Source organism: Dyadobacter sp. NIV53 (assembly GCF_019711195.1).
Lineage (GTDB): Bacteria > Bacteroidota > Bacteroidia > Cytophagales > Spirosomataceae > Dyadobacter.
Genome location: NZ_CP081299.1, coordinates 1,960,831 through 2,076,173 on the forward strand (window position 1 = coordinate 1,960,831; position 115,343 = coordinate 2,076,173).

Here is a 115,343-nt window from a genome sequence, read left to right on the forward strand (position 1 = left end):
CCAGGGATACCAAATATCTTAATTTTCCAAAGGAATTTAAATGTGATGGAAAGGAAGCTATGGTACCATGCTTTACAGATCGTCTGGAAGTCAGATATAACAATAAGTATAAAATATCCATAAATGATGATTGCTGCTCTAAAATTGAAAAAGGACGGCCAGAGCAATTTGATCATTTGGTACGGAAAATTACTGAAATTTTAGATGCCAGGGAACAGGTCAGGAATTTGCCGAAATATCATACCAAATATATGTAAGAACATAGCAATTTATCGGAACAAGAAATAATGTAGGTAATCAGCCACACATTACTCGAGTATTATTTAGATTATTACATATCCATATAACCCTAAGATATTGATCCAGTTACTACATTAGTGTTCTTCTTAAAACCACCGTTTTTGCTGACATAGTTTGAACCGAGATCAATAGCATCAAATGAGCCATGTATATTATCTATTTATAATGAAATTATTATATACAATCATTCCAACCAAAAGGGATTAATTGGCATCCTTATAAAAAAAGCCTAGCCTTATGAAAAAGCTCTTATTTGCGCTGATGATCTCACTTGTTTTAGTTGCCTGCAAAAATGATGATCCTGAACCAGAGCCGGAAATTGCAGCCATTGTGCATAAGTGGAAACTCACTGCTTACGAAAATACAGTAGACGGTAAAAAAATCTGGGTTCCTGTTAATGGGGAACCCAATTATATCAGTTTCAGGTTCGATGGTTTGATACTTGATTCAAATGGTTTGCCTCCATGCTGCTCACCAAAGGCGTATTATTTGAATGGGGTGCTATTTGAAGTAAAACCGAAGGCAGAAGTACCAACGAATAATTTTTGTATAAGTGTTGATTGTATCGGATGTGACACATGGGATATTCAACAAATTGACAATGAGCTCATTATATCTCTCTGCGAGCCCTTCGCTGACAGAAGGTCAAAGTACATTATGGAATAATTTGAAGCATCTTAAAGTTTTAAATTGGCTGCAGAAGGCAAATTCAGTGTCTTACAGTGTAGAATTCGGAGTCAATGACCACCGCAATTCGGAAGTTAAGTGCATGCCGTTTTGGTTATCATTGACCAGTTTAAATAAACGATTAACAGGTATTTAATTGGTCGGTGTAAAAATATGCTGATGTTCAACCTGCAACGGAATTGGATGGTCAGGCAATCATGAGACTATTAATATTGCTGTCACTTTGTTTTATTTCATTGTTTGTGAGTGCTCAGCGGATAGTGACCGGAAAGGTGGTCGACGAGTTTGAATTGCTTCCAATGCCCGGAGTTAGAATATTAAGCCGTGATACTTTGGAATTGGGAACAACTGATCTAAACGGTGATTTCAAAGTTGAACTCCCTCAAGAAACTCATGCTCTACTGGTAAGTTCGGTCGGAATGGAGTGGGCGTCAATAAAAGTTCCGGCCAACTGCAATAGATTAGAAATAATAATGCTGGCTGACGTTATCTATGATTTTGTGACAGTCCGGTCAATAAATAGAAGACGCTATAAGAGATTCAAAAGTCTGATTGTCAAGCATAAGAAAGCATTTGCTAAAGGCTTTTTCACTTCTACTAGTCCTTGCAGTACGTATACATTCGAAAATACAAAATAACACCAGTCGCTTCAAAATAGCATGGCTGATAAATGGCCAGCCGAAACAAAAATTAAAATAATAGCAATCTCATTGAGAACTTCTTCATTCTGGTTGTCTCACATAAAACCTCGTTTTTAGATACTCCGATAATAAATACAACAACTATCAAGTAACGACCTGCTTCCGTAGTTATCGAAGTCAAGATAGTAAGTTGAGCGGTTAAGACCGACCGTTCATTCTACTGTTAAGTAAATATCCATTGCAACATGCTTTTTTTGATTACTAAAAAAATCCAGAGGGCACTCGGCTATGAAACAGGGCTTCTACACCTTTGCCAATTTCTTCCTGGGCCTATCGATCCTGATGGCTGTATTTAACAGTATCCTCTATTATTTTCTCGATAATAGCTTTTTCCTTCTGAACGCATTCAAAAACTGGCATCTTGCTGAAAACGTTGTAGGGGTGGCAGTTATCCTGTTTATGCTGCGCTATTATCATTTCAAAAAATACTATGTTTCTTTATAGGCTGCGAGCGTAGCGGGAGTAGTAGCTTTATGTTATGCCATCTTGGTTTATTCTTTAATATTGATGTACCGGGAACTGCATATTTATTATATTCCCATGGTTTTGGCCACGATCAGCACCGGAATGCTGTATGCACTGAGTCTGATCTTTTCTGAATCAGGAAAGAGGATGTGGCTTAAATGGGCAGGCATTACATCGGGTCTTTTGGGTTGCCTGCTGCTTGCAATAAGTATTTACCACTTCTTTTTTCTTAGAAATCCGTTATCCGCTCCGAGCTCACTTACCAAAATTTACCTCTTGACTTTGAGGGTTGTAAACCTGATTCCTATTTTATTTATTCTGAATTTTTCAGACGAATCGAAACTTGCTGCAACAGAAAAACTGAGCCGAACAGATCAGATTTCTGAGACCTGGCTGGGATTGGCATGTCTATTGTGTCTCGTATTTGCCCTGTTTGCCGGAGTAATGTTAGCATCTCAGGGCTATGATGTAATGCATGTACCGAAAAGAGTTAAAGCACTGGCGATGCCTTTTGAAGCCAGGTTTTATGTAAGCAGTAGCGGAGATACGCTGATGTACAGGATCATGAAGCCGCTGAATTATAATTCCCAGAAGAGGTACCCGCTCATAGTAGGCCTTCCCTATACCTGTGCCGATGACAATGAACGGAAGATTGCGGTGTGCGATCCTGCGCAGTGGTTGTCAGAGGAAAAGAACAGAGCAAGATATCCAGCATTTACATTTGTTCCAAGATGTCCCAAAGGAGCAGGCTGGGGTGGCGTTCCCAATAATCCTTCGGTAGAAAAATTGGCTCTGGAAGCAATCACTGCACTGATAAAACAGCCCGTAATCGATAAAAAAACGGTGTATGTTACAGGTATTTCAAGAGGCGGATATGGATCTTGGCATTTCATTGGCACCCGGCCTGACCTCTTTGCGGCGGCAATACCGATCTGTGGGGGTGATGACCCTCTATTAGGTAAAAATATGGTTGATGTGGCTGTATGGGCATTTCATGGCGCAAAGGATAGAAATGTACCTGTCGCAGGTTCACGCGATCTTATAGCTTCTATCCAGAAAGCGGGCGGGCATCCCCGATATACTGAATTCTCCGATCGCGAACATGGCATTTGGGATTTGGTAAAGACTACTCCTGGGTTGTTGGACTGGCTTTTTGCTCAAAAACAGAAGTAGAAATGAAAACCAGTTGTAAGCGTTCCTAAATCTCAGACAGTCCGAAAGCACATAAAATTTAATTCTCTTGACGCTTCAAACCCTTTGACCAGTCTCTCTAAAACGACCGTTTTATGAAATACCACTTATATTTTTCGAACCTGTAGCCCTAAATCAATATCTACCCGGTAGAAGTACCCTTTTCCAATTTCATTATCAAACGATAATTTATCTTCATTAAAAGTTGCTTTCAGTTGGGGCTCAACCTAGGCAAACCAGCTATCATCATAAAATTGCACCATTAAGGTGGGGCTTACAGGATACAACCCATTTGATATTTACGATCGAAGATTTATGAACCCTTACGAACTAGGCTGAATCCAGTTTTTCTTCCAATAACGTTAAGGTTTCCGTATACAAAAATTTACCCTGGCCAGTATGAATTCAGTAGTATGGACTGGACGCAGTAATGAAAATGATATCACTGGCCTGGATCAGGATATTGCTTGTGCCGTTTATAATACTGATCCTGGTTAGGCCAACTCTCTCTTCCTTTAATGGTATTTCAGGCTCAGAAGGTATGAACCTAAGGGATACGATAAAGACTGCTGGATATATCAGCAGACAGATGTAAAGATCTTCTGCAAGACTGTGCCGCAGTACATCCACGAAGTAAAAAACATGCCCTCCGGCCAAAGAAGAAACTGCAAAGGCGATGATGGAATACAATGAAAAGTGCAAAGCGGAAACGACCAGGTTTACAGCTATGGTAAAAGTCAGCTTGTACTCAAATATCTGATCCCGGTAAATCGACTTAAAATTAATTCAATTTAGTCAAAAATATGACCACAAACATATATAACTATTTGTATATGAAATATTTAACAAAAATAAATGCTCATTTTGATCTCTTTTATGATTAAAAAACTGATTATATTTATAGAATTAATTAAAGTTTAAATATACTTAAACTCTTCTCATATGATCAGAGCCTTACTTTTAACTGCATTCTGTATAATTATGAATACAGCTGTGCAGGCGCAGCAGATCCAGCTTGTTAAAGATATCAATACGACACCAGGTTCTTACAGTCCCAACCTTAGAAATAACATAGTAGTCAATGGAAAAATTTTTTTCCTGTCTTATCAGCCAGGATCTGACATCCAGCTTTTTGTGACCGATGGGACAGAGGCCGGAACAGTGCGTCTGACAGATAACGATTCTGGAGCAGATCAACCCTATGGACTGACCAGCGCCAATGGTTACGTTTTTTACAAGGCCCGGTTCGAGCGAAGCTGGTGGCTTTTCCGAAGTGATGGCACAAAAGATGGAACTATCCCCATTCATAAACTTGCCCAAACCTATGAAAACTCCAACGACATCGAGGAAGTCAATGGCACGGTTTACTTTTCCGGTTCACAGGATTACAGCCGCAACCAGCTTTGGAAAACGGATGGTACCATTGCCGGGACAACGCTTGTCAGGGATATGGGGTCAACAGAAAACGGTTACGGTATATATGATTTTTATAACTTTAAAGGTAAACTCCATTTCATAAATACATTAGAGAGCAATGGAGAATATATTGCCACAATATGGAGCAGTGATGGTACGGCGGCAGGTACCAAAGCCGGCGCAAGCTACACAGGAACTTCTTTTAAACCGGCTGTGGCAGGAAACTATATGTATTTCTCCCCGACTTATTACTCCCAGACTAATGTGCTTTACAAAACAGATGGAAAAAGCATTACTGCGCTTACAAACGGCCAGACCGAAATAAGGGATCCATTCGCCATAGGTACGAAGGTCTACTTTGCCACGAATGATGCACTTTGGATAACGGACGGGACGGTTGCAGGAACTATGCTGTTAAAGAATATTCATGTGAATGACGGCAGAGACGATCCGCAACGCGCCGGTTTTACTAACCTGAATGGCACACTATTTTTTTCCGCCAGTACCGGTATCCAATCTGAAATCTGGAAGAGTGACGGAACAGCGGCAGGAACTGTGCAGGTCACCAACCTGAATGCAACCAGTCGGGTTGATCAAATCGAAAGTATTATCGTTGCCGGTAATCATCTCGTATTTGGGAGCAGCGACCCGGGTGGGAAACTCTGGAAATCGGACGGTACAGCAACTGGTACAGTAGTACTGGCTGATTTTCCGGGCTTCAATCCCGTTCTGTTGGGAAGTAATGTAATCTTTAATGGAACACCTGCTACAGGCAACGGACTTTTTCGTACTGATCTGACTTCGGCAGCCCCGCAGCGAATTACCAAAGTAACTACCGAGCAATCACTTCCATACAACTTTACAGATGTAAACGGAACACTGTACTTCACAGCAAAGTCATCATCTGATTCTTTTGGATTGTGGAAATCAGATGGTACGCAGACAGGAACCGTACAGGTACAAAAATTGAATTACGTTTCATACCAGATCACTACTGCCAATGGGATTGTCTATTATACGGAAAAAGATTATCTTGGCGTAGACAGGATATGGAGAACAAACGGTACAACTGGTGACGCTGTTCTGGTGGCAGATTTATCCGACCCCAAATTTGGTGTCAAGCAGATCTCTTCACTGACCGCCATAGGCAACACCTTGTATTTCATACTTTTTGATTCCAGTGGCCGTATGGAATTATGGAAAAGCGGGGGAACACCTGTCGTAACCAGTTTTATCAGGGCATTTGAGAGTACCAGCCGCCCGGACTTTGAACCCATCGCATTCAAAGGACAACTGTATTTTGGTATTGTCGATCAAACCAGCCACACTCAAATCTGGAAAACCAATGGTACCGGAGCCGGTACACAATTAGCACCGGAATTCGCATCGAGCGGCAGACTGGTTACAAATGATGGCCGTTTTGATACATTCAGCGTTATAGGTGACAATCTTTATGGACTTTTTTACAACAATTCCAGCTATAAACTCATCAAAACGGATGGTACGCCGACAGCTGCAACCACCGTGGCCAGCCTGCCATTTATTCCGGCGAGCCTCTTTGGGGCAGGCGGCCTGATTTACATCTCATCAGTCGCATCCGATGCCGGTAAAAAATCACTCTGGAGAACAGACGGAACGGTCAGCGGAACTTTTGAACTGGCAGTACTCGATGTTAATCTGTATGCCGATCCTGAACTAGGCCCGAACGACCCTTTTCGCCTGCAGACAGACGTAAACGGCAAACTGTTTTTCATGAATACTGAACCTGCACTTGGTGACCACCTGTGGGTCAGCGACGGGACCGTTGCCGGAACGCGCAGGCTTACGCAGGTACCACAAAACAGGATCAGTTTTTTTACACAGCATACAGAAAGCCTGAACGGGGTGCTTTACTTTGATTATTATGAACCTGCCACCGGACGCGAAATCTGGCGGAGCGACGGCACACCCGAAGGTACCCACGTACTGGAAGATTTTACCCCAAACGGAAATACAGCCGTTGGATCCATGAAAACGGTGAATAATACTTTACTGATCACTGCCGATACAGGGGAATATGGCGGCGAACTTTACAAGATCGTACCTGCTGCCGGGCAGCCTTCCCTTCGTATCAATGCCGGTGGCACAACTTTCACCGCGTCAGGCGACCGCATGTTCAGCGCCGACCAGTTTTATAACGGCACCACACAAATTTCCAATGCGGCAGACGGTGATATTGCAGGCACGACCGACGACCAGCTTTACAAAGAACAGCGCTTCGGATCTTCGTTCAGCTACAATATTCCTGTTACCAATGGCACATACAATGTGGTACTTCATTTCGCAGAAATTTACTGGGGTGTTCCTTCCAGAAGCGGGACAACCGGCCCGAATAAAAGGCGGTTCCATGTCGATATGGAAGGCACCAGAAAACTCACTGATTACGATATCTTTGTCAAAGCCGGTGGCGTCATGCGGGCCAAAACAGAAACTTTCACCGTGATTGTAACCGATAACACTTTGAATATCGACTTTCTGAAAGGTGCAGCCGATAAACCCATCATTGCGGCCATTGAAGTGCTGCCAACCCAGGTAATTTTAAACCCCCTTGCTGATGCTTACATCCGCAATACGCCTAACGAAGAAACCAATTACGGAACGGAGCGTACGCTCGAAGTAAAAACGGGAAGCCTTCCCAGCTATCAGCGCGGTACTTACCTGAAATTCCCTTTGACTGGTGTAAGTAACGTCGGTTCCGCCAAACTGCGCCTGTATGGTTCCAACGAACAGACCAGTGCAAATACCAGTGCTGCTGTTTACGGCGTCAGTGATGATACTTGGACAGAAACCGGCATCAAATGGTCAAATGCACCGGTGGCATCCGCAGCTGCACTGGGCTCGGTGAATGTTCACAGCACAGTTCGGTACTATGAAATCGATGTGACAGCTTTTGTCAGGTCCGAGCTGGCGGGTGATAAAACGATCAGTCTTTTTGTGACCAATCCTGCTGGCCAGAACGCCCGGCTTGTCTTCAACAGCCGGGAAAATGCAGCGTACCCACCTCAGCTGGTCATTGAAAAAGCAGTTTCACCTGCTGCAAGAACGAGTGCAGAAGAAATTATAACCCGGACAGAAAAAGAGGCAGAAACTTCAGGCATTTATCCCAATCCAGCCGGAAAAAGCTTTACGGTGCATATTGCAAAAGCACATCAGGGAAAAGTGGATTTACAACTGATCAGTCTATCAGGTACTACCTATCAAATCAGTCATCAGAAAAAGGCGGCATCGGCTTCAAAAGTGGAAATGGATGTTTCTTCCATGCAGCTGCCGCAGGGAATTTATATTTTGAAAATCCAGTCGGCGGCTTTGGTCGAGACGGTTAGGATATTACTGACAGAATAAACAGTCAGAGAAATGGAGCCATTTGGTTTTGGAAAATGATGGGTTCTGAAATCAAATGGCTTCTGCTAAAATCAAATTTATTTATAGCTAATAATAGTAAGCAGTTTCTAACCAGTTTAACAAAAATGGCGTTTTGGTATAATTGAATGCATAAAAAAATAGAAATAGAATATCTACAAATTAAATTCACATAAAAACCACCGTTTTCTGCATCGACATCATCTACCCGAAACTCCATTATTATTGAGTGGTTCGTTTGGGGTGTGGCCAGATGAGTTCCTCCAAAATGTTGTAAAGTCTGTATACTGCCAATCGCTAATGCACTGAACTGAGTGCGTAGTTCTGCAAAATCCTCTGTGTATTAAATGGTGGATAATCCTGTAATTTTTTATAAAAATGATTTAGTGTCCTAATTAGAGAATTCGGATAGCAGGACCACCTGATTCCGTAGCAGATTGACCCCAGTCTGTGTCTCGTCTTTCTTACAATATCCTGTTCTCTATCAATTAATTAAACTGGTCATTCCTAACTGAAACAAGATGTCCCTCGTTTACGAAATACAATGGTCACGACTCGAATTCTCCAAAACTTTACACTCCAGCCTGCTTAGAATAAAACACTGTCATAATTAACATCCTTGTTATTCATACAATCATCCGATTTGAGGACAGTTCATAAAATTTCTGTTAAGACTGTAACAGAAAAATGAAGGGTTTTATCAAATCGTAAGTCTTGCTCTTAACTGAGGGGCATCTATGTCATAACGGCTGATGAACATTTCATATTCCCATTTGTGAAATCAAATTGTATGGTTCGGAATGCTTGTCAGGTTAAATGAAATTAAAAATACCATATGGTTAGTCAACCCGGGCAGTGACCTGCCGGCTGGCGGCTACATTCACATCCAGATACGAAACCATCCTCGCCCCCTTGACAGTCATTTGTGCGGCTTTTCGTTTAACACCGTCCACTGTAATGAACGGGTGCTTTCCTGTAAACATTGCACGCCATTGAACCGCCGAAGATCCTGTATTTTGAAACGAGGTTTTGCTCCGGCTTTCTGTCACCGATATCTTCCTTTGCAAAACAGGCAGATTTTCCAAGGTATGGGTATCATCTGCTCTGCCATTGAACAAAGTAGTGATCCGGTTGACACGCGCATCCGCATCGATACCCATTACGCCCTGCACAATTCCCTGGATTACGCCATAAGACACTTCCGGGTATTCCCGGCGCTTGGTTTTCAGGTCGGTCAGATGGAGAATGTAGTCACGGACCTGACGGGTATAACCATATTGACCCAGCAAATAGGGAAAATAGGACTCGTTTTCAATGTTCCACTCCCGCGACAGTATTTCGTCAATCACTTTCCGCGTTCTGGTGGAATCATTCAGCACATCAAACCAGAGCAGGAACGTTTCTCCCTCCGTGTGGCCGAATGACCCGGCCGAGGAATAATAGGTAAAGTACTTCCCGTTTTTCTCGCTCCACCACTGCTTTTCGATGTGCTGCCGGTATTGTTCAGCCTTTGCGTCGTAAAGTTTGGCTTCCGCTGCCAGCCCGTTTAAACGCAGCATATCCGCATATGTTTTCATGCCCCGGCAGAGGGATGCAATCAGGTCGACCCCCATTTTCAAATCGTGCACGCCTTCCGAATAGGATGCCAGTCCGCGGCAGCGCTGAAAGGAATCTTCATCATCATAGGAAGCACCGGCGTTGGGGTGCAGCGGCCGCGACAACAACGAATCGGGTTGCAATACCCAGCGCCGGATATAATCATTGACTGATTTTTTGTGAAAATTTGCGAGTTTAGGACCGTTGACGTAGCTCCTGTCACCCGTCCAGAGATAGAGCTTCCAGGCCGAGTTCAGGATATCAAAATTTGCATTCAGGTTATACCAGAATTCCTCGTCACTGCGGTAGTCGGCTGGTGCCGGTTTTCCTTCCTTGTTGATCTCCCAATAGGAACACCAGTCCCTGCTATCCGAAATATTTCCGGCAAACTGCAAAAACATATTTTTGTTGGCCTTCCCAAGCCCGATCATTTCGGCGGCCATGCTCTGGTGGGAAACATCCCGCATACAAAATGCCGAACGCTCAGGCAGAGCGGCTTCATACCATTCACCAACAAGATCGCCGGACTTGCCACGATAGCTGAGCGCCATTTCCTTTGCCCTTTCAAATGCGGTTTGCAATGCGGCATCCGTAGACCTGAACTGCAATGTTTTGCTTTGTGCAAAACAATCCTGATTAAAAATGAACCACATTAGGGCAATTGCGACGTATCTGATCATCCGTTTCATTTATAATTAAAAGACAATCTCTCCGAAAATCTCCTTCTTAATACCTTGGCTACCCCGTCAATTGTAGCCAAGGATCCGGGCCACAGCAGGATTTCGCTATAGCCCGGTTCTGGGTATCGGGTAAAAATAAAGCACTGGGTGCCATATTCTTTCCCGGACTTTTGTTTACTTACAGAAATACGTACCTCCGACCAGTAATGACCCTCACATTAGTCATTATATTGCTTTTGTACCAGCTTAAGTAAAAGCTCTTGCAGTCATTTTTATATTGATACTATCTGAAAAATAGTGCAGCTAAATTAGCTTCGTAAGGAGCGACTAATTAGTAATGCCGAGTGATAATCTGGTATGTTCCTTTTTGACAGAAATTTTTTCATATGAAGGCTTTTTAGCATTTTCAACAGGATCATCTGGTACAGCTCAAATCTGTTTTGTCACCGCTTTTAAGTCAGTTCCATCCGGATTTTTGTCAAAATCTTCATCTTCTTTTTTTGTATTCTGTCTCTTATTTTATAGTATTCAGATAGCATGACCACCTGATTCTGTGGCAGATTGACCATCGACTGTAATAAGCCTTTACAAGGTTATGCGGCTTTCAGTTAATCCGTCAAACCTACCATTTTGACCGAAACAATATGCGCCTTATTTCCGAATTACAATGTCAGCGGCTCCGAATTTTTCATATTAATCATGTGATAAAAAAATATTGTATTATTCATGGTTGATATGAAAGGAAACACCCCACAGTCAATGGAACCAGGCTTTTTTACACCTGATATTGGTACTTTGCTTACATATGACCATTTGCTAAAATGGCACCAATGTTTATAGCTGCCGCTACCAGTTAGTTAATATGTTATAAAAGGATTGCCAGGCTGATTGTTTTTTTACTTGTGGCTGACCGACTGACTTACGCTTTTTGTGTTCGTTAAAATTGAAAAATACTCTAAATATTACCGTATTAAATGATAAAGAATATTTAAAATATATTATTTTTAAATTACAAATTTACTCAACTTAAAACTGATTGAAAAATGGATAAAATTTTTACTTCCGTACTGCAACGAGCAAAGATATTATCTTATAAACGGTGGGGGCTACTGATAATTAGTTTCTTAATCATTGGTCCTGGGCAAGCTTTAAATCTCGTTTCAGAAAACGCAAAACCTGCTCATAGAAGCGTAGTCTCCAAAATCAATTCAAATAACGTTTTGACAGGTGAACAAATAACGTGCTTTACCTTAATAAACTCAGCTACAAAAGCCAACATACAAACATTTACCAATGGCAACAGCCTTAATTTGGCTGCCTTGCCCACTAAAAATATTAACATCGGGGCAAATACCAGCCCTGGTACTGTCAAAACTGTCGTATTTGCCATAAGTGGGACGCAAAGCCGAACACAAACTGAATCACAGTGGTCCTACAATTTGTTGGGCGAAAGCCTGGCCTGGACCCCGCCGGTAGAAAGTTATAGCATAAAAGCTACCCCTTATCCGACGGCTAAAGGTGAAGGCACGGCTGGCCTAACCACAGCCATCCCGTTCCTTGTTGCAAATCCGCAAACAATCCAGGTAAACTTTCAGGATCCGGCTACAGTTCCGCCTATAGGCTGGGTGCGGGATTATGGCCAGGCTTTTGGCCTGCGGACCGGCACTTACCAGGGAACTAACCTCCGTTATGGCTGGAAAAAGCGTTCGGATGGCAGCTTGCTTAATATTGCGGTTGGTGGCAACACACCTGGCAACGGCAGAAACCGGAATTTGCCAGCCAATGTACTGCAATCCACTTTAATGCATATGCAATCTGATGACATTGCCGGTAATTTTAATGGAACCAAAGCAGAAGGCTACTGGGAAATAGAATTACCCAAGGGCATTTACGATGTGGATGTTTCAGTGGGTGACCCGGATATTTTTCCTTTCCCCGAAAAACATAGCCTGAATGTAGAAGGCGCTCAGGCAATTGATCAATTTATACCTACCGGATCTGTTAATTCTGCTACACGCTTTAAATCTGCTAAAGTAAGGGTAATGGTTTCTGATGGTAAGCTGACCATTAACGCGGATGGCGGAGTTAATACGAAAATTAATTATGCCCGCATTGTGCCGGTCGCCAATGCATCTTATGTATATTGGTCTGTAAATGAGCAGCAGCTAGCCATTGAGAAAGGCAGCTCCACCGCCAATAAAACCTTTTCTCTGGAACTTAGCAACTCTGACAGCAGAAATGTTCAATACAACTTATCGGCGATATACGAAGCCGGCGGTAGTGGTTGGCTAAGCTTTAATTCTACCCATAACGGCACAGAGCCAAATGTTACTTTTAATTATGCTGCTGCCGAAAAGTTGCCAGTAGGTACTTATAAAGCCAAGATTAGCGCAGGGGCTGCCGGTTACACCAGTGGGGCCTTTAGCATACAGGTAAAAGTAAGTGCCCCCCATCCTTACGTAGTTTCCTCTACACCTGCTGCTTCAGCTACCAATGTAAGCGTAAATACTTCCAGTATTGCCGCTAATAATCTTTATGTGCCGCAGGTGGCGGGATATAAAGGTGGCGTAGATAATAGCACTATTACAAGTAATACGGTAAAATTATTAAAAGTATCTGGCAGCACGACCACCCAGATTCAGGGAGTGGTGCAAGGCACCGGGGGCGGAGATGCGATCAGCTTCTCGCCTACTTTTGCACTGGAAGCCAATACGACTTATAAATTTATGGTAACTGAGGGTGTAAAATCGTATAGCCAGGCTACTTTTATTCCGTATACTGCCACTTTTACCACAGGTGCCGCCCTTGAGCCAACCGATCCTTTATCCGTTGAATTTAACAAGGTGGCCATTGTCGGAACTCAATATAAAAAATATGCCTCTTTGGTTATTGGTCCGGACGACAAGTTTTACGCCCTGCGTTTAGATGGTGTGATTGAAAGATTTACAATTAATCGCCCCAGTGGCATGCTTGGCAAAAAGGATTCAATTACCACACTGGTAAATAAATACGGAACCCGTGAAGCAATAGGACTGGTTTTCGATCCGGTCTCTACTGCCACCAGCCTTATAGCTTATGTTTCCCATTGCTCCTCCGGACTGACAAATGCGCCCGAATTTGATGGTAAAATCTCCAGACTGACGGGAGCGGGTCTGGCTACCGAGCAGTTACTGGTCACCAATCTGCCCCGCTCGAGTAAAGACCACCTGGTGAATAGTCTGGCATTTGGTCCTGATAAAGCTTTATATTTTGGTCAGGGAAGCAACAGTTCTATGGGGGCTTATGATGGTTCATGGCAGCGTGCTGAAAGTTTACTGTCTGCGGCAATAATCCGTTTGGATTTAACGAAATTAAATGGTACTACCCTTAATGCTAAAACAACGTCTGATCAGAGTTTAATCAATCAGGCTGCTGCAAACCAGTTGCGTCTCTCCGATAACACTTATAACCCATATGCTACGAATGCTCCGCTTAAAATTTATGCTTCCGGTATCAGAAACGCCTACGACCTGGTATGGCACACTAACGGGCAGTTATATGCTCCGGCCAATGGCTCTGCGGCTGGGGGTAACACGCCAGCTTCCGTAGCCGGAACCAGGAGGCCGGATGGTACTTTTTATAATGGTCCGTCAATTCCGGCTACAACGGGGGTACAGGTCCAAAAGGATTGGTTATTCCGTATCAAGTCAAATCGTTATTATGGCCACCCTAATCCTTTGCGAGGCGAATATATTGTTAACCGGGGTAATAAAGACAACGTTAAATACCCCACTACTGTGAGCGCTGATCAGAATTATCAGGGAGCAGCCTTTGACTTCGACTTAAACCGGTCGCCTAACGGCGCTATTGAATACAAGAGTAACACCTTTAACGGAGCGTTGAAAGGTAAATTACTGGTGTGCCGCTTTAGCGGCGGGGGCGATATAATTGTTTTGGAACCAGGGTCACTCGTAAAAGGCAGCAACGAAAGCCTTTACGACATTAAAAAATCCTATACCGGAGCCGGCACCAACGGTTTAGTGGGTATGTCTGGTTTTATTAATCCGCTGGATGTGGTCGAAGATGTGAAAACAGGAAACTTGTATGTGATTGAGCTTAACTGGAATAATATACCCGATAGAACTTCCCAGATTACTTTATTACAGGTGAGCAGTTTATCTGATGAAGAAGGGTTTGCCAGCGCTTTTCCCGCGAAAATCTCTGCTGTAGAAGTAGTAGGAGTCACCACCACGGATACTTCTCCGGCCAATACTGTTTCCACAGCTAACTTTGGCGCCATTTCTTCTCAATCCTCTGGCTCGGGTAAAGATGATGATGATGAGGACAAACGTGATTTCTCCAAAGTAGCGCTGCATTCAGTTACGATCTCCAATACCGGCCGGGGTAAACTGAAATTAAAAAAACTGGCTATTACCGGTGCAAATGCAGGTGAATTTAAAATGTTGGGTCAGCCAGATGTTAACCCAAATAAGCCCATAAAAATCCGCAAGAACAGTTCAGTTACCTTTAACATTGCTTTTTATCCTAATTCCGCAGGAGAGAAACAGGCAAAACTGGAGGCTGTCGGCAAAAAAAGAAACAGGATCAGGTTATTTCCGTCGAGTTATCTGGCTTCGGGATTTCGTACGAAGCTGATTCTTCAGCTACCAGTGCCTCCCAGGCAAATTCACGAATGCAGGTTACCGCCCAGACCGCCAGTCAGGAAACGGCCAATGCGCCTGTTCTTAAGATTTATCCTAATCCAATCAGGAATGGGGAAAAAATATATATTGACCTGACTAACTTTGCAAAACAGGAACCGGTAACCATTACCATGTACGATCGCAACGGGCAGCTATATCAGGCGAAAACAGTTAACACCGATGCGAAAGGAGGCATTTCTGTGGAGATGTCTGTCAATAAGGCGATGACGCCTGGTTTGTACATTATTAAAGCGCAGACCGCCTCTGGGGTAAAGCAGTCTAAAATTATTATGGAGTAGTTCGCTCAATGGCTGCATAGTATAAATGGAATGCCTCATAACCAAAATGAGACATTCCATTTATATTTCTAAACTAGAAAAAACCTGGTTTGAACTTGTACAATAAAATCTCAGCCACCTGAATTTGTAAGCTGGACGAAGGATTCCGTCCTAAGCAGCCTTTTTCCTAATATTTTGTGCTATTGCCAGTAATCCAAACTCTATTTCGACTTTTTCTTTGCTTCTAAGCATAAAGCGTTTAAATCCGTGATTGGTTTTGATATTTACAAAAACGGGTTCAACATCAAAACATCTTTTCTTTCGCCTCTCAATCCCCTCCGGACTATTGAGCAGTTTATGGGCTTTTTTCTTCTGTCGCTCCAATTCCACATTCACCTGGATGATCCTGTTCCCTTTGGAGCACTTTTAAAGCTTTCTTCGTGCTGGGCAATGTGATCGGTTAATGTAGTCGTACCAGTTGGGTTTTGGTGTATGGTGTAATTTACGATGTACTGATTTGAACTGGATATTTGAACATTATATGCCGGTTTTAACTGTCCGTTCCGCATGTGATCTTCCTTCAACCTCATAAATCCGGGCCGCCGGTTACAATTTACTTCATACTCCGCAAAAACCTGATTGGGTGTGTCTATATGGTAAACGATATGGATGAATTCCCAATTTGGAGACGTTAGAAGCATGCCCGAAGCCATTTTCTCAATATTTTCAGGTCCTATAGTTTGCCATTTTTTTGCGAGAAATGCTAGGTAGGGTAATTCTATCGCTCCATCTTCCGCAAACAAGCCTGAAATATATTTGGGATTTTGAAAATTTTCCAGATATTCTTTAAGCAGTGTTTTGGCGTCTTTCATGTTTGGTTAAATTAGGGTTTTAATTCCATCCGGCAAAAAAGCTTTTGCCGCCACAACCGTATTTAAAAATTCTTTAAATAATTTTATCTTACCATTTTCAGTTATAAAAATACCAATTAGATGCTGTTTGTAGGGTTGGCCGTTATCCAATATAAAATCTGTTTCATATTCGACAACTGCTGTTGTTTCATTTCCCAAAACAATGCGGATATTGATGAAATGAAATTTTGATGCACCTGAAAAAACACCTCTGCTATACTCTGCTATCTCATCCGGTCCTTGTTTCCTAATATCTATACCAAGCGATTTAGCATAAGGTATTTCAAAAACCCCATCGTACGCAAAGAATGATGCCAGTATTTTAACGTCCTCAGTGCCTGCACCTTTCAAATACTGAGTGGCGATTTGGCCAGCACTTTTAATTATATTTTCAGGCATAAGTTTGTTTTAAAAAGGTGGCTACTGAATGAGGTTTTCTGCCTAAAATATTTTCAAGCTCAGGATGTACTTCTTCAAACACATTATTCTTTATGCCATCTGTCCATACCGCAAAAAAGGCAGCGTGTGCTTCCGGTAACCCACTTTCTACTCGTTCCTGGATGAATTGTTCGGGTGTAATATCTTTATAGGTGATGGTGTTGCCTGTTGCTTCAGAAAGGATGGCGGCAATATTACCGTACGAAAGTGATTCAGAACCGGTAAGAGTTATATGCATGCCTTCGTACTTATCAGAATGAAGTATGATTTTTGCATTTGCCTCTCCTAAATCTTCCCTGTCTGCATAGGCAGATTTACCCTCGCCACCTGGCATCCTTAATTCATTATCTGGAAAAGTGCTGCCAATAAAATAAGGAATGTACTCTGTGTAGGACGGATTATATACAATTGTGTACTTAAGACCCGATGCTTTTATGGCAGAAATGGTTTTTTCATCAGGCTCTGTAGAATAAGCAAGTTTATAGTCACTATTTGGAACCTGCATCGCTGTAAAAACGATGTGCTTTATCCCAGCTTCTTTCGCGGCATCAATCGCATTTTGGTGATGCTCTATTCTATTTACTGCATCCGGCGAAGAAATCAGAAAAAGTTTCTCAGCACTTTTAAATGCGGCCAATAATGAAGAATAGTCAGAATATTCTCCTGATTTAGTAGCTACACCTTTATCTGCTAAATTGGATATTTTCTCTACGTTTCTGCCGAAAGCGACTATTTGGCTTGGCTCAATTTCTGTGAGCAGATATTTGATGGTATTTTGCCCTAATACGCCTGTGGCACCTGTAACTACTATCATTTTATAAAGATCAAATTTTCATGTCAAAATTGACAATGCAAAATTCCCGTAGTTTCATTCATAAACCAATGAAGTATTTCACCAAATCTATGTGAATTAATTCACATCGCGGACCCTGTTTATGGGTATCGATAGTTTTGATTTGCATTAGAACCCTAACATATGGGCAAATCTAATAAAGTTGGGTTAACCTTATTAGTTCTCACAGCACAGGATGGCTGATAAGTTATGTAAAAAGGAAGAAAATGGATTTGCACTGCAAATGCGAAATCACGCATCATTTTTGTGTGCTTTGTTGTTCCTGATTTTAGAAAGAAATTCTCTTGTCATTCCTAAATAAGATGCGATGATGTACAAAGGAAAACGCTGTAAAAACTGTGGATACCTTTCAGCAAACTGGTAGTATCGCTGTTCGGCAGATTGGCTTATGTTGGAAAGAATCTGCTTCTGCATATTTGCTGCAATCTGATGTCCTCTGACCAATAGATAATTTTGAAACTTTGGCAGGTTTTTTAATAATAACTGTTCGCCTTCATAGCTCAATTGAATCAACACACAATCTTCCATTGCCTCGGTGAACAAAGTACCGGGTTCTTGTAATATGAAACTTCCAAGGTCGCAAATATACCAATCTTCTATTGCAAGAGAGATAGTATGCTCTTGCCCATCATCGCCTATTACATAGGCCCGCATTGCACCTTTTACTATATAATTTCTGTAATTTGAAACAAAGCCGGGCTGTTCAACAAATTGTTTTTTCTTAACTTTAATAATGCGTAATTGGGAGATAAAAAATCCCTTTTCTTCCTCTGTAAAATCTATATATCGTGATACATTTTTAATTATCGATGCAAAATCTTCCATAATAAGATAGAAATATTGATAGTGTCTTTAAAACGTTAATGTTAAAAAAGAAGTAATTGATAAAAAGGCCGTGCGAAGCCATTGCAAACTTGCTTGGTTTCTAGCGTGACGATTGAGAGCACTCTTTTTAACTCCGTACATCAGATCCGCCATCGTGATCTCGGATAGACAACAGAAACTTATGCCAACAGAATCTATCCAGCGTTCCAAACTATCATGACCTTTAAGTGAATGCAAATATTAGTAACAAATAGACAGGTCATAATTTAATGTGGCTCGGCTGGTCGTTACGGCTTTGATAAATCATAGCCTCTGGTTCTTCTGCGGTTTCATCCCCTTGCTAGCTACCAATAAATTTCCGCAACGCTGCTTCCTGATCTATTTCGTTTGGCTCGCCCTCCGTGGGATTCTTTTCTGGAAAGGCCTAGACGTTGTATTAATCCCTTAAGCAAAGCTAAATCATAGCCGCTTGTGTTTCGATAGTAATCGTACTAGTTATAAATACACCCGCTTTCGCTAAACTAAAACCCTGGTCATTCGACCAGGGTTCCAATTTATTGTACTTCTATGTCGTTCTGAACTTCGAACAGGTGTTGATATTCCCGCACCTGCTTGTTATTACGAGTATAAGTTAATTGGTTGAGTAAGAACATCATTTTCAGTTTATGGTCAGAAAAGCGTCTTTCATCCTGCTGCTATGCAAACTGTGCTGACAATCGTACAGGCAAAAACCACTGAAATACACAGATTAATTATGGAAACAATTTGTGCTTTATGAAATCCGGAACTATATCGGAAAGGTGTCAGCTCTATAAAAACGGTAATCAGGGAAAAAATCAGGTAAGTAGTGACCATCAGACGAATATCTCCCCAAATCAGACTTTTATGAATTACTACTGTATCCATTCCGGCAAGGCCCTTAGTCACTTGCAGCACATCGGGTTGTAAGTGAAGCATGTACCAGGTATAAAAAATCGTCATTAAAATCACCATTAAAGAAAGCAGGTTGAGGATCTTGAGGTATGCAAGGTGTCTCTTGTAAATTTTCATGGCTGATCAGGATCAATAGTGATGTTCTGTTTCACATTCATTTTCTTCTTCCTGTGGCTCTTCCTGTTCCGGAACACATAGCATAGCTGTACAAAAACAGTTTTTACAATCTTTGCTTAGCAGTGTCTGGTAGTTTACACAGCTCTTACAGCCCTGCCAGAACTGCTTTTCCCTGGTAATTTCACCGTAGGTTACCGGCTCAAACCCTAATCTGGTATTCATTTTCATCACAGCGGCACCTGTGGTAATACTGAATATTTTCGCATTCGGATAGAGTGTTCTTGATAATTCAAAGATGTGCTGCTTGACCGCTTTGGCCACCCCGCATTGCCGGTAAGCAGGTGCCACGATCAGACCCGAATTGGACACAAATTCATTGTTTTCATAGGTTTCAATGTACGAGAAGCCTGCCCATTTGTTATCAGGTGTTACAGCAATAATCGCTTTACCTTCCAGCATTTTACGAATTACGGACAAGGGGCTTCGTTTTGAAATCCCACAACCGCGGTTTATGGCAGAACTTTGCATTTCACCGGTGATCTGTTTGGCGAAAATCCAGTCTTCCCTATTTGCTAAACGAAGCGTTATATCGTCAATACTTATATTAAGCATTGAGAGTGCCGGTTCTTTTGACAATTCCGGCTTTTCAATTTTATGAAGAAAAATAGTATAGAAATCGTCAGGCATAAAAAACTTCAGCCTTTTTCTTTCAGTTTCATCCCTTTTGGCAAAAAGAGAAAATGAATAAATAAAGCTTTTTTCAATGGCTGTTTTGATGATGGCATCTCCCTGGCTTAGCAATGTTTTGGCCAGGGCAAAGCATTTACGGGATAAATTCAGGTTGTAGTCTAAAACGGCTTCTAACTGAGAAATCATGGTTTAAATATTTTTTTATCTGAACGGATATATGCCAAACCTGTTCCCAAACTGCACCTTTCGAAAGATAAAATTATAACCAGCTGACTATGTGATAATTAAACAGATAAAATTTTTTTTAGGGATTACCCTACTACAAAAATCGCCTATCAAATTGATAGGCGTTATCATTATGGAAGGTGGTAAGATTATGATTTTGCGAGCTCAAAAAAGAAAGTACTTCCCATACCAATCTCACTGTTGACTCCAATGTGCCCACCCTGGGCTTCAATAAATTCCTTGCTGATTGCCAGTCCAAGTCCGGTACCACTTTTTGCGCTTCCAGGTACCTGAAAATACCGGTTAAAGATCTTGGCCCGGTACCGGCTGTCAATTCCCTGGCCATCGTCTTTTACAGAAAACTGCACCCCGTTTTCATGTTGTTTTATCCGGATTTGGATCTGTCCTGACGGCTGTGAATACCGGATTGCATTGGTGAGAAAATTAATGAGAACCCAGGCTGTTTTTTCCGTATCTGCTTTCACGTCCGGAAGATCCTCTGCTTTATCGATATAGAGCCCGATCTGTTTTTGTTCGGCCTGGACTTTCACCGCTTCCAGTGCATATTCAAGGATCTGCTCAGGTCTCGACAGTTGAATATTGAGCTGGATATTGCCTGTTTCCACTTGTGACATATTAAGCAGTTCGCCCGTTATTTTCAAAAGGCGGTCGCTGTCTTCCCTGATGCTTTCAATCAGCTGCTGCTGCTCTGTGTTGATATGCCCCGTATTCTGGTTTTCCAGCAGCAGAAGACTCATTTTGATCGACGATATCGGTGTTTTAAGCTCATGGGAAACCGTGGCAATAAAATTGGTTTTAGCAAAATCCAGTTCTTTGAACGGCGTAATATTTTTAAGTATGATCACATGGCCGATCAGTCTTTGTTCCCGCTCTCCGGTCGGCTTAATGGTGATACTGACTACTTCTTTCTCAAAATAACTTTCCTTGTTGTCGGCATAAATTTTAAGCGGGACTGGCGGCAAGCTGTCTGCTTTTTCAGTTTGGGCCAGATCATTGACCAGGGAACGCAGCAAATCATTATTCAAGGCAACTTCTGCAGCAGACTTGCCGATGATTTCGTCAGGTCCGAGCCCGGAAATTTTTAGCGCCTCGTTGTTAATAAAAAGGACAATCTTGTTTTCATCCAGGCCAATCACGGGCTCGTGCATGTTGTTGATCAGTGTTTCCGTCCGCATTTTCTCAACGAGTATTTTGGAAAGATTGCTGCTGTTGTATTCCTCTAACTTTTCGGCCATGGTATTAAAGGAATTGGCAAGTTCTCCAAACTCATTTTTGCCGCGGTAATAAACCCGCTGCGAATAGTTTTTGGCTGCAATTTCCCTGATGCTGTCGGTAAGCTCCCTGACTGGATTGGCGATGTTGCCCGGCAGATTGACAAACAGTGTCATTCCTAACAGAAAACAAAGAGTACTGGCTATCACGATCCACTGGTTCGCTGTTTCAGCAGTGTTTTCTGCAATACGACTTTTACGCTGGATGGCCGTCATATTCAGCTCCATGATCCGGGAAATATCCTTAATAATTATCAGGTGCAGGTTTACATCCTTGGGATTTTCTTTTAGCCGGGCCAGTTGCCTGCTGATCTGCCCGGTCGCCTCGCCTTCACCGGGCTCTGTAATATTCTTTTTTTGCAGGTCCAAATTCTTTTCAAAATCATCAAAACCTGACTGTTTTTGTCGTATAACATCCAGGGCGGCAATCATGTTTTTACAATATTGCAGTGTGTTATAATTATCGGTCAGAATGTTTTTGGTGTCATTCCTGAGTGCATTGATACTGCTGACCCCCACCGCTGAAAGTATCAGGATCATCAGAAATAAAAGGCCAATGCCCAGTCTTAGTTTGGTTTTAATTTTCATCAGGATAGAATTACCAGAAATTGGAATTTCAGAAACAAAAAGTTTTGCAAGAAGCTGGTTAAATACGTTTAATGCTGGAAGGATCCCGGACAGGTTCAGGTACAATATTACCCGGCAAGTTGATAAACAATGTCATTCCCAAAAGAAGGCATAGCGTACTGGCAATTACGATCCACTGGTTGGCTTTTTCTGCGGTACTTCTTGCAATATCACTTTTGTGCTTAATCGCAGCCATATTCAGCTCCATAATCTTTGAAATGTCTTTCCGGATTAAAAGATGCTGATTTATATCATGCTGATTTATTTTTAAAGCAGGCACCAGGCTGCTGATATGTTCAGTAGCCAGTCCTTCACCAGGCTCTGTAATATTCTTTTTTTGCAGGTCCAGGTTCTTTTCTAAATCATCAAAACCGCTTTGTTTTTGCTGTATAGCATCCAAAGCAGCAATCATGTTTTTGCAGTATTCGAGTGTATTATAGTTGTCAGCCAGAATATTTTCGGTATCACTGCTGAGTGCATTCATATTACAGACACCCACCGCTGAAAGCACCAGGATCATGATAAATAAAAGGCCGATGCCGAGTCTTAGTTTGGTTTTAATTTTCATCAGGATAGGATGACTAAGTCAATTTCAGAAATAGAAAGTTTTTTAAGCAATTGGTTAAATACGTTGGTAGCAAGTATGACCCTGAACAAGTTCATGTGCGGCTTTCCAATGCAAATTGTAGTAATATGCCTTTGCTCTGCCACCTCCATTATCACCTTTGAAACATGCGGGCTTTCTACCCGGATGATCTCACCACCCAGTTCAGTCGCCAGCTTGAAGTTATTGATCAGATGCCGCTGTTTGTCCAGGGCAATTTTATCTTTGTTCTCGCTGGGTGTCTGCACATACAAAAGGATCCAGGGACTGTTATAGTAACTGGCCAGACGTGCTGTTTTACGGATCACATTTTTAGCCGTTACTGCATTACTGCTGATGCAGGCCATAAACCGGTTAGGTTTCAAAGCCGTAAGCCCACGCGACGATATCTGGGTTTCCACCTTCCGCACCACCTGGCTGGCCACTTCTTTTAGAGCCAGTTCGCGCAGCTGCAGTATATTATTGGATGTAAAAAAATTGCCAAGTGCGGTCGGTACTTTTTCCGGCGCATAAATTTTGCCATCTTTCAGACGGGTGATCAGCTCGTCTGCTGTCAGGTCAATATTTACTACTTCGTCAGCAGCTGCCAGTACACTGTCCGGTATCCGCTCCTTGACTTCAACACCGGTGATATCCTTTACTTCTTCATTCAGACTTTCAATATGCTGGATATTTACAGCGCTGATCACATTGATACCTGCATCCAGGATTTCCATTACATCCTGCCAGCGTTTGTCATTTTTGCTTCCTTCAATGTTGGTGTGCGCCAGTTCGTCAATAATGACAATTTCAGGCCGTAAACTGATCACGGCCTGAATATCAAGTTCTTCCAACTCCTTTCCTTTGTAAAACAGTTTCCTGCGGGGTATCACCGGCAGGCCTTCCAGCAGATCGTGCGTTTCCTTTCTGTTATGGGTCTCAATGTAGCCGATCTTGACATCAATACCATTCCGCATCAGTGTATGCGCTTCCTGCAGCATCCGGTAAGTTTTGCCCACACCAGCGCTCATACCGATGTAGATTTTAAACTTGCCCCTGCGGGACTGCTGGATCAGATCCAGAAAATGTTTTACGTGGTTTTCCTTTTCAGTCATCTAAAATGATAATGCAATGGATGTGGTTAAAAAGTAATTCTGGCTTTTGGCCGAATCGTCATGGGTGAAAATTGCGTCTTTACTGTGGAAGCCTTTTGCTTCAACACGCCAAACGACATTCTCTACGGGCAGGTAATCAAAATTCAGCGAGTATCCAAACGTTTTAAAACCGTTAGGCGTACCCGTGCTGATGACTACACCGCTTTTATCTGCATAATATTCTCCTCTTGCTGCAATACGGATTTTTTCAGTTGGTGCAAAACTGGCAATCAGCACAGGTGTATACCAGGTATTGCTACCGCTGCTGCCTTCGGCTTTCTTTTCAGATCCAAAATCAAATCCGGCTGTCAGGCCAAATTTTTGCGTTAACTGGAATATGCCATAGACATTATGAAAATAACGCATTTGTTTTAAACTATCCGGTTTGTCGTTACCGATAAATGTGCTGTAATTTAAGGTTGTTGTGCCAGTTGGTTTATAGGTAATCTGCGTACCAAAACCAGGAGTTGAATTGCCATCCACTCTCTGGATTCTTTGCCAGCCATTCAGATACATGGCTGAAAGATATAGCTTCTCGTCTTTGCTTGTAAAGCCCAGTTTGACGCCCGATTCAAAGTAAGGTGAATTCTCTGCCAAAAGGCTCCGGCTTAATGTCCAGTTGTCTTTTCCAATGGCACTTTCAAAACCAATATGCGAAGGCATGATCCCGGCATCAAGCCAAATATTGGTTTTTTGTGAGAGTTTCACACCGATATTAGCTTCATAAATATTCTTTAAAACACCAGGCTCTGCACTGTAATTGGCATTCATGTAGGTTCCTGCTGCAAGAGACACGTTAGCCCTGACGCGGTCTGCGGAATAATTGGCCCTGATAAAAGCCAGGTTCAGATTCACTTCATTTGCCCGGTTGAAATTGTACAAAAAACCAGGTATTGTATTGCTTCCGGGCCGGTTAAAATCATGGTTATAATACGCTTCTACATAACCGCTGATGGCCAATGGATTTTTTGTTTGTGTTGAGTCCTGTGCAAATGTGGGTTGCAGAACTGCAAAACCTAACGCACTTAAAAGAAAATTTTTCATTCGTACTGTACTGGAAAATAAAATGTAACGACGCTGTTAAAGTCGCCGGCCACCGCGTCGTTACAGGTGATGGCCGGTCTCTTTCTTTATTTCAACTCGTCAAGGGCAATATTGAGTTTTAATACATTGATTTTCTCCGGCCCGAACATACCCAGCAGTGGCCCTTCGGTGTTTTTCGCGATCAGTTGTTCAACTGTTTGCGGAGACACTTTCCGGATTGAGGCAATTCTTTTTACTTGTACCAAAGCTGATTTAGAAGTAATGTCCGGATCAAGCCCGCTGCCACTGGCAGTAACGAGCTCAACTGGAATATCCTTTTTCTCAACACCGGGGTTATGCAGCAAAAAGGTATCGATCCTTGCCTGAACTGTCGCCAGATAATCCGGGTTGGATGGCCCTTTGTTACTGCCACCGCTACCGGCCGAATTATAACCAACTGCAGACGGACGGGAATAGAAATATTTGTCCTGGGTAAAGGTCTGGCCGATATTGGTATAATACTTTTTATCACCGACTGTTACCACATCGCCCTTACCTCCGTTTGGAGCAAGCTGGGCCACTCCCCAGATGATGGCCGTGTAAACCCCTGCAAAGAAAACAAGGGTAATGATCGTTAATTTAATTGCGGGAAAGATGTTCGTTTTCATTGCTTTTGACTTTCGTCCTATTTGTATTTAAAATGAATGCGGTTAAGAAAATGGGCCTATATCCAGAAACTGACCACGATGTCTATGATTTTGATCCCGATAAAAGGAACGATTACTCCGCCCAGACCATAAATAAAAAGGTTTCTTCTCAGCAGTGCACTCGCACCGATCGGTTTGTAGGTAACTCCTTTCAAGGCAAGCGGTATCAGGATCGGGATGATGATCGCATTAAAGATCACAGCAGACAGGATCGCACTTTCCGGGCTGTTCAGATTCATGATATTCAAGCCTTTCAAAGCAGGGATTGATGCGATAAACAGGGCTGGAATAATGGCAAAGTACTTGGCCACGTCATTGGCAATTGAGAAAGTTGTCAGTGTTCCGCGTGTCATCAAAAGCTGTTTGCCGATCTCCACAATTTCAATCAGTTTGGTCGGATCATTATCCAGATCCACCATGTTACCGGCTTCTTTGGCTGCCTGCGTTCCGCTGTTCATGGCTACGCCAACGTCAGCTTGTGCCAAAGCAGGTGCGTCATTGGTACCATCCCCCATCATCGCCACCAGCTTACCGCTTTCCTGTTCACGTTTGATGTAGTTCATTTTATCTTCCGGTTTGGCTTCGGCAATAAAATCATCAACGCCAGCTTTTTCAGCGATAAACTTAGCTGTCAATGGATTGTCCCCGGTTACCATCACCGTTTTTACACCCATCTTGCGTAGACGTTCGAAACGTTCACTGATACCCGTTTTGATAATATCCTGCAATTCGATCACACCCAGGACTTTTTCATTTTCCGAAACCACCAGCGGTGTTCCTCCATTGCTGGATATATCCTTTACTGATTGCTCAATATCTGACGGGAATTTATTGCCCGCATCGACTGCCAGGTTTTTGATCGAATCGAAAGCACCTTTACGTATACGGGTCTGGTCGAAATCAACGCCCGAGCTTCTGGTCTCAGCGGTAAATTTTATAAATACCGGGTTATTAAGATTATTGTAGCTTGACGGGTTCAGGTTTGCCAGTTCCAGGATTGATTTACCTTCCGGTGTTTCATCTGCAATCGAGCTTAAAACCGCGCATTTAATAAAGTGGTTATCCGTCACTCCTTTGGCAGCATAAAAATGGGTTGCCTTTCTGTTACCGATCGTAATTGTGCCCGTTTTATCCAAAAGAAGCACATCTATATCACCTGCCGTTTCAACCGCTTTCCCTGATTTGGTAATCACGTTCGCACGCAGCGCCCTGTCCATGCCCGCAATCCCGATCGCAGACAGCAGACCGCCAATGGTAGTCGGGATCAGACAAACAAAAAGGGAAATAAAAGCAGCAATGGTAATAGGCGTATTGGCAAAGTCTGCAAAGGGTTTAAGCGTTATACAAACGATGATAAAGACCAGCGTAAAACCTGCCAAAAGGATCGTAAGGGCAATTTCATTGGGTGTTTTCTGGCGGCTTGCCCCTTCTACCAATGCGATCATTTTATCCAGAAAACTCTCGCCCGGTGCTGTTGTCACCATGACTTTGATCCGGTCTGACAGCACCTTGGTTCCGCCAGTCACACTGCTTTTGTCTCCACCTGCTTCACGTATGACCGGGGCAGATTCACCTGTGATTGCACTTTCATCAATGGTCGCAAGCCCTTCGATGATCTCGCCGTCCGTTGGGATATTATCTCCCGCTTCACAAATAAAAATATCCCCTTTTTTCATCGAGGCTGACATCACACTTTTTGTTTCTACACTGAAACCCTGTTTGTTGTCGATCACCAGTTTGGCAGGAGTTTCTTCCCTGGTTTTGCGAAGACTGTCTGCCTGGGCTTTTCCCCTTGCCTCTGCAATGCCTTCCGCAAAATTGGCAAAAAGCAAAGTCAGCAAAAGCACAAGAAAAACGACAAAGTTATAAGCGAAACTGCCCTGTGATTTTTCTCCGGTAAGCACCCATAAGCTTACGATCAGCATGACGAACGTTCCAATCTCCACGGTGAACATCACCGGGTTACGAAACATGATTTTGGGGTTCAATTTGATAAATGACTGCTTTAAAGCCTCATTGACCAGTTCCTTTTGAAATAAGGAAGCATTTTGATTTTTCATTGTTTTGGTATTATCTATTGGCTGTTAGCTGCGGTCCGTCGTACGGTCATCTGCTGACTGCCGTTTATATGAAATATTGTGACACAGATTCCTTTATCGCTGTTAACGCATGCTGAAATATTCGGCAATTGGACCCAGTGTAAGAGCAGGGAAGAATGACAGCGCGGTAATGATCACAATCACTGCCAGTACCATGATCCCGAATGTGCCTGAATCCGTGCGCAGCGTACCTGCACTTTCAGGGATGAATTTCTTGTTGGCCATCAGGCCTGCAATCGCAACGGGACCTATGATTGGAAGGAAACGGGAAAGAATAAGAACAAAACCCGTTGTAATATTCCACCAGGGATTATTATCGCCTAAGCCTTCAAAACCACTTCCATTATTGGCTGACGATGAGGTATATTCGTAGAGCATTTCGCTGAAACCGTGGAAGCCCGGATTATTTAAGTTAGGTGATGTAATTTCCGGAAAGGATGCTGCCAATGCGGTTCCTGCCAGAATCAACAACGGATGAAACAGCGCAACGATCATTGCAATCTTCATTTCTCTGGCTTCTATCTTCTTACCTAAAAACTCCGGAGTCCTTCCCACCATCAGCCCGCTAATAAATACAGCGAGGATAATAAAGACAAAGAAGTTAAGAATTCCGGCACCACATCCTCCGTAAAAGGCGTTGGTCATCATGGAGAGCAGCTGCATCATGCCAGAAAGTGGCATTGTACTATCATGCATAGCATTGACAGATCCAGTTGAAATAACTGTGGTCGCTATACTCCAGAATGCAGATGCGGTACTGCCGAAGCGGACTTCCTTGCCTTCCATTGCCCCTGAACTGTTGTCAATTCCCATGGCCGTGATAGCAGGGTTACCACCATTTTCCCAGATAATGGTCGGTACCGTAAGTACTAAAAAGCCGATGGTCATGACCCCAAAGATCATCCATGCCATTTTTTTCTTCTTAAAAAGTAACCAAATGCAAAAACCATAGCCAGGGGAATGATCATCTGCGCAAACATTTCAGTCATGTTGGTCAGGTAATTGGGATTTTCCAGCGGATGGGCTGAGTTAGCACCAAAGAATCCGCCCCCATTTGTTCCCACATGTTTAATTGCCACAAAAGCCGCAACCGGCCCTGTGGAAACGCCGACTGTATCACCCTGCATGCTGACGATGGTATCTTTGCCATCAAAAGTCATTGGTGTTCCGTTAAACATCAAAATTACCGCGATCAGTACAGAAATCGGAAACAATATACGTGTACAGGATTTCAGGAAAAGATCATAAAAATTACCCAGCTTATCAGTCGTACGGTCTTTAAGTGCGATAAACAGTACTGCGGCTGCTGCCAGACCAACGGCCGCTGTTACAAACTGCAAAAACATCAGAAACAGCTGCGAAAGATAACTTACACCGGACTCCCCAGAATAATGCTGTAAATTACAGTTCACTACAAAAGATATACTGGTGTTAAAGGCCAGATCCGCAGTTTGATTAGGATTTCCATCCGGGTTAAGTGGTAACCAGCTTTGATTCATCAGCACGAGCATGCCGAGCAAAAACCATACAAAGTTAATGGTTAACAGCGCATACATATGCTGTTTCCAGTTCATTTCCGCTTTCGCATCAATTCCGCTTAACCAGTAAAACATTTTTTCAATGGGATTGAAAACGGGGTCAAGAAATGTCTTCTCTCCTGCATAAACTTTTGCGATGTACTTACCGAACGGGATTGCGAGGGCAACCGTCAGGGCAAACATGGCAATGATTCCTAATAATTCAGTGTTCATTTTTTTAGTTTTTTAATTCGATCGGGATAAATCGAAAATTTATTCGGATTAAAATTTTTCAGGTTTGATCAGCACATAACAGATGTAGCCAAAAACACCGATTGCAATAATGAATAGAGCTGCCATGGTGTTAGATTTTTTCGAAGAATTGAACGGTTTTGTAAAAAAGCAGGAAGCACAAACTGCCGGCTGCCACTAAGAGGATTGTCATCATTGGATATGGTGTTAAATTGATTATTAAAACGCATTGATTTGTTTGATATATTCTTTTTGAAGGCCGATGGGAAGAAGCGTATGAACATTATAATGATGCAGCTCTAAAAGCGTCGAAACATCGTATACATACACATTGGACACCGCATTCCTGGATCGGTAGTCGCCATTTAAAAATAGCTTTTCTGCTGACTCAAGAAGTCTTTTGGCACGGACCATCTTGCCAGCTAAAACCATCGTTACAGTAAGCTCAGCCATCCGCTGCATTTGATTGTAAACACTATCGTTATTACCCTTTTTCATTGTTTGCTCATTTATATCTGTCAGGGTTTATACCAAACGTGTTCCTCGTTAGCCAGATAATTTATAATGTGCTGATTAATAGATAATTACTTATTTTAATGTTGTTTTTTAAATAAAAAAGACCCTATCAATATGATAGGGTCTTATCAAAATGGATGGATGTCAGAAGGTTTATGTTCTTTAAAATCTGATCCCGTACTCTTCAATCTTTCGGTATAATGTAGCAATCCCGATTTCAAGCAGCCTGGCGGTTTCGGCTTTGTTTCCTTTGCTATAATTGAGCACTTTCTGGATATGCAGCTTTTCAACACTTTCCAAAGAGAACGCTGACAGTTGCGGGCTTTTAACAGGTACAGACTGCTGCACTTCAAAAGGAAGGCTTTCAGGTTCCAATATTCCGTCACTGATAATAACGGCTCTTTCAATCACATTTTTGAGCTCGCGGATATTTCCCCGCCATTCGTAGGTTTCAAGCCTTTTTAGAAATTCCCTGGAGTATTTCAGATCCTTTTTATTGGTTTGCTCCGCAAAATGACTGGCAAAATACGTGGCCAGGACAGAGATATCCTTTACCCTTTCCCGCAGCGGAGGAATCTGCACCTGAAAAACGTTTAACCGGAAATACAGGTCTGACCGGAACCGCTTCTGTTCCGATTCCATTTTTAAATCCCTGTTTGTGGCCGCGATCAGCCGGAAATTGGATCTGACTGGTTTGGTATCACCCAGTTTAATGAATTCATGCGTTTCGAGTACCCTGAGCAGTTTGGCCTGGAGTTCCAGTGGCAGCTCCCCGATCTCATCCAGAAACAATGTGCCGTTATGCGCTTCCTCCAGCAGTCCTTTTTTGTCTTTGGCAGCACCCGTAAAAGCACCTTGTTTGTATCCAAACAACTCACTTTCCAGAATTTCCCGGCTGAAAGTACTGCAATTCAGCGCTACCAGGTTTTTATCCGCCCTGCCGCTGCCGTAATGGATCGCCTGTGCAAAAACTTCTTTTCCGGTGCCTGTTTCACCGGTTAACAGTACGGGTGCCTCAGTGGGTGCTACCTTTTTTGCCAGTTCTACCGCTTTTAAAAAAGACGCCGATTTACCTATAATGGCATCAAAAGAGAACCTTTTAGATACAATACTCTCAAGCCTGTGCAATTTCTTTTGCAGATGTGCCTTTTCTACGGCCCTGTTAAGCAACGGGATAATTTTATCATTATCGTTTCCTTTTACGATATAATCCATGGCACCATTTTTAATGGCCTGCACACCATCTGCAATATTGCCGTATGCGGTCAAAAGAATGATTTCAGCCAGCGGGTTTTTGGCCCTTAGAAGCGGGATCATCTCCACACCGTTGCCATCCGGCAGTTTTACGTCGCAGAGAACTGCATCGATTTCCTGGTTTTCGATCAGTTTCATGGCAGACCTGTTATCGGCCGCTTCCAGGACCTCATAGCTTTCTGCCTTAATTATTCTGGATAATAAACTGCGAAGTTTATCTTCATCGTCAATGATCAATACTGTTTTCAATTCTGGTGTGTTTTCTGATTAAGATACTTCTCTACTTTTCATTCAGGATCAAGGGAACACTTCCTTTGCCACCCAGTACTACGATTTTGGCATTCGAAGATGCGGCCAGTTCTTTCTGGGCTTTGATGCTTTCGTATTGCAGCTGACGGTCTGTCAGGCTAAGGGCAATGATGGTCTGATAATCAGCAATACCCCTTGCTTCAACGCGCTTACGTTCGGCTTCCTGTTTTTCCTTTTGCAGTACAAACTCCATTTTCTGTGCATCCTGCTCAGCGTTAATCTTGGATTCAATGGTCTTCTTGACCGATTCAGGCAAGTTGATATTGCGGATCAGGAGCTGTTCGAGGATCAGCCCGCGGCTTTTAAAATCTTTGTCAATGGTCTGATAGATCCGGCTTTGAAACTCGTCTCTTTTCCTGGAATACAGTGCGACTGCATCATAGTAGACGGCGTTGTCGCGGATGCGGGTCCGGGTGACCGGTCTGACAATTTTATCCTTATAATCCGCCCCAATACCTTTGTAGATGGCAGGCGCCTTATCAGGCATGATCTTGTACAAAACAGTCAGGTCGATCACAACTTCCAGCCCGTCAGCTGATAGCACCCGGATCGCATCATCGCCCTTGATCTCACCTTCACTATGCTGGGCAGACATGGTGTAATTCTGGGTCTTGGTATCAAATATGGTAACTTCGGCGAGCGGGTTTACAAAGTGGAGCCCGTTTTCAAGTACATCCGGGCTTACCTTTCCAAAAAGTGACTGGACACCAATCGTGCCAGCATCAATCTGCCGGATGCCAGAAGAAAGAATGCCAAGAATAGCGAAAGCAGCGCCTGTAATTGTTAACACAGGGGCATAACGCGATATATTGAACGGAGATTTAGAGAAAGCAAAACCAGCAAAGGCTATCAGGATTCCAATTGTAATAAAAAACATGGCTCATTAAGTTAAAATTTACTTTGAGTTGAAAGACTAACTCGATGCGACTAAACCTGTGCCCTGAATTTAATCAACAATCCATGATTTTATAAACTTATATCATTCAATTACTTATAAGTTTTTTTACGGATGTTCTGAAAGTATAGATAAAAATCTGGCCTATCATATTGATAAGGATTTATCATTATGATAGGCCAGAAAAATGTTGGATAAAAGCTATATATACACCCTGCTCATTCTGATCTGATCGTTTGCCTTGATGACCAGAGGCACTTTTTCGGCCTTCACAGAACTGTTGTCCAAACCAAAACCCTGAGATTCAGAATTGGTAACACTTTTGGCGGCAAAATAGAATTTCATGATAAACTCTTCATGCCATGGATGATTGTTGTAAACAGACAGGTAACGTTCCGGTACCACAAAAGGACATGCTTTTGGACAATCAACAGTGGCTATTTTCAGCGCCAGTATCCGGTAGCGACCCAATTTCTAATGCAAAATTGGTGGAACCATCAATACATAATTAGAGCCCAATAAAGAACAGCCGCTAAAAGTTTTTGTCCGCTTATTTAGTTTTGCTTTCGAAGACATATCAACATTTACATACAACACCGCTGGGGCTTGCCACTCAAAAAATTTATCCTCAGATACAAAACGGACCTGTTTAAATCCCGGTTGCTAAAAATGGATATTCTGATACTGGTACCTTAACCTCACTGCACCGAAAAATCATTAAATTAGAAGAGGTTCTTCGATCGGCAATATTATATATTTTATTCAGGCACCTCTTAAAATTAAAAACAAAGGTAACGAAAGTAATAACATGTTATTTAATATAAAATCTTGTCAATTACTTCAATTTTAGTAAATTTTCTCAATAAAGATAGCTTTTTGAAAGAAATTTTAAAGATAAACACAAGAAAACGAAAGTTTTCGGATTTTTTGAACATATTTGTCCCATGAAGGTTTAACAAAGCTATTACCAGCCCCTTACACAGGCTGACGGGTGAAAAACCTGATGATAATTCAAACCAGAAATTCCCTATGCCAATTTTACCAGACCCTAAAAAACTGGCCTGCCTGCTCGCCATTTGCCTTGTTTCTGCATTCACATTGAAAGCGCAGGAAAAAGGTGCATTGAAACTGATCGACTGGAAGCCTAAATCACAACTGGTTGTTGCACGGCATGAAGTCCTTAAACCCAGGTTTGCAGTGATCGACTTTCACAACCATCTTGGAAAACTGGACGATACTGAAAAATATATCGAAGAAATGGACAAAGCGAATGTAAGAATGGCCGTGAGCCTGGACGGGCATTCGAAGGATTTTTTCTACCGCGAGCATTTGAAAAAATCACAAAGCGTTCCCGGTGACCGGTTTATGGTATTTTTTGCACCGGAATGGGACCGCATTGACGAAGCGAATTTTGGCATTAATGAAGCAAAACGGCTCGAAGAAGCAGTAAAATTGGGTGCCAGAGGGGTCAAGGTTTTTAAACAGCTGGGTCTGACCGTAAAAGACAGATCCGGAAAAGTAGTGCCGGTTGATGATCCGAGACTGGATCCGATCTGGGCGAAATGCGGCGAGCTGGGCATCCCTGTACTGATCCACGTCTCTGATCCGAAGGCTTTTTTCACCCCGCTGGACGAGCATAACGAAAGGTACGATGAGCTGGGCGTGCATCCGGATTGGTCCTTCTATGGAGATCAGTATCCTGACAAAGAAGTCATTATCCAGCAAAGAAACCGCGTTTTGGAAAAACATTCGAAAACAATCTTCGTTGGCGCACACGTTTCCAATATGCCTGAAGAACTTGGTCGCGTAGCATTGTGGCTCGACCAGTATCCAAATTTTTACACCGAGATAGGAGCCCGGATCAGCGAGTTGGGCCGGCAGCCTTATACGGCCCGGAAGTTCATGATCAAATACCAGGACCGCATTCTATTTGGTACAGACCTGACCCCAAGTTACAGTGTGTACAAAATGTACTACCGCTTTTTAGAAACGGAAGACGAATACATCGACCCTTGGGAAACCGGCCATATGCAGGGCCGCTGGATGATCTACGGGCTGCATCTTCCCGATGAAGTTTTGGAAAAAATCTATAACAAGAATGCGATGAAGTTGCTGAACCTGCCAAACAACAAACCGAAATAAACAAAGCTTATTCCAAAACAGGGTTTTACTTTTATTCCAAAATCAGGTTTGGTTTACACCTTCACTGGTGTACTTACTGAATAATGTATCGATTTTAGTCAGTTTGCCGGTAATATTTCACCGTAAAATACAACAGGATTTAGGCAGTGAAAAGAAGACCTGGCTGGCGGCACAGTTTAAGCTTCGATTGTTGTAAACCCATCCAGGTTTACCTGATAATTTGCCGGCCAGGTAAAGAAAACAGGTTTTGACCCGCATTTTTATAAAAAGCCGGGATAAGCAGGTTGGTAAAACCCATTTCACAAACTCAGTCATCACTGCCTGGTGCAAGTTTTAAAACTATACGCTATCAGCAGTTTGCTGATCTTTTTTGAGCCGGCTGACTTCTGATTCTAATTCCCTGACATGTTCCTGAAGTGGTGCCAGCATCTCGTTGATTTCTTCCGTGGTGTAACGAGGTGTGATGTACTTTGGACAGTTCCAGTCAAAGGCTATTATATGAAGCAGAACAATACGTTCCGCAATGCCTTCATAGCCCTGCGGGATGACTAAATCTGCTAAATCCGGACGTCCGGCAATTTCTACCGTTTCTGCTTCGGCATAAATCTTTAAACGTGCCTGATGCGCATAATCCATCAGGATAAGGGAAACTTTGGGATTGGTGACCGTATTGCCCACCGAAATGTATTGCCTGTTGCCACGCAAGTCCGCAAAGCCTAACGTAACCAGATCAATCGTACGAAGAAACCCCTTCTCTCCTCCTCTATGCTGGATATAGGGAAATCCATTTTCGCCGGTACTTGCAATATAACAGCTGTCGCGATTTTGAATGAAATGCTTTTCAAAGTCCGTTAGTTCGGTTTTTGAAACTTTCTCTTCGAGGTGGGCATAGGCCTTGCGGCTCCCGTATCTTTCCTGCAGCGCTTTCACTTCCGTAGTGAATGCCACAGATGCATAGTTCCGTGCCATAATGAAGTTAGTTTTAATATTTTATTTAAAATCCAATAAAACCGGCTGATGCTTTCACCTGCTGCCGGAAGCCGAAGAATCCTGTTCGGCTTCTGATTTTATACCTTCCTCCGGCAGACTCTTCCCGCTGTCACTTTTTGGTGGATTCAAATTTTCATCATTCCACATGGTATCGCCACACTCCTCATTAACAAATGGAGCTTCATCAAACAATTCATTCATTTTCATTTTTTTTAAAGTTTAATGCAGGTACCGTTTAATTCGGCCTGCTGTTATGTAAGAAAATCTGTTTTAATATCGTTTAATGCCTTCTGGAATAACTCCGGTTTCCGCATGCTCCGGGCAAGTATCAATGAACCCTGTATTTTAATGAGGGCAGACTCGCCGAGCCTTTCTGCTTCATGGGAGTCGTGGCCCAGGTCTGTTGCAAGATGGGTAAAAGCTGTTATCCACCTTTGAAACATATCATCAATTTTGTCCCTGAAAATCTCCTCAGCTGTCCCGTTTCCCATAGCACGAAGGATGCAAGCCAACCGACCGCCTTCATAAAGGATATTAATTGAATTTAGTACCGCATCCATGCGTTCAGGTGCCGGATCTGATGAAAAAAGAACTCCGGAGATTTGGCTATCACTCCATCCGCCTACATAATCAAGGACTGCATTTGCCATTCCAACCTTGCCTTCCGGGAACCGATGATACAAACTTGCCTTCTTCAGGCCTGTTGAAGCTGAAAGCTCAGCCAGGCTCGCACCATCATACCCAACCGACCGGAATACGTGCATCAGCCTTTCTATAACAATATCCGGATCAACTTTTGGGAGCGCCATATAAATCTATTTACTTACCGAACGATCGGTAAAACAATTAAGTTCCTTGGTCCGGATAGAATCTTGCTATGGTATCATTCCTCAGCAAATACAATAAAAAAGATTTTGAAAATTCGGGGCGATAATTTTATATAACTATATGAATATAAAGTTTTTATAAGATAAAATCTCGCAATAAGGACATACTGCATGATAATTTAGCCTGGCTCATTCGATGAGGAAATGCTTTGCCAGTGCAGACGGATTTACTGAGAATTGTTTTTTAAACACATAAGAAAAGTGTGAAAGGTCTTCAAAACCAAGCTCTATGTATACCTCAGATGGTGAGCGATTCTTTTCCTTAATCAAAAAATACGCTGCTTCCAGTCGTTTCTTCTGCAGCCATTTTGCAGGCGTATTTTGGTAAATCTTCCGAAAGTCGCGTTTAAATGACGACAAGCTGCGACCGGTAAGATATGCAAACTGAGACATGGGCAGATTGAATTTATAATTCTCTTCCATAAAAGCAGCAAGACCAATTTTGTGTGGCTCTTCAAAATCGAAAAGGATTTCTTTTAGCTCGGGCTGTACTTTTAAAAGTACTACCAACGCTTCAATGAGTTTACGTTCCACCGCCGGTTTTGTATCGGTGTATGTAAAACCGTCAAATGCTTCTAACGACTTGAAAAAGTGGTTGTAGAGATTGTCTTCTTTCAGAATAATTATAGGCGGAGCATCTATTTTTGTAGCTGAAACCTTGTCCTGATTTTTACTGAACTGACGCAAAGTTTCATCATTAAAAGTAATGGAGACCGATTTGAATTCACCATTTGCAGGCGGCGTTTTTGTGAACCGGGCAACCCTGTTTTTTACAGCAAGCCAAAAAGATCCCTCTCCAAAAGAGATGGTCTTTTTACCGTCATAAACCTGGAGAGAACCAGCCTGCTGGTAGCCAAAAACGAACTGACGCAACAGGTTCTCTCCATCCGTTTTAATACAGTCGTAGCAGCTTCTTTTTATGACTTGTTCTATCAAAATATCAGTTAGTTGATTTTGATTTTTCCAGTTCTGATATACTGTCAACGGAAGCCAGGATCGCTTCTTCTTTTGTTCGAGGAAACCAGTTCAAAACTTTTCCTGCCTTTTCGTTAGACAAATTTACATATAAATCAGGGGAAGTCCGGATCATTTCAGCAACAGATACGGCGATTTCACTGCGCTGCTTCTTGATTATTTGTGCTATATCATAAAAACTCATTGCACCATCCGAAGTGGCCAAAAAACGTTCGCCGGCAGCACCCGGGTGTTTCATGGCAGTGATGTGAATATCAGCAACGTCACGCACATCCACCACACCAAATGTAAACAGTGAATTTTCTTTAATATCTCCTTTCATAATCCCTTTTACCAATTCTATTGAAGCAGAGTAACTGTGTCCGAGTACAGGCCCGAATATGCCGACAGGATTGATTACGGAGAGCTCCAGATCGCCACCTTCGCTCCTGACAAAATCCCAGGCAGCAAGTTCGGCAACCGTCTTGGACCTGATGTAGGGTGCAATGGGTGCCAGCGGGTCGGTCCAGTCTGTTTCTGTAAATATATGGTTTGTTTTGTCGATACTATATCCAATCGCAGCAAATGACGAGGTCAGCACAACCCTTTTTACTCCGGCGTTTCTTGCTGCTTTCAATACCCGCAGCGCCCCGTCTCTCGCTGGAATAATCAGTTCATTTTCGTCTTTGGGGGTACTTGCAGGAAACGGTGAGGCAACATGGAGCACATAGACGCAATTTTTGACAGCGTCTGCCCAGCCTCTGTCGTCGTTGAGATCCGCTTCAAAAAAAGTGAGATTCTCCGTATTCACTGCCCCTGCTGCCCGAATTTTTTTCAGTAGTTCGCCCTTTTTATGCATAGAGCGGATGGTTGTCTTCACGTTATAACCCGCCCTTAATAATTGTAGTATGCAGTAACTTCCTACATATCCTGAGCCGCCTGTTACCAGCACGGTCTCCTTTTCTGTTTGCTTCATCTTTTGCTTTATAATATGAGAATACAAATTTCCTGAAATTTGTATTACAGGACTTTGTTGTAAAGCCCAAACACCGTTTAATTAAAGTGCATGTATTACACGTTCTGCCCTTGCATTTCCCATTCATTAATATTGGGGTAAACTAAAAAAATGGAGACTTTATCCTGTAATATAAACAACTTTAAAGAGGAACATTCTTCTGCCCGGAGCGACCTGATGTACCGGTGTAGGTTCATCCAACAGCATGTTTATGAAGCAACATCTTCATTTTGCCTACATAAAACCTCAATCAGCTTAAAACTTACAGGCTTTACAAGGCGAATTTTGTATTGCAATTAATACAGGTTTTAAAAACCATTTAAAAATTTAAACGAATTGATATGCCTACAATCCTTATCACAGGCGGACACAGCGGTATCGGCATCGAATGCTGCAAAATTCTCGCCTCGACATATAATTACAATCTGATCCTGGCAGGCCGCAGCCCAGGGCCGATGGAGAACTTTGCAAAGGAACTGATCAAATCCTATGGAGTAAAGGTAAGTGTACTGGCTATGGATACTTCATCTTTGACTTCTGTAAGGTCAGGTGCCCTGTACTGCCGGGAAATGATAGAAAAGGGAGAAGTTGATAAATTGCAAGCAATCATCTGTAATGCGGGTGTCCGGTTAGGCGGGGCACCAACCTATACTGTTGATGGTTATGAAGAAACCCTTGCAACAAATTATCTGGGACATGTGCTATTGTTAGAATTGCTTCTAGATTGCATGGCAGATAACGGCCGGATTGTTTTTACTGCCAGTGGTACGCACGACCCTGATACAGCAGACGGAAAAATGATGGGTATTGCCGATGGACATGACGCAATTGGACTTGCAAATACAGGCAAAGATGGAGCAAAACCCGTTTCCAGAGGAAAGCTCTATGCGACTTCGAAGTTGTATATGATACTTTATGCCTACGAACTGGATAGGCGTCTGCGAAAAGCAGGCTCTCTGATCTCATCCATAGCTTTTGACCCCGGAGCTACATCCGGAACCGGATTTTTGAGGAACATGCCAAAGCCTGTGCAGTGGCTGGCGGGCAGTGCATTTATGTCATGGGTGATGAAAAAGAGTGGAGTGACTATTGGCGATATTAAATTTTCGGGAGAATGTCTTGCCAGGGTCACTGCCGACCCCGAATATGCCAGCGGTTCAGGAAAATATTTCCAGACTAACGACGGCAAATTGACAGAAAGGCGGTCTTCCAAATTGTCCTATGACGAGCAGAGGGCTGTGAAATTATGGAAAGATACCAAATCGCTTATCCATATACAGCCAAATGAAGGGTCTGTAAAACTCCGCTGACCCGTTTAGGACATCACAGTAACCAGCCTGATTAAAAGATCTTTAAGAAAAAATCACTTGCCCGCCAATTCAAAGTTCATAGTATTAAATTTGTAAGATGAAAGAGAAAGATAACGGCCATCTTCAATTGAAATCTTTATCAGATGTGCACAGGGCATTTGGCCTGCCGATGCCCGTGCATCCCCTGATTAGCCTGATCGATGGCGCTACAAGCGAGATCCTCCTGAACAAACTGCATATTTTCCCAAATCCGCATGTGCTGAAATTTTATAAAATTTCTTATAAAACAGCACACACCACAAAGTTACGCTACGGCCAGTCTGAATATGATTTTGGGGAAGGTGGTCTGTTGTTTGCAGCGCCAAACCAGGTCATTGGGAGCGTTGATGGTTACAATATCAACGATAAATCTCCATATACTTTGCTCATCCATCCGGACTTTTTTCTAACCTATCCCCTGGCCAGGAAGATTAAAACCTATGGTTTTTTTTCCTATTCCGCCAATGAAGCGCTTCATTTATCTGATCGGGAGAAGAAAACGATCATGTCGATTTTCGGCATCATTGAGGAAGAATTGGATAGCCGGATTGATGAGTTTAGCCAGGACGTTGTTATTGCGCAGATTGAGCTGCTGCTCACTTATGCAAACCGTTTTTATAAGCGCCAGTTCATTACAAGAAAGGCAGTAAGTAACGACATTTATCAAAAGATGGAGCAAATTCTGGACGATTATTTTGCTGAGAAGTCACTGGACCAGGGAATACCAACAGTTCTTTATCTATCTAACATGCTTAACCTGTCACCTAGTTACCTTAGTGACCTCTTACGTTCACTTACCGGCCAAAATGCCCAGCAACATATCCATAACAAGCTCATAGAAATGGCAAAGGAAAAACTTTCCACTACCAGTTTATCGATCAGTGAAATTGCATACGAATTAGGTTTTGGGCATCCGCAGTCATTCAGTACTTTATTCAAAACGAAAACGCGTTTAACGCCATTAGCATTCAGAAAGTCCTTTAATTAATAGTCTTCCTTGATATTGACACGAAAATTTTTTATTGTACTCTTCAAATACATATGCATCAATACAAAACAGGCATTGCATATTTGTAAAGAAAATGCGCCGATTAACGAGTTACCTTTATCCTAAACGAAGGCCATAAAAACAATATCAGACAGAAAAGCCGCAAAACCAGGCCAATCCGTGCTATCCGAACTCCTGGACGTTTCAAGACAACCCTTTGGACGTCTCACGAAACCTGCGCGGACACGCAATGACTAACTTTGCTTAATAAAAATTACAATAATTATGGCAAAGACAGTTTTGGTTACAGGGGCTTCGGCAGGAATTGGAAGAGCAACGGCGATTTTATTAGCACAAAGCGGCTACAATGTTTACGGTGCGGCACGCCGGACAGAAAAAATGGAGGACCTGGAAAATTACGGCATTAAACCTATCGCATTAGACGTTACAAAAGATGAAAGTGTTATGGCTTGTGTTGACCGGATTTTCAAGGAAGCTGGTGGCATTGACGTATTGGTAAACAATGCAGGTTTCGGTTCGTACGGTGCGATCGAAGATGTAGCCATGCAGGATGCAAAATATCAGTTGGAAGTAAACGTATTTGGTGCCATGCATTTAACGCAATTAGTGCTGCCTAAAATGCGACAAAATAACTATGGCAAAGTCGTAAATATTTCTTCGGTTGGCGGTAAAATCGCGTTTCCGTTTGGCGGTTGGTATCACGCAAGTAAATTTGCGATTGAAGCATTGAGCGATGCCATGCGATCAGAAGTTAAACAGTTCGGTATTGACGTCATAGTGATTGAACCGGGCGGCACAAAATCAGAATGGGGAGACATTGCTGTTGAAAGCTTAATGCGCGTTTCGGGTCAAACAGCATACAGAGAATTGGTGGCAGCTGTTCAAAAATCATTTACACAAATGGCAGGTAATGTTCCCGGGCCGATTGTGATTGCGAAATTGATTAAAGAAAGTATTGAAGCAAAAAAACCGAAAACCAGGTATGTTGGCGGTTATATGGCCAAACCGATGTTGTTCTTACGAAAAATTTTGTCTGATAAAATGTTGGAGAGAATAATCATGAGCCAGGTAAAATAAAGTATCTTGATCGTTATGCAACCAGAGCAAATTAACCCGAACATAATCTTGTATGCTTGTGAAAGCGAAACACATTTCGACCACGATCCTTTTGTATACGAACATTATTTTGGCATAATCACTTCGGGAAGTGCAGATCATTATACGGACAAAGGTGTTGTAAACTATCCGACAGGTTCCTTGTGTTTGATTAGAAGAAACCAATTGCTCAAAGTAATAAAGAAACCAGACGGACAAAAGCCATTTGCGACTATCACTGTGTTCTTAGAACAAAAAACATTGGAAAAATACAGTTTGGAACATGACGTAAAACCAAACGGAATTTATACTGGTGAGCCCATTCTGATATTAGAAAATGACGCTTTTATGAAAGGGTATTTCGAATCGCTCATGCCGTATTTTGACCAACCCGAAAAGCTGACACCAATATTGACCCAAGCAAAAACTACCGAAGTGATTGCGTTATTGCTTCGCAATCCTGTGTTGAAGAATTTTCTGTTTGATTTCAGTGAACCAAATAAGATTGATCTGGAGGCGTATATGTACAGACATTTTTCATACAATGTTCCGTTGGTACAATTTGCAAAACTGACAGGAAGAAGTCTTTCTTCATTCAAACGGGATTTTGTAAAAATCTTCGATGCAACACCTGAAAAATGGTTACAAAAACAACGATTAGAACAAGCACATTTTTTGATCACACAAAAGGACAAACGCCCATCTGATATTTATCTGGAATTAGGTTTTGAAACCTTGTCGCACTTTTCTTACACTTTCAAAAAACAATTTGGACACACACCGACAGAATCACAAAACACTTCAAGGGTGAACAAGTAACCACGTCAAATTTTGTTCAACATAAGGTAAAAATCATGAAAACATCGATCATTAACCATCAAGCGGTTGTATTGACCGAAGATACTATACCGGAGAATACTCCTTTTATAATGCTTAACCTTCTTCGTTTTAAAACAAAAGCTTATTATGCCAGCGAACAAGACCACGCTCCTTGTTCTGGTCAGGAAGCCTATTTAAGTCGATATATCCCTGCTTTCAATAAGGCTGCTATTGCTGAGGATGTAGCCGATATCCAAATAAACTTCATTGGATCTGTCGTGGGTCATCTGGTTTCTCCAACTGACGAGCACTGGGACATCGTTGCCCTGGTAGAATACCCCAGTTTTGCGGCTTTCCGGAAAATAAGCGAAAGCCGCATTTATATGGAAGAAGCGGAGCATCACCGAGTGGCTGCCTTAGAAGATTGGCGATTAATAGCAACGGTAAAAGCTGCCTTATAACCAGATGGGAAAACAGTTCGGATGATCAGTTATAGTAACTGACCTTATTAAAAAATATGGTACTAAAATCATCGTCTGAATACAAGTTCCAGATTACTTTGTAAATAAAATATCATTTTGATTTCCCTTTTTATAATAAAGTATTTCCCAATCCCTGGCTCTGCGTGAATGGCATATTCAGTGATCGCATTAACAACGGTAACGGGATTGATATTCCCAGCCGTGCGGGTGATCATTTAGTTTCCTTCCAGGTCCTGTAATTCCTTCAACAATACCTTTGGTGATATTCCGGTGGTTGGTTCTTGCGGGTCTCTAAAGCGCATTTCTCCGAAGTCGTTAAGTTTTAGCAGAATGCAGAATATCCACTTACCGCAAAACAACTGCATAGCCTCGTTAAGTCCTGGCATACGTTTCCTCATAGGCACCGTTCCCGGGGTATATCTAACTTTCCCGGTAAAATAGTTACTTTCCTTTTGGTAACGAATAACAAATATATAGTTTCTATAAAATAGTTTTGTTGTAAAAAATGAAACTAAAAACATTCGGAATTATAGGTGCAGGATTGGTGGGGGAAGCCCTTGCGACACAATTAAATAAAGTGGGTCATAGCGTGAAGGTAGCCAATTCCAGAGGGCCGCATACCCTGCAAACATTTGAAATGAATACCGGGGCCAAAGCCGTGGATCTAAGTGAGGTGGTCTCAGAAGTGGACGTGCTTATCCTTGCTGTTCCCCTTAAAAACGTTGCTGGTTTACGCGAGGCGATCTTCGGTCTACCCGCAGAAGCTATAGTGCTGGATGCCTGTAATTATTATGCCTGGAGAGATGGCCAGATATATGTCGATCAAATTTTACCAGCCGCAATTGGCATGTTCCGGATTTTTACAATTTAATACAGTCCAATGAAAGTTCAATGTATGCAAAAAGCTTGCAAGCGATTGCTTTGACGCATTTTAGCAAAGCAACCCGCCTTCATAAATGTACATTTTAACCAACGTGGCTAATGCAGAACTTAAACAAAAACAGCACAAATTTCTTTCAAAACAGCTTGATTTTTGTAACTTCAGGCATACAAGAAAAAAACTATACCGCGCGGATTTCCATGGTTTAAGCAAGAGTTAGCATATAATTTTTGTCATATAAATATGTTAGAGGCGAACCCCAGGCTGCTGCCCACCCTTGTCAAACACCTACCTCAAAATTGTACTTTATTACACAAATTCAAATAATCTCAAAGATATGAGCGGCGACCCGCGTCGCCCATTACACCTCGCCGCCAGGAAGAACCTGCGGAGAGAAAAATCTGTCACGATCTCGCGGAACCACTATTTCTATTGGACCATATTTACTTTTAACTTGCTTACGAACTTAAGCATACCTGCTATTTGTAAAATGACTGCTGTTGGAAGCATGCTTCATAGCCTAAGTGCTGATTCAAAATTCTCGAAGAAAATGAACTGCTGTGTTGATGCACCATAGCAAAGCAGAGAAACTGGCTGAAAGGAAAAATCCTTAGCAGTTGCAAATGTCCTTTCCTGAGAAAAATCATTTTGTGTAAAACAAATTTCACCCGCTACGTTTGCGAGGATAAAAATCCTGACAAATTGATCTAAAACAGTCCTTGAGAACGATAAAAGTGACATTTTGCATAGGTCAGCTGCCTATGATAAATATTCCGATATGGGAAATTTGCAAGGATAAAATTATCCGGCATTGCAACAGGTATTATAGCCGCTGCAATGCCGGACAACTCACTCGGTAATCAGCAGTTTTACAGCTTCGTCCTGCACAGCAGAATGGATATTGAGTATATATATGCCTGGTGGAAGATGAAGCGGAGAAAGATCTGCTCGAAGTATATTTTCTTCACCAACAGCATTGACAGGATAGGAATTGCCAGACAGGCCAGTTAGACAAAGGTTTACCTTACCGCGGTGGAGCACCGAAACTTCTACTGTCAGCTGTTTTGAGGCCGGGTTAGGATACACCAGCGTAGATACCGGCCCATCATCTGCCACCACTTTATCATCCTGTATTCCCGACCGTGCAGCAGGTGCCGCTGTCTGAAGTATGACCAGCTCAGGCGGATTTGCAGTATTTTCACGGCTGTTAAAGCTCAGCAGACTGTTCTGACTGGTGGCGTTGGTCAATAAAAAACTAACCGTTCCGTCACCTGTCAAATGCGACTGTACAAAGGAAGTCACATCAATTTCATAATATCTGGCCGTATTGTTCACATTGACCGAGCCCAGTGCCGATCCGGAACCGGCCGGTGCATTGGCCCAACTAATGCCTGTTTCTGTCCAATCACTATTGTCTACGCCATATGCCGATACACTGACGCCCGTGCTGTTCTGGATGTTTGAGCCGTATAAGCGCAGTCTGGCAGAGCCGACCTGGGTAATACCGGCCAGTGGGAATTTCAGGTACGTTTTGCGCTGATAGGACGGCAGGCTGCCTGCCTTGACTTCCAGCGTGCCTGCGGTTCCGTAGTTAACAGATTCATTGGGAATATTACGCACCATTGCGTCGGCCACAGGTTCCAGTTTCGCTTCCGTGGCAACCACTTCTATGGCGGCAATGATCGGGTTGTCGGCAGCTCCGGAAAGAAAGTCGATATCGAGCATGCCGTCCGTAACAGTGATAGTAAAAGTTTCAGTTCCGGCCCGCAACGCACCACCTGTTTTGCTATAAATATCGTAATCTGTCAGCTTCCGGCTGCCCTCAATATTGACATGGAATCTGCGTTTACCGGCACCAGCCGGACCTCCCCTTCCGGCTACGCCCCAGTAGATTTCGGCAAAATGCAGCACCACTTGCATTTTGCCATTTTGCACAGGGATCCGGTAGCTGAATGCAGGCCCCCAGAGCTGGTTTCTATACAGCTCATCATCGGTGCTACCGGCAATATCATTGTCAGTTACCGAAGTATGGGTACTTCCATCATAGTACTGGTCTTTCAAATACAGGTGGTTTTGGGAACCCATAAAATAATCACCCCCGCTGTTAATCCGCAGCGCAACCGGCCTGACTGCCGGTGCATCCGAGAGGCCAAAGCCTGAAGTCCCCGAAAAACCGCCCCCAAAAACAGCACTGAATCCGTAGCTGGAGTTTAGCGCCCAACTGATCACGGCTTCGGCCACAGAAGTGGAAGGCAGGTTACCTGTACCAATGCCACCCTGGCTACGGCCCATCGATTTGATATTGGTTCCGTTAAAAACAGGCAGTTCAGTCCCTTTGTAATACAGCGTCATTTCATACTGACCCTCAGCAGCGTCATTGGCAGGCGTTACTTTAAAAGTTTTTTTTGTAATATGATAAGGATTGAACCAATCTGTTTCGTTTGCCCCTGCCCGGTCGATGGACACTGCCGTACAGCCGTAGTCATGGCTGGACAGGTTTTTGATCTTTGCTATCAGCTTTTCACTGGCCGGGTCATAGAAATAAGCTGTTGCATTCGGACCCAGATACTGTGTGTCGGTAGTGATGGCAGATGCCGCCTCACTGATAATAGTGCCCGTGACCAGTATATTATCAATCGACCATCCACCGAAAAACGCCCACCCGTCGGAATAGAAAGCTTTGAGCCGGAACCTGAGCTTCATGTTCCGGCTGGCATATCTGGCAGGGATCGAGACCTGCCTGCGGAATGATTTGTACCGTGGAGCTCCGGGAACTGTTGACCCGCTTACGGTATGTATTGTTTGCCACCGTGACCCGTCCCACACATCTATATGTCCCCCATTATCCATAATCCCGTCTAAATTCTCATTATAGGCCAGGGTGATTGCAGACATACCGAAAGAGTCAAACACAGGACCTTCAACTGTTTTTTCCAGCGTATCACTTGTTTTTTCCTGCGGATTCTTCACTATAAACTCTACCTGATCCCCGAAAATACATAAAAAGGGAGTATTATCGCCCATATCATAATACCACTGGCTGCCATTGAGTCTCCAACGATATACAGAATCTTCATTGGCAGACCCGCTCCATCCAGGCGGAAGTTGCGGGCCACTTCGCGGGCCGGAATATGCCAGCCTGTACTGGTTGAAACCTTCGGAGAACAGCACGGTATTTCTGATTCCGGGTATAAAATCATCGTCCGCAATGAGCACGGTATGCTGCTGGTTGTAATTCTCCCGGAAGGCATCACCGCCGGCAGGGCTGCTCAAAGTATAACCCAGTATGATCGTTTCATTACCTTCTGCATGTGGATCATTGTTGATGCGCACCTTGATGTCCTGGGAAAGTTTGCCTGCCTGCAGCGTAAAGCTGGCCGGGGTAATGCTGTAATCAGCCGCACTGCCGCGTTTGGCCATCCCGGCTGTCGTCATCGTGACGGTCACCGGCTGGGAAGGGGCAGCATTGATCCTGACTGTAACATTTTTTTCTGCATATCTGATGCATCCGTCCGGCGCAGGCCTGGCAATGTTCGCTTCTCCTTCGCTGACAATTGTCGAATCCAAAGCAAATTGCACCGTCGGCGCTACCGAACAGGTATATACGCGTACATCGTCCACATACCAGCCCTGAAGGGCACTGCCACAGCCCTCTTCAGTACCTATCTCCCAGCGCAGCCGGATCGCCTGGCCGGCTTGCAGCCCCAGAGCTGTCAGGTCAACGCGGCTCTGGCCCCAGCCGCTGCCTGTGCTTTTTACGTCAGGGTTGGTAAAAGCAGGCTCGGTAAATAAAGAGTTATAGCTAAACTCAGTCATCATATTCATGATATAGCCGTTGTTGATGAAGGCTGATGCAGGCAGCAGCTTCCAGTCCCCATTATTAATCTGGTATTTCAGATTGCCGCCATCAATATTGCTTTCCAGATCAAAAAAATGCTCAAAGGACAGCGTGAACGGACCGATTGAATTGCCGGGTATGGTTATTGCAGGACTGGTAAGTCTCATTAAACCTGGTCCATAGGAATCACCACAGTCTTCGCTTGCAAAATCCACTGCAAATGCAGCCTTACCTGTTCTTCCGGCAGGGATTGTATCGGTAACGACCCAGTCACGGGGCAGCCAGGCAGGCTCGTCCGGATACCCAACATTTGAAACAGTCCATGCGCCCAGGCCCGATTCGAAATTCTCAAAGAAGATAGCACGTTCGGCGGATGCACCGTAACAGAGCGGAGGGACTGGTTGAAAAACCGGGTTGGCAGCGGTCCTGGCCGTTTTTACAGCAGAGCCATTCTGTGCAAAGCAGGCCCCGTATGCCAGAAAAAAGAAAGTTAATGTTCTGAATGCGCCTTTCAAAAAATCGACCGGAAAGGTTACGGAAAAAGTAATATTTTTCATCGTTGAGCGGTTAAAGTGAAACACAAATTCGGAGAAAAGCAATAACAAAATCTTAATTCTGATGTTCGGAAACCAAAGTCCAGACCGCTTCATATGCGTGTTTAGCAACAACTTCTGCTCCACTGCCCACGAATAAATGGGTAAGCCCCCGGTGAACTTCCGTCGCCATCGCAATAATACAATGATCAAATTCGGACACAAATCTTAATATTCCCTGCTGAATATCAGGGATCCGACGAACATGAATTTTGTAATTTATCCAGCTGATAAAATTTAGCAAAATTATCCGTTGCCATGGTGGTTTCGTTGTCAATTGTTGTGACATCAGAACTGCGGATAAAATGTAAACGGACAGTTGCACCAAAAAATGTCTGAAGCGTTTTCAGCTTCGCGATCAGCCTCCGTTGTGTTAAATCCAGTTTTGCCGGAAACACTATGTCCTTTATTTTGGAAACAGGCATAGCCTGATGAACAGTAAAAACCGGGACCGGTGCATTACGGACAATTTTTTCAGTATTTGACCCAATGCGCAGTTCTCTCAGGCTCGCAGCACCTTTAGTTCCCATTACGATCAGGTCACTGTTTAGCTCTTCAATTGTTTTTACTATAGTTTGGTGCAATTCCCACTGCTCAACTAAAAGCTGTAACGGAACGCCTTGCGGATAGTCCTGAATTAATTCATTAAAATCTTTTTTTGTACCTTCTGTCAGATCTGCCGGTGTGGCTCCGGAGTCAACATAATAAGGCTGTGCATAGGTACTGCTGTCAAAAAAAAGTGCCAGGTCAACCACATGTAAAACGACCAGTTCTCCTTCGTTCGCAATAGCAATATCCCACGCAAATTTATAAGCCTGCCTGGCTTCTTCAGAAAAACCACAGGGTACCTGTATTTTTTTCATAATCACTAAAATTTTAGAATTTGATAATACCATAACAGTATGTTCAATTTTAATGATACCAAAATAATTGTAATTAAATCCTAATATAATGATAGTTTTTGCTCAAAGAAAAAGACTTTTGACATAAGTAAATATTCCGATGAAATTACTCCACGATTCCGTTGTAAAGTTCTTGTTCACAGACTTCAATCTTAGTCTGCAATCCGCAAATTTTTAGATTAGCCTTTTCAAGTTACTTTGTTAAGTCCTGCACCTGTTTGGCCAAAATCCGTGTTTTTGAACTTTCAGTCATATCACTGATGGTTTCATCGGCCAACTCGTTTAGCTTTATATTAAACGAAGAAAAATCAGTTATCCATAAACTAAGTGTATTTCGACTCAGACCATATTTTTTTGCACATGCTCCTTGCCCAATTAATCCCTAATTTACTTCCTGTACAATCTTCCTTTTTTCCCTTTCGCTTAAACGCTCATAAGGTTTTCGATTTTTGAGTGTAACTTTTTTCTCTTGTGCTTTCATCCTGAGCTGCTTTTATGTAAAGCTATATCAGAACAATACATTATTTAAATTTCTTTGGTATTCTGTTCAATAAGTGTTGCCATTGTTGAATTAAATGTCGTCAAATCTGCCTCCAATTTGTGAAAAAAATCCATATCTGCATTTTCCACACAGATAATGGCTTTTTGCAGTACCATTTCTCCATCCGGGGTCAGTTTGATAGTCTTCGCCCTGGTATCAGTCGGGTGCTCTTGGCGGGTGATGAATTTCTTCTCTTCCAGTGTCCTCAATACCTTTGATACCATCATTCGGTCCGCATTGCCCTGATTGGCTATATCGACCTGTGTAACCTTATCACTATCCCTGGATAACCAGGCTAGCGCACAGAGCAGTGCGAACTGGGTATGCGTCAGGTCTAACGGATCTAAAACACGCTTTTGTTTCCTCTGCCACAACATGGTCAGCTGGCCCAAAAGATAACCCGGACTATCTTCGGGTTTTTTAAAATGAAACTCAATTTTTTGAGACATAATCGTTTTGCAGCATTTGTGAAGAAATCAGTTCAAAGTCATGCCTGTCGATCTCGAGAAGGCCAAAACGGAATTGATAACCCCAGTTTTTCTTGTTATGGATAAAATTCAGTCCGGAGATTAATGGCAAAATAGAAACATCTTTACCTGGCAGAAATTCAATATTACGTCTTGATGGGCAGAAGTCGCCGGACGCCCGGAACTGATAGATTTCGTCATCCATCACCTTTCCTATGCCGGTAAATTCCTGACAAACCTCGGGCCTTCCCAGGAAATGCTTTCCTGAATAATAGATAATGAAATCATCTTTACGCATCCTTTTCAAAGGCGAAACCTTTCCGTGGCAGGCCTGGGCAATTCCCTGCAAAAGCGCACTTTTGACGTGGTCTTTCGATGCCACGATGATCCAGAATTTTGTATCCCCGTTCATATCGATTAGAGTGTCTTCAGAAAGGTGATGTTGTATCCGTCGGGGTCTCTGGCAATAAGGATTTTCCCAAAAGGTGTTTCCTGGACCGGCCCTAAAAGCGTCACATTCCTGGCTAATAACCTGGTTCGCAAATCCTCTATTTCTTCATCGATTGCGAACCAGAGTGAGGTACCGATTCCGAGTTCTTTTCCTTCCAGGTTGCCAATGGGCGTTCTGATAGCAAAACTTGCCTCACCCTTGTTGTATCTGAATACACAGGCCTGTGGGTTGGGAATTCCTGCTTGCTCAAACCCTAGCTTTGAGGTGTAAAATTCTTTGGAGGCTTCAAGATCCCGAACCTGAAGGGATGCAAATTCTAATTTTCTCATCATAAATATGTTTTTGTTGTCGCAAATATAATATACACGACATATATATCCTAAAATTTTTTCAATCAACTTTTTCTATAAATGGATTAAGGCTAATGTTAAGGATATAATAGTTCAGCCAACTAACTTAACCCCATGGTTTTCATCTATTTTTAAAGCTTTTAGTTAACGAGTTTTGCAATTTCTTTTTCAAGCTCCTTTTCACCTGTCTCTCTATCATTGCCCATATTACCAATGACAGTGTGACGAGTAAGAGCGCCAAATGTTTCCAGGATATTTACCGGATCGTGAGGAAAATGTTGCGGATCTCAATACTACCCCCACACTGATCACTTCTATGGTTTGAACTTTCTGCTGAAAACTGGTTTGGCAGATAACCAAAGGCTGCATGCAGTTCGACTCCTTCAAAACCAGCCTCAATTGCGTTGATCGCCGCTTGTTTGTAATTCTGTATGATTTGCACGATTTCTTCTGGTTTCGGTGCTTCCGGTGTTTCATAGTCCGGCATCCCGGTTCTCTATTAAGTGACCTTGTTCCAAAAACTCAATCCCAATTACTCCCTCTGACGTCACCGGAATTCCCTTAAACGTCATTTTTATCCTGACCGGGCATCTATATTTGCATTCAATATATTTAGTCTAAATAAGGCTTAAATATAAATCCGGCTCCTCTTGCTTAAAGTGGCCGTGGCGACTGCCAAAAAATAAATATTAAGGAAAACAATCTGATGTTATTGAAACATTCTTTACTCATTACAGCAATAATTACGCTATTTCATTTCAGTGCATCTGCACAGACAAATGCTCCGAAAACGGCAACCATAAAAGGCAAGGTACGGGACGAAAAGGGTTCGGCGGTAAGCTTTGTAACGATCAGGATAGGAAACTCCAATATTGCAACTTTTTCTGAAACCGACGGGACTTTTCTATTGAAGGATGTGCCTTATGGAAATCAGGATATTGTGATTACTTCCGTTGAAATAAAATCCAAAACGTCGAAATTCCACGTCCACAAACCACATCACGAATTTAATACGGTTGTTGTCAGGACTGCACAGGAACTTAACGAAGTACAGATCGTTCAAAAAACGGAAAAGAAACAAATTGAAACAACCGGATTTGCGGTTGCGGTTATTGAAACAAAAGAAGCCTCACTGAGAAATCTGACCACAAACGAACTACTCGACCGGGCCGTTGGTGTGCGAGTTCGTCAAAATGGTGGCGTCGGGTCACGTGTGGAATATAACCTGAATGGTATGTCGGGCAGTGCTGTTGGGATCTTTCTGGATGGAATCGAGATATCTACGTACGGATCTTCTTTCAATCTGAACAATATTCCGCCAGCGATGATCGAACGTATCGAGGTATATAAAGGCGTACTTCCGTCTCATCTTACAGGTGATTATGTCGGCGGAGCCATCAATGTAGTCCTTAAAAAAGATGCCTCACAAAACAATATTACTGCCGCGGTTGCTTATGGATCATTTAATACATTCCAATCCGACCTGTCAGGGATATATCGCAACAAAAAAACAGGTTTTACAACCAGGGCATCCGGCTTCTATACGTATACAGATAATAGTTACACGACCTGGGGCAAGTTTTCCAAGTTTGTACATCCGGACAGGACACTGGAAAGATATTACAGGGCTAAAAGATTTAACAATACGTATAAGTCCGTGGGCGGCCGATTCGAAGTTGGATTCACCAATGTAAAATGGGCAGACCAGTTTTTTTTAGGATACAATGTTTCTGACACATTTAGTGAGATACCGCATGGTACTACCATGGCCCGCCCGTACGTTGGCAGGTTTGGCGAGTATCAGGCGCATGTAGTCAGTTTGAATTACAATAAAAACAATTTTCTGGCGAAGGGATTGGCGCTGAACGTAAATGCCGTCAGAAGTTACCGGAGTACCTACGTGCAGGATACAGTCGGCCAGGTTTACAACTGGGACGGAAACCCGAGGATGCTGATCAGAAACGGTGAAATAATTCCCGTTCCGGCTACTCCGGGAATGGGCCAGCAGGGAGTTGCAAGTATTGTTGAAGTGAACCGTAAAATCACCAACATGCGTACCAATCTGGGATATACCGTCCTGCCCGGGCACCGGATTTCCTTCAATCATAAACTGGAAACGACGGACAGAGACGATAATGACTTACTGAATCCGGTGAACAAAGATCTGGTTACTGTAAGTAATATTATGAATAACATTCTGGCAATGAACTACGAAGCCCAGCTGTTTAATGATAAATTAAAGACCAATTTATTAGGCAAGTACACCTTCAACAGGACTATCCAGACAAGGCCGGAATTAATTGAGCAGGATGGTGTCAATATCGTCAACCGGGTTGAAAGAAAAACAGTCAACAACAACAGAGGATACGGCGCTACGGTTTCTTATAATGTAGTTTCCAAAATGTACATCATCGGATCTACCCAAAACTCCTATGTAGTAGCTACCGAAAACCAGCTCTATGGTGATCCTGAAAACAATATCCTGGAAAATCCGGATCTGATACCCGAAAAAAATGTGAATTATAACCTTGGATTCCGGCACGGCCCTGTTCAGCGAGGCAAACATAAACTTACACTTTATGCCAGTGCATTCTGGAGAAATGGCTATGATAAAATCACACAACAGGCAGTGGAAAACCAGATCGTACCGGGAAGAGAAAGTGATGCAGATATTCAGGTAACGAAATATGTGAACCTGGGCAGAACACAATCCAGGGGTTTCGAAGGTGAAATCATCTATGCCTATGATAACCGATTAAATGCCCTGTTTAATTTTTCCAAATTCAACACCCTGTTTAAACAGGAATTTGACCAAAAAGGCAACCCGCACGACCTATACAATTTGCAGCTGCCAAATGAGCCGTTTTTTACCATGAACGGGAGTGTCCAGTATCGGCTCAATGATAAGTTTCAGAAAAAATCGATACTAAACCTTTATTACAACACAGGCTTTGTAGGCGCCTTTGGAACCGTTTGGATGGAATCAGAATGGTTTACAACGCCAACACAGTTTTATCACGATCTGGGCGCGAGCTACCGGTTTCCCAATGGAAAAATGGTAGCAAGTTTTGACCTCAAAAATATTCTGAATGCAGAAATGTACGACAATTTCGGCGTGCAAAAGCCGGGAAGAGCTATTTCAATCAAGTTAAATTATACAATCAGTAAATTTTTATAATCAATTTCCAATATGAAAAAAAACCTGTTAAGTGCAGTGATACTAAGTGTTACCATGATTTTGGCCGGTTGCAAGGATGACGAAGTAACGGGTCCTGTAATTGAAATCCCTGTGGATACCAGAGAATTCATATCCCTTACCGCTTCCATTCCGGATGAAGCAGGCACAGCTGGTAATGGCGGAACTATGGCCTATGCTATCACCCACGCACAAGCAATCGACCCTAATTTTTCGGTGAACATTTATCAGAACGGGTTCGGTCTAAGATCTGCCCGTACCGCCCGTGTACAGGCTTCCAGAAGATGGAACAGAACTTTACAATATCCAGTATACAGGTGAAGATGGTGGCGTGTTTAACAAATATCTTGTGAAAGGTGCAAAAGATTACCAGGACACAGGTAATGAATTGGACCTGTCAGATATCGTTGGAACCTCTCCACGCTGGACAAAAGCTGCTGAAAATATCGGGATCGGTGTACACTTAACCGGAAGCACTACCGTTACGGAAGGCGCCGCACCCAACCACGTTTTTAAATATACAAGAGGTAAAGTAAGGATTGCCGTTATCGACCTGGAAAATGCAAGAGTACCAAACTCTACGGAATTCGACTTCCCTTTTACGGCCGAATTAGAGGCTCAGGGTTACTCGGTGGGACGTATTGATGTTCCGGTTTTGAATGAAGCCAAAACCAAGATTTTCATCGGTTGCAACGTCAGTAAAATTGACCCGGCAAAATTATCTTACACCACAGCCGGGCTTCCAACCTGGGCCAGTGATGCAGCCAACCGGACGATCGGTACAACAACGCTGGTAGTAGATTATCCATCATTGCAAAATCCAAAGCTGATCTACTCCACTTTTTCGAAAACCAACAATCATTCATACCGTACCATGACACAATATGTGGGCACGGATGGACATGTATATCAGGCGACGGCTACGGGTGGAAAGGATATCTTGCGAATCAGCAAAAGCAGTGATGATTACGATAATGGTTACCACTTCAATCTGGATGCAGCCCTTGGCGTAACAGATTCACGTATTCAGGCCTGGAGATACATCAAAGATGGTATTGGTTTGGTTTTGTACAACATAGCCGGAGATGGTGGTTACATCGCACTGGTTGATTTGAATGCAAAAACGGCTACCAAGATCAGCAATGATTACGAAGCAGGACTGGACTTCGGTCAATACCAGAACCTTGCTGTAAGCGGCGACTTTGTATATGTACCTCTTACGCCAACAGGTGAAGCAGGCAGGTTATATGTAATAAACTGGAAAACAAAGGAAGTAACCAAAGGAACCGCTTTGACCGGCCAGTCGGGATCAAGCTACCTGGGTTCTTATTAATAACTTTTCGATGTCACTCTTAGCGTGCGTTTCACCCTGAGCCTGCGGACCGCAGGCTCAGGGTGAAATAAAAAATTGAGATACAGCATAGTCTATGTTGTATCTCAATTTTATAATAAAATAACATCAAACTACTGTTTAGTATATGAAAAAAATCCTTCTAACCGCCTTTATATTCGGTGCTTTACAAGTAAATGCACAACAGGCTAGTGTGCCCCAGGCTAATGCGCCCCAGGCTAGTGCGCCGCAGGCTAATGCGCCTCAAACCAACACCCTGATGAGTGCTGATTTCTGGAAAATCAAGCCTGATGTTGCAGCTGTAAAGGCCGAAATTGCGAAAGGAAACAGCCCTTCTAAACCGGATGCGGCATCCTGGGATCCTACCGCCAGGGCCATTTTAAACGGTGCGCCACTGGAAACTATTAAATTCATGGTGGAGCAGGAAGGTAATGGTATAAAGAAAAAAACGCATCACAGCGCATCATATTTGCACTGGGCGGCATCAAGGGGCAATGCAGAGTTAGTTAACTACCTGATCGAAAAAGGTTCTGATGTGAATTTGACGGATAGTCATGGTGCAAGTGTCATTGGCAATGCGGCTTCCAGTGGAAACCAGGACAAGGGGGTTTACGAAGCCTTATTTAAAGCTGGTGTTTCTCCCAAAGCAAAGTATGAAAACGGTGCCACAGTACTCATGCTGGGCGTAGCCGCAGATCCAGAACTTACGCTCACCGACTATTTTATTTCGAAAGGGCTTTCTGTTACTGATAAAGATGAATACGGACGAACCGTTACAGACTATGCAGCCAGAACGGGTAATAAAGATATCATCGAAAAGCTGATCAGGAGAGGTGTAAAACCAACCGGCAACGCTTTATTCTTTGCGTCGCAAGGGATCAAGAATGTCAGGCAACGGTATAGAAACCTACAAATATCTGGTGGAGACGCTGAAACTGGACCCTAAAACGATTAATAAAGATGGGGCAACAATATTGCACCAGCTGATCCGCAGGCCTAATCCCGAGCTGATTACTTACTTTATTGACAAAGGCGTGGATTTAAATAAGGCCGATAATGAAGGAAATACTTTGCTGATGATAGCTTCGTCGGGAAGAGATATCGAGCTGGTAGAGAAAACATTACTACCAAAGGTGAAAAACATCAACGCTGTGAATGAAAAAGGTGAATCGGCTTTGACCAGGTCCATTTCAAGCGGATCTTCTGAGATGGCTGCGCTGCTGCTGAAAAACGGAGCGAACATCAAAGTCTTAGATAAAGATGATAATAACCTGGCATACTACTGGTTTGAGTCATACAGGGAAGGCGGGCCAGGTGGTCCGGGTGGCGCTGGTGGTCAGTCGGGAAATAGCAGAGAACGTGCTGAACAGGAATTTGAGAAAAAACTGGAAATACTAAAAAGTGCCGGTCTGGATGTTTCCACGCCACAGAAAAATGGAAATACCCTGTTCCATCTGGCAGTTGCAAAAGAAAATGTGAAACTGTTCCGGAAGGCTACCACGCTTGGCGTCAATATCAATGCGCAGGATAAAGAAGGAGCTACTCCTTTGCATAAGGCGGCTCTGGTAGCTAAGGATGATAAAATTCTTAAAACGCTGATTTCACTAGGTGCAAAAAAAGAACTTAAAACTGAATTTGGTGAAACTGCTTATGACCTGGCAAAGGACAATAATTTCCTGGCTGAAAATAAGGTAACGCTCGACTTCCTTAAATAATATTTGCACATTCTACCATTATATCTTTGAAAACCCAATGAAGCATTCTTTCAAACTATTTTTGCCATTTGTTTTTATGTTATTTTTTGTGGCAAACGCATCCGCGCAAACCAGTAAATACAAGTGCCTGGTACAGATGGATAGCTATCGCGGTGAGGCTGCTTATGTGGTAATATCACTTATCAATCCTCAGGGCGCTTATGATAAAACACTTTATGTTCTGGGCTCTGACAAACAGTGGTATAACACACTGAAAGAATGGCATAAATACCAGACGAAAACAAAGGCAAAACTAAGTGCAATTACGGGTGCGTCCGTCGCAGGTGGAGACAGAGCGGTACATGTAATTGAACTGGAAGATGCCAAAATAAATAAGGGGTATAAGTTAAGATTTGAATCCGCAGTAGAGGAACAAAAATACCAGGTTGCCGATGTTGAGATCCCTATAACCACTGCTGGCCTTGCCGAACGCGCAGTAGGCAGCGGATACATCCGTTTTGTGAAACTTAGTAAAGTGCAGTAAATACAAGGCTTTCTCAATCCTGTTATTTAAAAAAGTTATTCTATTTTTATGTCGATAAAATTTTCTCTAACTAATTAAATTATTTAATAAAAAAAAGAATAATCTCCTTAGCGACAAGCTTATTTTTAGTTTTCGTCCTTAGGCAGCACCAAAATCGGTGATACCTGATGTACAAGGCATTAGCCAGCTCTCAATTGGTTACAAACAGAGTTCGGACATATTTTTCCCAGGTTCAAAATTTTCGAATAACGTTTTGAAAGAAATTGTTTTTGAACGAAAAGCATTTTATATACTCTAAAACGGGGTATAGTAAACAACGGGGTTAGAACTTGATTTCGGGAAGGACCATGAATAGTACCACTGATTCGCAGCTACATATTACCGTTCACTAAATAGTTGATTTAATGCATTTCAGATTATAGGAAGCAATATTGAAAGTGATTAATTTTAATGACACTTACTCAGACTTACCACTTATGCATTTGCCATTAAAAGAAATGACCGGAGTGACGAGGCGCCAGCAAATGCTGCCTGACAGAAAACCGGAAATTAAGGATAACCTCGCCGCTTTGTCCGGTTAACTCCATCCAGGATTTTTTAGAATAACATTTCAGGAATCGAATAGCGTCAAGGCCGAATACAAGTTTTCACAGATCACTTTTAGAAAACTCCGTTTTGAATGGCAAATGTCCTAGAATCCTTATCGAAGCTGATAGATACCAGCATCGCAGGCGACCCGCCACCGCCAGACATTCTCCTCGGTATCCAGGGCCGGCTCGGAGAGCTGATGGCCCTCAGTGTGGATCCCAGTGGGGACGGTATCAGCCGCTGGCTGGCCAGATTACATGACATTACACACGATACACGCTTACACGAAACTCTGATCGTCAGGGTTTTGCAGATGAAATTTACCCGAGCAGCAGAGTTTCTGACATTGCTGGGTATCATAAAATTTGAATGGGCTCCTGGCGATCCTGTCAAACCTGTCGCATTTTCAATCGACTGGGCTAAATTCAACAGTTTGATTACTGACCCAGGGCAGGAAGCACTCACATTACTTTTAAGTAAAGTACAGGCTATTGATGATATCAAGGCGCTGCAAGTGTTGCTGTTAATGCTGGTTTCTTCCCCGCAGGCATTGCTGGAACTGGAATATCGTCAGCAGGGATTCATGGGCATGCCGGTCAGTCAGGTTCCCGGTATTAATTCTCAGGAGCTGCTGGATATGATAGGGGACCTGGTCAATTCCCCTGCCGTTTTTCCGCTTCCAATTGAGCTTGATCCACCCCTTACAATTGAGCAGTTCATTACCAAAGCCACACCACCGGTAGCGGAAGGTGATCTCGGATCAATAACGATCTCCGGCCCGGCAGATGACAACGATTTTAAAAAACTGGACGATCTCGAAGTAAGTATACATTTACTCAACGCTGCGGGTTTGAAAGCGATTGATATCGGAGACAAATGGCAGCTTGCATTTACAAGTTCAGCCGGCGGCGGCCAGACTTTTAAACTTCATTTTACAGAAGACGGTATCGACACCGCATTCGCCTCGACGGCTCAATTAGGATTTGCACTTAGCAAAATTCCCGGTGACGGTGATCCTGGTGGAAGCAATGCGCTTCTTGTAGGAGCCGCTGATGGCACTCATTTCAGCATTAAAACCATTGGTATCGGCCTGCTGCTGAACAACCAGGTGCCAGTTTTTACGATTACTGCAAAATTCGGAAACATAGAATTTGCCCTTAAACCTGACTTTCTGAAATTCCTGAGTTTTGGGTTGAACATACCTGCCCAGCTCAAATTCCAGACTGATATAGAACTGAGTTATGTTCAGGGAAAAGGTCTTACAGGCCAGGGTGCTGCCGGTGGCCTGCCCGCATTGGGTATTGAATTTTCAACGCCCATTAATCTGAAAATCGGGGGCAGCGGAGCAGGTGTCAATGTGGATCAGGTGACGACCCGCGTTGAGGCGAAATTCACAGGTTCTGATTTTTTATTCAGGGCACTTTTCAGATATGGCGCTACCGCCCGGTTTGGTCCGTTGAAAGCCGTAATGGATGGCGCGGGTGTCTGGATTGGTCGCTGGGATAACGGCAATGGCGGGCTGCTGCCTCCTCTGGGAATCGGTGCGTCGCTCGACGCAGGCCCGGTGAGCGGCGGAGGATTTCTAAAAGTGTTGGGTGACAATGAGTTTGCAGGCGCTTTACAACTCAAAATCCTAGGTATCGGCGCATTCGCCTATTGTGTTTACAAAACACTTCCCAGTGGTGACGTATCATTTGTGGCACTCATAGGTATCCGTCTGCCGATGCCCGGCATTCAGATCAGTTTCGGTTTTGCAGTATCGGGTTTCGGCGGCCTGGTCGGTATCAATAGAAAAGCAGACACGGATCTGATCCGGGAAAGGCTTGCCAGCGGCGGGGCGGGCGATGTGCTTTTCAATGACGACCCGATGCGGAATGCACCCAAATTGCTGGGTGATATGCGCCTCTTTTTTCCTGATAAAAAAAGCAGTTTTATCATTGGCCCCACACTGCAGATCAATTGGCTTTTCATCATCAAACTCGATGTTGGTATTTTTATAGAGCTGCCCGGCCCCAAAATATTTATGGCGGGGTCGGCTAAGCTGGTGATCGGATCGGAAGAGTTTGCGCTGGTATATCTCCGGATGGATTTTGTAGGCGGGCTGGATGGCACCAAGTCACTGATTTTCTTTGACGCGGCATTGGTCAATTCGCACGTGCTCGGTATTTTCCGGATCACTGGCGGCGTGGCTTTGCGCATTGCCTACGGCGATAATGGCTATTTCCTTTTCAGTGTCGGTGGCTTTCATCCGTCCTTTAATCCGGGATCGATGGAGTTGCCGAAGGTACCGCGCGTGGGTGTCTCCTACTCGCTTGGGCCTGTATGGCTGAAAAAAGAAATGTACCTGGCCATTACTTCCAATACTTTTCAGCTCGGGTCCAGGATTGAGGCCGGCCTGGAAATTGGCCCGATTTCTGCGCATGGCTGGTTTGGTTTCGACGCATTGATCCAGTTCAAACCTTTCCATTTCATCGGGCAGATAGATGCAGGTTTTGATGTCGAAGTGGCTGGCATATCACTTTGCAGTGTCCATATAGAAGGTTTGCTCAGCGGGCCTGGGCCATTGGTCATCCAGGCACGCGCCAGTGTAAAAATCCTCTTCGTCAGAATATCCGGGGATATTACAATTGAGCTGAGCAGCAATCCTCCTGAGTTTATTAACCCGATTCCCAATATACCTAAACACCTCGAAGCTGAGCTTTCCAAACTGGAAAACCTTCGTTTCGAAGGAGAAGATAAGAGCGTCGTTTTCGCACCGCAGGATGAAAAAGGTAAGTTTTTTGCACCGATAGGTGAAATCATCTGGGAGCAAAAACGGATACCGTTAAATCTCGATATTGAGAAAGTGGAGGGCGTAGAGCTCGGTAGCTGGCACCATCTTGAAGCCAAAACAGATACGCTTGTTTCCACTGCTGAACAGGATTGGTTCGGAGTCGGCACGTTCATGAAAATGGCGGATGGGGAGGCTTTGAATAACCCCCGTTTTGCAAAGCAGGATTCGGGGTTACGTATTGGCACGGGCGAGATGTCAGAAGGAGCGCAGGAAATTGCCTCGATGGAGATTTCGCTCAAAAAATTACCAGACCGCAGCCTTTTTGACGGATTATTTTTCCCAACAAAACAGTATGCCAATGCCGCTCTACTGGGAGTGCTGTCTGGACGTAACGGAGGGGCGCAAATGGAACCCGGCGATCCGCAAGTTGCTGTGGGCCAAGAGAAATGGAACTCATTTGATGCCGCCGGAAAAGTGCAAAATACCAAATCCGTAAATGCCGTTCAGGCATTTGTACAAGCCAAACAAACAGGCGGCATCGCGCTGCCCGAAGGAGAAAAACAGTTAAACCTTGCAGGAATTATCTGATATGGCGCAAGAACTTACTTTCAAATCGTGGCAGCGGCCGAAGCTATTTGATCACATCTCGGGTAATATTGCTGGTCGGCTGACGGTTAATATACCCATCGTTTTAACCGATACAAAAACCGCGGACAGCGCAAACGGCGAACCTGTCATTACGCTCATGGGAGCGACAGATGTGGCTGGATTAAAACCCGGCGCCATCAAACACATGGCACCTGCGCCATTTGTCCGGGATGCCGAAACCACCAAACTGGTCCACATCGATTTCTTTGAAGCCAGCCTGCCCTGGCGGTACACACCTGAACCCTTAAAAGACGATCAGTTGCGTCCGTGGATGGTTTTACTTGTCGGTACGGCAGAAGAAATAAAAGTGGCGGGAGGAATAGCCAATGCAAACGATCAGGTTTTCCGGGAGCATAATCTGGCGCAGTCCCATTTGTGGGCGCACGTTCAGCATGATGGGATTAAAGAAACAGGGCGTATTCTATCTCCGCGCGGATTGAAAGGTAAAGCAGGATTATTGCCGCAGCATCAATACGTTGCGGTGCTGGTACCCGCTTTTAATGATGAGGGAAAGGATATGTGGAACGTCACCGCCGCAGCGGTGGCAGGAGGAGAAGAAACTGTCACAAGGAATTTTGGTAAAAAAGGCATTTTACCAGCGTTTCATTTCTGGCAGTTTATGACCGCCGAAGCCGGTGATTTTGAAACACTGGCCGCTGCGCTTCACAAGCCTGCCGCGGCTGATATTGGTAAAGCCAGGCTCTATTACCGGAGAAATATTGAAGAGGATAATGTGCATGTCAACGAACAGCTCGAAATCCGCGGAGCTATAACCTCTTTATCAGAAGAGCCAGATCAGGCAGCCAGTATCACAACTGTCCGTGCTGATCTTGACATATTGAACGATCATATTCCGGATACCATCGGCCTCCCCGAATACGGCCGTCCGTGGCTGGCAGACCCTGATGAGGTTGCAGCCGGCTGGCCGACGGATATGAATGATGACCCGCGCTTTCGCGGGCTCGCAGGTATAGGTCAATGGATGGGGGTAGAAGCGCAGGAAGACCTGATGGCTACGGCAGTAAAACAGGCGGGCGCATTACGTGAGGCCGGCCAGCGCATTAATAATATGGCATTCGGATTGATGGGCGCGGGAAGTTTGTGGACACGCCATTTGCCTACTGATAAAAATGAAAGGCTTCGTATTTTAGGACCGATGATGGGACGTATGCTCGCCACAGAAGGCGGGCTCGTTTTGGATAAAGTCACCGCTGCCAGCCCCCTTGCTGCCGCTGTTTTTTCGAGTGCTGCCCAACGTATCATCCGCGATAGAAGCGCACAGACAAAACACATTACCGGGGCCAACGGGAGTATCAGTCGCACGGAAGTACTAAATGCTGCCAACCAGCCTCAACCCTTACCTGAGCGTGCTCCGAAAGGGCTTCCTCACATAGATGCCATTGCTGCTGAAATGGGTATTAAAACGCCGGAGGAATTATTTGACCTTGACCTGAAAGCGATTTCCAAAATCTGGCAGACTGTTATCGAGGCGCTGAACATGTTGTGCCAGTCGTACCGGAGGAAGAGAGATGACATGCGCCAGGCCGGGCTCGAACAGGATATTCCGGTATTCCGTAACGACCAGGCCAACGCCATGTTCAACGAACTCTCGGAATTGCTGCAAACGCTTTTAAGCGCGAATCAAATGCCTTGTGAGGGCAGGATGACGATAATTAAAATAGGCCAGTCACAGCCCGGGGGAACGGATACATTCTTCCAAAGGGTTTTGGAGGAGGATATTTCAAAACAACTTTTTATTGATCTTTTGTGGCAAGAGCTCGTTGCCTGCCGGGCATTCATGCCCTGCTCGGCGCTGGTTGCCAATTCGGATGTACCCAACCGGGAGACTTTTTGTAATGACATGCTCGCTACTTTTTTACCTCCCATGATACCGGATAAAAAACCGGTGGACCTGGACAAACTTTCAGACCTGCTTTTCACCGTTCTTGACCCAAGACAGGCAGATGCCCCGGCAAGGCGCAATCTCTGCGCGCGTCTGACAGGCGTGGACTGCAGCAGGCTGATCCGACCGGAATTCAAAGTTGGCATTGATTTTCCGACCTGGGATTTATTACAGAAATATGATAAGGAATGGCTGCTGCCTGGTGTAAATGGCCTGGAAAAAGATGCGGTATTGGGTATGAAGACAAATCCTGCGTTCATCGATGCCTTTATGATGGGCATTAATGCACAGTTCATGAGCGAAATGCGCTGGCGCGACCTCGCTGTCGACCGGTCGTGCACGCCACTACGCATGTTCTGGGGGCAGGTCAACTATACTACAGGCCTCAGAAGTGCCGATATTCAACCTTTTGCGGAATGGGCAAAGGTTCCCGGTGATAACATCGGGGCACTTTCACACCAAACAATCCAGCCGGAAGATCCCGGAAATACAACCGGAAGCCGGTTAGTAGTTGTTTTCCGGACAAGCCTTTTCAGAAGATACCCGGCGACATTGGTATATCTGGTCAGGGATCCTGAAATCGATCCAGACGGTGAAATTTTGAACGGTTTATTAAAGGCCGTACCAATCCTGGATCAGGAGGAAGCCAAGCCACACAATGCTTACTACGGACCGGTTTTTGTTGGGTCAATTACGCCGGAGATCACCTTTTTTATTTTTGATGTCAATCCCGAGGATGTTGAAAAATACTGGCTGGTGCTGGATGAGCCGGCCGCAGAACTGCGGTTCCGCAACAATAACGCTTTTGATATTAATGATCCGCTCCATCTTAAAAAAACAAGTGCCGCATTTGCCAAAATCGAACTGGATACACCTACGAGAGTTGCAAGAAGTGGTTCATTATTAAAAGTTGATCTGCCATGAAAAGCTATACTTACCGCGACTCCCGCCGCCAGAAGCTAACGGATGCCATCGCTGTCCTGTCAGAAGAACAAGCCGACTTGCGCCTAGCCCTGGAAACTGAACTGGCTATCCTGCAAACTGATACCTGGGAGGTGACAGACGAGACCTACAAAGCGGTTGCAGCAGATTGGATATGGCAGAATTTTATACTGATCAAAGCCCTGATCAACCAGGACCCTGTGCTGGTCGCCCTTGGTGTTTCTACAATTCTGACGGACGTCCAGGTGTCGGCGATCAGCCTGGTCAGCGTGCCGCACCTAACCGCCAATCCGCCCGGGGACTACCTGGAAAAAGTTTTAGGAGCCGTCGATGGAGACGAAAAGGTGCTTACTGAAATCGTTGAGGCGGCACATCATATCTGGTTAAAAAATGGCATCGATGCAGTTATATATCCTTTTGATGAAGTCGGTGTAATGCTTCCTGTAAGGCTCGAAACATTATTTGATGCACCTGTTTCCGAACAAAATGACGATCCAACACGCTGGAAATTGTCTATCCGGGTCGTTCCCGACGAAGCTTCGATTTGCAGGGATAGTGAGTTTATCAGCAGTGACGAAGAAAAATCATTGCTAACATTCTGGCAATCAGTCAGGCAGCCGGGAGGTGTGAGCGATACCTGGCTGGCTGGAGATGTCGCCAACATTGCGTGGAAACGACTCACATCTCACATCAGGCCCGAGCGTGCAGCCTGGCTGGTATCGAAAGTGGAGGTACTTGTTGAGGATGAACAAATTGTACTGAATTTACCCGCAGATATGCCCGAATTTCCCCAGCCCAATCGAGTTGGAGGAATTCCGCCGGAGCTGAAAATTTTTGCAGTCACGGCCGGTTTAATTGCCGGAACCGATCACCATTTAGTCGGTCGTTTACCAAAGGATGAAAATTTAAAGATTGATAATAGCAAGCTGACCCTTGAACTTCTCTCGAAAAATGAAGATCCAAAGAAGAGCTGGCTTACCAATTGGGAAGCGGCCAGGTCGTTGGGGATGGGCGATGAGTTCCATCTGCCCGAAGGCATTAATCCCGGGAATATTAAAGCTTTATATGTGATTGGGATAGGTGATGAAACACCTGATGCACATTTTGCAGCTCAGTCCGGTTCCGGAGAATTAAGTATCATTCGATTAGGGGATGCTACCAACAGCATTCAGGGTAAAGAAAGCGGAACCCCGATCGATTGGCAAAAAGTAGGACAGGCCAGAGTAAAAAATAAACTCAATCCCTCACCTGACCCGGATACGCCAGGCAGCCGGCTCCAATTACATTTTACCGGGAACAGTAACAGTATTCCATTTTTCCCCGGGGCTGATGCCCAGGATGATACACAGCTGAGTCAGCGGTTGGTAAAAGCACTCTGGCCAGGACTTTGGGGGCATTCGCTGCACGAAATATGGCGCCTGGGTGATGCAGCATACCGGCGTGCACATTGGGCATTTGAACACCTTTGCCCGGAAGGGCCGCTTATGCCTGTACGCATCAGCGACCAGCCCTATGGTATTTTACCTGTCACTTCGTTGGAATTGTGGGAAACGCCGATGGCTGTCGATCCCGAAACAGCGGCGCAATCCAACGAGGAAATGCGGATTGTGAAATCGATGAATTCGATCAGGACGCGTTTGGCCGATGCTGGACACGACAAAAGAAATGTGGTGGGTAAGACTTCGTCCCAATTCCTGGAATTATTGGGACAAGATGCTACCAGTCAATATTTTATGAAGCGCCCTTTTATTTCAGGTGAGGTTCATAAAGCATTATTCCGGCTTGATGCGGCTCAGCGGGACCGCTTTACTGAAATATCACTGGCAAGCTATAAATCCGCGATCGATGTCATGGGCGGTAATCTGCCGGATGATATTTATGTCTCACAAAGTGACCCCAGTTTTGTCGGCCTGCCGCTGGTGAGGCCTAATTACTTGTTATACAAACACGTTAATGGCGATCGCCGTGAGCATTTTCCCTTATCCGATCTGATCGTCCTTCTTTTTGGTTTTGATCAGAACGAGCCGATGACGGATTATTCCCTGGATAGTCTTTTCAGTCGTTTCAATGTGCTCCGAAATCAGGTGGCGGACTTCCGGCTTGCCTCTCTGCCCGATTCATTACTCATCCGTCTTTTGGTATATGCTACTCAAAATGCATATGAATCGCTTCGCAACGACATTCACAATGTTTCTTTGAGCCAATTAACAGTAGCGCATGTGAAAGAAGCCGTCACCATCGCGAAAGAACTTGAACCGGAAGCATGGGTTGAAAAGGAAGAAGAACCGGTAAAAAAAGAGCTGCGCTTCAAACTAAACATTCCTGATCCGGTATTAAAGCAGTGGGAAAGAGCATTTTCCGCAACATTGGATACCGCAGCCAACAGGATCGATCCCTGGGTGACGGGTTTTGCATGGCAAAGGCTTAAGGAGCATAGCAGCAGTTCGAGGCATATCCACAGAATGGGTGTTTACGGCTGGTTAGACGGACCTTTTATCGGAACACCAGGGCCGACGCAAGCCGGCTTATTGCATACGCCATCTTATAGCCAGACGCTGGCGGCGCTGATCATGCGGGATAAGTTTTTATCCTCAACCCGGACTGCCGTGGTCAACCAAAGCGGTGAGAACATCTGGAAAATGAATATTACGTCGCAAAAAGTCCGGCTGGCCGAAGAGATCGCTGAGGAGGTACGGCTTGGTTTTTCTTTTTATGAGATCGTCGGCCGTCATGTGGAAAATATAGTTGCGCATCCACAGAAGATCAGGGAATTAAGACTAAAATATCCCATGCGTGATGAGCGCACAGACCGGCACGAAGTATGCGAGGGGAAAAAGGCCCTTGACGGATTACTTGCCGGCGACGCAAATTTTCCGATGGGCGGTGATCAGACAAAATCATTGAATCAGTTAAAAGACGCACTGGATACTTATAGCGACTTATTAATGGGCGACGGTGTAATGCAGCTCATTAACCGCCAGACCGACCGGGCAGCCGAAACGATGGATGCGGCAGCCGGAAATTCCCGCCCGCCTTCATTTGAGTTTATCCGTACACCACCTTCCGGTTACCAGCTGGAAAGTATTGTTTTATCTGCCCTGCCATTTGTTTCAGTAGATGAAATCGTCGGAAATCTTAACCCAATCCGGCTTGCTGATCCTTCCGTTGCTGCTTTTCTTGAAAATAAAATGGGCAATAACTGGTCGTGGACAGCAATCAATGAAGATGACGGCACAATACTTGGTGTGGCAGATCTGGCTATGATCGGTTTGTCGGCTATCGATACGCTGGCTATGTCGGACGACGATCTGAAAGAAATGGTCCGGTATAAGTTAAATCTTCCGATTGCATTTGTTACAAAGTCCGGCAACCGGCAATGGAGTGCTTTTGATGCAGCCGATAACCTGCTTGGTACGGCCACCCTTGCTACATTAAAACTGGATCCCGACAATATGACCGGGCAAGACGAAATAGCAGCATCAGTCCGGAATAAGCTCGCTGTACCTGCCGATTCTGTGATAAAAGAAACAGTGCCGGATGACCTGCAGTTGTGGGTGGTAAAAAATGAGTACAATGAAGTGCTGGGATTAGCAGACAAGAGCAATCTGGGTGAAATTCCGGATAAAGAAGAAGAAATAAATCAGGCAGTCCGCCAATTTTCAGGTATTCCAAAGGTAAGAATTGATGCTCCCCGGGAGCATCAGCTGGCCCAGCAACTTGTCGCTGCCCTTGGAAGCAGGCCAGCATCCGGGCGGGATTTGGGAGAAAATAAAAAATCGCCGCCAACGGTGGATACGGGTATATATGGTGAAATGCTCCAGAGGTATGCATCCATTTATAACATCGCCCTGGCGCTGGTTCCCAAACTAAGAACTGAGGATGATGCGGATCTTGCTGCAGCAATACGTGAGGCGCTGCCCTGGGGCATCGTGCCCATTTCAGATCCTGCCGACAAGAAAGCATGGATGACCGCAATACTGGGAGTGGAATTAAGGGAAGGCGCAACGCCGTTGACGGTATTGGCCGAAAACGTTGCGGTTGCGTTGGAAAATCGCTTAAAAAATTCGTTTCATCCCGATGACATGATCGGACAGGACAAGATTGGCGCCCCTATCGGGAACCATAATGATCTGAAAGTACAGGGCAAGCCTGATGGTGTGCCTTCTCTAGCCAGAGCGATCGCCAATCTGGCTTCACCCAATGCAAGGCTGGTCATCCTGGCGGGTTGGAATATAGATGGTATTGTCGCCAATACCAGGCTTGTGACAGCTCAGAGTGAAAATATCGAGGAAGAATGGCTGACTGTAACAGCTTCGGTCAGGTCCAACCTGGCCAGACTAGAGGCACTGCAACTGGAATTGGCTGATTCCTTGGTGTCCTGGACCAATTCTCCCAATGATCCCTGGCGAACCGCCGCAGTGTCTGAAAATCTGAGCATAAGGAATACGGAGTCAGTTGTTAAAATGAAAATGGAGCGGTTTGTAGCTGCCTATGGTCCCGCAGAAACCTGGGCCAGCGAGAAAATCGCAGCCGGCCTGATAGACTCTTTCAATGAGGCGATACCGATGCCACAACGCAAAACATCCGCAGCTTTTGGCTTTAATGCGCCTGCGGCCAGGGCACAACAGGCTATTCTTCTGGCCGTTCCACCTAAACCCCGGCAGCGGCTGGACACCAATTTATTGTTCAAGATTGTGGAAGAGACACGCACGCTTGCCCAGGGACGTATGACCCGATCCGAGGATCTGGACGACCTGCAATTGTTGTCTTCAGCGATGTGGCTCAAGGCTTTCGGCCCAACGCGTGTCTGGCTTGAATCCGGTCCTTTATTTACTCAGTAATTTCATCATCGGAACAATCTGTATATGGCTGGCAATTTAAAGTATTACTGGCGGCTCGAGCCGCTCTCGTATCAAATCAATCTGGAAGCCGGTTTTTCGGCCTCAATCCACGATCCGGTATGGTTTCTGGGTCGGCAATGGCAAATGGGTGAGCATCAGGGAGAAAATGCATCGTCCCCGGTGTGGGTCAAATATGTGATGAACAGCCACCTGATCAAAGCCGCCGATAGCCGGTTTGATCCTCAGGAAACCCCAGCCGAGTTTATAGTCGAATCCGAGCTTTTTGATTGGTGGACAACGGGGCGGCGCGTGCGCATTGGCAAAAAACTGTCAGCACATGCAGCGGTGCAAGGCAGGGCAGATTTGCTTTTTAAAAGTCCGCCGGCGCCATATGAACATTTCATCAATCAGCTCGATGGACTGGCCACCTGGAAAATCCGTGCAGAACTGGGCATAGCGGATGAAGAATTTGATGCAAATATCCCCGCTGATAGTACGCCTGCCTGGAACAGCCGGGAACTGCTATATCAGCAAACCACTGAAAATGCATTCCAATGCAACAAGAATCAGTTGACGGTCAACCGGCATAAGGGAGGAATATTGGACTGGTATTCAGTAGATGCCACCCCGGCGAATATAGAAACACAAACGCTGCCTGCGGAGGGCGAGGTGATTCCGACGGCATTACAGTATCCGGGAGCTCCGAACTCACGTTGGTGGGAAATTGAAAACGCTAATGTTGATATGGGTGGTTATGCCCCTGACAGCGCACATACCCCTACTGCCGTACTTACTGACCTGATTTTTTCACACAGTGACGACTGGTTTTTATTTCCGGTCCTGGCCAGAGCCGGCAATGTTATCGCGATTGATACCTTGACCATAACCGACGTTTTTGGACGTTCCTATGATAACACTGAAGTGAACGCCGCTAATGAATTACGCTGGCCTGGCTTACAGCCACCCGAAGAATGGAAACTTTTTAAAGTAGACGGACTTGAAGATAAGGATCTCGTACTGTGGCATGTAGCCGAGCTTCCGCTGGAAAGTATTCCCCTGGAAAGAGTACAGTTTGGCATGGATGAACAATCCAACCTCATGTGGGCCGTGGAACGAACCGTAGATGGCCGCGATGCAGGTTCAGCCAAGAATGATACCACAGACGAAAATAGCGACAGATTTAATCCCGGCACTCCCTCCGGAAGCACACTGCCGGGCGAGGAAGCCGAATACGCCTACGTTCCGGCAATCGGCATCGCACCTTTTTGGTATCCATACAAAATCGATGAAAATGAAGATGCAGTGGTAAGAAACCTCGTTCAGCAAGGGTTACCGGATTTCTCCAGACAGAAACCTGTTGCCATGCCGCTGCCCACTGCCGAGGTATTACAACCGGAAGTACCTGGAACAAAACACATTATAAACCCGCTTGCCATTCCCAGCAACGGAATTGAGCTCGTCAGGCGCTGGCAGCTGGCCCGCGACATGAATGGCAAACCAATCAACTGGATCCAGAGAAAACGCGAACCGCTGTTATCTCCTCCGGGAAGGTTACTTCGGTTTGATGTATTGGAGATAGCTAGGTTTTGAGATTAATATCAAATTTTGAATACCTGCCTGCTATGTTTGATTTATTGCCGGCAGTATCCGTTGCCATTCCAAAGCCCAGTACCAGCCAGGGAATCCCCCATCCCATAATAGCGGCCAGGTCCGGATGGCCTGTAATGATGAGCAGAGGGAACATTACCAGGAACGGATACAACCCTACGATCAGCGGAAATTTGCCTTTGATACCCGGCCAGCGTTTGCCAATAAGTACCTGAATGCCTGTAACCAGCATACCGATACCGGAGAGGAGCGCGCCCAGCGGCAGGAACATTCTGGTGTTCATATCTAGCCAATAGCCAAAAACGTAATTGATTGAATAAGAGATTGCACCAGCTGCGGCAGTGGTTACGCCCAGTGCTTTCCATTTGCTTCCACCTGCAATTTTCCGGCGGTACAAATTGGGCAGGATCACCAGAATACCTGTTTGTCCAAGCGTCCACAACCCGCCCAGAAATGCATTCAGCAAATGACTTTTTGGAAATAATGACCATACAATAAACTCCGTCAGGTAGCAAATGCCAGGCAGAAAAAACAGGGTCTTAATGAATTGATTTGTTTTCATAATACTTCATTTGATAAAGACAAAAACATTCCTGTTGCCTGAAAGGGCAGAAAAAGAGCTTTCGCAGTACTAAAAATGATTAAATGAACAAAAGGCTCCCTAACATCCGAACCCTGTAATATACACGCAGCCAATTCTCAGATTGGATTGCTATAAAAGCTTTGTTTTGAGCAAGCAATATTAAAAAGTTCAGGCTGCAAAATTACCATCCACCTGATGCACCCGAAATAGTACTTTTGGACTAATTTAGGGGAAGAATTGTAAAGGATATTGGTAACATTTATCCCCGCACTGCTTACGGTATCAAGTCGATGATGCACTTTTCTTGCATGGAGAACCAGGGAATTTACAAACCGGCCAGTAATCAATACCATCCCGTCATAACCCGAAGCGTTTTGCAACTATTTGAGGGTCAACCGGATATTCTGTGAGAAGATAAGTTCAGAATCAAGATATTAATCTTTCTTTCAAGAATTCCCTTAAAAAATATCTGTTCAATTTTAAAATTCTTACAAGCATAAATGCGGGGCCGACAAGATTCACTATACCTTTTCCGGGCAATTCCGAAGTTTTACCTGATCAAACATTACAGCCTGAAAGCCTCTGCCATCAGCATTTGCTCAGCCCTCGAAATCCCTATGTCACCTGCCAGTTTTTGCCATTTTGAAACGGATGATTTTATCTGATCTGTAATTTCATTCATCTCTTTTTGTCCACGCCGGAAATATAAGGCAACTTGTTTCGCCGTTTCAATATCCTGTTGATTATTATTCATATCAATATTGAGGGCAAGGCCATCTTTATCCATTGAGGGATTAATGTATATAGCGGAGGACAGCCACAATTTCTATTTTTTGACTTGCCGGCCTTATTTTATAATCCGGATATCTGCAATTTTAACTGGATATTCCGTTACCTGTTTCGACCCACGGCTAATAAGTTGGGGGATTACTTTGACCTTGTATGCCCAAGTTTGCTCTTCGAATCCCATAACATCCCCTCACCAAAAAAAGCCAGGTACTGTTTTTCCTTAAATTACCTGATCACCGTCCCTAACGATCGGAAACACCAATTAGAACAAATCTTTCATTGCCCTCATGGCCGCCTGATAACCGCACATGCCGTGAACGCCTCCGCCGGGAGGCGTCGATGAGGAGCATATATAAATACCTTTGGCAGAGGTACGGTAGGGCGAAGTACTTAAAACCGGACGCGCGAAATGCTGCCAGACATCCTGGATTCCTCCATTGATATCTCCTCCAATATAATTAGGATTATAAGCTTCCATTTCCATAGAATTCATGGTGTGCCTGCCAATAATTCTTTCCCTGAAACCAGGTGCAAAACGTTCGATCTGATTTTCAATGGCATTCGTCATATCCTCCTGTGAGCCGTTTGGCACATGGCAATACGCCCAGGCGGTTTGTTTGCCTATTGGCGCGCGGCTGGCATCAAAAATACCCGGCTGGGCGAAAAGCACAAATGGCTTTTGCGATTGTTTTCCCTGCGATGTGATTTTTTCGGAATGGGCAATTTCTTCAAACGTATTACCGATATGCACGGTTCCTGCCTGACGGGCATCCCGATTTGTAAAAGGTACAGGTTCATCCAAAGCCCAGTCAACTTTAAAAACGCCCATTCCATATCGGTATTTATTAAGTCTGGAAATGTAGGATGAACTGAATTTTTCACCTGCAATAGACACGAGCTGCCGAGGTGTGACATCAAACAAAATGGCCTTGGCAGACGGCAGCTGTTTTAAAGATTTTACAAAAAAACCTGTTTCTATTTCTCCTCCCAACGAAAGAAAATAGGACGACAACGCATCGGCAATCGACTGGGAACCTCCTTTTGGAATGGGCCAGCCGCTTACGTGTGCCGCACTCATAAGCATGATGCCAATCGCGGAACTGATCGAATTTTCGAGTGGCTGAATAGCATGAGCAGCCATTCCGGCCCACATTCCCCTGGCTTGTTTTGTCTGGAAACGCCTGGCATTCCATGTCGCAGGCGGCAGGGCTTTCAAGCCAAAATTTGCAAGTGCCAGCGGATAACGGGGCATTGGAAACGGGCTCATCAATTCGGGAAGAAGTTTGGGTAAATCGCGGACAATCGACCTGATAAAATGTAAATATGCATCTCCGTCAACGCCCAATCCTTTGGCTGTATCTTCAAGTGATTCGAGCAAAAGCCCGGCTGTACCATCGTCAAAAGGATGCGCGGCTGCATACACGGGCTGTATCAGTTCCAGGCCAAAGTCTTTTAAAGGCAAGCTTTTGAAAAACGGAGAGAGACTGGCCATCGGATGCACTGCCGAACAAACATCATGAACAAAACCGGGCAAAGTCAATTCTTTCGACCGCATACCTCCGCCAATTTCATCCTTACCTTCCAGCAATAAAACCGACAATCCCTGCTGCTGCATGGTAATAGCCGCCGCCAGTCCGTTTGGACCGGAACCAACCACCACCGCGTCATATTCCGTTTTGTTCATGAATGTAATTTAAGCGCACTTTTTTATTAAACGAACAAATTCTTCCTGTTTTAATTTATAACAAGATATTTTCAGAAACCGCCCACGTAAACTGAATATCCCGAAATCGCCAGGAAACTCAAGAGTGAATTAGACCAGCAAAACGCATCTGGTTTTACCAGGCCAGGTGCAATCAACTAACTGATAGAGAACGGTCTCAGGGTTAAAAAGTATTTATGGAAAGCTAGGTTAGTTTCATGACGGATGATTAAACCAGGACCGGTAAAGTGATGGTAAATTCTGTTCCTTCGCCTTCTGTACTATTTACATGCAGCGCTCCGCCATGCCCTTTTGTGATGATATCATAACTCAGTGACAAACCTAACCCGGTACCTTCGCCTGTGGGTTTGGTTGTAAAAAATGGCTGAAAAATTTTGGCTTTTACCGACTCCGGAATACCTGTACCATTGTCCCGGACAAGAATCTCAACCTGATTGTCAAACTGTTTGGTGCTTACCCAAACTGCTGGCTGATAATCCACCCCCAGCCCTTTGCCCAAAGCCTCACGCTCCTTCACAGCATAAAATGCATTGTTGTACAGATTCAGCAGGACACGCCCTATCTCTTGCGGAACGACATCAACCTTGCCCAGATCTGGGTCAAAGTCGGATATCAATTCGCAATGGAATGGATTGGCCGTGTTGTTCTTATTTTTCGCCATTAGCCCATGATAAGCCAACCGCAGATATTCGTTCGTTAATGCGTTCAGATCCGTGGATTGCCGCTCGCCTGTACCAGTGCGGGAGTGTTCCAGCATTCCCTTGACAATGCTGCTGGCGCGGCCGCCATGAAGGGTAATTTTTTGAAGGTTTTGAGACAGGTAGTCCGCTATTGCGAGCAGATCATCCGTATTGCCAGCCAATATCTCTTCTTTCATCTCTTCAACTAAATCCGTACTTACTTCCGAGAAATTATTGACAAAATTCAACGGGTTCTGGATTTCATGGGCAATACCTGCTGTGAGTTCTCCCAAACTGGCAAGTTTCTCTTTTTGGATAAGCTGGGCTTGTGATGCCCTTAACTCGGCCGTGCGGGATTCGACCTGTTGTTCAAGCCGCTCATTTTGGGTAGCTAATAAATGCTGCTTTTCCTGCTCCTGGGAAATGGTTTTCCGAGAAAGGATATCTAAGTCAAAGAGTTGCTTGCGAAGAATTTTGTTGATTGCAGCCCGCTCCTGTGCCAGTAACAGCGAAATGGTCAAGCCTAGCGCCAGGAAACTTATGCTAAACAGATAAAGGCCATTCTCCGACAAAAAGTTGCTGACAAATGGCAAAAATTCGCTCACTGTCCAGCTAATAAAGACAAGAAGCACAAAGCTGTGAGCATAGGTAAATTGTTTGGCCCCTTGCTGCTTACGCTTGATAGCGAGAATTCCAACCCGTAAAATCTCAGAAAAAGGTATAATAAAGCCCGGAATAAACTGACAAAGATAACTGTAAGGATCACTTAAAAAGACAGCTCCGGGAATTGTAGCAAATGTGATTGTGGCAATTATCCAGAAAGGTGCTTTTCGAGGTTGGCCAAAATACTGATAGATTCCCAACAGATAATAAATTGAGGAAACAGCAATGGCTATTATAAAAACGCCGTATAAAGTATCAACAACAGGAAGTATGTTGCTTACTTCAATGCGCTGAAATAAATAGCAGGACGCATCGAGAGTTCCATTCATGATGTGAACAACACTCTGAAAAACAAGAAATAAACCCAGTGAAAAGGCCGACCGTTGATCCTTGGAAGCTGCATAAAGCAACAGTTGCAAGAGACCCAGAAACAGAAATACACCAAAAAGAACAAATTCTCCAATAATGGCAAATACTAGTTGTGCTTCCCCTATTTCTGCTGATTTAGCTGTCATCAGTTTTATTCTCAGAAAGGACTTGGGAACTATGTGCACAAGCCATCGATCGCGAGAAAAAGCGTAGCGGACCGCGATCACCTGTATGGAATCAGCATTTAGAGTAATAAGTGGGTTATATTGGTAAATATTACCTGATTTAACTCGCCCTTGGAGGCTAATTTTTCCGTTTTGAAAAACAAGTTTTTCATTTATAAAGACTTGTGTTGCACCGGCCTGTAAGATATTCAGGCCTACGTTTTGCCCCCGTAAATTCGGAGCTATTCGCATTCGGATTCGTAGCCAGCCAATTCCCTGCCGGGGCAATCGGTTCAAGTGGTTCATACCTTGAACCGGGTTGAGCGTATCCCAATGGGAATCATCAAAATCTGGTTTGGCCCACATAGGATTATCCCCTGAATGCCATTTCCAACCTTTATTCAGGACCACTCCACTTGCCGGCAAGCTGTCAATGCGTAAAACAGACTGTCCCAAAGTGTCCAGCCCGATGAAATACAAAAGGCAAAGGATTAAAAGTGATTTCATAAGATTAGGCAATAGCCGGTAAAGTGATGACAAATTCGGATCCTTGTCCTTGCCGGCTAGTGACTGTCAGCGTGCCATGATGCCCCTTGGTGATAATATCATAACTCAAACTTAGCCCAAGACCAGTACCCTCCCCGGTAGGCTTGGTTGTAAAAAAAGGCTGAAAAATTTTGGCTTTTACCGATTCCGGAATACCCATACCATTGTCCCGAACGCGAATCTCAACTTGCTTGTCAATGATCTTCGTACTTACCCAAATAGTGGGCTGATAAGCCCCGGATTGTTTCTTTATCTTTTCTGAAACAGTATAGAGAGCATTGTTGTACAGGTTCAGCAACACCCGCCCAATTTCCTGCGGCACTATATTAACAAAGTTTAAATACGGGTCAAACTCTGTTTTCAGATCAGAATTGAAAGCTTTATCTTTGGCAATAAACCCATGATACGCCAATCGCAGATATTCATCAGCCAGAACGTTAAGGTCGGCAGGCTGCCGCTCGCCGGTTCCAGTGCGGGAATGCTCCAGCATTCCTTTAACTATGCTACTTGCCCGACCACCGTGGTGGATGATCTTTTGGAGATTCTGCTTTAAATCTCCTAGCAGTTCGACTTCCAACTCTGTGTCACGATCTAACTTTTGCTGCTCGTCTTCCAGTTCAGTGACTAACTCGACTGATACTTCCGAGAAATTATTGACAAAATTCAACGGGTTCTGGATTTCATGGGCAATACCAGCCGTGAGTTCTCCCAGACTGGCAAGTTTTTCCTTTTGGATAAGCTGGGCTTGTGTGGCTGTCAGTTCGGTGAGCGCTTTTTCCGCTTTACTGCGCTGGCGGTCGATTTCTTCATTCTGCTCATTTAATTGCTGATTAGTCTTGTTCTTTTGCCGGTTAATCCTCAATAAAAATAGTGCGATAAGCCCTATGACGCCTAATCCGGTAATCAACAAGTAAGTCCGGATCCGGTTTTGATACCTTTCCTGTTCCGTTATTAGTGCTTGCTGGTTCTGCTGTTCGGCCAAAAGTAACTTTTGCAACTCCCGAAATTTCTCCGGGCCAAATAAACTGTCACTAACAGCGCGGGCAATCTCCTGATAATAGAAGGCACTGTCTATCTGGTTCTTGATTTTATAATGCTTGACCAATAAACTGCTTGCTTTCAGTGTATGTAGCTTAATTTTATCCTGAGCCGTCATCAAGGCCCGGTGTGCATAGTATAAACAGGAGTCGGTTAGTTGGAGCTTATCAAACAAAGCCGCCATTTCTAACTCATTCATAGAGAGGACATAAGCATTATTCATCTTGTTACCGTAACGAATTGTCAGTACTGGTAAAGCCTTCCGAAAATATAGTAAAGCCTGAGATGTATTTCCCTTTAATACCTCTATACGGCCAGAATTTATTAATATCCTCCCCTCCAGTAACCGGTCGGGAGCTTTGAGGAGTTGCTGATAAGCTTGTTGATTGACGAGTTGAGCAGAGTCCAACAGGCCTAATTTAATATATGAATTTGCTATGTTAGGCAGCACAAATGCTATATGTTTTGGCGCGGATATCTCTTTAGCAATTGCCAGGGTTTGAAAAAAATACGCAAGCGCCTGTCTATTTTCCCCCAGATCGCCATAAATACTTCCGATATTGTTTAACGTGCCCCATTCTGCCAGCCGGTGATGGGCAGTCCTGGCCATTTTCAGGATTTCAAATTCAGAAGCGAGCGCTTTAGGCAGGTTCCCTCTGTATCGAATCATTCCTGAAAGCGTCGACGCTGCCCGCATATGGCCAACAGTATAATTGGCCCGCTGAGCCAGTTTAATCGCTTCCTCAATAATCAGTATGCTCGAATCGGGCCACTTGTCAGAGTAAACGTTAGCCAGCTGGATCATCGTCAGTATCCGGCTCGTATCTGGTTGTTTTTTTGTTAATTGGCTCGTAAGGCTATCAATCTGGAAACGCTGTCCGTTTGCGGCAGATACCAAAAATGTCCACAGTAACAATGAGGTACAAAATCCTTTCATAAATTCAGACTAATGGTAGTTCGACAATAAATTCAGTCCCTTTATGCTCAATACTATTTACTGTCATAGAGCCGCCATGGCCCTTGGTCACAATATCATAACTCAAGCTCAATCCCAGTCCTGTACCTTCACCCGTAGGTTTGGTCGTGAAAAAAGGCTGGAAAATCTTGGCTTTTACTGATTCTGAAATGCCAGTACCATTGTCCCGAACGCGAATCTCAACCTGGTTATCAAGTAGTTTGGTACTTACCCAAACAGTGGGCTGACCATCCAGCCCCTGCACTTTGCCCAGAGCCCACCGCTCCTTCACGGCATAAAAGGCATTGTTGTACAAATTCAGCAAAACACGTCCCATTTCCTGAGGCACAACATCGATCTTACCCAGATCAGGATCGAAATCAGTTGCCAGTTCGCAATTGAACCGACCGGCCGACTCGTTCTTATCCCTGGCAATGATTCCATGATAAGCCAATCGCAGGTACTCGTCGGCTAAGGCATTAAAATCTGTAGGCTGCCGCTCGCCGGTGCCGGTACGGGAATGCTCCAGCATACCCCTGACAATACTGCTGGCCCGACCGCCGTGGTAGCCGATCTTTTTCAGGTTTTGAGCCAGGTCCTCGGCAATGGCCAGTACATCTTCTTTGTGACCAGCCAGGGCTTCTTCCTTTAATTCTTCGACCAAATCTGCACTTACCTCCGAGAAGTTATTCACGAAGTTTAGCGGGTTCTGGATTTCATGGGCGATACCTGCCGTGAGTTCGCCCAGACTTGCTAATTTCTCTTTTTGGATGAGTTGGGTTTGGGTGACTCTCAGTTCGCCGAGTGCGCTTTCCGCTTTGCCTCGCTGGCGATCTATTTCCTCTTTTTGGCGGTGAAGTAAAGTATTAGCTTTTTGCTTATGTTGGTTGTTACGGTAGAATATGGCAGCCAGGACCAGCGCTGAGAACAAGGCGGCTGCAATACTAAAAAGCCACCATCGCTGATTTTGGTTTTCTTTCTCCTTTACCAACCGTGCCTGTTCCAGGCGATTTTTTTCCTGATCGCTTTTTTGGACAAGAGATTGAATTTCCATTTCAGCCAAACGATTTGAAGTATTTTGCTTCTCAGTTTCTTTCTGAAATTCGTTTTGAATCTTAAGATATTTGAATGCCTCGGAGAGGTTGTTCAAGCTATCATAGTTTTCAAATAGCAACTGACTTACTTTTTGCGTTACAAATGGCCCATCACCAGAACTTCCGTCAGAGGCTTTTTCATAGCTTCGTAAGCCATATTTGATACTTTCTTTGATATTACCAATCTTTTGATAACACTGGGCAATATACATGTTAAAGTAAAAAGCCATACTTCTAACCCCCAAACCGCTATCAACTTCGATAGCCTGTTCGAAATTCAATATAGCCTCCTGATATTTCTGCTTCCCCATCAAAATCTGCCCAAGTGCATCATAGTGCTGTGCTAAATCTTTTTTATTTTGGTCAGAATCAGGAGAAGTATCCACTATTTTTTTTGCCTTCTCAACATATTGGATAGCTTCGTTAAACCTTTTTAATTTTGTCATTATAAAAGCTACTTTGTGATAAACCCACGGTAAGTTTGCTCTATCGTTGATTGCTTCGGCTATTGCTTTTTCCTGGAGATAATAATCCAGTGCTTTATTTGGCACGTCTAATGAATAAGCATAGGTGTTGCCTAATCCTTCGAGGATAACTTGTCTAAGTTGCTGTTCTCCTAACCGCTCCAATAGTAAATTCGCCTTTGAGGTTGATCCAAAAAACAAGGGCAAATCTTTTTTCGCAAAATAAAAATTTGCAACACCATGATGAATTAAGGCAATTTCCCGATTGTCTGGATTGCCGGTTATAAACTTGTTTACTTTTCCTTCGGCTAATTTGGCCTCCTGTGTCTGTCCATTTTTTTCTAAAAAATAACTTTTGTAGGCTAATACGTAATAAGCTGTCATGGGTTGTCTGGCTTCCAGAAATTTCTTAAATGATTTCTCCACATAAGTCATACTTGAATCAACCTTTTTTAAAACACGATAATTGTAACTAAGAAGGAGAAGAATATTTGCGGCGATTTCTGCATCAGAATTTTGCTCAAAGTAGGCTAATGCGGCCATTAACTCTTTGTTCGATTTTTCAACATCCGTATTTTGTGAATCTATAAGATTCAGGCTCTTCTCAGGAACAGGCTCGTGCCTGTCTACATAAAACCAAATAGCCTTATAATTGTAATAAAACCCCAAAAAAGATTCATCATTGAGTTCTCTCATAGTCGTTAAATAAAGCCCTTCACCGTTGAGGAAACTAAGCTTTTTTGCCAAAGCACGAGCTTCTTTGGTTGCAATTAATCCACGTTTAAATTGCAAATCCCTAAAGCAAACCTGAGCGAGATTATAAAGCCGTACCACTCGTAATGTATCGGCAGCAGACCGTTTATTCAACAACAATTGAATACTGTCAATTTTGGCAGTGTATGGCTTAACAACCGTTTGAGCCTGCACATACCTTGCACACAAGAAAACAAGCAGAAATGCAATGAGATTAATTTTCATTTTATAAAATATTGATAGGTAATTTTATAATAAAAGTAGTTCCGTCGCCTTCGACAGAGTTTAACTCAATTGTTCCACCGTGTCCTTTTGTAATAATATCATAACTTAGGCTCAGTCCCAGTCCTGTCCCTTCGCCCGTGGGTTTGGTCGTAAAAAAAGGCTGGAAAATCTTGGCTTTTACCCATTCCGGAATACCTGTCCCATTATCACGAACGCGAATCTCAACGTGTTTGTCAACCAGCTTCGTACTCACCCAAACAGTTGGCTGATAATCCAACCCCCGCCCTTTGCCCAGAGCCCCACGCTCTTTCACAGCATAAAATGCATTGTTGTACAGGTTTAGTAAAACACGTCCCATTTCCTGCGGCACGACATTAACCCGGCTTAAATTCGGGTCGAAGTCAGTTTTGAGATCCGCATTGAAAGTTTGGTCCTTAGCCGGATCGCCGGGGATGCGGCCTTCCGACCGTCTCAGTCCGTGATAGGCCAATCTCAGATACTCGTCTGCCAGGGCATTAAGGTCCGTAGGTTGCCGTTCGCCGGTACCCGTGCGGGAATGCTCCAGCATGCCTTTAACAATACTGCTGGCGCGGCCGCCGTGATGGCTGATTTTTTGCAGGTTTTGAGCGAGGTCGTCGGCAATGGCCAACACGTCGTCAGTATGTCCAGCTAAGGCTTCTTCCTTTAATTCTTCAACTAAATCGTTACTCACTTCTGAGAAGTTATTGACAAAGTTTAATGGGTTTTGAATTTCATGGGCGATGCCTGCGGTGAGTTCACCCAGACTGGCGAGTTTCTCTTTTTGAATGAGTTGGGTCTGGGAGGCCTTTAGTTCTGTCGTTCTGGCTTCTACCTGTTGTTCAAGCAGTTGGTTTTGAGTTTCTAAAATTGCCCGCTTCTCCTCAGTCATTCTCACTATCGCGTCCGCCTTGTTCCTTACCTCGGTAAGAATCTCTTTAAACCGAAGAGCAATATAGATCAGAAACGAAATCGGTAAGCCGAGCAAGAGAATAGTGTACAACAGATTAAAATCGAAACTTATGTTAGTAAAGACGAAGACCGCATATACCGAAGCAGACACAAAAGTGCTTAAAGCTCCGACGACTATTGCCCATTGAGCGCCATGCAGTCGTTTCCAGGAGGATATTATTAAATACAAAATGGATATTTGCTGGGCAAGGATAGCAACGGAGATAACCGAGTCATCGGCTACGTATCTATCCAGTTCAGCTCCGGCAATAGATGCCAGGATCAATAGGGTAGACCAACGGCGCTTGATTCGATAGCCGAAAATATTCATCAAAGCCAGCATCACCAGACTTAACGTTAGCCACGCACAAATGATGATAATAAAGAATTGCCCGAAAAAAACAGTGAACGACGAATTGACAAAAAAAAGCAGGCGGCCCAGATTTGAAATTGAAGCAAACGTTCCGACAGCGGCCAGCAACCGTATTGTATGTTTTTCTGCGAAATTCAGCCAGGATAATAACCAGAAACAGATCGTTACAAGAAGCCATGTGACGAACCATAAAGTGGCGTATCCTACATCTGTCTTGAGAAGGGATAGTGCAATTGAAGAATTATTCGGACCGGCTAGCTGAACAATCAGTCTTGTGCCTTCGAATATTTCTGACTTTAGTTTTGGTCCCGAATAATAGGAAAATGGAGATACATAATCCACCATATGAACAGCGACCAGATGGACTTGTCCGGGAACCAGCTGTATGGGAATGGAGGGCTGATAGATGAAGTAGTGATCCTTGTAAGGTTGTCCGTTCGTACCGGTATTACCAAAAGAGGCCAACCGCCGACCATCCACATACACTTCTGTGGCAACCCAGCTCCCGTTCTGAGCCTGTAATGACATGCCATTAAATGTAGAATCCAGCCTCAATTTCAGTCGGAACCAGCCTTCAAATCTTCCGTTTTTATCTGCGTCTTTGGCGGATATGTCGACTGGTTTAAAGCTGCGCCAGTTGGCTGAATTCGTGTTTGATTTGGCCCAGTCCGGGTTATGGCCTGCTTTGAAAACCCAGCCCTGCATTGCTGACAGATTAATGAGTTGATCGGAATTAAACATTTTCGTGGTCAGCGTCAGCGTAGTATCCTGAGCCAACACCTGGATCAAACTCAATCCCAAAAAGAAACTAGTAAGTATAGTTTTCATGGATATATTGATTTATACAATAGGCAATCGAATCAAAAACTCGGTTGTACTCTCTACCTCACTCTCCACAGTGAGCGTTCCGCCGTGCCCCTTAGTGACTACATCATAACTTAGGGACAGACCTAAACCAGTTCCTTCACCAGTAGGCTTGGTAGTGAAAAAAGGCTGAAAAATTTTGTCTATTACCGATTCGGGAATACCACTACCATTGTCCCGAACGCGAATCTCCACTTTATTATCAAGCAGTTTTGTACTGACCCAAACAGTTGGCTGATAATCCAACCCTTGCCCTTTGCCCAAAGCCCCACGCTCCTTCACAGCGTAAAATGCATTATTGTATAGATTCAAAAGTACCCGCCCAACCTCCTGCGGAACGACGTTAACCTTACCTAAATCATGGTCAAACCCAGTTACCAACTCGCAGTTGAAGGAATTATCCTTTGCTTTAAGTCCGTGATAGGCAATCTTGAGATATTCATCACAAAGTGCATTCAGATCGGTAGGGCGCTTTTCACCCGAACCACTTCGCGAATGTTCCAACATACCCTTAACAATGTTACTGGCGCGTCCGCCGTGGTGCGTGATCTTTTGAAGATTTTGCGCCAGGTCGTCAGCAATCGCCAACACATCATCCGTATGGCCGGCCAAAGCTTCTTGCTTTAATTCTTCAACTAAATCTGTACTTACTTCGGAGAAGTTGTTGACGAAGTTTAGTGGATTTTGAATTTCGTGGGCAATGCCGGCGGTCAGTTCGCCGAGACTCGCTAGTTTCTCTTTCTGAATCAGTTGGGTTTGTGTTGCTTTCAGGTCGGTTAATGCATTTTCGACCTTGCTTCGCTGGTGATCGATTTCTTCTTTTTGGCGATGTAACAGCATGTTGGCCAGTTGCTTTTGACGGTTGTTGCGATATAGTACGAGTAGCACCACAAATACCGAAATCAAAATGCCTGAGGCTGTGATCAGCCACCAGCGCTGGTTTTGATTTTCTGCTTCTTTTATTAGCTTTTCGCGTTCCAAAGCAGCCTTTTCCTGCTCGCTCTTTTGAACAATACCTTCTATTTCGGCCATTGAAGAACGACCGGCAAGATCTTGCTCATCATTTGCCTTCATAATAGCTCGGTATCTTTTGAGGTATTCGTACGCCTTCATCGGTTGTCCCGCTTTTTCATAAGCCTCGCTCAGCAATAAACTGGATTTTATTGGTAGCTCCTGCATCATGATGTTGGATGAGCCTGCATACGCCAGTTCTCCGTAGGCGATACTTTCCTTGAAATTTCCTAATGCCAAATAACACTGCCCTATATAGAGATTCGCGAAATCAAAACCATTTTTGGCTTTATTCGTCTTGTTATAGACTGCATTGGCAAGATGGAAATGCGGAATAGCTTCCTGGGGATTTCCTTGATACATGAGTATCTCTCCCCGGGACTCATGATCAAAATACTCATTTTTATACTTCCACTTATTCGCTATTTCATTGTATTGTTTGATATAAAGATTTGCCTCGTCGAAATTTTTTAATTTAATACTCAAATAGGTGAGGTTAGTGAAGACATAAATAGCTGAAAGAGGATAATTTTTGATGTGGTCCAACAAGGGTATCGCTTTGGCATAGTAAGCAGCAGATTTTTTATACATAGTTAATGCGTTAAATGCATAGCCAATGCTTATCAGGACCTCCGGAGCAAACTGTGTTTCACCTGATTGTTCAAGCAGAGCGTTGGCTTTGAAAAGATATTCAAGCCCAAGAGCCTGTTGATTTTGCGTGGAATATATGGTTCCCAGCAAGTGACTGAGCAGAGCCTTATCTCTGACATCTTTTTGTTGAACAAGCGTACGTACGAGTTGTGTTTCTACGGCTTTCGCTTCTTTCACTTTTTGAATCCTATTCAAGGTCCTCATTTTCGACGTCAGCAAGCAAAATTCAAGGTTGGGATGGTTGATTTTTTGGAAGAGTTGAAGTGCGCGGTCTGCATAGATTAAAGACTTATCATATTCTTTTGTTCGTGAATACATTTCACGAATAATCTGACAAAGCATTGCAGTCAATTCCACGTCCTGTTGTTGCTCAGCATAGTTGAGCGCTGCAAAGAGTTCTGCACCGGCTTTATTCCAATTTACCGGAACCAGATCATTGAGTATCATTCTTTTGACTATTTCCTTTTCACCAATACGCTCATAAAACCAACGCGTTTGTATTTCAAAATAAAATGATAGCGGTGTGCCTGAATTCATTACAGATAATGCACGTAAATACAAACCTTCACCTCGGCGGTAATTGATTTTTTGAGCAACCTTACGTGCCTCTTTGGTGTTTATAATTCCTCGTTTATATTGCAAATCATAAAAGCAAAAACGAGCGAGTGTGTTCAGTAAGTTGACTCTTACAGTATCTTCTTTTGGATGGGTGTTTACAAGGTGCTGAAGGCTGTCAAGAGAGACTACCTCGGGAGTGGGAGCCATCTGCGCATAAGCTGGGAATTGAAAAACCAAAATGGAAAACAGCAGTATTAAAACAAAGCTTTTCATGTCAGCAGGATTCAGGATTGGTTTACTATTCAACAGGTAATGCAATGACGAATTCGGTTCCTTCACCTTCGCGACTTTCCACTGTAATCGCTCCGCCGTGCCCTTTGGTTATAATATCATAGCTTAATGAAAGTCCCAAACCAGTTCCTTCTCCAGTAGGTTTTGTAGTAAAAAATGGCTGGAAAATTTTAGCTCTCACTGATTCCGGAATACCCGTACCATTGTCCCGAACGCGAATCTCTACCTTATTATCAAGCAGTTTTGTGCTAACCCAAACTGCTGGCTGATAATCCACCCCTTGCCCTTTGCCCAAAGCCCCACGCTCCTTCACAGCGTAAAATGCATTGTTATAAAGATTCAGCAATACCCGCCCGATCTCCTGAGGAACAACATCAACCATGCCCAGATCAGGATCAAAATCAGTTACCAACTTACAATTGAACTGATCGATAGTCCCGCTTTTATCTTTTGCCGGATCGCCGGAACGCCTCATTCCGTGGTAGGCCAGTCGCAGGTATTCGTCGGCTAATGCATTCAGGTCCGTAAGCTGGCGCTCGCCGGTACCAGTGCGCGAATGCTCTAACATACCTTTGACAATGCTGCTGGCGCGACCACCATGGAAGTTTATTTTTTGCAGGTTGCTCGTTAGGTCACTTAGGATTTCGCTTGCGTATTTTTTTCCGGGTTCAGCCAGTTTCAGAAATGGCCCTTCACCCAGCTCTTCAATTAAATCCATACTTACTTCAGAGAAGTTATTAACGAAATTCAATGGGTTCTGAATTTCGTGGGCGATACCTGCCGTCAGTTCCCCCAAACTGGCCAGTTTTTCTTTTTGAATGAGCTGAACCTGGGTAATCCTAAGATGGTTCAGGGATTGGTTAAGTTCGGCTGTCCGTGCCATAACCTGGTGTTCTAATCGCTCATTTTGACTGGCCAGCAATTGCTGCTTTTCCTGTTCCTGACTTATTGATTTTTTTGAAAGAACATCTAAATCAACCAGTTGCTTACGAAGCAGTTTGTTAGCAGCCGAACTTTCCTGCGAGAGTAAGAGGGAAATAGTAACAGCAAGACTCAGGAAACTTAACAGTAAAAAATAGTTTGCATTATCAGTTAAAAAAAACTTAATGTTATCAGCTAAAAAGCCCAGACCGGGTAAAACGTCGGACATAGCCATCAATACAAAAGTCAGCAGGAGTACAGTGTGGGAAACTGTGAACAGGGCAGCTCCTGGTTTCTTTTGTTTAATAGCAATAATACCGATTCGGAATATAGCAAGATAAGGTATAATTGAGGACAAAAGATACTCAGATGTATAAAATGCAACTAAGGAATATTTAGAATTAGCCAGTAAAAACACCGGTAAGGTGGCTAATGAAAAAGCCCCTGCAACAAAAAAGGGAACGTCCTTGGGTTGATTGAAAAAACGATAAATACCCAGCAGATAAAATAGACCGGAAATAGTAGCAAAAAAGAAAAATAAGATGTTTTGGCTGTCAAAAAATAAAATCTGGTTCGTAAAAACAATTGAGCCGGGCATTAAATCAGGATTTCTGTTAAGCAAAATAGAAATATGAATAAAACACTGGGCAAGCAGAAATATACCAAAATACAAATTGGTGGATAGTTTGGTCGATGTTGCGTATAACAGTATCTGTAAAATACCCAGAATTAGAAAAACCCCAACAAGAAACATATCAACCTGTGATTCTCTTTCCAGGAAAATCCTCCTTGCTTCTCCGGCTTCGAACGACATGAGTCTTAACCGGAGAAAGGGTAAAGGCATTTTTACCAACCGCTCTCTGGAGAATGCATAACGGATAGCTAATACCTGTACGGAGTCCGCACCTAAGCGGATAGGTGATAATGTACTTACATTGCCCCCTTGAACAAGGTTGTTTTGAGGGCTTATTTTTCCATTTCGAATGGCTAATTGCCCATTTAGAAAAATTTCGGTAGCACCAGCCTGAAAAACTCTCATACCCAATTGCTTACTGCGTAATTGCGGCGCCACCAGAAGCTTGATCCTAAGCCAGCCAATTCCTTCCTGAGGCAATTTGTTTTGTTCAGCCAAATTCTGAACGGGATCGATCGGTTCCCAGCTTGAATCATCATACTTTGGGTTTACCCACGCAGGATCGTCGCCTGGATGCCACTTCCATGCTTTATTCAGTACAATACCTTGTTCGGGCAAGGAATCAATATGAAAAACCTGACCAAAGCAGAAGCTATAAGTCAAGATTAATATGCAGGCAAGTCCTGTTTTTTTCAATTGCTAAGTGTTTTGAATAGGAAGTGTAATAATAAGTTCGGTGCCGTTTCTCTCTTCACTATTTATCGTAAGTGTACCCCCGTGACCCTTTGTGATAATATCATAGCTCAGCGACAAGCCTAATCCTGTCCCCTCCCCGGTTGGCTTTGTCGTGAAAAAAGGCTGGAATATTTTGGCTTTCACCGACTCCGGAATACCTGTACCATTGTCCCGGACACGAATCTCAACTTGATTGTCAAACTGTTTGGTACTCACCCAAACTGCTGGCTGATAATCCACCCCCTGCCCTTTGCCCAAAGCCCTACGCTCCTTCACAGCATAAAACGCGTTGTTGTAAAGATTAAGCAATACCCGTCCGATCTCCTGCGGTACGACATTAACAAGGCTTAAATTCGGATCGAAGTCAGTTACCAACTTACAATTGAACTGATCGATGGTCCCGTTTTTATCTTTTGCCGGACCGCCGGGGATGCGGCCTTCCGACCGCCTCATTCCGTGGTAAGCCAATCGCAGGTATTCGTCGGCTAGCGCATTCAGGTCCGTAAGCTGGCGCTCGCCGGTACCAGTACGCGAATGCTCTAACATACCTTTGACAATGCTGCTGGCGCGACCACCATGGTGATGGATTTTTTTGAGGTTCTGAGCCAGGTCGTCGGCAATGGCCAATACATCGTCTGTCCGGCCGGCCAGGGCTTCTTCCTTTAATTCTTCAACCAAATCTGTGCTGACTTCCGAAAAGTTATTGACAAAGTTCAGGGGATTCTGGATTTCGTGAGCAATGCCCGCCGTCAGTTCGCCAAGGCTGGCGAGTTTTTCTTTCTGGATCAGCTGGGTTTGTGTCGCCTTCAGTTCGATAAGTGAATGGTTGAGCTGGGCTGTACGCGCCTCGACTTGCTGTTCAAGCTGTTGGTTTTGAGTGGCTAAAACTTCACGCTTTTCTTCGGTTACCTGCAAAACAGCCGCTGCTTTTTCCCTGACTTCCGCTAAAATTTCCTTAAAACGTAGTGTGACATAAATGATAAGAGATAGCGGAAGAGGAAGAAAGATACCCGAAAGGACAGTATGGCGGTCAAATTCAATAATATCAAAGGTTGCAATTGCATAAGCCAGATTAAATAAGTTAGTCAGGATAGTTCCCGTTACAATTACCCACTGGGCTCCTTTCAGCTTATTCCAGGAGAAAAGTAGAAAATATAGAAAAATCAGAAAGTGTATGCTGTTAGCAATAGAACCAGGCGTATTACTGCTTTCAAAAACATTTAAAAAGCCGCCGATGGCCGAAATCATTATAATTAAGCCATTCAGGTAAGGCGACCAGGTATAGCCCAGAATACGTAACAGGGCAATGATCAGCAAGGGCACAGATACAAAGTAGAGTATCGTGGACAAACGGGAAAAAATTACCTCGATGACAAATGAGGGTTCAAAAATATCAACAAAATAGCCCAGGATACCAATTGTAGACAAAGTCCCCCAAATAGCCAGTAACCTGATCACTTTTTTTCGTACAAATCCTGATAAGAAAGAAGCCAGAAAAGTATGGTCATTATCAGAGAAATAGACATCCAAAGCGTTGCATAAACGGGATTCGAACGGCAAAAACTGAGCCAATAAGCATTGGAATCAGGTCCTGACAGATAGAGTAAAACCTTATTTGAGTCTTCTAATTCTGATTTTAATTTTTTCGACGAAAATGGTGATACGTAATCAACAAGATGAATAGCAATCAGATAATCCTGCCCTGGCTTTAAGTTAACTGGCCAGTGCGGTTTATAGTAAGGATAATGTTCCTGATAGGTCTCCCCATTTGATCCCGTATTCCCAAAGGAAGCTATTAATTGTCCATCCACATACAAATCAACGGCTGCCCAACTATTCTTATCAAAGGCTAATGGCAAGCCTTCGAATGTGGAATCCAACCTGAATTTTAGGCGGAACCAACCTTCGGCTCTACCGGTTTTATCCGCATATTTCACCGATAAATCCGCTGGTTTAAGCCGTTGCCATTCTGCTGCGTTAATATTTCTTTCGGCCCAGTTTATATTGTTCCCTTCGTGATAGATCCAACGATCCAGTGAGGACAAGTTAATATCCTGTTTTGGCTCAAACATACTGGTATTTAGCACCAGAGTGGTATCCTGAGCCAGCGCCTGGATTAAATTAAATGCTAAAAGGAAACTTGCAAGTATGGCTTTCATTGATATAATTTGATTATTCAGCAGGAAATTGGATAACAAACTCGGTTTTATTTCCTTCCAGGCTTTGCAGCGTCAGTGTACCTCCGTGACCCTTTGTGATAATGTCATAACTCAGCGACAAGCCCAGTCCTGTCCCCTCCCCGGTTGGCTTTGTCGTGAAAAAAGGCTGGAAAATTTTGGCTTTTACCGATTCCGGAATACCTGCACCATTGTCACGAACGCGAATCTCAACTTGATTGTCAAACTGTTTAGTACTAACCCAAACCGTTGGCTGATAATCCACCCCCTGCCCTTCGCCCAAAGCCCCACGCTCCTTCACAGCATAAAAAGCATTGTTGTAAAGATTCAGCAATACCCGCCCGATCTCTTGCGGAACAACATCAACCATTTCCAGCTTTGGATCAAAGTCAGTTTTAAGATCAGCTTTAAAAGATTTGTCCTTCACCAGCAATCCATGGTAAGCCAGCCGCAGGTATTCGTTGCAAAGGGCGTTTAAATCGGTGGGTTGTTTTTCACCGGTTCCCAAACGCGAGTGTTCCAACATACCTTTTACGATACTGCTGGCGCGTCCGCCGTGATGGCTGATCTTTTTCAGGTTTTGGTTAAGATCATCGGCAATGGCTAATACGTCGTCTGTATTACCGGCCAGGGCTTCCTCCTTTAATTCTTCCACCAAATCTGAACTCACTTCAGAGAAATTATTGACAAAGTTCAGCGGGTTCTGAATTTCGTGGGCGATGCCTGCCGTGAGTTCTCCCAAGCTTGCCAGTTTCTCTTTCTGTATCAGCTGTACCTGAGTGGTTTTCAGTTCTGTCAGGGTAAGGTTCAGTTGATCGCGTTGATTTTCTATCTCTTCTTTTTGGTTTGTCAGCAGTTTATTAAACCGTTGTTTTACCCTGTTCTGGCGGGTTAAGAGAATCACAAAAAATGCGAAAAGAACAAGCCCGCCAAGTAACCCAGTCCTGATTTTGTGCTGATTGTCAATATCCAGATTCAGCAACGAAATCTGATAGTCCTGTTGCCGCTTGTTTTGAGCAGCTTTTGCTTCGAGGCGCTGCTTCTCAAGCTTTTTGTCCAGTTCAGCCTGATCGGCTTTTGACTGAAGCAACTGTTTTTCCGCCTGCGCTTTCAATCCATCAATTTCACTCTGCTTTTCAATGGCCAGAATGCGCTGTCCCTGAGATTGTTTTTCCTGTTCGCTCTTTTCAATAGCCGATCGTATCTCAACATCGAGTAGATGATTGGCCTCATCCTTCTGATCGGCTTCTTTTCGCAGTTTTTGATATACTTTCAAATACTTATACGCTTCCTGAGGATTATCTGCGTCCTCAAAAACCTCCGACAGCAGCAACGATGCCTTAAGCGTAATAAATGTAGCCTGAGGGGAATCCTTCTGGCGTGGCGAGGCCTTGTCATATGAAATTTTGGCATACCTGATACTTTCCGAAATCTGGCCCAGCTTCTGATAGCATTGGGCAATGTAAAGGGTCATGTAGGAAGCAAGCCTCGTAGAGTCAGATGTTTGCCTGGAAAAGGACAGTGATTGTGAAAAGCTTGTCAGCGCCTCCTGATATTTCCCCTGTCCCATCAGCAGCTGTCCCATTGCATCATACCGCCGGGCTATATTGTATTTTTTTATCTCTGCGCTGTGAAGATTATCCGGAGCATTTTTTGCCTTGTCAATAAAGACCCTGGCTTCATCAAATTCTTTCAGGCTGATCAATGAGAATGCCGTTTGAAGGCTTAGATCCGTTAAATACGCAGCAGCATTGTTTGCATTCTCACCAGAAAGTATGACTGCTTTTTTGAAATATCCGACCGCTTTTCTAAACAGGGACAGGTCTGCGCTAATGATTCCAAGCCGGTATAATACTTCAAGTCTTAAATCTTTTTCTCCAAGCTTTTCAAGCAACTGATCCGCCTGGAGCGCAAACTCATAACTTAAATCATTTCTCCTCTGTTGGGTATATCTTTGAGCCGACATATAGTACATCAGCGCCTTTTCCCTGCTATCTTTTGTATTTAATAAAATCGTCCTGGCCTTTATTTCCGCCGTTTTGGCTTCCGGGGTTTTTCCTGATTCTTCATATAAAGCCATTTCCTCCATCTCAATAAAAAAAACCGGCGCAGGCTTATGATCGTCCTGAAACAGATGGGCGGCCTTATCCAGGTATCGGATTTTTTCATCAGGTTCCAGGTAGTCCGCATATACGGTGAGCAAATTGCCAAGAATTTCCCGGTTAGGATGCTTCTCAAAATAATTGACTGCATCCCAAATTTCAGCTTTCGCTCTCGGGTTACTGGTATTATCAGGTGGTCTGACATCCAGCTGATCAATCTCTTCATTACGCTTTCGGTCGGTGTATGACCACTTCGCTAAAAAGTGATAATAATAATATCCGAGCAGACTGAAATAATTAAAACGATTTAACGCACGCCTGTAAAATCCTTCCCCTTTGTTATAATGAAGCTTCTGGGCCAACTGCCGTGCAGCCGCAATTGCGACCAGCCCCCGTTTATATTGCATGTCATAAGTGCAAAGCATGCCCAGATAATTAAGCCTTTTAACGGTATTAGTATCAGCTTTAATCTGATGATTGATCAGGGTTTGAATACTATCAATTTTGACACGATACAGAACTGCTGTCTGCGCCGTAGCCTGAAATACGATGAGTCTGAACAAAAGGAAGAATAAGAGGCAGGTTAATAAACGTTGAAGCATGGAATTTTTTATCAGGAAATTGGTGCTGAGTATACATTTTAAAAATACCTATCTATTGCTGGCAGCCAAATAATATATTTTCTCGGTTATCATGTTATCAATGAGTTTTTGAAGGCGTAAATGAACCTGACAGGCAAACTACTTTATCTTCTTCGCGTCATTGGATCGTCCACCCTGAAACAGGATTATTTTAGTTATTTTTCCTGATTCATCTTTTACGAACTCAATCAGAGCTTCAAATTCTTTGGGAAAGAATCTGGTTTGTGTTTCGGGAAAAACTTCAAATTTTGGCTGTCCGGTGGCCTGAATGATGAGGCGATTTTGGTCTACGGTGACAGTCAGAATGAAATTGGGGCCTAATTCGTACTCACCTACATAGGTTTGCAGAATGGAATCCGGTACGATTTCCACCTTTTTTATAACTGGCTTATAAAATTCCTTCCAGTTATAAACGGTGGCTACGCTATTGACTATTTCTTTAAGAATAGCCCCGTTGTTCGAATTGACCATGATGACTACCCCGTCTCCGTTGGTCAGACTGCCATAGTACTGACTTAGAAAGCCCTGATCCGCCCCACCGTGACCGAAATAAGTATCTGTTCCTTTTTTTGTAATAAATACTCCCAGAGCTGCACTGCTGTCGACATACGGTGTAAGCCGCAAACGGGTAGTTTGCTGTGAAAGTACTTTTTCGGATTTACCCTGATAGGCCAGTTGCGTTTCGATGATATAGCGACACAGATCTGTTGGGGTTGTCCACAAACCAGCGGCAGCCTGTTCAGGGTAAATGTTATACTTCCCTGCAATTTCTTTACCCTTCCCATCATAGCCGGTTGCCAGCAATGCGTTCCCGGCGGGTGGCTGCGTGTACGAACTATTGGTCATGCCCATTGGCTTCAATACCTTTTCCGACATGTATTGGTCATAGGGCTGATGAGTAACATCCATCAGCAAGAGTTGCGAAATTGTGGTTCCCCCACCCGAATACTGAAACCGCAGGCCAGGCTCAAACTGAGAACGAACCGCCTCAGTATTAGCCGGTTTTTGTCCGTTAAGTACCTGGCTTAATGTAGGTAATTCTTCCTGAATACCGTATCCAGGGAAACCATGAATAGTCAATCCTGCTGTATGGCTGAGCAGATTAGCAGTGCTGATCTTTTTGTTTTTTGCCAATGAGTCATATGGAAATTTCCAGGTGGTCAGGTATTGATTAATGTCTGTAAGCAACTCTATTTTTTTATCCTGAACGAGCGTCAATACACCTACCCCATTTAGTGATTTGCTGATAGATCCCGCCTGAAAACGGGTCTCGGTAGTGACGGATCGCTGCGTGGTGGTATCAGCCAAGCCGTAAGCTTTGGCCCACTCAATCTGATAGTTATGAATCACAGCCATGCTCAGCCCATTTATTTGATAAAACTTCATGCGCTCCTGAAGAGTCCATTCTTTATCGTCGGTTATGCGGATGTTCCCGGCTAAGTGCTGTTCTACTTACAGGATTTTGTCAACTACTTCTTTAGAGTAGGGTGTGGTTTGCCCCAAGGCAGGCAGACTGTGTGTTAACCACCCGATAAACAGAAGTGTAAGGTATTTTTTCATAATTGATTTGCTGGGTAAGCAGTCTTTTAATAAATCCAGGATTTGTTTTCAATCAGTTGTACTATTGGCAAACTATTGTATCTTCTTCGCTTCCGTTTTTTGCCCGCTATACGTCAGGCTTCGCTTCACAACCTTATCTGCCGCATCCCGGATAAATTCAAGCTGGGCATCCATCGCTTTGAAGAAAAATTTAGTCTCGGTTTCAGGAAAAGCGGTACATCCCGACTCACCTGGTTTGAATTGTCCGGAAAGCAGCCTGTCGAATTCAGTGGAAAGCTGGACATCAGTAAGCGGCTGTGCATAAGCAGCCATAGTGCCGGACAGCCAGGTGAGAATAAGTATAAAAAGTCTTTTCATGCTTACTTGATCGTTGTGATTAACAGATAGAAAACTATATTAAACGAAGGCCTTACCAAACCCTCGCCTGATCAGCTTGTGGCCTATAAAGTTTCTGGCCCGGCTTAACGTTAAATACCCGGTAGAACGGCTCAAAGTTGGTCAGTGGGCCATTCACCCGAAATCTTGCAGGTGAGTGTGGATCCGTCAGCAGGCGCGCCCGCTGGGTTGCATCCCGGACTTTATTTCGCCATATACGGGCATAACTTAAAAAAAACCGCTCATCAGGGCTGAAACCGTCAATTTTAGTTGTACCCTGACCTTGTTGTGTCCGTTTAAACGCCTCATAGGACAGAGTTATCCCGCCCAGATCAGCCAGATTTTCACCGAGTGTCAACTGGCCATTTACAGTCAGCCCATCCAGTAAGGTGTACGTATTATATTGTTTTTCAACAACCTTAGCTTTCAGTTCAAAACGCTCGGCATCATTTTTTGTCCACCAATCTCTCAGATTTCCGTTAGCATCATATTTACGGCCCTGATCGTCGAAGAGATGGGTCATTTCGTGACCGATAACAGTCCCGATACCGCCATAATTGATGGCTTCGTCTACATCTTTGTCAAAAAAAGGAAACTGCAGAATGCCCGCCGGGAAAACAATTTCGTTATTCCAGGGATTGGCATAGGCATTTACAGTCGGAGGCGTCATGCCCCACTCCGTGCGGTCAACAGGATGGTTAATTTTGGCCAGATTACTTTCAGTACGGTACCGGCGTGTTCGCTGCACATTGCCATAGTAATCATCCCTTTTGATGACTACCCCCGAATAATCATTCCATTTATCCGGGTAACCAATCTTTTTTGTGAATTTATCAAGCTTGATCAGTGCAATGGCTTTCGTTTCGGGAGTCATCCAATCGAGTGCTTCGATTCTTTCCCGGTATACGCCCTGTAAATTATCGACCAGCTTCAGCATCCGTTGCCTGGCTTCAGGAGGAAAATATTGCTTAACCCACAACTGGCCAAGGGCATCGCCCAGCTCTGCGTCCGTAAGGATAACCAGGCGCTTCCAGCGGTCAGGGAGCCGGACTTGTCCAAGAAGTGCTTTTTGATTGAATTCAAAGCTGGCCTGCTCAAACTCCTGGCTCAGCAGTGGCGCGTTGTAATCCAGCAAATCGAACAGGAGCCGGTCTTTCAGCACACTGACAGGCGTACTGGGCAGTAATTTATCCAGCGCCTGATAATAAGCGGGCTGGGCAACCAATACCGTGTCAACACGTTGCAGTTTTTTGGCGTTGAGCAGCCTGCGCCAATTCAGATTGGGCATCTTGCGGATAAGATCCGTCACGTTGAATTTGTGATAGTTAGCCACTGGGTCGCGTAGGTCAGCCTGTTCCTTATGGGATTGTGCCAACTTCGTTTCAAACGCCAGAATTGCGGTTGCTTTCGTGTGAGCCAGAGCGGGCTCTATCCCCGTCAGGGTAAATAGCTTCGTTACATAATCCAGAAATGCCTGCCGGATTTTTTTCGTGGCTTCATCGGTGCGGGTATAATAACCTTTTTCGGGTAGCGACAAACCAGCCTGCTGGAAGTTGATGCAATTATTTGTGCTCTGCCGGTCATCAGGGCCCACATAAAATCCGATGAATGAATTTGAAGCAGTCCAGAATCCCGTTACATCGCTTTCGTCAGTAATCAGATGGTCAATAAGCTGCCGGTAATCGCTGATGGCGGCAATGTTGGCAAGTCCGGCTTTTAGCGGACTAAAACCCAGCTGGTTAATGGCCACAGTATCCATTCCGCTACTGTAAAAATCCCCTACCAGTTGTTCGGTACGCCCCGAATTCGGATTGGAACGAGCTGCCTGTTCCAGAATCGCTTTGGTTTTCTGCCGATTTTCGTCGGCCAGTTGTGTACCCGTTCCCCAGCGTATTTGGTTGGCCGGAATCACGGTTTTCTTTAGCCAGGTGCCATTGGCGTAAGCAAAGAAGTCGTTACCGGGCAGAACAGTCGTGTCCATATCCGACTTGTCGAAAAACATTGTACGTACCGGCGTTTCACTGTTCTTTTTTTGCTGACAGGCTGTGCAGGCCAGCAGGCACAAGCCAATACTAAAAACCTGTTGAATGGAATGGGTTAACAGTTGTTTTTTCATATCCGTCCGAAGGAAATTGGTTTAGTTGAAAAAATCCCGCATTGTTTTCTCTGTTTCGGCGGGATGCGAGTTGAATGCGTAATCGTTCGCCCCATTAATGTACTGCACTTTTCCCTTAGTCATTTGGGTTTTGAAACGTTTTTGTTCATCATGCCCGCTTCACTTAAAAGTAGGAAAAATAGGTAGCGGCTTTCTTTCGTTGGGCCGTATCCAAACGGGCATTGTATGATCCTGACTATTTGAGTTTTTTCGTATCATCATAAAATTAAGTTTGGCATGTTCTGATCATTTGGTCACTCGTTGCGGGTCAGAGCGGGCTGATAATCCGGCAAGGAAACAGCCCGGCGCATAGGCTGCCGTTGCCAGTAGGTCAGGCTGCGCCATGCCCATTCCAATGGTCCGAAATGGTAATACTTCAGCCATATCGGACTTACAATCAGTTGCAGCACCCAGATTGCAGCCACCAAATAATAAAGCTGGTAGAATTGCCACCCGGCGTACTGGTTCAGGCCATATCCATAGAAAACGAATGTGCAGATCAGCGTGTGCATGACGTAGTTTGTAAAGGCCATCTGTCCCACCGCCGACAGCCGGTTGAGTAGTTCCTGTATCCGTCCGGATTGAATTAGCAGGATCAGCAGACTGGCGTGGGCCATCACCAGCAGAATCCGCTGAAAAGGGTAGATCAGGTCGATCCATAAAATTGGGTGCTTTTCAAAATAGACCATAAAGGCAGCCGCATTCGGAATGTTTGTGTAGCCGTAATAAAAGCTGTATGTGACCAAAGGCAGCCCCAGCCCGTAGCCAATCAGCATTGTTTGCCAGTAGCGCCGGCGCGGCCATTGCCCTGTAAAGAAGCCCGATTTATAGAGCGCCATACCCAGCAGCATCAGGGCAAGCGGGTCCCAGAGACTGAAAACGAGATAAATCGTTTGCTGTTCCCATACGTCTTTCCGATAGCGTTTAGCAACTGTAAAGTAATTGCTGGATTTCATCATCCGGGTATGTTCAGCTACTTCTGCTTTATTGGGGAAAAATTGCTTCTGGGCTTCCTGCCAGTCCTTCACAGTCTGTTCCTGGATGGCCGTCAGTTTCTGGCCCTGTTTACTGACTGTCTGAACCGCCAGGTATGCCAATCGTTTGTCACGTACATTCTGGTAAAAAAGCGTACTGGACACGAAGCCAATAATAGCTACCAGCGGCACTCCCAGTGCCAGATAGGTGGGTTTCATCTTGCGGAACCAGAACGCGATCATGCCAATAATCCCATAGTAGTACAAAATGTCACCCATCCATAGCAGCACGTGCGAATCGATCAGGCCGAACAGCACCAGCCAGCCCATTCGCCGATAAAACAATCCCGTTGCCGACTGCCTGGCCTGGCCTGGCTCAGTTTTCTCTTTACGGGCCATGAACAGAATAATACCCACGCCGAAAATCATGGAGAACAAAGCTCGCATCTTACCTTCAAACAGGATAGTGATACCGGCGTTGACCCAGAAATTGATGTTTGACGGGTCGCTCCGGAAGACCTCGCTGAAGTACTCTGCCATAGAAAAATACGGGATATTCATGAGCAGTATACCCAGCAGGGCTACACCCCTGAGGATGTCTACGGTTTGAATTCGCTCTGCCTGCGAAACAGGCCGGGCCACCTCAGACCAGGTTGTCCCTGGCTGCACTACATTAATCCCGGATGCCGGGGAGAGTTTAGATAATGGATTCATACAATAGGATAGTTTTGAAGGTGGTTGTCTGGCTGGAAAAGCAAATCCCTGGTTTTGTTAGTTAGCTGGTAATGCTATTTTGTGGCCTGAGCTGATGGCGTTTTCACGGCATATTCCATCAGGTAATACAGCTCTTGACGGGTTGCCTCACGCAGATTGTCTAAATCCTTAGTGAATTGCCTGAAGTCCATTCCAGGCATCGTTTTTTTGAACGCCGCCTCAGCCTGAGGCGCCGATTCTAACATGGCTTTCATGTTCGGAAATACATTGACCATCGAAAAATCGTATGACTTCTCACTTGCCCAAGGAAATAGCAGTCCCACAAAATTCCAGGCGACAGCACCGCCCGTAACGAGGCGCTCCTGATAAAATGGTTTGGCTTTTTTGACGAGGTCCATATATTCATCATACTGGTTATTTTTGACTTTTATATTCGTAACCATCCAGAACGGCGCTTTATCGGGCGGAGGAAGGTTGGTAGCGTTTGCTCCATCCACTATCTCCCAGATTTCAATGTTGCCGGTCTCCGTCACCTCAGCGCCCTGTTTCATCAGGTCTGTCATTTTTTTCTGATAATCGTTACCCCAGCCTTTTTTCATAGCGGCTTCCGGATAGGCATTGTCAAAGTGGCCGGGATCGCTGACGCTTTTAATCGTAACGTAGCTGTACTCCTTATTGGGATTGGTAGTCATGTCCAGGGCCAGCATGTACCAACCCAGGATAGACCCTTCGTCGGCCTGCACCTGATGTACTTTTTTAAACTCGTTTTCAAAAGCGCGGGCCTCGGCCATGGTATGACCCGGCTTAATTTTGTGATAATACACTTCTGAATACACCTTTTTAGGGGTTTGTGCTAAACTAACCTGGACGATAATCAGGCCCAGCAGGAAAGCTGAAAGGGTACATATCATTAGACTTTTTTTCATGATAAATTGATGTTTTGGTGTATCAGTTAAAAAGAGCACGCTTACTTTCAATGATCCGGTATACTGGTTCGGATAGTTCTGCCCCACGATGCCATGTTTACAAATGGTGTCATAAAGGCAAAAGACTGAGGTTTAATTTTTCGTTTCGGCGACCGATGGTTGAAAATCAGTATGCCCGGCCTGCCAGAGCGCAAAGGCATATATATTAGCGAAGTCGCGGAAGGTCACGGATTTGTCTTCGGTGAAGTGGCCATTGTCGTAGTTGACCTGCATCAGGACGGGTTTCCCCGAAGCGCTGGCATTTTGCAGTGCAGCCGCAAACTTGCCCGGCTCCCAGACCATTACGCGGTAATCGTTCCAGCCACCTACGCAGATCACTGCCGGATATTTAACTCCCTGCTGTACATGATGCAGCGCGTCCATCTCGTATAGTGCATTAAATTCGACTGAATCTTTTACGGTGCCAAATTCCGGAATATTAGCAGGTCCCGTTGGTGTGAGTTCAGTGCGTAACATACTGGTGCAACCAACATTATTGATAGCTGCTGCGAATAAATCGGGGCGTTCGGTGATGGCACGGCCAATCAGTATACCACCTGCGCTTCTTCCCATGCCAATCAAATGAGCCGGACTGGTATACTTATTTTTGACCAGATAATCCCCACAGGCTATAAAGTCTTTCCACGTATTAGGTTTGGTAGTTTTATAACCGCCCGTGTGCCAGCTTTCACCCTTTTCGCTGCCACCTCTAGGGTGCGTTATTGCAACAAGAACTCCCTTATTGAGTAAGGCCAAATATTGTATGCTAAAATTCGGGATTGCCGAAGATCCGTAAGCCCCATAGCCCGTCATAAAGCAGACAACGTTACCATCTCGTTTCATCCCTTTTTTATAAATCAGCGAGAGCGGTACCATCACCGGAACGCCGGACTGCCCATCATAACTTGGCACCTCCAGTTCTTCGACTACTAATTCATCTAAACCCGGATAAGATGCTCCGATATGAAAAGGGCTGATGGTGATTTTTCGGATCACAGGGTCATAAGAGTAGCGCGTAACGGGCTGCTTCCAGGTTGTGGTTAATAACAGACAATCATTCGTGGTTGGGTCAAGCGGATACATTCGGGCAGTACCACTTGCGGGCAGGGGTACATCGGTCCACTTTCCCAAACTGATGTTGTATTGCCTGATCAGGTCATTGATCCCATCATTAAGCGTTACAAACAGGTAATCCCGGCTTAGCGAAATAGCTGTAATATTCAGCTTGCCTTCGGGCAGCAGTACAGTAGCGGTCTTTACGTTCGGGGTGCGGGCATCGGTAACCAGAATTTTTCCATTAGAAGCTCCCTGAACACTGTGCAAAAACAGTTTTCCACCCGCCACCCCAAATCCATAGATACTATCTTCGGGTGCAATAGCTTGTTGCCAGTCAATACGGGGTTTTTGCAAAGAATCCTTTGAGGTCAGGAATACGTTGAGCCGGTTGTCCACGCTGCTCAGAACACTGAACAAGTGAGTGTGTTGCTCATCGTAAAACAAAATCGGGGTCTGGTCAGGCCGAATGCCCAAAGTTGGGTACTTACTACGGGAAAGCAGAACAGGATCAGTTCCACCTGATTTGTCCGACATGGAGGATGCATTCGTGCCTAATTGGTGATAGCGTGCTTGTGTATCGAGACCGCCGTTAGGGTCTTTGGGATCTAGTGAATTCTGGGGAGTATAAATCAACCCATGTCCATCCGGAGTCCAGGTAACTCCGCCGCCGAATACACTAATAATCTGATCCGGCAATAGTTTCCGGGTAGCCATATCCAGAATCAGTACTGTAGCAATCTCATTTCCGCCTTCGGTCAGGCCAATAGCTACCCGCTTGCCATCATCGGTGGGCGTATAATCCACTACCGCATAGGTTTTGGTTGAATCGTAGGCTACGGGATCGAAGAGCAATTCTTCACGCGCCTGCCTGCCGGCCCGAAAATAGATTTTACCCACTTTTTCGCTGGGGAGCGTTTTACGGTAGAAATATAGCCCGGCCCTAAGCTTAACTCCCCCGATTGTTGCCGTTTTAAGCGCATCATATTCCCGGAAAGTTTTAATCAATATGTCACGGCCCGGGATCTGGTCCAGTACGCTGTTGGAATAATCGCCCTGGGCTTTGAACCAGTCTTTTGTTTCGGAACTGTTCATGTCTTCAAGCCAGCGGTAGTTATCGGTCACGGACTTTCCGAAATAGGTATCCACAACGGGGCGTTTGGCAGTAGCCGGCAGTTTTTGTGCATTGGCCTGTAGTGAAAGTAAAAGGCATAAATAAGTAAAATGGAGCGTTTTCATGTTTCGGAATGGTGTTTAAAATATTTTTGAGACCAGGCAGCACATCAGGTAAGTACCCAACACCTATAATACCGGGTGAATAATCCACCAAACGGTTTATTTCAACAAGAAAACGACCGGGACTCCATTTAAAAAGTAGCTCGCCATCAGACAGGCAGCGGCAATCAGCGCCAAACTAAGCGCGGCTACAAACATCGTTAGTGCAAGGGTAAGAACGGTAGCAGGGATGCGTTGCATAAAAGTTAAACAGTTAGGTTGAGTAAGGCTTGGTATATGTTCCGGTATGTGCGCTGAACAAAACAAAGTTCAACTTAATAGCCGTATAACACTATCTTAAACAGGTCAAAAGCTGTTGCATTTGGGTCAATTGAAAGGCTTACGGATTACTTTTTCAGGTAATCTGTGGGCGTTCGCTGATAAAACTCCCGGAAAACCTTAGAAAAATGAGATGGCGATTCAAAACCTAACAAATAAGCTGTTTCTGAGGCGTTGTTGCCAGCCCGGAGAAGATCAATGGCTTTGCGGAGCCGGTACTGTCGGATGAGCTCATTGGGCGATAGCTGCACCAGTGTATGGACTTTGCGGTAAAACGTCTTACGGCTCATTGCCATCTGGTCGGCCAGCCATTCTACACTCAGTGAAGAATCGTCCAGGCGCTGCTCAACAAGCTGATATAAACGGCTCAAAAACAGATCCTGTTTGGTTTCAACCGGGACAGGTGCGTCTGGCTGGGTGAGTTGCCGTTGGTAGTGCTCTCTTAGTTTCTGCTGGCGGCTGAGCAGATTACGCACCTTTAATCGAAGTTCACTTAAATTGAAAGGTTTAGTCAGGTAATCGTCTGCCCCATATTCATACCCTTTCAGCCGGTTACCATGTTCGAGGCTGCCAGTCAGCAGTATTATTGCAATATGGTTGGTTGCCTGGTCTGTCTTGATGTGCTCGATGAGTGTATATCCGTCCATGCGTGGCATCATCAGGTCGGAAATGATAATGTCTGGTAGTTCTTCCTGGGCAAGCATCCATCCTTCATAGCCATTTGCTGCCGAACGGATGCGGTAAGTGGTTGCCAGTTCGGCCACGATAAACTCCCTCATTTCCGCCTTGTCTTCCACAACCAGAATTAATGGCATATTGTCGGAAGTGACCGAATGGTTCATTCCGAACGACTCGTTGGTTAGCCTTGGCAAGTCAATGAATGTAGTGGGATACACCGTTTCCTGATTTTGATCCGCTACACGCTGAACAGGAAGTTCCAATAAAAAATGGGTACCCTGCTGTGCGGCTTCTCCTGCTACCTGGCTCGTTACATTGATATTGCCACCCAACCGCAATACTAATTCATGCACTAAGGCAAGCCCGATTCCTGAACCTTGATATAATGTGTTGTGTGGGTAATCAACCTGATAGAACCGGTTAAAAATATGGGACAATTTGTCGGCCGGCACGCCAATGCCTGTATCGCTGACAGCTAAACTTGCCGTAGTTTGTGTCTGGGTGAGACGAATAACAATGGCACCGGTTTCAGTAAACTTAATGCTGTTTGACAGTAAATTATACAGGATCTTTTCCCATTTATCGGCATCAAATAAATAATTGCCGGATGGCATATCCGTTTCAAATATCAGTTCCAGCTGCTTAATGTCGGTAGACGGGCGAAACAAATCCACAATCTGTTCGACAAAAGCAGGCAGGTCACCCACCTCATTCACAAGGTTCATCTGCCGTGCCTCCAATTTATTGATATCCAGCAACTGATTGATCAGCCGAAGTAATTGCCGTGCATTACGCCGGATAGTCGACAACTGTTTTTGAAAAGGCGCAGAAAGATCCCCGGTCTCCAATAGTTTATCTACCGGTGAAATAATTAATGTAAGTGGTGTTCGGAGTTCATGGGTAATGTTGGTAAAAAAACGGGTTTTCATCTCGTCGACCGCCTTCAGTTCGCTCATCTCCCGTAACTGATGCACATACTGTACCGCTTTCTCTACCGTTATTTCCAGGTCTTTAAAGTTGATCGGTTTGGTAATAAAGTCGAAAGCACCCCTGTTCATGGCAGTGCGGATATTGTTCATGTCGCCGTAAGCGGTTACCATAACCGTACGGATAATTGGATTGACCTCCGAAATTTTCGACAGCAGCGTAAGCCCATCAATACCAGGCATATTGATATCACTGAGAACGACATCAATATCCGGTTGCTGTTCAATAAGATTTAAAGCTTTTTTACCATCGTGAATGTAAATAAATTCATATTGTCCGGTTTGAATTTTCCGACGGAACAGCTGGTTAAAAAGAGATTCCAGGTCCTGCTCATCATCGACGAATAGAATTTTTGTTTTGATCATGGATAGGGCAGCATATTAAAACAGAGGCAAAGTTTATTTCCCGGCACGCGCACTGATTAGCCGGACAATGTTGCTTTTGGAGTACCCTATTCCCTGGAGCCAAAGAATTGAATGACCAAATGAAATAAAATGAATGTTTCATAGTCCGGATAGAAATCATTCTGTTTGACAATTTTTAGGGGAGCCATCGCTCCCCTTATCACTTTCTTTTAATAATTTCCTGCTTCCAGCCACAAAACCGGGTAATATTCCATTTCAAATCCACTCAAAACCCTTCACAAATCCATTCTCAACAAAACATTTTTATTGCAAAAAGCTGAACTAATTATGAGCCTTTGTACACCTGGCGACAGTAATTAAAACGATCAGCTTAAGCCAGGGCAAAAGTTATGTTCATTAAAAAATAATTCAGTCAAAAAGTTATTTCATTAGCCACCAACACGAGCATGTTGCTTAATATTAAGATAACTAAACATAGTTATAATTACCTTAAAAGAAAGGTTTTACACCAAAAATGTTTAACAATATTTACTTTCCGTAAACACTCAATACGATTATCAGTAAAATTCATAGAAAAATTCCCGGATGTAATTAATTTATAAAATATTCGCGGTCGTAAAAATCCACAAACGGTCTGCTTATTTACTACTGAAATATTTCATTTAGCGCAGGTCACAGGAATTTTTTTACACGGTAAGAGCAGGAATTTTATAGTACTTTTTCATTTTAGGGGAGATATGTTTATAGTCCCATTAAAAGGTACATTGCTTTGCAGGTCCTGTTCCAATAACAATGAGCTTACGGTAAACTTGTGCAAAAATCAACTATTAACAAATGGCGTGTCAACATATAGGTAATGAGTCGGGTTTTGTTCAATTTTGCCTATAATCCTGATAGGCTGGAATGCGACCAGTTCATTGTCAAAATCAACAAAATTAACTTTTAGGAATGCACACGATATTACCATTTCTGCTCGCTATGATAGCCGCCATTGTGCTGTTGAACATGTGGGCTGTCAAACTTAAAATCGCCTACCCTATTCTATTGGTAGTCGGAGGATTAATGATCAGCCTGATACCGGGACTGCCGGTTGTAAAAATTGACCCTGATTTGATCTTTTTCATATTTCTGCCACCCTTACTGTTTGCAGCCGCCTGGTCTATCTCTTTCAAAGAGATGAAGAAATGGTGGCGTATCATCGGCAGTTTCGCCTTCCTTGTCGTGTTTTTTACGGCTCTTTCCGTAGCGCTGTTTACCAGTTATCTCATTCCCGGTTTCACCATTGCCCTGGGGTTTTTATTGGGTGGAATCGTATCTCCACCCGACGCAGTAAGTACAGGCGCTATTATGAACTTTGTAAAAATCCCGAAATCCACCTCAGCGATTTTAGAAGGGGAAAGTTTGTTGAATGATGCTTCGTCACTGATCATTTTCCGGTTTGCCCTGGTTGCAGTCGGAACCGGTCAGTTTATCTGGCAGCAAGCCGCAGTGAGTTTTTTATGGATGGTACTTGGCGGTGCCGGAATTGGACTGGCCCTTGCCTGGATTTTTGTACAGGCGCATAAACGGCTGCCTACGGACCCTCCGTCAGATATTGCACTTACCCTCATTGAACCTTATGTAATGTACTGGGTTGCTGAACAGGTACATAGCTCAGGCGTAATGGCCGTTGTGTGCGGCGGTTTGTATATGTCTGCAAGGCGGCTGATCTTCCTGAACAGCGCCAGCAGAATAAGAGGTTTTAGTGTATGGGAAAGTTTTGTATTTATCCTGAATGGCGTTGTTTTCTTCATTATCGGCCTCGAACTCCCCGAGATTGTGGATGGACTGCGTTCAAAAGGAATCCCTTTGACTACTGCCATTGGTTACGGCGTAATGGTAACTGTCATTTTGGTAGTGGCAAGAATCATAAGTTCGTATACCGCCATGGTTGCTACCCTCATTTTCCGGCCATCCGTCGCGCCGAGAGCGGCAACAAACAAAAGGCGCTGGATGATGCCACTAATGCTTGGCTGGACGGGCATGCGCGGCGTGGTTTCCCTGGCCGCCGCATTGGCCATACCCGTTACTTTGGAAAATGGAGCGGACTTCCCGTACAGGAACCTGATATTGTTTATCACCTTCATCGTGATATTGCTCACCCTGATCGTGCAGGGCCTCACACTTCCCTACCTGATAAAACGGATGCATTTCTTCGATGAATTATTTAACGACGAAGATGAAGAATTGACCAGACAAAAAATGAAACGGGGATTAAAACAGCACGTTTATGAAGTCCTCAAAAGCAAGTATGAAAATGAGCTGCAAGGCCATGCCGGCATTGAAAAAATACTGAAACAATGGGAAGAAAGGGCAAAAGCAGCCGATGACAGCGGGATGAACGAAAAGACGAAAGTTGTTTTCGTGCAGCTTCTCGAAAGCCAGCGGGAGTATCTCGCCGAACTGAATAAGGACGTTTCTATCAGCGAAGAAATTATCCGCCAGCAACTCTACCAGATTGATTTGGAAGAAGAAAGGCTGAAGATTATTTGATCAACTTAAAAATAATTTTCTTTTAAATGTCCGGAAAGAAAATATGGAATGGTCTTTACAATATCAATGGAGAAAAAGATTTTCCATCGTTTACCTTCTAAAAAACAAGTGATATGCAATCCATATTTGATGAGGCCATCAGGACTGAATTAATTGAGAGAATTAATAAAGTTGATGAAACTTGTACGGCGAAGTGGGGCAAAATGGAGGTATCGCAAATGCTCAGACATTGCGTGCAATGGGAAGAAATGATTTTAGGCAAACGCATTTACAAGCAATCGTTCCTCGGAAAACTATTTGGAAAAATGGCATTAACAGGCATGATAAAAGACGACAGCCCGGTAAAGCAGAATATGCCAACAGTTCCGGAATTTAAAGTGATGGAAAAATGCGATGTAGCTTCCGAAAAAAAGAAATGGCTTGCGCTGATAGATGAACACAACTACATTTCACATCCGGATTTCGTACATCCATTTTTCGGTAAAATGACCAGAGAACAAGTTGGATTACTGGCTTACAAGCATACCGATCATCATTTGCGGCAGTTTGGGCGTTGAAGTTTGTTGAACCGAAGATCGTTTCGTAGTACTTATACATGGACATAAACCGGAAGAATCAAAAAGCAAAATTTTATATTAACTTTTATAATTCAGTACTAAAATGGCAAAACAAGTTTTCATTAATTTGGCAGTAAAGGATCTTCAAAAATCCACAGACTTTTACACTGCATTAGGCTTTACAAACAATCCTCAATTTTCGGACGAGACTGGAAAATGTATGGTTTGGAGTGAAAACATTTTTGTAATGATCCTGTCGCACGAAAAGTTTACACAATTTGCAACCAAACCTATTGCTGACACAAAATCAAAGTTAGCAGGGCTTTTTTCTTTATCGGTTGACAGTGTTGATGAAGTAAATAGCATAATGACAAATGGACTGGCAGCGGGTGGCATAGAACCAAATGAAATGAGAGATTATGGTTTTATGCAACAGCGTACTATCGAAGATTTCGACGGACATACCTGGGAGATTTTCTATATGGACATTTCAAAATTTCCCTCAGAACAACCTGCGGAACAATAAAAATGAACCGTAACATCGGTATGGGAATTTTGCAAAAAAGACAAAATGAATATCGTAGTCACAATTCTATCCGTATTGGCAAGCATCATTGCCTTGCTTTTGATCATTGCCATTTTCATGAAGAAGGGATATAATACCTACCGTGAAATCACCCATAGAACATCATGTTACCATTCATAGTGAAAATGCTGGAAAAAGATATGGATACAAGTTTGACAACTTTGAATAAATTTTTGAAAAATAATCCTGACAAAGTTTTTTTCTGCTAATTTGTTAAAAACAGAAAATCCCGGTCATTGACCAGGATTTTCTGTTTTTAGTCTCTATCCCCGGAACACGGTGGAGAGAACCAGCATCTTAATATCAGTCAGGCAAAAATGGTTACAATACGATAACCGCAGGTAGCATCAATTACTCCTTCGGATAAGCAAAGATATTTTTGGTAGTAACCTTCCCGCTAACGTCCTTCGACGCAACGATCTGATCGGGCGCCTTCGACTTTTCTACCCAATCGATGATCAGGCTGACCCAGTCTACATTGTCGCAACCGGGGCCGCCGCCGCAATGCAGAACTCCCGGAAGGAGAAACAGCCTTGCGTAGGATTGCGCGTCTTTGTCGGTTTTCAACATCCCGTTATAATGCCCGATGGTTGCGTTTGCGGAAAGCGCGGCGTCATTCCAGCCATGGAAAAAGATAATCTTACCATTGCGTTTTTTGAACTCGCTGTAATCGGTACTCGTAGCATCCAGATACGATGAAGCAAATGCCGTTTCCGTGGCAAAATTTTTGAAGTTGTACTTCGTATAATCAAAGGTGGAATCGTTGAAGATGAGATACTTGAAAATATTAGTCGAAAACATATAATGCAGACTGGGCTCTTTTTGCTGAGCGGAAATTGGCGCGGTAATCCAGGGATCCCAGGAACCATTTTCAGCTTCTCCGCCAAACGGGAAACCCGGGTAAATCTGTTTGCCATTTACAACTAATGGACTGTAAATCGACTTGATGGCCGCGAGCTGCGCTTTTGTAAGACATGCATTTCCTGGCTTTTCGTCAGCGCAAACCGGTAATTTGGAAAAATCGAACTTGCATTTACCGGGGTTGTTCAGGATTCCGTCAGCGTTACCATCGATTTGGTCGCATTGTTTGAGAACTTCATTCTGTAGAAGTTTAAGATTATCTTTTGTGATAACCGGCCTCAGCTCTTTTGGATTTGGATAATTGTATTGACTGTGCTCCAAAAATTTCGCAGCGGTTGCCGGCCATGCAAAAGCAGGTGCACCGGCCACAATCCCGTCAAAATCTTCAGGATAATACTGCGCCTCAACCATCGCCTGTCCGCCCCCGCGCGAACATCCAACAAAATATGATTTGGAAGGGGCTGCACAATAATAATTTTGCATAATGGCTTTCGAAACCACGGCGGTACGATGTATGGCAAGCCGCCCGAAGTTGAGCTGTCGCTCCATGTTGTTGTACGCCCATTTGGCATCGTCGCCCCCTTCGTGACCCGTGTCAGTGCCCGCAGTGGCAAATCCCTCATCTACTTTGGACTTAAAATCGTTTTGAATGCTACCCACAAAACCGCCTCCCCCCGACATCAGAAAACGGGTATTGCTTTCTTCAGGTAACAAAATCTCAAAATTGATTTCCCGGCTTATCCTGCCTAATATGCGACAAAAAGGCTTTTTTATGACAATAGTTCCTCGCCATGGTTCATTTGGATTTTTAATTGTATCACCAGCATTTGCCTCAGCGACTAAAATCGTAACATCCGGAAGCTGAAGGTTTATTAATTCCGCGCAGGGCTTGCAAGGTTTCACACTTTGGGCCGAAGCAAAGCAACCAAACAGCAATAAGACAAAGGAAAAGTGAAATTTTCTCATAGGGTGAATCGTTCAAAAAGCCTGGCATATTTTGTTAATAAGCAAAAAGAAACGTCTTTTTCCCCATTGCGTTTTGAGAATAGTATTTTATAGGCCTGTCCAGGATTTTTTTTCACTCATACCCATATAAAAACTAATCCTTTCGCCAATCCAAAAAAATACCGATCTTGTTAATACAGAGGTTTAAAATGCTATTCTCGATGTATTTTAAACATTAATTTCAGATCATTCACCCAAAACCAACTCAACCAAAAAAAATGAAAAAACTACTCCTCCCCTTCCTCCTACTCACCTACCTCACAACCCAAGCACAGCAAACAATCCTCCATTGCGGAAAGCTAATCGATGTACAAAACCGAAAAGTTTTAAGCGGCGTGTCCGTCTTTGTTACCGGTAATAAAATCACAGACGTTCAGAGCGGTTATGCAGCGGCGGGAGCTGGTGGTAAGGTGGTTGATCTGAAAAATAAGACTGTAATGCCCGGGTTGATGGATATGCATGTTCATTTGATCGGTGAAAGTAAAAAGGGTGACTTCGTAAACGAGTTCATTAAAAATCCTGCGGACGTTGCTTTTGAATCGGTCAAATATGCCAATGTCACGTTGATGTCCGGGTTTACGACCGTTCGGGATCTGGGTGGCGGATGGGGTATCGTTATTTCGCTACGGAATGCTGTTAATAATGGTCTGCTTAATGGGCCTAGAATTTATACTGCGGGTACTGCGCTTGCAACCACAGGCGGTCATGCGGATCCGACGAATGGTTACAGAATGGACCTGATGGGAGATCCCGGGCCGAATGAAGGTGTGGTAAATGGTGTGGTCGATGCGAGAAAAGCCGTACGCCAGCGTTATAAAGATGGCTCAGATCTGATCAAAATAACGGCAACGGGTGGCGTTTTAAGTCAGGCTAAAGATGGGGCAGGTGCACAATTTACGGAAGAAGAGATCAGGGCAATTGTGGAAACGGCGAAGGATTATGGCTTCAAAGTGGCTGCCCACGCGCACGGCGCCGAAGGAATGAAGCGGGCGATCCGGGCCGGTGTGTCGTCTATTGAACACGGTACTTTTATGGATGATGAAGCGATTACACTTTTTAAGAAATACGGCACATTTCACGTTCCGACCATTATTGCAGGAAGGTCAACTGCGGATTCGGCCAAAATACCGGGTTACTACTCTCCGATTGTGACACCGAAAGCGCTTGCCACGGGGCCATTAATACAGGCCACTTTTGCCAAAGCGTATAAGGCAGGCGTTAAAATAGCATTTGGTACCGACGCCGGTGTTTTTATGCACGGCAAAAACTGGAAAGAGTTTGTATACATGGTGGAAGCAGGTATGCCGGCAATGGAAGCGATCCGCTCTGCTACCGTAAGTGGTGCCGAACTACTGGGTGTGTCTGATATTCTGGGTGTTATCGAAAAGGGAAAACTTGCTGATATTGTGGCCGTTGACGGCGATCCGCTGGAAGATATCAGCCGGATGGAAAAGGTATCTTTTGTTATGAAAGATGGCATAATTTATAAGAATGAAAGTTTATGAAAACAGCGCACGCACAATACCGGCATACCTACCTGTAAATAAGCAAATTAAAGGCCATGGCCTACATGTTTTCTGAGAGGAAAATAGAATTTATTTGAATTATTTACATAAATTTTTATAGTACTTTATTTTTAAAATAGAGTAGTTATGTAAATCTCCCGATTTTCCTCTAATACAAACAGTTATATACTAATCTATCTCTAAACCCACAGAATAGTCATGCAAACACCCATTGCGTTTTTTACTCAAAATTTAAACCCTCTAAAACCGTATGAAAAATGTTTATGAGATTTACTAACAAGCAAAAATTGAAGTCTGGAATACGATCGTTTTTTCTGATTTTCTGTACGCTGGCCAGCCTTTCCCTTCTGAGCAGGCTCCCCCGTTTCAGGAATTATGCATTCGCCGGAAGCTGTACTCGCGGCCATCTCCGGAACTGTGGTTGACCATACAAATGCCCCGCTTCCGGGAGCCAGTATTGTTTTAAAAGGTACTTCAAAAGGTGTAGTGACTGATGCTGATGGAAATTTTTCAATTCAGGCAGAAATAGGCGATATACTGGTAATATCGTTTATAGGAACGACGACCCAGGAAATAAGCATCAAGGATGGAAGTAAGTTAAAAGTTACTCTGATCGCTGATGCCACCATGTTGGGAGGTGTTGTGGTAGTTGGGTATGGTACTCAGAAAAAGAGTGAAATAACCTCCTCTATTGCAAAAATAGATGGCAAAGATATCCAGACGACTATAGCATCAAACGTTGCGTTATCGTTGCAAGGCAGGGCGTCAGGTGTTGAGATCGTTTCATCCGGACTTCCGGGAAAGACTCCGAGTATCAGGATCCGGGGTGTTGGTACAATTAACAATACCCAGCCACTTATCGTGCTGGACGGCGTACCGGTAAGTGCAGATATATTAGGACAACTTGCACCGGCTGAAATAGAATCTATTGAAATATTAAAAGATGCGGCATCAGGCGCAATTTATGGTACACGTGCGGCGAACGGTGTGGTATTGGTCACTTCAAAAAAATCGGGGTTCAATCAGAAAACAACGGTACGGTTAAATACCTCGGTAGGATTCAACAAGCTTATCAAAAAGTACCCGGTACTGAATGCAGAGAAGCTCTATGAACTTAAACGTGAGCGGTATGTGATGGATGGTCTCCCTATAGATCCTAATTCTCCGTGGGCAGATGAAAAGTATAACAAGACCCGTGCGGATTGGCAGAATGAAATGTTTCGCACCGGATTATTCACTGATTACAATGTGAACATTGGCGGCGGCTCTGAGAATTCAACCATTAATGCCAGTATTTTTTACAGAGACGAAGAGGGTACGCTCCTGACCACCAATATGAAGCGCCTGGGTATGTCACTTAGAAGCACCCAGAAAATATCGGATCGCCTGAGGATTGAAGAGAATGTAAGGATATCAAGCAAAAAAAACCTGATCCTGCAGGATGATCTGGGTGAAGGAACGTCTACGACGATATACTCGGCTTACCGGTTTATGCCTTCTATACCCGTTAAGAATGACGATGGCAGTTATGGTTCAGGCAAAGCCAGTACTCAATTTGGTGACATGTGGAACCCTGTATACAAGGCGAAGGAAGAATGGTGGCGCACCAATGAGATCAGGACCATCATTACCACAAAGCTGGATTTTGATGTAACCAAGTCACTGACTCTGAGTGCAAGAGCATCCTATCAGCGGACAACAGCGGGAGATAACAGGTTCCAAAACATTACGCCTGATCAGTCAAGAAGTGAATCCGCCCCAACCCTCATATCAGCAAATACCGCATCCACAACAAAATTAGGGGAGGTATTTGCTAATTATGACAAAACGATTGGCGATCATCACATAGGAGCGACTTTCGGTATTTCCGGCCAGATAGACGAAGGCAATTATAATAGAATGATCGGTCAGGGATTTGCCTCAACCATCGAGAGCCAGCTTGTCATGAATAATGCGGCAACGACAAGAGTGGAAGGCAGTGAATACCCAACTACGGGAATTGCCTCTGCCTTTTTTCGCGGTACGTATGGTTATAAAGACAAATACTATTTCTCCGGTATTTTCAGGGCTGATGGTTCGTCAAGATTTGCAGATGGCAACAGGTGGGGATATTTTCCTTCTGTTTCGGCGGGATGGCGTATTTCAAACGAAAGTTTCCTGGCGGGCAATACCACAATATCCAATATGAAGCTGAATGTCGGCTGGGGACAACTCGGGAATCAGAATGTGGATGCGTTCCAGTATTTGAACGTATACCAAAAGGATGTTAAGTACGTGCTTGGAGGTACAAATTTGACGGGAACCAGATTGGCTTCGTTTGCGAATACCAATATTACCTGGGAAACAACAAGTTCGCTTAATGTGCTTCTGGAACTAGGCCTGTTCAACAACAAACTGAATATGGACGTTGCATACTTTGATAAAAGAACCAAAAATATGCTGATACCGCTTCCAAGCCTTCTGGCTTCCGGCACTGTATCTATTCCCGATTTCAATGCTGGTGAAATGCGCAATTACGGATTTGAAATTGAGCCATCCTACAACGGTCAGATTGGTAAAGTTAATTTTGACCTTGGCCTGAACCTGACTTACCTGCAAAACGAGGTTACCCAACTTTACGGAGAAGCCAAGTATATTTCGTCAAACGAATACAACAGAACCTATCAGGGTCAGGCTGTCGGCACATTCTACGGCTGGAAAACGGACGGAATATACCAGAACCAGGCAGCAGTAGAAAGCGATCCCAACATATCGAAAGATCCTCGCAAAGTGTATATCACACCTGGAGATGTGCGGTTTGTAGACATCAATGGGGATAATATGGTTGATGATAAAGACAGGGTGAAAATCGGAAATCCTAATCCAAAAGTGCTTCTGGGCTTCAATTTGGGAGTTACTTACAAGGGTTTCAACCTTTCTACGGTATTCAGCGGCTCTTTGGGTCATCAGCTTTATGATGCCATGATGGTGCGTGGTATAGACCCGACACAGAGCGGCAATATGGACGCAGTATCTTATGAAAGGTGGACAGGAGAAGGTTCAACAAACAAATATCCAAGGATGTCTACCATTCGTGCCAATAACAACTACCGGGTTTCGGAGCTGGGCATAAAAAGCGGGGATTACGTGAGAATGAAGGATGCAACTCTGGGATATTCGGTACCTGAATCTGCTTCGAAAGCGATTGGCATTTCCCGCCTGAGAGTTTATTTGTCAGGCCGTAACCTCCTGACTTTTACAAAATTCGATGGTGTTGATCCGGAAGAAAGTGGAAGCGACAACCTGAACCGTGGTGTAATTCTGAACAACACGCCTCAGTCCAAGAGCCTTGTACTTGGGTTAGATATCACATTTTAAAACAATATAGCCTTACTTAAAATGAAAAAATATACAGTATTAGTAGTATTCGGGCTACTGTTTTTTTCCTGTGATAGTATTCTCGATCAAAATTTGGTG

General features: G+C 44.1%; 85 protein-coding genes and 2 pseudogenes (2 of these 87 only partly in view). 32 read left to right on the forward strand and 55 right to left on the reverse strand.

Annotated features, from left to right (window positions below; all coding sequences use genetic code 11):
* The 5 genes from KZC02_RS08020 to KZC02_RS08040 all read left to right on the forward strand — a co-directional run.
* Positions 1-257, forward strand: the 3' portion of a protein-coding gene (locus KZC02_RS08020) for a hypothetical protein (protein WP_221393623.1). The gene continues 217 nt to the left of window position 1, outside the view; the window shows 257 of its 474 coding nt (coding positions 218-474); the start codon falls outside the window, past its left edge; the stop codon is at positions 255-257.
* A gap of 280 nt (positions 258-537) precedes the next feature.
* A complete protein-coding gene (locus KZC02_RS08025; protein WP_221393624.1) occupies positions 538-966 on the forward strand; it encodes a hypothetical protein in 429 nt (142 codons plus the stop codon).
* 218 nt (positions 967-1,184) lie between these two features.
* Positions 1,185-1,625: a carboxypeptidase-like regulatory domain-containing protein gene (locus KZC02_RS33260; protein ID WP_409014281.1), complete on the forward strand. Its 441-nt coding sequence runs from the start codon at positions 1,185-1,187 to the stop codon at positions 1,623-1,625.
* Between the two features lie 291 nt (positions 1,626-1,916).
* Positions 1,917-2,132 (forward strand): hypothetical protein, encoded by a 216-nt coding sequence (locus tag KZC02_RS08035; protein WP_221393626.1) that lies wholly within the window; start codon positions 1,917-1,919, stop codon positions 2,130-2,132.
* Positions 2,133-2,195: 63 nt separating this feature from the next.
* On the forward strand, positions 2,196-3,326 hold the full coding sequence (locus tag KZC02_RS08040; RefSeq protein ID WP_221393627.1) for a prolyl oligopeptidase family serine peptidase: 1,131 nt from the start codon (positions 2,196-2,198) through the stop codon (positions 3,324-3,326).
* A gap of 423 nt (positions 3,327-3,749) precedes the next feature.
* On the opposite strand, the gene KZC02_RS08045 is transcribed toward KZC02_RS08040, so the two are convergent.
* Positions 3,750-4,046, reverse strand: coding sequence for a hypothetical protein (locus tag KZC02_RS08045; RefSeq protein WP_221393628.1), 297 nt, complete (start codon positions 4,044-4,046; stop codon positions 3,750-3,752).
* Positions 4,047-4,325: 279 nt separating this feature from the next.
* On the opposite strand from KZC02_RS08045, the gene KZC02_RS08050 reads away from it, so the two are divergent.
* The gene (locus KZC02_RS08050) at positions 4,326-8,141 is read left to right on the forward strand and encodes a malectin domain-containing carbohydrate-binding protein (RefSeq protein ID WP_221393629.1); all 3,816 of its coding nucleotides are present in this window, start codon (positions 4,326-4,328) and stop codon (positions 8,139-8,141) included.
* Positions 8,142-8,998: 857 nt separating this feature from the next.
* Here KZC02_RS08050 and KZC02_RS08055 read toward each other — a convergent pair.
* Positions 8,999-10,435: a trehalase family glycosidase gene (locus KZC02_RS08055; RefSeq protein ID WP_221393630.1), complete on the reverse strand. Its 1,437-nt coding sequence runs from the start codon at positions 10,433-10,435 to the stop codon at positions 8,999-9,001.
* 1,220 nt (positions 10,436-11,655) lie between these two features.
* Between KZC02_RS08055 and KZC02_RS08060 the strand changes: the two genes are divergently transcribed.
* Positions 11,656-15,213 (forward strand): Ig-like domain-containing protein, encoded by a 3,558-nt coding sequence (locus KZC02_RS08060; RefSeq protein ID WP_221393631.1) that lies wholly within the window; start codon positions 11,656-11,658, stop codon positions 15,211-15,213.
* Positions 15,108-15,416, forward strand: coding sequence for a T9SS type A sorting domain-containing protein (locus KZC02_RS08065; RefSeq protein ID WP_221393632.1), 309 nt, complete (start codon positions 15,108-15,110; stop codon positions 15,414-15,416). Before KZC02_RS08060 ends, KZC02_RS08065 begins: the two co-directional genes overlap by 106 nt.
* A 150-nt stretch (positions 15,417-15,566) precedes the next feature.
* On the opposite strand, the pseudogene KZC02_RS08070 reads toward KZC02_RS08065, so the two are convergent.
* The 18 genes and pseudogenes from KZC02_RS08070 to KZC02_RS08155 all read right to left on the reverse strand — a co-directional run.
* Positions 15,567-15,988 (reverse strand): annotated as a pseudogene (locus KZC02_RS08070) (transposase); the annotation flags it as partial.
* A gap of 285 nt (positions 15,989-16,273) precedes the next feature.
* Entirely contained in the window at positions 16,274-16,705 is a 432-nt protein-coding gene (locus KZC02_RS08075) for a nuclear transport factor 2 family protein (protein ID WP_221393633.1), read from the reverse strand.
* Positions 16,698-17,558, reverse strand: a complete 861-nt coding sequence (locus KZC02_RS08080; protein WP_221393634.1) for an SDR family oxidoreductase — start codon at positions 17,556-17,558, stop codon at positions 16,698-16,700. The genes KZC02_RS08075 and KZC02_RS08080 overlap by 8 nt, the downstream gene beginning before the upstream one ends.
* Positions 17,559-17,828: 270 nt before the next feature.
* Positions 17,829-18,422 (reverse strand): Crp/Fnr family transcriptional regulator, encoded by a 594-nt coding sequence (locus KZC02_RS08085; protein WP_221393635.1) that lies wholly within the window; start codon positions 18,420-18,422, stop codon positions 17,829-17,831.
* Between the two features lie 684 nt (positions 18,423-19,106).
* Entirely contained in the window at positions 19,107-19,472 is a 366-nt protein-coding gene (locus KZC02_RS08090; RefSeq protein WP_221393636.1) for a hypothetical protein, read from the reverse strand.
* Positions 19,473-19,484: 12 nt separating this feature from the next.
* On the reverse strand, positions 19,485-20,348 hold the full coding sequence (locus tag KZC02_RS08095) for a hypothetical protein (protein WP_221393637.1): 864 nt from the start codon (positions 20,346-20,348) through the stop codon (positions 19,485-19,487).
* Positions 20,349-20,536: 188 nt separating this feature from the next.
* The gene (locus tag KZC02_RS08100) at positions 20,537-22,267 is read right to left on the reverse strand and encodes an ATP-binding protein (protein ID WP_221393638.1); all 1,731 of its coding nucleotides are present in this window, start codon (positions 22,265-22,267) and stop codon (positions 20,537-20,539) included.
* 58 nt (positions 22,268-22,325) lie between these two features.
* The gene (locus tag KZC02_RS08105; RefSeq protein ID WP_221393639.1) at positions 22,326-22,874 is read right to left on the reverse strand and encodes an MCP four helix bundle domain-containing protein; all 549 of its coding nucleotides are present in this window, start codon (positions 22,872-22,874) and stop codon (positions 22,326-22,328) included.
* Positions 22,874-24,004 (reverse strand): universal stress protein, encoded by a 1,131-nt coding sequence (locus KZC02_RS08110; protein ID WP_221393640.1) that lies wholly within the window; start codon positions 24,002-24,004, stop codon positions 22,874-22,876. The genes KZC02_RS08105 and KZC02_RS08110 overlap by 1 nt, the downstream gene beginning before the upstream one ends.
* Positions 24,005-25,087, reverse strand: a complete 1,083-nt coding sequence (locus KZC02_RS08115) for a porin (RefSeq protein WP_221393641.1) — start codon at positions 25,085-25,087, stop codon at positions 24,005-24,007. It abuts the gene before it with no gap.
* An 86-nt stretch (positions 25,088-25,173) separates the two neighbouring features.
* The gene (locus KZC02_RS08120) at positions 25,174-25,734 is read right to left on the reverse strand and encodes a K(+)-transporting ATPase subunit C (RefSeq protein ID WP_221393642.1); all 561 of its coding nucleotides are present in this window, start codon (positions 25,732-25,734) and stop codon (positions 25,174-25,176) included.
* Between the two features lie 56 nt (positions 25,735-25,790).
* Positions 25,791-27,833: a potassium-transporting ATPase subunit KdpB gene (gene kdpB, locus KZC02_RS08125; RefSeq protein ID WP_221393643.1), complete on the reverse strand. Its 2,043-nt coding sequence runs from the start codon at positions 27,831-27,833 to the stop codon at positions 25,791-25,793.
* Between the two features lie 102 nt (positions 27,834-27,935).
* Positions 27,936-29,623, reverse strand: a pseudogene (gene kdpA / locus KZC02_RS08130) (potassium-transporting ATPase subunit KdpA).
* A gap of 48 nt (positions 29,624-29,671) precedes the next feature.
* Positions 29,672-29,749, reverse strand: a complete 78-nt coding sequence (locus KZC02_RS33265; protein ID WP_221394980.1) for a potassium-transporting ATPase subunit F — start codon at positions 29,747-29,749, stop codon at positions 29,672-29,674.
* 111 nt (positions 29,750-29,860) lie between these two features.
* Positions 29,861-30,139: a hypothetical protein gene (locus KZC02_RS08140; RefSeq protein ID WP_221393644.1), complete on the reverse strand. Its 279-nt coding sequence runs from the start codon at positions 30,137-30,139 to the stop codon at positions 29,861-29,863.
* 180 nt (positions 30,140-30,319) lie between these two features.
* Entirely contained in the window at positions 30,320-31,660 is a 1,341-nt protein-coding gene (locus KZC02_RS08145) for a sigma-54 dependent transcriptional regulator (protein ID WP_221393645.1), read from the reverse strand.
* Positions 31,661-31,691: 31 nt separating this feature from the next.
* Positions 31,692-32,597 (reverse strand): prohibitin family protein, encoded by a 906-nt coding sequence (locus KZC02_RS08150; RefSeq protein ID WP_221393646.1) that lies wholly within the window; start codon positions 32,595-32,597, stop codon positions 31,692-31,694.
* A gap of 219 nt (positions 32,598-32,816) precedes the next feature.
* Positions 32,817-33,086 carry a hypothetical protein gene (locus tag KZC02_RS08155; RefSeq protein WP_221393647.1) on the reverse strand — a complete coding sequence of 90 codons (270 nt, stop codon included), beginning with the start codon at positions 33,084-33,086 and terminating at the stop codon, positions 32,817-32,819.
* Between the two features lie 558 nt (positions 33,087-33,644).
* Here KZC02_RS08155 and KZC02_RS08160 point away from each other — a divergent pair.
* Positions 33,645-34,757, forward strand: coding sequence for an amidohydrolase family protein (locus KZC02_RS08160; protein WP_221393648.1), 1,113 nt, complete (start codon positions 33,645-33,647; stop codon positions 34,755-34,757).
* A gap of 339 nt (positions 34,758-35,096) precedes the next feature.
* On the opposite strand, the gene KZC02_RS08165 is transcribed toward KZC02_RS08160, so the two are convergent.
* The 5 genes from KZC02_RS08165 to KZC02_RS08185 form a co-directional block, all read right to left on the reverse strand.
* On the reverse strand, positions 35,097-35,726 hold the full coding sequence (locus KZC02_RS08165; RefSeq protein ID WP_221393649.1) for a pyridoxamine 5'-phosphate oxidase family protein: 630 nt from the start codon (positions 35,724-35,726) through the stop codon (positions 35,097-35,099).
* A gap of 54 nt (positions 35,727-35,780) precedes the next feature.
* The gene (locus KZC02_RS08170) at positions 35,781-35,954 is read right to left on the reverse strand and encodes a hypothetical protein (protein ID WP_221393650.1); all 174 of its coding nucleotides are present in this window, start codon (positions 35,952-35,954) and stop codon (positions 35,781-35,783) included.
* A 44-nt stretch (positions 35,955-35,998) separates the two neighbouring features.
* On the reverse strand, positions 35,999-36,556 hold the full coding sequence (locus tag KZC02_RS08175) for a TetR/AcrR family transcriptional regulator (RefSeq protein ID WP_221393651.1): 558 nt from the start codon (positions 36,554-36,556) through the stop codon (positions 35,999-36,001).
* 207 nt (positions 36,557-36,763) lie between these two features.
* Positions 36,764-37,570 carry an AraC family transcriptional regulator gene (locus KZC02_RS08180; protein WP_221393652.1) on the reverse strand — a complete coding sequence of 269 codons (807 nt, stop codon included), beginning with the start codon at positions 37,568-37,570 and terminating at the stop codon, positions 36,764-36,766.
* A 4-nt stretch (positions 37,571-37,574) separates the two neighbouring features.
* Positions 37,575-38,564 carry an aldehyde reductase gene (locus tag KZC02_RS08185; protein ID WP_221393653.1) on the reverse strand — a complete coding sequence of 330 codons (990 nt, stop codon included), beginning with the start codon at positions 38,562-38,564 and terminating at the stop codon, positions 37,575-37,577.
* A 380-nt stretch (positions 38,565-38,944) separates the two neighbouring features.
* Between KZC02_RS08185 and KZC02_RS08190 the strand changes: the two genes are divergently transcribed.
* The 5 genes from KZC02_RS08190 to KZC02_RS08210 all read left to right on the forward strand — a co-directional run bounded on the left by KZC02_RS08190 (position 38,945) and on the right by KZC02_RS08210 (position 43,336).
* Positions 38,945-39,913 carry an SDR family NAD(P)-dependent oxidoreductase gene (locus tag KZC02_RS08190; RefSeq protein ID WP_221393654.1) on the forward strand — a complete coding sequence of 323 codons (969 nt, stop codon included), beginning with the start codon at positions 38,945-38,947 and terminating at the stop codon, positions 39,911-39,913.
* A 97-nt stretch (positions 39,914-40,010) separates the two neighbouring features.
* Positions 40,011-40,940 (forward strand): AraC family transcriptional regulator, encoded by a 930-nt coding sequence (locus KZC02_RS08195; RefSeq protein ID WP_221393655.1) that lies wholly within the window; start codon positions 40,011-40,013, stop codon positions 40,938-40,940.
* Positions 40,941-41,225: 285 nt separating this feature from the next.
* On the forward strand, positions 41,226-42,038 hold the full coding sequence (locus KZC02_RS08200; RefSeq protein ID WP_221393656.1) for an oxidoreductase: 813 nt from the start codon (positions 41,226-41,228) through the stop codon (positions 42,036-42,038).
* A 15-nt stretch (positions 42,039-42,053) separates the two neighbouring features.
* Positions 42,054-42,875, forward strand: a complete 822-nt coding sequence (locus tag KZC02_RS08205; protein ID WP_221393657.1) for an AraC family transcriptional regulator — start codon at positions 42,054-42,056, stop codon at positions 42,873-42,875.
* 35 nt (positions 42,876-42,910) lie between these two features.
* Positions 42,911-43,336, forward strand: a complete 426-nt coding sequence (locus KZC02_RS08210) for a hypothetical protein (RefSeq protein WP_221393658.1) — start codon at positions 42,911-42,913, stop codon at positions 43,334-43,336.
* A gap of 236 nt (positions 43,337-43,572) precedes the next feature.
* Here the strand turns inward: KZC02_RS08210 and KZC02_RS33270 are convergent, their stop codons facing one another.
* On the reverse strand, positions 43,573-43,878 hold the full coding sequence (locus KZC02_RS33270; RefSeq protein WP_409014253.1) for a winged helix-turn-helix transcriptional regulator: 306 nt from the start codon (positions 43,876-43,878) through the stop codon (positions 43,573-43,575).
* On the opposite strand from KZC02_RS33270, the gene KZC02_RS08220 reads away from it, so the two are divergent.
* Entirely contained in the window at positions 43,863-44,228 is a 366-nt protein-coding gene (locus tag KZC02_RS08220) for an NADPH-dependent F420 reductase (protein WP_221393660.1), read from the forward strand. The genes KZC02_RS33270 and KZC02_RS08220 overlap by 16 nt on opposite strands.
* A 522-nt stretch (positions 44,229-44,750) precedes the next feature.
* Here KZC02_RS08220 and KZC02_RS08225 read toward each other — a convergent pair.
* The 8 genes from KZC02_RS08225 to KZC02_RS08260 all read right to left on the reverse strand — a co-directional run bounded on the left by KZC02_RS08225 (position 44,751) and on the right by KZC02_RS08260 (position 51,866).
* On the reverse strand, positions 44,751-44,978 hold the full coding sequence (locus tag KZC02_RS08225; protein ID WP_221393661.1) for a hypothetical protein: 228 nt from the start codon (positions 44,976-44,978) through the stop codon (positions 44,751-44,753).
* Between the two features lie 108 nt (positions 44,979-45,086).
* Positions 45,087-48,632, reverse strand: coding sequence for a DNRLRE domain-containing protein (locus tag KZC02_RS08230; protein WP_221393662.1), 3,546 nt, complete (start codon positions 48,630-48,632; stop codon positions 45,087-45,089).
* Between the two features lie 52 nt (positions 48,633-48,684).
* On the reverse strand, positions 48,685-48,831 hold the full coding sequence (locus KZC02_RS08235; RefSeq protein ID WP_221393663.1) for a hypothetical protein: 147 nt from the start codon (positions 48,829-48,831) through the stop codon (positions 48,685-48,687).
* Positions 48,832-48,856: 25 nt separating this feature from the next.
* Positions 48,857-49,531 carry a universal stress protein gene (locus KZC02_RS08240; RefSeq protein ID WP_221393664.1) on the reverse strand — a complete coding sequence of 225 codons (675 nt, stop codon included), beginning with the start codon at positions 49,529-49,531 and terminating at the stop codon, positions 48,857-48,859.
* A 564-nt stretch (positions 49,532-50,095) separates the two neighbouring features.
* Positions 50,096-50,560, reverse strand: a complete 465-nt coding sequence (locus KZC02_RS08245) for a MarR family winged helix-turn-helix transcriptional regulator (protein WP_221393665.1) — start codon at positions 50,558-50,560, stop codon at positions 50,096-50,098.
* A complete protein-coding gene (locus tag KZC02_RS08250; protein WP_221393666.1) occupies positions 50,544-50,990 on the reverse strand; it encodes an EVE domain-containing protein in 447 nt (148 codons plus the stop codon). Before KZC02_RS08250 ends, KZC02_RS08245 begins: the two co-directional genes overlap by 17 nt.
* A gap of 5 nt (positions 50,991-50,995) precedes the next feature.
* Positions 50,996-51,361: a VOC family protein gene (locus KZC02_RS08255; protein WP_221393667.1), complete on the reverse strand. Its 366-nt coding sequence runs from the start codon at positions 51,359-51,361 to the stop codon at positions 50,996-50,998.
* A 274-nt stretch (positions 51,362-51,635) separates the two neighbouring features.
* Positions 51,636-51,866 carry a hypothetical protein gene (locus tag KZC02_RS08260; RefSeq protein WP_221393668.1) on the reverse strand — a complete coding sequence of 77 codons (231 nt, stop codon included), beginning with the start codon at positions 51,864-51,866 and terminating at the stop codon, positions 51,636-51,638.
* A gap of 219 nt (positions 51,867-52,085) precedes the next feature.
* Between KZC02_RS08260 and KZC02_RS08265 the strand changes: the two genes are divergently transcribed.
* The 10 genes from KZC02_RS08265 to KZC02_RS08300 all read left to right on the forward strand — a co-directional run bounded on the left by KZC02_RS08265 (position 52,086) and on the right by KZC02_RS08300 (position 71,449).
* Entirely contained in the window at positions 52,086-54,557 is a 2,472-nt protein-coding gene (locus KZC02_RS08265) for a TonB-dependent receptor plug domain-containing protein (RefSeq protein ID WP_221393669.1), read from the forward strand.
* Between the two features lie 12 nt (positions 54,558-54,569).
* Positions 54,570-54,896, forward strand: a complete 327-nt coding sequence (locus tag KZC02_RS31595; RefSeq protein WP_229254066.1) for a hypothetical protein — start codon at positions 54,570-54,572, stop codon at positions 54,894-54,896.
* Positions 54,841-55,908: a hypothetical protein gene (locus tag KZC02_RS08270; protein WP_229254068.1), complete on the forward strand. Its 1,068-nt coding sequence runs from the start codon at positions 54,841-54,843 to the stop codon at positions 55,906-55,908. The genes KZC02_RS31595 and KZC02_RS08270 overlap by 56 nt, the downstream gene beginning before the upstream one ends.
* Before the next feature lie 145 nt (positions 55,909-56,053).
* Positions 56,054-56,872: an ankyrin repeat domain-containing protein gene (locus KZC02_RS31600; protein ID WP_229254070.1), complete on the forward strand. Its 819-nt coding sequence runs from the start codon at positions 56,054-56,056 to the stop codon at positions 56,870-56,872.
* Positions 56,811-57,641 carry an ankyrin repeat domain-containing protein gene (locus tag KZC02_RS31605; RefSeq protein ID WP_229254072.1) on the forward strand — a complete coding sequence of 277 codons (831 nt, stop codon included), beginning with the start codon at positions 56,811-56,813 and terminating at the stop codon, positions 57,639-57,641. The genes KZC02_RS31600 and KZC02_RS31605 overlap by 62 nt, the downstream gene beginning before the upstream one ends.
* A gap of 37 nt (positions 57,642-57,678) precedes the next feature.
* The gene (locus KZC02_RS08280) at positions 57,679-58,164 is read left to right on the forward strand and encodes a DUF2271 domain-containing protein (RefSeq protein ID WP_221393670.1); all 486 of its coding nucleotides are present in this window, start codon (positions 57,679-57,681) and stop codon (positions 58,162-58,164) included.
* A 679-nt stretch (positions 58,165-58,843) separates the two neighbouring features.
* Positions 58,844-62,113 carry a DUF6603 domain-containing protein gene (locus KZC02_RS08285; protein WP_221393671.1) on the forward strand — a complete coding sequence of 1,090 codons (3,270 nt, stop codon included), beginning with the start codon at positions 58,844-58,846 and terminating at the stop codon, positions 62,111-62,113.
* A gap of 1 nt (position 62,114) precedes the next feature.
* Positions 62,115-65,000, forward strand: coding sequence for a hypothetical protein (locus KZC02_RS08290; RefSeq protein WP_221393672.1), 2,886 nt, complete (start codon positions 62,115-62,117; stop codon positions 64,998-65,000).
* Positions 64,997-69,859 carry a hypothetical protein gene (locus KZC02_RS08295; protein ID WP_221393673.1) on the forward strand — a complete coding sequence of 1,621 codons (4,863 nt, stop codon included), beginning with the start codon at positions 64,997-64,999 and terminating at the stop codon, positions 69,857-69,859. The genes KZC02_RS08290 and KZC02_RS08295 overlap by 4 nt, the downstream gene beginning before the upstream one ends.
* A 24-nt stretch (positions 69,860-69,883) precedes the next feature.
* Positions 69,884-71,449 carry a hypothetical protein gene (locus tag KZC02_RS08300; RefSeq protein WP_221393674.1) on the forward strand — a complete coding sequence of 522 codons (1,566 nt, stop codon included), beginning with the start codon at positions 69,884-69,886 and terminating at the stop codon, positions 71,447-71,449.
* On the opposite strand, the gene KZC02_RS08305 is transcribed toward KZC02_RS08300, so the two are convergent.
* The 20 genes from KZC02_RS08305 to KZC02_RS08400 form a co-directional block, all read right to left on the reverse strand.
* Positions 71,439-72,029, reverse strand: coding sequence for a hypothetical protein (locus tag KZC02_RS08305; RefSeq protein ID WP_221393675.1), 591 nt, complete (start codon positions 72,027-72,029; stop codon positions 71,439-71,441). The two genes, KZC02_RS08300 and KZC02_RS08305, sit on opposite strands and share 11 nt — an antisense overlap.
* 586 nt (positions 72,030-72,615) lie before the next feature.
* Complete coding sequence (locus KZC02_RS08310) at positions 72,616-72,804, reverse strand: hypothetical protein (RefSeq protein WP_221393676.1); 189 nt, start codon at positions 72,802-72,804, stop codon at positions 72,616-72,618.
* Positions 72,805-73,101: 297 nt separating this feature from the next.
* Positions 73,102-74,523 carry an NAD(P)/FAD-dependent oxidoreductase gene (locus KZC02_RS08315; RefSeq protein WP_221393677.1) on the reverse strand — a complete coding sequence of 474 codons (1,422 nt, stop codon included), beginning with the start codon at positions 74,521-74,523 and terminating at the stop codon, positions 73,102-73,104.
* Between the two features lie 247 nt (positions 74,524-74,770).
* The gene (locus tag KZC02_RS08320; protein ID WP_221393678.1) at positions 74,771-76,945 is read right to left on the reverse strand and encodes an ATP-binding protein; all 2,175 of its coding nucleotides are present in this window, start codon (positions 76,943-76,945) and stop codon (positions 74,771-74,773) included.
* A gap of 4 nt (positions 76,946-76,949) precedes the next feature.
* Positions 76,950-78,959 carry an ATP-binding protein gene (locus KZC02_RS08325; RefSeq protein WP_221393679.1) on the reverse strand — a complete coding sequence of 670 codons (2,010 nt, stop codon included), beginning with the start codon at positions 78,957-78,959 and terminating at the stop codon, positions 76,950-76,952.
* A 4-nt stretch (positions 78,960-78,963) separates the two neighbouring features.
* Positions 78,964-81,513: an ATP-binding protein gene (locus KZC02_RS08330; RefSeq protein ID WP_229254074.1), complete on the reverse strand. Its 2,550-nt coding sequence runs from the start codon at positions 81,511-81,513 to the stop codon at positions 78,964-78,966.
* A gap of 1 nt (position 81,514) precedes the next feature.
* A complete protein-coding gene (locus tag KZC02_RS08335) occupies positions 81,515-83,683 on the reverse strand; it encodes a sensor histidine kinase (protein WP_229254075.1) in 2,169 nt (722 codons plus the stop codon).
* Between the two features lie 12 nt (positions 83,684-83,695).
* The gene (locus tag KZC02_RS08340) at positions 83,696-86,212 is read right to left on the reverse strand and encodes an ATP-binding protein (RefSeq protein WP_229254077.1); all 2,517 of its coding nucleotides are present in this window, start codon (positions 86,210-86,212) and stop codon (positions 83,696-83,698) included.
* 25 nt (positions 86,213-86,237) lie between these two features.
* Positions 86,238-88,481, reverse strand: a complete 2,244-nt coding sequence (locus tag KZC02_RS08345; protein ID WP_229254079.1) for an ATP-binding protein — start codon at positions 88,479-88,481, stop codon at positions 86,238-86,240.
* 3 nt (positions 88,482-88,484) lie between these two features.
* Positions 88,485-90,050: a sensor histidine kinase gene (locus KZC02_RS33275; RefSeq protein ID WP_409014254.1), complete on the reverse strand. Its 1,566-nt coding sequence runs from the start codon at positions 90,048-90,050 to the stop codon at positions 88,485-88,487.
* A complete protein-coding gene (locus tag KZC02_RS08355) occupies positions 89,975-90,679 on the reverse strand; it encodes a hypothetical protein (protein WP_221393680.1) in 705 nt (234 codons plus the stop codon). Before KZC02_RS08355 ends, KZC02_RS33275 begins: the two co-directional genes overlap by 76 nt.
* A gap of 13 nt (positions 90,680-90,692) precedes the next feature.
* Positions 90,693-93,401 (reverse strand): ATP-binding protein, encoded by a 2,709-nt coding sequence (locus tag KZC02_RS08360; RefSeq protein ID WP_229254080.1) that lies wholly within the window; start codon positions 93,399-93,401, stop codon positions 90,693-90,695.
* Between the two features lie 138 nt (positions 93,402-93,539).
* Positions 93,540-94,826, reverse strand: coding sequence for a serine hydrolase (locus KZC02_RS08365; RefSeq protein ID WP_221393681.1), 1,287 nt, complete (start codon positions 94,824-94,826; stop codon positions 93,540-93,542).
* Positions 94,827-95,072: 246 nt separating this feature from the next.
* Entirely contained in the window at positions 95,073-95,357 is a 285-nt protein-coding gene (locus KZC02_RS08370) for a hypothetical protein (protein WP_221393682.1), read from the reverse strand.
* A 52-nt stretch (positions 95,358-95,409) separates the two neighbouring features.
* Complete coding sequence (locus KZC02_RS08375; protein WP_221393683.1) at positions 95,410-97,491, reverse strand: M13 family metallopeptidase; 2,082 nt, start codon at positions 97,489-97,491, stop codon at positions 95,410-95,412.
* A gap of 293 nt (positions 97,492-97,784) precedes the next feature.
* Positions 97,785-99,218 carry a DUF418 domain-containing protein gene (locus tag KZC02_RS08380; RefSeq protein WP_221393684.1) on the reverse strand — a complete coding sequence of 478 codons (1,434 nt, stop codon included), beginning with the start codon at positions 99,216-99,218 and terminating at the stop codon, positions 97,785-97,787.
* Positions 99,219-99,292: 74 nt separating this feature from the next.
* Positions 99,293-100,144 carry a hypothetical protein gene (locus tag KZC02_RS08385; protein WP_221393685.1) on the reverse strand — a complete coding sequence of 284 codons (852 nt, stop codon included), beginning with the start codon at positions 100,142-100,144 and terminating at the stop codon, positions 99,293-99,295.
* Positions 100,145-100,276: 132 nt separating this feature from the next.
* Complete coding sequence (locus tag KZC02_RS08390; protein ID WP_221393686.1) at positions 100,277-102,475, reverse strand: prolyl oligopeptidase family serine peptidase; 2,199 nt, start codon at positions 102,473-102,475, stop codon at positions 100,277-100,279.
* A gap of 96 nt (positions 102,476-102,571) precedes the next feature.
* Positions 102,572-102,712 carry a hypothetical protein gene (locus tag KZC02_RS08395; RefSeq protein ID WP_221393687.1) on the reverse strand — a complete coding sequence of 47 codons (141 nt, stop codon included), beginning with the start codon at positions 102,710-102,712 and terminating at the stop codon, positions 102,572-102,574.
* Positions 102,713-102,858: 146 nt separating this feature from the next.
* Entirely contained in the window at positions 102,859-104,820 is a 1,962-nt protein-coding gene (locus KZC02_RS08400) for a response regulator (RefSeq protein ID WP_229254081.1), read from the reverse strand.
* Positions 104,821-105,768: 948 nt separating this feature from the next.
* Between KZC02_RS08400 and KZC02_RS08405 the strand changes: the two genes are divergently transcribed.
* From KZC02_RS08405 to KZC02_RS32470, 4 genes are all read left to right on the forward strand, one after another.
* A complete protein-coding gene (locus KZC02_RS08405) occupies positions 105,769-107,352 on the forward strand; it encodes a Na+/H+ antiporter (RefSeq protein WP_221393688.1) in 1,584 nt (527 codons plus the stop codon).
* 113 nt (positions 107,353-107,465) lie between these two features.
* Positions 107,466-107,909 (forward strand): DUF1569 domain-containing protein, encoded by a 444-nt coding sequence (locus tag KZC02_RS08410; protein WP_221393689.1) that lies wholly within the window; start codon positions 107,466-107,468, stop codon positions 107,907-107,909.
* A gap of 103 nt (positions 107,910-108,012) precedes the next feature.
* Positions 108,013-108,435: a VOC family protein gene (locus KZC02_RS08415; RefSeq protein ID WP_221393690.1), complete on the forward strand. Its 423-nt coding sequence runs from the start codon at positions 108,013-108,015 to the stop codon at positions 108,433-108,435.
* Positions 108,436-108,437: 2 nt separating this feature from the next.
* Positions 108,438-108,569 (forward strand): hypothetical protein, encoded by a 132-nt coding sequence (locus tag KZC02_RS32470; protein ID WP_255637318.1) that lies wholly within the window; start codon positions 108,438-108,440, stop codon positions 108,567-108,569.
* A 277-nt stretch (positions 108,570-108,846) separates the two neighbouring features.
* On the opposite strand, the gene KZC02_RS08420 is transcribed toward KZC02_RS32470, so the two are convergent.
* Positions 108,847-110,322: a tannase/feruloyl esterase family alpha/beta hydrolase gene (locus KZC02_RS08420; protein WP_221393691.1), complete on the reverse strand. Its 1,476-nt coding sequence runs from the start codon at positions 110,320-110,322 to the stop codon at positions 108,847-108,849.
* A 257-nt stretch (positions 110,323-110,579) separates the two neighbouring features.
* Between KZC02_RS08420 and KZC02_RS08425 the strand changes: the two genes are divergently transcribed.
* The 3 genes from KZC02_RS08425 to KZC02_RS08435 all read left to right on the forward strand — a co-directional run.
* Positions 110,580-111,866, forward strand: a complete 1,287-nt coding sequence (locus KZC02_RS08425) for an amidohydrolase family protein (protein ID WP_221393692.1) — start codon at positions 110,580-110,582, stop codon at positions 111,864-111,866.
* A 396-nt stretch (positions 111,867-112,262) separates the two neighbouring features.
* The gene (locus tag KZC02_RS08430; RefSeq protein ID WP_221393693.1) at positions 112,263-115,244 is read left to right on the forward strand and encodes a TonB-dependent receptor; all 2,982 of its coding nucleotides are present in this window, start codon (positions 112,263-112,265) and stop codon (positions 115,242-115,244) included.
* 21 nt (positions 115,245-115,265) lie between these two features.
* Positions 115,266-115,343, forward strand: the start of a protein-coding gene (locus tag KZC02_RS08435) for a RagB/SusD family nutrient uptake outer membrane protein (RefSeq protein ID WP_221393694.1). The gene runs 1,389 nt beyond the window's last position; the window shows 78 of its 1,467 coding nt (coding positions 1-78); it begins with the start codon at positions 115,266-115,268; the stop codon falls past the right edge of the window.

Bases quoted from the DNA above. Each gene is read 5' to 3' on its own strand.
- KZC02_RS08190 (WP_221393654.1), top strand. From the start codon at position 38,945: ATGCCTACAATCCTTATCACAGGCGGACACAGCGGTATCGGCATCGAA.
- KZC02_RS08280 (WP_221393670.1), top strand. From the start codon at position 57,679: ATGAAGCATTCTTTCAAACTATTTTTGCCATTTGTTTTTATGTTATTT.
- KZC02_RS08430 (WP_221393693.1), top strand. From the start codon at position 112,263: ATGCATTCGCCGGAAGCTGTACTCGCGGCCATCTCCGGAACTGTGGTT.
- KZC02_RS08255 (WP_221393667.1), bottom strand. From the start codon at position 51,361: ATGATGAGAAAATTAGAATTTGCATCCCTTCAGGTTCGGGATCTTGAA.
- KZC02_RS08340 (WP_229254077.1), bottom strand. From the start codon at position 86,212: ATGAAAAGCTTTGTTTTAATACTGCTGTTTTCCATTTTGGTTTTTCAA.
- KZC02_RS08250 (WP_221393666.1), bottom strand. From the start codon at position 50,990: ATGAACGGGGATACAAAATTCTGGATCATCGTGGCATCGAAAGACCAC.
- KZC02_RS32470 (WP_255637318.1), top strand. From the start codon at position 108,438: ATGAACCGTAACATCGGTATGGGAATTTTGCAAAAAAGACAAAATGAA.
- KZC02_RS08240 (WP_221393664.1), bottom strand. From the start codon at position 49,531: ATGAAAAAAATACAGGTACCCTGTGGTTTTTCTGAAGAAGCCAGGCAG.
- KZC02_RS08195 (WP_221393655.1), top strand. From the start codon at position 40,011: ATGAAAGAGAAAGATAACGGCCATCTTCAATTGAAATCTTTATCAGAT.
- KZC02_RS08420 (WP_221393691.1), bottom strand. From the start codon at position 110,322: ATGAGAAAATTTCACTTTTCCTTTGTCTTATTGCTGTTTGGTTGCTTT.
- KZC02_RS08175 (WP_221393651.1), bottom strand. From the start codon at position 36,556: ATGGCGCTCCCAAAAGTTGATCCGGATATTGTTATAGAAAGGCTGATG.
- KZC02_RS08425 (WP_221393692.1), top strand. From the start codon at position 110,580: ATGAAAAAACTACTCCTCCCCTTCCTCCTACTCACCTACCTCACAACC.
- KZC02_RS08100 (WP_221393638.1), bottom strand. From the start codon at position 22,267: ATGAAAATTAAAACCAAACTAAGACTGGGCATTGGCCTTTTATTTCTG.
- KZC02_RS08365 (WP_221393681.1), bottom strand. From the start codon at position 94,826: ATGAAGTTTTATCAAATAAATGGGCTGAGCATGGCTGTGATTCATAAC.
- KZC02_RS08410 (WP_221393689.1), top strand. From the start codon at position 107,466: ATGCAATCCATATTTGATGAGGCCATCAGGACTGAATTAATTGAGAGA.
- KZC02_RS08165 (WP_221393649.1), bottom strand. From the start codon at position 35,726: ATGGCACGGAACTATGCATCTGTGGCATTCACTACGGAAGTGAAAGCG.
- KZC02_RS08385 (WP_221393685.1), bottom strand. From the start codon at position 100,144: ATGAAAAAAAGTCTAATGATATGTACCCTTTCAGCTTTCCTGCTGGGC.
- KZC02_RS08310 (WP_221393676.1), bottom strand. From the start codon at position 72,804: ATGAATAATAATCAACAGGATATTGAAACGGCGAAACAAGTTGCCTTA.
- KZC02_RS08305 (WP_221393675.1), bottom strand. From the start codon at position 72,029: ATGAAAACAAATCAATTCATTAAGACCCTGTTTTTTCTGCCTGGCATT.
- KZC02_RS08325 (WP_221393679.1), bottom strand. From the start codon at position 78,959: ATGAAAGGATTTTGTACCTCATTGTTACTGTGGACATTTTTGGTATCT.
- kdpB (WP_221393643.1), bottom strand. From the start codon at position 27,833: ATGAAAAATCAAAATGCTTCCTTATTTCAAAAGGAACTGGTCAATGAG.
- KZC02_RS31595 (WP_229254066.1), top strand. From the start codon at position 54,570: ATGAAAAAAAACCTGTTAAGTGCAGTGATACTAAGTGTTACCATGATT.
- KZC02_RS33265 (WP_221394980.1), bottom strand. From the start codon at position 29,749: ATGGCAGCTCTATTCATTATTGCAATCGGTGTTTTTGGCTACATCTGT.
- KZC02_RS08110 (WP_221393640.1), bottom strand. From the start codon at position 24,004: ATGACTGAAAAGGAAAACCACGTAAAACATTTTCTGGATCTGATCCAG.
- KZC02_RS08380 (WP_221393684.1), bottom strand. From the start codon at position 99,218: ATGAATCCATTATCTAAACTCTCCCCGGCATCCGGGATTAATGTAGTG.
- KZC02_RS08040 (WP_221393627.1), top strand. From the start codon at position 2,196: ATGTACCGGGAACTGCATATTTATTATATTCCCATGGTTTTGGCCACG.
- KZC02_RS08415 (WP_221393690.1), top strand. From the start codon at position 108,013: ATGGCAAAACAAGTTTTCATTAATTTGGCAGTAAAGGATCTTCAAAAA.
- KZC02_RS08065 (WP_221393632.1), top strand. From the start codon at position 15,108: ATGCAGGTTACCGCCCAGACCGCCAGTCAGGAAACGGCCAATGCGCCT.
- KZC02_RS08330 (WP_229254074.1), bottom strand. From the start codon at position 81,513: ATGAAAATTAATCTCATTGCATTTCTGCTTGTTTTCTTGTGTGCAAGG.
- KZC02_RS08315 (WP_221393677.1), bottom strand. From the start codon at position 74,523: ATGAACAAAACGGAATATGACGCGGTGGTGGTTGGTTCCGGTCCAAAC.
- KZC02_RS08050 (WP_221393629.1), top strand. From the start codon at position 4,326: ATGAATACAGCTGTGCAGGCGCAGCAGATCCAGCTTGTTAAAGATATC.
- KZC02_RS08185 (WP_221393653.1), bottom strand. From the start codon at position 38,564: ATGAAGCAAACAGAAAAGGAGACCGTGCTGGTAACAGGCGGCTCAGGA.
- KZC02_RS08205 (WP_221393657.1), top strand. From the start codon at position 42,054: ATGCAACCAGAGCAAATTAACCCGAACATAATCTTGTATGCTTGTGAA.
- KZC02_RS08075 (WP_221393633.1), bottom strand. From the start codon at position 16,705: ATGCCTGAAAATATAATTAAAAGTGCTGGCCAAATCGCCACTCAGTAT.
- KZC02_RS08370 (WP_221393682.1), bottom strand. From the start codon at position 95,357: ATGAAAAGACTTTTTATACTTATTCTCACCTGGCTGTCCGGCACTATG.
- KZC02_RS31605 (WP_229254072.1), top strand. From the start codon at position 56,811: ATGTCAGGCAACGGTATAGAAACCTACAAATATCTGGTGGAGACGCTG.
- KZC02_RS08390 (WP_221393686.1), bottom strand. From the start codon at position 102,475: ATGAAAACGCTCCATTTTACTTATTTATGCCTTTTACTTTCACTACAG.
- KZC02_RS08120 (WP_221393642.1), bottom strand. From the start codon at position 25,734: ATGAAAACGAACATCTTTCCCGCAATTAAATTAACGATCATTACCCTT.
- KZC02_RS08085 (WP_221393635.1), bottom strand. From the start codon at position 18,422: ATGGAAGATTTTGCATCGATAATTAAAAATGTATCACGATATATAGAT.
- KZC02_RS31600 (WP_229254070.1), top strand. From the start codon at position 56,054: ATGAAAAAAATCCTTCTAACCGCCTTTATATTCGGTGCTTTACAAGTA.
- KZC02_RS33260 (WP_409014281.1), top strand. From the start codon at position 1,185: ATGAGACTATTAATATTGCTGTCACTTTGTTTTATTTCATTGTTTGTG.
- KZC02_RS33270 (WP_409014253.1), bottom strand. From the start codon at position 43,878: ATGTTTTTAGTTTCATTTTTTACAACAAAACTATTTTATAGAAACTAT.
- KZC02_RS08245 (WP_221393665.1), bottom strand. From the start codon at position 50,560: ATGTCTCAAAAAATTGAGTTTCATTTTAAAAAACCCGAAGATAGTCCG.
- KZC02_RS08210 (WP_221393658.1), top strand. From the start codon at position 42,911: ATGAAAACATCGATCATTAACCATCAAGCGGTTGTATTGACCGAAGAT.
- KZC02_RS08095 (WP_221393637.1), bottom strand. From the start codon at position 20,348: ATGATTTCTCAGTTAGAAGCCGTTTTAGACTACAACCTGAATTTATCC.
- KZC02_RS08150 (WP_221393646.1), bottom strand. From the start codon at position 32,597: ATGTTTTTTATTACAATTGGAATCCTGATAGCCTTTGCTGGTTTTGCT.
- KZC02_RS08260 (WP_221393668.1), bottom strand. From the start codon at position 51,866: ATGCCGGACTATGAAACACCGGAAGCACCGAAACCAGAAGAAATCGTG.
- KZC02_RS08395 (WP_221393687.1), bottom strand. From the start codon at position 102,712: ATGCAACGCATCCCTGCTACCGTTCTTACCCTTGCACTAACGATGTTT.
- KZC02_RS08400 (WP_229254081.1), bottom strand. From the start codon at position 104,820: ATGATCAAAACAAAAATTCTATTCGTCGATGATGAGCAGGACCTGGAA.
- KZC02_RS08035 (WP_221393626.1), top strand. From the start codon at position 1,917: ATGAAACAGGGCTTCTACACCTTTGCCAATTTCTTCCTGGGCCTATCG.
- KZC02_RS08375 (WP_221393683.1), bottom strand. From the start codon at position 97,491: ATGAAAAAACAACTGTTAACCCATTCCATTCAACAGGTTTTTAGTATT.
- KZC02_RS08290 (WP_221393672.1), top strand. From the start codon at position 62,115: ATGGCGCAAGAACTTACTTTCAAATCGTGGCAGCGGCCGAAGCTATTT.
- KZC02_RS08230 (WP_221393662.1), bottom strand. From the start codon at position 48,632: ATGAAAAATATTACTTTTTCCGTAACCTTTCCGGTCGATTTTTTGAAA.
- KZC02_RS08405 (WP_221393688.1), top strand. From the start codon at position 105,769: ATGCACACGATATTACCATTTCTGCTCGCTATGATAGCCGCCATTGTG.
- KZC02_RS08335 (WP_229254075.1), bottom strand. From the start codon at position 83,683: ATGAAAACTATACTTACTAGTTTCTTTTTGGGATTGAGTTTGATCCAG.
- KZC02_RS08320 (WP_221393678.1), bottom strand. From the start codon at position 76,945: ATGAAATCACTTTTAATCCTTTGCCTTTTGTATTTCATCGGGCTGGAC.
- KZC02_RS08105 (WP_221393639.1), bottom strand. From the start codon at position 22,874: ATGAAAATTAAAACCAAACTAAGACTCGGCATCGGCCTTTTATTTATC.
- KZC02_RS08200 (WP_221393656.1), top strand. From the start codon at position 41,226: ATGGCAAAGACAGTTTTGGTTACAGGGGCTTCGGCAGGAATTGGAAGA.
- KZC02_RS08090 (WP_221393636.1), bottom strand. From the start codon at position 19,472: ATGAAAATTTACAAGAGACACCTTGCATACCTCAAGATCCTCAACCTG.
- KZC02_RS08170 (WP_221393650.1), bottom strand. From the start codon at position 35,954: ATGAAAATGAATGAATTGTTTGATGAAGCTCCATTTGTTAATGAGGAG.
- KZC02_RS08265 (WP_221393669.1), top strand. From the start codon at position 52,086: ATGTTATTGAAACATTCTTTACTCATTACAGCAATAATTACGCTATTT.
- KZC02_RS08115 (WP_221393641.1), bottom strand. From the start codon at position 25,087: ATGAAAAATTTTCTTTTAAGTGCGTTAGGTTTTGCAGTTCTGCAACCC.
- KZC02_RS08025 (WP_221393624.1), top strand. From the start codon at position 538: ATGAAAAAGCTCTTATTTGCGCTGATGATCTCACTTGTTTTAGTTGCC.
- KZC02_RS08300 (WP_221393674.1), top strand. From the start codon at position 69,884: ATGGCTGGCAATTTAAAGTATTACTGGCGGCTCGAGCCGCTCTCGTAT.
- KZC02_RS08080 (WP_221393634.1), bottom strand. From the start codon at position 17,558: ATGATAGTAGTTACAGGTGCCACAGGCGTATTAGGGCAAAATACCATC.
- KZC02_RS08285 (WP_221393671.1), top strand. From the start codon at position 58,844: ATGGCAAATGTCCTAGAATCCTTATCGAAGCTGATAGATACCAGCATC.
- KZC02_RS08225 (WP_221393661.1), bottom strand. From the start codon at position 44,978: ATGTCACTTTTATCGTTCTCAAGGACTGTTTTAGATCAATTTGTCAGG.
- KZC02_RS08055 (WP_221393630.1), bottom strand. From the start codon at position 10,435: ATGATCAGATACGTCGCAATTGCCCTAATGTGGTTCATTTTTAATCAG.
- KZC02_RS08355 (WP_221393680.1), bottom strand. From the start codon at position 90,679: ATGAAAGCCATACTTGCAAGTTTCCTTTTAGCATTTAATTTAATCCAG.
- KZC02_RS08295 (WP_221393673.1), top strand. From the start codon at position 64,997: ATGAAAAGCTATACTTACCGCGACTCCCGCCGCCAGAAGCTAACGGAT.
- KZC02_RS08140 (WP_221393644.1), bottom strand. From the start codon at position 30,139: ATGAAAAAGGGTAATAACGATAGTGTTTACAATCAAATGCAGCGGATG.
- KZC02_RS08160 (WP_221393648.1), top strand. From the start codon at position 33,645: ATGCCAATTTTACCAGACCCTAAAAAACTGGCCTGCCTGCTCGCCATT.
- KZC02_RS08220 (WP_221393660.1), top strand. From the start codon at position 43,863: ATGAAACTAAAAACATTCGGAATTATAGGTGCAGGATTGGTGGGGGAA.
- KZC02_RS08360 (WP_229254080.1), bottom strand. From the start codon at position 93,401: ATGCTTCAACGTTTATTAACCTGCCTCTTATTCTTCCTTTTGTTCAGA.